This window comes from Burkholderia sp. BCC1996 (genome assembly GCF_905339955.1).
Classification (GTDB): Bacteria; Pseudomonadota; Gammaproteobacteria; order Burkholderiales; family Burkholderiaceae; genus Burkholderia.
In genome coordinates this window covers 399112-491986 of sequence record NZ_CAJPHM010000001.1, presented here as the reverse complement: position 1 = coordinate 491986, position 92875 = coordinate 399112, and the positions used below count along the sequence as shown (strand labels likewise).

Sequence of the window (92875 nt, the reverse complement as noted above, 5' to 3'; positions counted from 1 at the left end):
CTGGTGTGGGAGCAAAGTTGTAATGTCCGCTTCTAGCCAAGTTCAAATGTCCGCTTTTCGACCCATCGTAAGCTGATCGGCCGCTGGGAATCCAGCGCCGGAGGCTTTGATGGCTGGAACAGAACGGATCACGATGACGATGCGCGAGTTGGACCGATTCAAGGTCATCCAGGAGGTGGCGGACGGCAAGCTGAAGTCATGGCGTGCGACCGAACGGCTGGGCCTGACGACGCGGCAGATTCGGCGGCTGGTCGCCCGGCTGCGTGAGCACGGCCCGGCGGGCCTGCCTGGGCACCGGCATTCATTCCAACGCCAGGAAGCCATTTCGCACGTCGACGACGGGCACCGGTCGATAGCAACCTCACTGCAGCCCGCCTCACCTCGATCAAATCGCCACTTCCGGCGGTGCCTGACGAAACAGCCGCGTAATCCAGCACAGATATCCCAGCCCGAGCACGAACCACGCGATGCCGAGGACCAGTGCCGCCTTCTCGAGACTCACGAGCAGCCAGATATCGGACACCGCGCCGATCACCGGGAACACGAGCCCGCCGAACACCCCGATCCGGCGCTCGCCGTGATTACCCGACAGATACAGGCGAATCACGCAGAGATTGACGGCCGTAAAGGCAAGGAACGCGCCGAAGTTGATGAACGACGTCGACGTGGCGACGTCCAGCTTCAGCGCGATCAGGCCGACCACGCCCGCCAGCGCGATGTTGATCGCCGGTGTCTTGAAACGCGGGTGAATGAATCCGAAGACGCGTTTCGGCAGGATTTCGTCGCGCCCCATCGCATAGAGCAGCCGGCCGACGCTCGCTTGCGCGGAAATCCCCGACGCGAATTGAGCGAGGATCAGACCCGCGAGGAATACGGTGACGAACACATCGCCGCCGATCATCTTCGCGACCTCGAACGCGGCTGAATCCGTGTCCTTGAATTCGACGCCCGGGTGCGCGAGCTGCATCGTGTACGCTGCGATCACGAAGATTGCCCCACCGATCAGCGCAATCAGCAAGATCGCACGCGGCATGTTCTTTTTCGGCTCGATCGTTTCCTCGGTCAGCGTCGACACCGCGTCGAAGCCGAGGTACGAATACGCAGCGATCGCGGCACCCGCCATCGTCGCGCCGAACGGCACGTGCGGCTTGAAGAACGGCTCCGCCATCGCGATGCCGCCCGGCCCGGCCGCGGCCGACGCATAGTGCCAGCACAGCGCCACGAACATCACGACGATCGCGAGCTGCACGATCATCAGCACGATATTGAAGCGCGCAGCCAGTTCGATGCCGACGATGTTCAGGCCGCTCGTCAACACGATGAACGCGACGATCCAGATCCAGGTCGGCACATGTGGAAACGCGGCGTTCAGATATGCAGCGCCGATCAACCAGATCACCATCGGCAGGAAGAAATAGTCGAGCAGCGTCGCCCAGCCGATCATGAAGCCCAGGTGCGGGTTGAACGTCTTGCGCGTGTACGTATAAGCCGAACCTGCAGTCGGATAGAGCCGCGCGAGCTTGCCGTAGCTGAGCGCGGTGAACGCGATGGCAATCAGCGCAAGCAGATAGGCGAGCGCGGCCGTATCGTCGCTGGCCTTGGCGAGCACGCCGTAGGTACCGTAGACGATCAGCGGCGCCATATAGGCGAGGCCGAACAGCAGCACGGACGGCAGGCCGAGCGTGCGCTTCAGGCTCGGCGATTCATGGGATGACGACGCTTGCATGTTATCTCCTGGACCTTCGGGGCCGATGCGAATGCCTGTGTGCCTTCGGCCGACATTTCGATTGAACGGGCACGCCCGGGCGACGCATGACGCCCGCGCGATGCCGTGAATGGACTGCGAAACCGGATTATTCGCCGCGCTGACAACGCGCTTCGATCATGAACGCGCGATGTCCGTCCGACTGTTCGAGCGGCGCGAGATCAAGCGCCACGCGCGTGTCGTGCAGGTAGCTGTAGTGTTCGCGGCTCGCTTCGAGACGCGTGAGATCGAGGTTCGCCCGCACGACCGCCTCGTCCCTGCCCAGTTCGATCGCGGTCTCGCCGAACGGATCGACGAGCGCGGAAAGGCCCGCGAACGTCAGATTGTCGTCGCCGGCCCCGCAGCGGTTCACCATCACCGCGAACATCTGGTTTTCCATCGCGCGTGCCGCGATCGCGCGGCGATGCACCGGGCCGAACGGGTCCATGTTGCCGTTCGTGACGATCAGCAGATCGGCATCGAGCGCGCCGACGGCTCGCGCCGTTTCGGGAAATTCGATGTCGTAGCAGATCAGCAGGCCGACCGTCAGGCCGTTCCAGATGCACGTCGCGAAGCGGTCACCCGGCGTGAAGACACCGACATCCGATGCCCACAGATGCGTCTTGCGATAGCGCAGCACGATGTCGCCCTGCTCGTCGACAAGTACCGTGGTGTTGTAAAACCGGTTGCCGTCGCGCTCGGCGAGGCCCACGGCGACAGCGATGCCCTTTTGTCGTGCCGCGTCGCGTACCGCGGATAATCCGGGGCCATCGAGCGTCTGTGCGACTTCGGCGACATTGTCCCGGGTCGGAAAGCCCGACAACGTCGTCTCGGGGAACACGATCAGTTTCGTGCCGCCTGCCACGTCGACGCGCCCGATCGTGTCGATCACCTTGCGCGTGTTGTGCGCGACGTCGCCGTCGATCAGCGAGAGTTGCGCGAGTTCTACCTGCATGAAACCGTCTCCTTCCAATAGCCTTTCATCGGCGCGTCGTCTGCCCTGCCCTTCTGATACGACGCGCGGTCGAGCGAAACAGGCCGTGTTACCCCTGCCTGTCGAAGTGAGGCCGATTATCGGGTTATTATTTTTGACCTGAAATTCCCCGCCAGGGTTACCCTCACCGGAGCACACGATGGACTTCGAATGGCGAGATCTCGCTTTTCATCGGGAGATTGGCTCGGCCATCGACGCCCTCGATGGCCCGCATTTCTGGGCACGCCTCACGCGTGTGCTCGAGCGGCATCTCGAGTTCGACAACTGGGTCGCGCTGCGTTTCGCGCGCGCCGCGCCGCCTCTCGTGCTTGCCGAGCAGGCGATGCCCGACGGCAAGATCGACCTGATGTTTCAGGACTATCTGGCCGCCCTCTATCAACTCGATCCGTTCTATCTCGCCGCGTTCGAAACGCAGGCGTCGGGCTTCTACACGCTCGCCGACGTCGCGCCGGACAATTTCCGGATGACCGAGTACTACCAGCGGTACTTCAAGAAAAACATCGTCGGCGACGAAGTGCATTTCAACGTCATGATCGATCGCGATCACACATTGGGCTTTTCGCTCGGCAAGACGAGCAAGTACGACGATCGCGAGATTGCGTTGCTCACGCTGTACACGCCCTGGGTCCTGTCGTTGATGCAGCAGCGCTTGCGCTTCGAGACGTTCGCGATCAAGGATGCGCCGCGCGTGACCGAAGGCGAAGCGCCCGACCCGCAGGCGCGCTTCGGGATGCTGACCGGAAAGAGCGGGCGCGGCGCGTTGACCACGCGCGAAATCGAAGTCGCGATGCTGTCATTGAGCGGATTTTCGTCACGCGCGATCGGGGAAAAGCTGTCGATTTCGTTCGAGACCGTACGTGCGCACAAGAAGCACATTTACGCGAAGCTGGGTGTCGGATCGCAATCCGAATTGTTCGCGATGTTCTACGATCGGGGCAGATCCGGCGAATCTGCGTGATTCGCGTCTCGGTGTCACGGCACGAATACCGGCAGGCGCGCTGCCGCTTCAGGTTTCGCCGGTGAGCATGGAATCACGTGCATCCAGATTGAGCCGGAGATTCGTGACGGACGCGAATTCCGGCTCCCGGGATAAGTGGCATTGCCTTGCGATGCGTTTTTGAACCGGGCAATCCTGTCACGACGCGGCGACGCTCGATCGACTACGCCGACGGTGTCTGCCGTCTTGAAACCGTTCGAATCCGCGCCTTGCCCCGTTGCTGCCGGTGCCATTACACCGCCCCATCCCCGGCTCCTTTATGCCGCCCATCGACACGCCGAGTCGGCAATGCGGCGAGCCCGCGCACCGCCGCCGCGCTCTCGGCGCCATCGTCGCTGCGGCCGGTGATCTCATCCAGCGCCCGGTTGTTGGTGTACGGCCCGAACACACCGATCGACACCATCACGATCAGCATGCTGCCGCCGATCAGCACGAACACTGCGGACACCCCGGCGCGCTCGAGCAGCAGCGCGACGATGAAGCTGCTCGCGATTCCGGTCAGGCGGCCGATCGAATGCACGAAGCCGAGCGCGCGCCCGCGGATCTCGGTCGGAAACACTTCCGACTGGTACGCGGTGCCGTTGCTCGCGAGCACCGTGTTGGACAGCGTGACGAGCAGGCCGAACGCGATCACGAACGGCGCCTGCGCCGACATCGCGAACGCGGTGCCGAACAGCGCGACGCCGAACGCCGACGCGACGATCAGCCACTTGCGCTCGACGCGGTCGGCGAGCACGCCGGCAACGAACGGCGACACCGGATACGCGAACGCGATCACAAACGCATACCAGAGGCTCTTCGTGACGCTCGCGCCCTGCGCGGCCAGCAGCGTCGGCAGCCACTGGCTGAAGCCGAAGAAGCCGATGCTCAGGAATGCGTTGAATACGATCAGCATCGCCGTGCGGCCACGATGCCGCGCATCCCACATCGACGGCGCGCGCCGCGCGGCCGGCGTTGCGACAGCCGGCATCCGGACCGCGGGCAGCGGCCGGCCGGATTCCCGCTCGACCGCCTGCTCGAGCCGCCGCAGCACGGCTTCGGCGTCGGCCTCGCGGCCGGTGCTGGCAAGCCAGCGCGGCGACTCCGGCAGCCGCGACTGCAGCCACCAGACGACGACCGCGCCGCTGCCGCCGAGCAGCACGACCCAGCGCCACCCGGACACCCCGAGCGGATCGCGCGGCACCCATAGCCACGACACCAGCGCGAGCACCGGCATCGCGAGATAGCCGATCGCGAAGCACAGCGCGAACGCACGCCCGCGCACTGCTTTCGGCACCAGCTCGGTCAGGAACGCGCCGATCGTGATCAGCTCCGCACCGATGCCGCAGCCCGCGACGAATCGGCACACGAGAATGCCGAGCGCATGCGTCTGCACGCACATCGCAAGGCTTGCCGCCGTGTAGAGCAGCAGCGCACCGGTGAACAGCGCGCGCCGTCCGATGCGGTCCGCGAGGCGCGACACGAACATCTCGCCGACAAACAGCCCGGCGAACGTCGCCGCACCGAGTGCGCCCTGGTCCGACATGCCAAGTACGCCGTGCGAGCCCGCGTGAAAGATGCCGTCGCGGATCAGCCCGGGCGGCAGGTAGGTCATCTGGAACAGGTCATAGATCTCGAAAAAACCGCCGACGCTCAGGAACATCACGAGCGTCCAGATGCTGGCCGTCGCGGGCAGGCGGTCGATGCGCGCGGCGATCGACGCCGCATGGGAATGGGACATGGCGATTCCTCGGTGATTCGCCCGCGCGGTCTGCGCGAAGCGGCGGACAGGGCGCCGGCGCGGGTGCGCGCGGCGCCGGCGTTCATACGGTGGCGACCGGATTGACCGGCGACCCGACGAGCCCGCGCAGGTGCAGCGGCGGCGCGGTCAGCAGGAAGCGGTTGCGCCGATGCGCGCGCAGCCAGTCGGCGAGCGGCGTCAGATGCCACAGCTCGCCGAGATGAATGCCGAGCTTGAACAGGCACAGCTCGTGCAGCGGCATCAGCGCGCCGGGCCGCTCGCGCGCCGACGCATGGCGCGGGCGCTCCTCGACCGCATGGTTGTCCGCCGCGAGCGCGGCAAGCCCCGATGCGTCGATCCAATCGAGCAGGCGCGGATCGTTGCCGTCGAGCACGCAGCACACGTCCGGCGCGGCGGGCTCGCCGAGCGCGTCGGCTTCGATCAGGCGATCGGCGAAGCCCGTATGCACGCATACGATGTCGCCGCGCTCGACGACCACATCGTCCGCGCGCAGTACCGACATCCATTCCGCGTAGCCGATCTTGCGCCGCTCGTCGCCGAAGTGGCGGCGCAGGTCGACCATCACGCCGCGCCCCTGCACGCCGGTTTGCGCCATCACCTCGATGCCGAGCGCGCGCGCACCGCCGCGCGGCGCCCCCGCTTCGGGCACCCGGATGTGCTCGTCCATCCGGTAGCCGTTGTAGAACACGCGGGCGCGCTCGCCGTTGCCCGCCGGATCGAACAGCGAGCCGACGTGCGACAGTGCATCCCACTGCGTCGAGAACTGCGAGTGCATGCAGAACGAATCGTCGCAAACCACATCGGTTGCGTTGGCAACCTGTTCGTCCGCCCGATAGCCGAAGTACGGCCTGTCGCCGAGCAGCGCCGGCATGATCGCCGGCGGCCGGCGCCGCGCGTTCAGCCCGCCGCCGCGCGGCACGTCGAGCGGCAGGCTCAGCGAGAACACGCGGCCTTCGCGCACCTCCGCGACGCCGCGCAGCACCGCGTCGGGCGTCAGCCAGTTCAAGCGCCCTTTCTGATCGTCAGGGCCGAAATCCCCCCAGTTCGAGCCGGGCGGCCGATGGGTCCAGCGTGGCTTCATGGTGTCTCCTCCATGCAATGTCCAGTGTGCGGCGGCCGTCGTTCGCGGCCGCCTCGCACGGCGCGCCTAGCGCGTGCGGATCACGCCCAGCCCGGCGAGCCGCTCGTATTCGCGTTCGCCGAGCAGCGGCAGCAGGATCTCGCGATTGTTCTCGCCGAGCGCGGGCGCAGGCCGGCGGAACGCGCCGGGCGTGGCCGACAGGCGCGGCGTGATGTTGTGCATCGGCAGGCTGCCGACGTCGTCGTCCGGCAGCTCGACGAGCGCCTCGCGCTCTATTACGTAGTGATCCTGAACGATCTGCGCGATGTCCTGGATCGGCCCGACCGTCACGCCTGCTTCCTCGAAGAACGCGAGATTGGCGTCGAGATCGCGCACGGCGATGAATTCGCCGACGATCGCATCGAGCGCCTCCGCGTGCTGCACGCGCTGCACGTTGGTCGCGTAGCGCGGATCGTCGATCAGGTCCGCTCGGCCGATCGCGCGGAACAGCCGCTCGGCCATCGCCTGCGTCGAGCTCGACAGGCACAGCCACTTGCCGTCGCGCGTGCGATACGCGTTGCGCGGCGCGGTGTTCGACGAGCGGCTGCCGGTGCGCGCCTTGATCTCGCCGGTCATCACGTAGTTCGCTGCAGCCGGCCCGAGGATCGACAGCAGCGGCTCGAACAGCGACACGTCGATCACCTGCCCCGCCGCGCCGTGCGCGTCACGCGCATGCAGCGCGACCAGCACGGCGATCGCGCCGGACAGCCCGGCCGTCATGTCGCCGAGGAACATCGGCGGCAACACCGGCTCGCGATCGGCGAAGCCGTTGATCGCCGCGAACCCCGCATACCCTTCCGCGAGCGTGCCGAAGCCCGGCTTGTGGCGGTACGGCCCTGTCTGCCCCCAGCCGGAGATCCGCGCGATCACCAGCTCGGGACGGATCGCGAGCAGGTCGTCCGGGCCGAGCCCCATCTTTTCGGCGACGCCGGGCTTGAAGCTCTCGACGAACACGTCCGCGTCGCGCACCAGCCGGCGGACGATGTCGATCCCCTCGGGCGCGCGCAGGTCGACGCACACGCTGCGCTTGTTGCGTCCGTACACCTTCCAGTTCGTGCTGATCCCGCCCGCGCCGACCGCGCGCAGCGTATCGCCGCGCTCGCTCTCGACCTTGACGACATCCGCCCCGAAATCGGCGAGCTGCACGCTCAGCATGTTGCCCGCCATCAGGCGCGACAGATCGACGACGCGCACGCCCGCGAGCGGCCCCCGCGCGCCGGCGTCGAACGGTTTCGGATGGATCGGGCCGGTGGACGCGCGACGGCGCGCGCCGGCCGCGTGAGCGGCCTGCGGGTCGGGAACGAACATGCTTGTCTCCTAGTTGGTGGGTGTGTCGTTCGATGCGGACTTCGAAGTGCGCGCGCTGGCGCTACTCGAGCAGCTCGCCGAGTTGGTCGGCCGCGCGAAACGCCGCGCCCGCGGCGGGCAGATCGCCGCCCAGCGCACGCGTCAGCTCGGCGGCGGCTGCCTGCACGCGCGGCAGGTAGTCGGCCAGCACCTTCTTGTTGAAGCGATAGCGCGGCACGCCGAGCGAGATCGCGCCGCTCAGCACGCGTCCGACGCCGAACGCCGGGCACGCGATCGCCGCGCTTTCCGGGTCGCGCTCGGCAATCGACACCGCGTAGCCCTGCTCGGCCGTCTTCTCGTAGTCGCCGCCGCGCGTGCCGCTGAACGCGAGCAGCACGCGCCCGGCCGCGCCGACGTCGAGCGGAAAGCGGTCGCCTTCGCGCAGGTGCGTGCGCACCGAGCGCTGCGCCTGGATGCGGAACAGGCACACGCGCTGATCCCCTTCGCGCACGTAGAACGCGGCCGTCTCGCCGGTTTCCGCCGACAGCGTCGACAGGATCGGCATCACGTACTCGCGCAGCTGAAACGACTCGCGATACATCATCCCGAGCTGGAACACGGCGGGCCCCAGCACGTAGCGCCCATCCGGCAGGCGCTTGATGAAGCGGAACTGCTCGAGCGACTCGAACATCCGCAACAGCGTGCTCATGTTGAGCCCCGTTTCCTCGCTGACCTGCGCGAGCATCAGCCCGCCGGGCGCGTTGCCGAACGCCAGCAGCGCGGTCAGCGCGCGGTTGACCGCGGCCACGCCGCCCTCTGCGGGATTGCTTGTCTCCATCTTGCTCATGTCCACCTCGTGCGATGCCGGCAGAGTCGTACCGCGGCGCGGCTGCCGGCATCTAAAAATGAAAGTTGCTTTCATTATACGCAGATCATCGACGACAGCAACATGAATCAACACAGATTCACTAGCTCGTCATTTCTGAAAATCCCCTTTAAAACTAGGCGTTAACGATAATCTTGACGAATGCCATCATCTGCCTCAAAAATGAAAGTGACTTTCATTTTTATGGATCATCGATGGAATTCTCGTCTCAACCGGTCTGGCGCTCGCTGCTGTACGTCCCCGCCCACGTCCCCCGTTTCGTCGCTTCGGCCGCCGCGAGCGACGCCGATGCCCTGATCCTCGATCTCGAGGACAGCGTCCCGCCAGCATGCAAGGAGACCGCTCGCGACGGGCTGGCCGATGCCGTGCCGGCGCTGCGCGCGCCGGGCCGCGACGTGCTGGTGCGCGCCAACGGCCCGCTCGACCTGCTGGTGCCCGACGTGCGCGCGGCCGTCCGGGCCGGCGTGGACGGCGTCGTGCTGCCGAAGGTGCGCGGCGGCTCGCACGTCGAGGCGATCGACGAACTGCTGGCCGCGCTCGAAGAGGAAAGCGGCGCGCCGCCGGGCCGCACGCGGATCGTCGCGATCGTCGAAACGCCGCGCGCGTTCCAGGCGATGGACCGGATCGCGCAGGCGTCGCCGCGCGTCGTCGCGATGATGCTGGGCGGCGGCGACTTCGCGCTGAACTGCGAAAGCGCCGCGAGCGCCGACGTGCTGCGCGTGCCGAAGCAACTGCTGATCATCGCCGCGCGCGCCGCCGGCGTCCTGCCGCTCGGCCTCATCGGCGGCCTCGACGAGCTGCGCGATCTCGACGCGTTCGAGCGCATCGCGCGCGCGTCCGCGGAGCTCGGCTATGCGGGCGCGACCTGCATCCATCCGCTGCAGGTCGGCGCGCTCAACCGCGCGTTCAGGCCCGACGAAGACGCGGTGCGCGACGCGAACGCAGTGCTGGCCGCCTACGACGACGCGCGCGCGAACGGGCGCGGCGCGCTGCGCGTCGACGGCAGGATGGTCGACGCGCCTGGCGTCGCCCGCGCGAAGCGCGTGCTCGCGCGTCACGCGGCCGTGCAGGCGCGTGCCGACGGCGCACCCCGGTGATGCACGCGCCGTCCTGCATCGCCGTGCTTCACCCCGGCACATGCGCATGTCGCGCGTGCGTCCCGCCGCGACGCAGCCGGTTCGCCGCCCTGCCCGGATAGCGCCGCCCGCAGCAGCACCGCGCTGCTCGACCAGCGCGGCGCCGCAATCAAACAAACAACAAACCCTCGAAGGAGACAAGCCATGGGCAAGCGAATGTCCGCATTGTGCGGACTGGGCCTCGTATCGGCCGGCGCCTGCGCGCAAAGCACGATCACGCTGTACGGCGTGGCCGACATCTATACGGAATTCCTCACCCACCAGGCCGCGCCCGGCGACAAGTCGTCGGCATCGCTCGTGCGGATGGCGTCGGGCGGCAAGAGCGGCTCGCGCTGGGGCCTGAAGGGCGTCGAGGATCTCGGCGGCGGCTGGCAGGCCGCATTCCGGCTCGAAAGCGGCATCAACCTGAACAACGGTACCGGCACCGGCGCGGGCGGCTTCGACCGCTCCGCGTGGATCGGGCTGCAGCACGAGCGCTGGGGCACGCTGCGGCTCGGCCACCAGTATTCGACGCTGTTCGACGTCATGGAGCGCTATTCGCCGACGGGCGCGTACTCGACGCTGTACGAGCCGGCCGGCGCGATCGTCGGCGTCAACTTCCGCGAGAACAACGTCGCCAAGTACCTGGCGAAGCTCGGCTCGCTGACGCTCGAAACGCACTATTCGTTCGGCGGCACGCCCGGCGCGTTCCAGTCGAATGCCGCTTACGGCGCCGGCTTCGACTATGCCGGCGCCGCATTCTCGTTCGCCGCCGCATTCGACAACGTCAACACGCCGCAGCCTGGCGGCTTCGCGCATTTCCGCCGCTACGCCGCCGCCGCGATCGTGTCCGTCGACCGCGCGCAGCTGCTGGCCGGCGTCACGCACGGACAGAGCGGCGTCGCCACGCGGTCGGTCGTGACGAACTACACGTTCTGGTGGGCCGGCGTGCGCTACATGATCACCCCTTACCTGCAGGCGCTCGGCGCGTTCTATTACGAGGACATCCGTGCGCAGAATCCGCCGGACGCGCAGGCGAGCGCGCCGCACCCGGCCAACCCGCAGCAGGTCACGCTGCAGCTGAACTACTTGCTGTCGAAATCCGTCACGCTGTACCTCGCGGCCGGCTACGCGCGCCGCGCCGCGCTCGATTTCGACAACTACAACTACAACTTCCTCCACTACACGCTGGCCGCCGACCGCGCCGGCAGCGCGGGCGTGGCGCTCGGCCTGCGCAAGCTGTTCTGAGCCCGCCTCTCGCGCCCTTTCAGGAACCTTCGGAGTCTTCAAACCATGAACCGCCGCCACTTCCTTTCCACGCTGACCGGCGCCGCGCTCGCGCTACCACTTGGCCGTGCCCGCGCCGGCTCGCTGCCGACGGCCGCCGGCCGCCCCGATCTCGCGCAACAGCTCGCCGACTACGCGGCCGGCCTGCAGTATCGCGACCTCGACGCCGCGACGATCGAGACGATCAAGGCGCATCTGATCGACGCGCTCGGCTGCGCGATCGCCGCGCACGACGAACGCCCGGTGCAGATCGCGCGCGACGCGGCGCTCGCGTCGCCGGGCGGCGTGTCGACGATCGTCGGCACGAACCGACGCACGAGCCCCGATCTCGCCGCGTTCGCGACCGGCACCGCGCTGCGCTACTACGATTTCAACGACGCGTACGCCGGCAAGGAAACCGGCCATCCGAGCGACAACATGTCCGCGTGCCTCGCCGTCGCCGAAGCGCAGCATGCGAGCGGCCGCGACCTGATCCTGTCGATCGCGATCGCGTACGAGATCGCGTGCCGGCTGATGGATGCCGCCGCGATCAGCCCGCGCGGCTGGGACCACACGTGCTACAGCCTGCCCGCCGTCGCGCTCGCCGCCGGCAAGCTGATGCGCATGCCCGCGCCGCAACTGGTGCAGGCGGTCAACCTGTCGATCAACAGCCATCTCGCGCTGAACCAGACGCGCGTCCAGCAGCTGTCGAACTGGAAGGCGCTCGCCGATGCGGACGCGGCGCGCAACGCGGTGTTCTCGACGCAGCTCGCGCGCGCCGGGCTGACCGGCCCCGCGCCGATCTTCGAAGGCATGGCCGGGTTCTTTCCGCAGGTGTCCGGGCCGTTCGCCGTCGACACGCGCGAATTCGGCGGGCGCGACGGCGCGTTCCGGATCGGCAAGTGCTTCGTGAAGTTCTATCCCGCGCAAGGACTCACCCAAACCGCGATTCCGGCCGCGCTCGACGTCGCCGCGCAGGTCGGCGACCTGCGCCGCATCCGACGCATCGAGATCCACACCACCGCGGTCGGCTACGTGACGGCCGGCCGCGACCGCGAAAAATGGGCGCCGTCGACCCACGAAACCGCCGATCACAGCCTGCCGTATATCGTCGCGCGCGCGATGCTCGACGGCGACATCACGACCGAGAGCTACCGGCACGACGCGCTGCACGATCCGGCGCTGCGCGCGCTGATCGAGCGGGTCACGGTGCAGGAGGACCCGGCGCTGACCGCCCGCTATCCGGCGCAGGCGCCGAACCGGGTGATGGCCGTGTGCGAAGACGGCACGACCTGCGCGAAGCAGGTGGACGAGCTGCCCGGCTCGCCGACGCGGCCGATGCGGCGCGACGACTACGAGGCAAAGTTTACGAAGAACTGCCGGCGGCACTGGAGGCCGATGCAGATCCGCGCGGCGCTCGATTACCTGTGGCGGCTCGACGAGCAGCCCGACGTCGCGACGCTGCCGCCGCTGCTCGTCGTAGGCTGAGCCGCGTGCCCCGCCCAGGCCTCCGTCGCGACGCCATGCCGCTCGAGCGCTTCCGCGACCTCGACGACGCGACCGCGCAGCCACGCGTGCGCGTCCTGCTGAGCCTTTACCTGCAGCAGACGCGCGGCGCGCGCGCGCTGCGTGCCGGCTTCGAGCTGTTTCCGCTGAGATGGAAGCCGACGGAAACCTTCGAGACGGGCATCCTGAAGACACTCGGCCGGTACCTGTAGACGTTCGGACAGCATTCGGCATCGGCATCGGCCGCGGGCAGGGTCAGGCGCGGCCGCGCGGCGACGTCGCGTGCCGGCGTCGCCGGCAATGCAGAAACTTAATACGGATTCCGATCGACCCATCAAGGCAACGACAAACCATCAATTGCTATTGTCGTTCGCTTCGAAATGTAGCTGCGATCGAGCTCCCCGACCGAGCGGCAACCGATGAGGGCGAGCGTCCGGTCTGTTTCCCGTTTGATCATCTCGATGACGTCGCTCACGCCGATTTCCCCTCTGGCTGCCAACCCGTATAACGTGGCGCGCCCGAGCATCACGGCATGTGCCCCCAAGGCGATCGCCTTGACGACGTCAGCTCCTGTCCGTATGCCACTGTCGAGAATGACAGTCGTTCCCGAGGTGCGCTCGACAATATCCGGCAGCACATCGGCTGTCGCGGGCAGGTCGGCGAGCTGCCGGCCGCCGTGGTTCGAAACGATCACGCCGTCCGCGCCGAGCTCGACGCACCGCGCGGCATCGTCGGCCGTCACGATGCCCTTGACAAGGAGTTTGCCAGGCCATTCGTCCCGTAAACGGCGCAGGTCGTCCCAACTGAAGCTCGCATCCATCTGTCTGCGAAGAATCGCTGCCTGGGAGGCCGTGTCCGATGCATCGTCCGTAGCGAAATTTTTCAACTCCGGCATGCCGTGCATCAGATAGGACCAAAGCCAACGCGGGTGCGACAGTCCATCGACGGCCGCGCGCGCACTTGCCTTGAACGGCATGGCAAAGCCGTTGCGAAGATCGCGTTGGCGAAAACCGTTGACCGCCACATCGGTGGTGAGGATCAAGGTCGAATAGCGAGCCGCACGGGCACGATTGACCAGGCTCTTTGCGAGGTTGCGATGAACCACATACAGTTGAAACCACAGTTCTCCGTCGGATCCTTTTGCCACCTCTTCGATGGACATGTTGGAAGCCGTCGATAGCGCGAAGGGAATACCGGCCTTGGCCGCCGCACGCGCAAGTGCGAGGTCGCCCTTGGGCCAGAATGCGCTATTCAGGCCCGTGGGTGCGATCACCAGCGGTGATGGAATCCGCTGGCCTAAAAGTTCCACCGACTGCTCTCGTATGCTGACATCCGACAGCCGGCGCGGCAACAACTGCAATTTATCGAACGCCGAACGGTTGTGCCTCAGTCCCGATTCATCGTCCGCCGCGCCTTCCAGATAGTCGAACACCATTCGTGGCAGCCGCCGTCTGGCTTCGTCACGATAGTCGCTGACGGAGAAAATGCCGGGAAATCCTGTGGTCATGATTGACGTACTGACAGAGTAGATCGTGATGCGAAGAACACGAGGCGCGCTGGAGTCCGGATTCGCGCGCCTCTGTCAAGCTGGAGCCTGAGGTCAGGCGCGATTGACGGGCGGCACATGACGACGCACGATCATCAGGCAGATAAAGACCATCGACATCGCCCCACCAAGCATGCCCAGGTACGCGGACGCTCCCCCCTGCGTGATCACGAATGCCCCGGCGAACGCGCTGAGAATCGCTCCGAGCCGCCCGAATGCAAGCGCGGATGCGGTCCCGGTCGCGCGTATCTCGGTCGGGTAGACGTAGGCGCAAAGGGCATACATCGTCGACTGAACTGCGTTCACGAAGAGGCCGTGCAAACCAATTCCGAACACAAGCAACGTCGTGTGGGCAGAGACGTCGATACCGCGCAGGAAAAGCGCGCTCGCGGATGCCATCAGGCAGCACACGAGCAAAGGCCAGCGTGACCCGAACCGGCCGATTGCCACTGCGCAGCCCAGGGCGCCGATGACGCCACCCAGGTTGTAGGCGGTCAGGCCCGAACCTGCCACCGAAGGGCTGAGCCCCTCGCCTGCAAGCATCGTCGGCAGCCAGCTGAATGCGCTGTAGACCGCGATCAGGTTCATGAAGAAAGCGATCCAGATTGCAATCGTGTCACGGCCTTGATCGTCCGCGAACAGAGCACGAAAGCCCGGACGCTGTACCGCTTTCTGTTCCTTCTGATCGGCGAACACGGCGTCCGGCTGAATCGAGCGGGACATGCGGGTCAGCAGGTGACGCAGTTCGTTCCAGCGTTCGTCATGGCGGACAAGATAACGGGGCGATTCCGGCATGGCGAGATACAGCAGGAACGCCAGTGCCACGGGAAGCGTGCCGCCGATGAGAAAGAGCCCACGCCAGCCATAGTGAGGAAGCACGACGCTCGCGAACAGTCCCGCAAGCATGCCCCCCAGCGGTACGCACACGATGGTTGCGGTGACTGCGAGCGTCCGCCGGCGAGCCGGCGTAAATTCCGCCGTCATGGTCGTCGCGCTTGGCAGCGCACCACCGATACCCAGTCCCGCGAAGAAGCGCAGGATTGCAATGGTCATGACGTCCGGCGATAGCGCGATCGAACTCGTCGCCAGGCCAAATACCAGCACGCTTCCAATAATGGCCCAGCGCCGACCGAACCTGTCCGCGAAAAGGCCGGCGAACGCGCTACCAATACCCATGCCTACGAGGCCGGCAGCAACGGCGGGCGCAAATGCGTTGCGCGTAATGCCCCATTCCTTGATCAAGCTGGGAATGGCGAACCCGATGAGTTGCCCATCGAAGCCATCCATCACGATCGCGAACGCGGCGAGAAAGACGACCATTCGCTGAAACGCCGAGAACGGTCCGTCATCAAGGGTGCGGCCTATGTCGACGATCGGCAGACCGGGATTACGATCGTTCATTTCGCCCCCCAGACCAGAGCAGTGAAGCCTGAATCGCAGGCCTGGGTAATCCGTTCTCCGACGTGATGGCCCGACTCGAACCGGGTGCGATCGAGCGACCACTCCAAATTGACAATAGGCATTGCAGTCTCCTTAAGCCGATCGCTCGTTGTTCCACGAGCGAAGGCTACTCACCGGTACAGGGTTGTTGTTTTGTTCGCGCCCACGATCCAGCGGCCCGTCTCGTCCGTCGCGAACAAGACGCGCCCCGACCGTGGCAACCATCAGAACGGATAGTGACGAGGCGTCGTTTGCACGGTGATCCAGCGCAAATCGGTAAATTCCGCGATTCCCGCCTTGCCGCCGAAGTGCCCGAAACCACTGGACTTCATCCCGCCAAACGGCATTTGCGCCTCGTCGTGAACCGTCGGCCCATTGACGTGGCAAAGCCCGGACTCGATACGCTTCGCTACCGTCAACGCACGCGCGACGTCACGGCTGAAGACTGCCGCCGACAGACCATATTCGTTGTCGTTCGCGCATGCGATGGCCGCTTCGTCTCCCTCGACGCGGACGATCGCCTTGACCGGCCCGAACGACTCCTCCCGGTAGATATGCATGTCGGCCGTGACGTGATCGAGCAGCGTGGCCGGCATGAGCGTGGTCTCGGATTTTCCTCCGCAGACCAACGTCGCACCTTTCGCCAGCGCGTCGTCGATCAGGTCGTTGCACTTCCTCACGGTCGCCATGTCTACAACGGAGCCGAGTACGGCCGGGCCCTTTCTCGGATCGCCAAGCGGCAGGCTCTTCGCCTTTTCGGCCAGGCGCGCGACGAATTCGTCGGCGATGTTCGCGTCGACGACGATGCGTTCGGTGGACATGCAGATCTGACCGGAATTTGCGAACGCCCCGAATGCCGCGCCTTGAACCGCAGCGTCGATATCGGCGTCGTGAAGAACAAGAAACGGAGCCTTTCCGCCGAGCTCAAGTACCGAGGGCTTCAGATACTTCGCGCACTGGGTGGCGATGATGCGGCCGACGCGGGTCGAGCCCGTGAAGTTCACCCGCCTGACCGCGGGCTCGGCAATGAGCGCTTCGACAATGGCGCCGGCATTCGCCGGCGCATTCGTGACGAAGTTCACGACGCCGCGCGGCAGCCCGGCGTCCTGCAACGCCTCGATGATGAGGCCGTGGGTCGCGGGGCAAATTTCCGAACCCTTGAGCACGACGGTATTGCCGCAAGCCAGCGGCAGCGCGATGGCACGCACGCCGAGGATGACGGGCGCGTTCCACGGTGCGATCCCGAGCACGACGCCGGCGGCCTGCCGAACCCCGAGCGCGAGATTGCCAGGCACGTCCGACGGAATCACTTCGCCCGAAATCTGCGTGGTCATCGCAGCAGCTTCGCGCAACCCGTCGGCCGCGAGCTTGACGTTGAAATCGGCCCACAGGCGGGACGCGCCCGTTTCGGTTGCCATTGCCAGCGCGAAAGCGTCGCGCTTTTCTTCGAGCGCATCTGCGGCTCGATTCAGCAATGCGCGTCGCTCGCCGGGCCCCATCGCCGACCAAGCGGGAAAAGCGGCGGCCGCAGCGTGCACTGCGGCCTGTGCATCGGCGACGGTCGCGGCGGGTGCGGTCGATGCAACCGTGCCATCGAGCGGATTACGGCGCTCGAATGTCGCCCCATCGCGCGCCATCGTGCGCTCGCCGTTGATCAACATCGATACCTGATTCATTGCCGTCTCCTGGAATATGTTTGAAAAGCCAGCCTGTCGAACCACCGACTCGCGGTCAGGCCACGACAATTTCTACAAGGCGCGTTTTGCCCGAAGACAAAGCGTCTTCCAGCGCGGACTTCAGCGACGGCGCGTCGCTCACTCGCACCCCTTCGCAACCCATGCTGTTGGCCAGAGAAACGAAATCCAGCCCCGCGAGGTCGGTGCCCTGTACCGGATCCGACGCGGAGAAGCCAAAGACGGGCGCAAATTCCTGCAAGGCGGCGTAGCGGGCGTTATTCAGGATGACAAAGGTGATCGGGAGATCGAGTTGGACCGCGCTATAGATCGCTTGGGGCGAATACATCGTCGAGCCGTCACCGATGAGGCCGATCACGCGGCTGCCGGGTTTGCCCAACGCCACGCCCACCGCGGCGGGCATGCCGTAGCCCAGACCGCCGCTTGCCATCGTGTAAAACGTCTGACTGCGCGTGAACGGCAGATAACGCTGCATGACGGGCCGCGAACTTGGCGCCTCCTCGACCACGATATCCGCTGCGTCGCGCACCTCGGAGAGCGTCTGCAACGCATACGCGACCGACATGACCGCCGTGGGCTCGGCTCGCTCGACGACCTCGCGAGGCGCCGGCAACGGCCGGCCGCGCGGCGCCGGACGGGCGAGCAGGTCCGCCAGCCCCAGGCGAACGTTCGCCACCACCGACGTGCCGACCGGGGTCCACGCCGCGGTAGCCGGATCGTCGATCAATTGGTACAACGCCGCGCCATCAGGCACATGCGGCCCACTGCCTTCGACGTGATACGCAAAAGCCGGCGCCCCGACGACGAAGATCAGGTCATGCCCATCCAGAATCCGAACGATTTTTTCGCGCATCGCCGGAAGGAATCCGGCGAAAAGTCGGTGATCTTCAGGGAAGCTGCAGCGTGACGACATCGGCGCGACATAAACCCGCGCGTTGTGGCGCTCGGCGAGCTGGATGGCCTCGCTCCAGGCGTCGGCACGATCGAGTTCCGCGCCGACGACGAAGGCCGGCCGTTTGCAGTTGTCCAGCGCGTCACCGATCTCCGCGATCGATGCCGGATCGGGGCGGAACCGGGTGCTGACCCGTGTCGCCTCGACGAAGTCGGCCGGCTGATCCCAGTCGTCGACCGGAATGGAAACGAACACCGGGCCACGCGGCTCCTGCATCGCCACGTGATAAGCACGGGCGAGCGCAAGCGGAACATCCGCGGCACGAGCCGGTTCGATGCTCCACTTCACATAAGGCCGCGGCAACTCGGTTGCTTGCGATGCCGACAGAAACGGATCGAACGGCAGAATTGAACGGGCCTGCTGGCCGGCAGTAATGATCAGCGGCGTCCGGTTCCTGAAAGCCGTGAATATGTTGCCCATCGCGTTGCCGACACCGGCCGCCGAATGCAGATTGACCAGAGCGGCATTGCCGGTCGCCTGGGCATATCCATCCGCCATACCGACGACGACCGCTTCCTGCAATCCCAGCACGTACCGGAAGTCCTCCGGGAAGTCTCGGAACATGGGCAGCTCGGTCGAGCCGGGATTGGCAAACACCGACGTCATTCCGAGGCGCCGCATCAAGTCCACGACGGCATCGCGAACGGTCGGCTGCCCACTTGTGTTTCGTTGCATCTCGAGTCCTCTGCGGTTCGCCACTCAGGCTGGCGGTGATTGGATGAGCCGCAGTATGGGATTCGATGCATTGTTTGAAAATTGCCAAAATTGCTCAAAGTCATTACGTTCAGGCATGGGTCCATCAGGCTGCCGGATGCGTCCATTCCGCCCGGAAGCCTTGCGGGTCAAGGCCGTACGCCGTCATCGCCGGCTCTGCGGCAGCCGCGGTGAGCGGCCATGGCAATCCCGTTCAGGGAAGACACCTAGTACCGGACAACTCGGGATCTTGTTCGATTCCTTTAGCCCCTTTCAACCGCCGAGCGGCCGTCGCGGCTGAAACAAGCGGCAGCATGACGCTGATCGACTCGGCCATGACAACTGCGCCGGCGCACGCTCGCGTGTCCCGCGCCGGCTTCACCCGGGCGGGCCGCCTACGCGTCGGTCCAGGCGCCGGTGCCCTGCCGATACTGGATCACGCCACTGTTGAACCGCACCTGCAGGTTGCCGGTGCTCGTCGCCCGTGGCGCGAATCCGGATCACGTCGATGCGCTCGGCCGCACCGCACTGCAGAACGCCATCCTGCAAGGCAACGACGCCGCGGTTGCGGCGCTCGAAAAGGTGGGCGCGACGCCGAATGCCGATGTGACGTTGCGAGCGAGGCCGTGACCGCTCGAGCTTGCCCTCGAGGTTGACTGCCTGTCGATCGTCATGCGGCACAAGGTCACGAAGGCACGCGCTCCCAGCCTCGACACCGGCGTCGGCTTGCCGGCACGTAGGCATGCCGCCGATCGTCGCGCCTCGCGCCCTTCCCGCCGGCCCTCACACGCGCTGGCACAGCCATCCAGAAGCCGCCATCGTCTCGACATTGCTCACGTTCGTCATGCTGATTTCGAACAGATCGCGGCCAGGCATCACCGGTATCTGCACCGTCATCCCGCAGCGGTCGTCGGCCAGCGGCTTCAACAACTGGTAGTTGAAGTGGGCGCCGCCGCTGGTGCTGTAGGCGAACAGGACATAGCCCGGCAACGCGTCGAGGCTGCCGAGCGACACCCGCAGCTTGCCGCCCGAGAACACCGACTGCGCCGATTCGTTGATCACGTTCCACGACGTGTTCACACGTGCCTGCCAGGCGGCGTCGAGCCGCGGCAGCACCGGCAGTTGCTGCGCATACGGCGTGACGCGGAACACATAGCCCGAGCCGTCGACGACACGCTTGGTCAGATACCGGTTGCTCACCGCGTTGCCCGCGTCGTCCGTGCCGGGCAGGATATCGAACCGGTACGACACGGTATCGCCGTCGCTCCACCACCAGCCGTCGCTGCGATACACGTACGGCGCGCTGCTCGGGCCGGCGTCCATCCACGCCGTGCCGTTCCATTGCGTCAACGCCAGGCTGCCGTCCGCGTTCACGGCGACCTGCATCGGCGCCGATTCGTTGCCGTAGACGCCGCCGACCGCGGAAACGTCCGGCGACGCAGCCGCCGGCGGTGCAGCGACATTCACCTTCGCGGGGGCCCCGGCGATGCTGCCGTCTTCCTGCAACGCCTGCAGCAGGATCGCGGGCGCGATGCCGGCCGCGTCATAGCCGGTGCTGCCGGTGATCATCAGCGCCATTTGCGCAGCCGGCAGCACGTAGAAATGGCTTGAAAAGAACTGCGTGCCGCCGCTCTTGTACGCGCCGGCGGCGCCGGCCGCGCGCAGGACCGGATCGTCGACGTCGTCCCAGCCGAGACCATAGGCATACGAGTAACCGAGCCGGGTCGACTTGATCTGCCACCGGTCGGTCTGGTCCGTCAGCATGTCGGCGATTCCGGCCGCCGACGCGATGCGCCGCCCCTGGAACACGCCGTTGCCGATGAACAGTTGCGCGAGGTTCATCATGTCGAGCGGCGTCGTCGACAGGCCGCCGGTGGCGTACGGATTCGCGAATTCCTGCCCGTACTGGATGCCGTTCGCGTACGCCAGCGCGAACTGGCCGCTCGTCGGCACGCTGGTCAGGAAGCCGGAATTCGTCATGTTCAGCGGCGCGAGAATGTCGCGCTGAACGAAATCGGCGAAGCTCAGCCCGGTGACTGCCGCGACCACCAGCTCGAAGATCGTGAAACCGTCGTTGCAGTACACCGCGAACTGGCCCGGCGGATGATTCAGGTGTTCGTTGGCGAGCACCTTTTGCGCGGTCGCCGCATAGCCGGGAATCGGCGCATACGAGAACATGTCGTCGACGTTCTGGCCGGGCAGCCCGGACGAATGCGACAGCAGATGACGCGACGTGATCTGCGCATACTGCGGCGACAGCATGGTGAACGACGGCACGTACCGGACGATCGGCGCGTCGAGGTCGATCAGCCCGCGATCCTGCAGGATCACGCCAGCCAGCGCCGCGATCACTTTGGATACCGAACCGATGTTGTAGCGCGTCGTCGGCGTGGCGGCGACCGCCGGGTTGATCGACGCATTCCCAAACGCCTGCGCCCACACGACCTGATTGCCCTTGAGCAACGCGACCGAGATGCCCGCGAGGTTCCGCGGATGGGCATCGAGCGCGGCCTGGATCGTTTGCCGCCCCGCCGCGATGGTCGCGTCGTAGGTCGACCGCTGAATCGTGTCCGCGCCGCCGCAACCGGGCAGCATCGCGGACAACACCCCCGCGCCCGCGTATTCGAGGAATTGCCGGCGGCCGGCGCTGGATGGCGCCGCATCGTGGCGCCGGTCGTGTGGATCGCGTGTGTGAGCCATATCGCCTTCTCAGGAAACCTGCTGTGCGGCACGCCGCGCATCGCGCGTCGTCAGGGAACTGCCGTCGGGACTCCAGCCGGGCGGCCGGATCAGATACTGGATCGCGGTGTGGAGGCTGTCCGCCTTCGCGAGGTCGTGCGCGATATTGCGCCACTCGTAGAACGCGATCCTGAACGGATTGTCGGTGCCGATGCTCGACGTCAGCCCGTAGTGCGGCGTGAATCGCTCGGGCGTGTACGAGCGGAACAGCCGATCCCAGATCATCGTGGTGCCGGCATAGTTGGTATCGAGATAGTCGAAATCGCTGCCGTGATGGACGCGATGCTGCGACGGCGTGTTCAGCAGCGCCTCGAACCAGCGCGGCATCTTGCCGATCGCTTCGGTGTGGATCCAGAACTGGTAGATCAGGCTCACCGACTGCATGAACAGGATCATCTTCGGATGGAACCCGACCCACGGCATCCACGCCCAGAACAGGAACGATCCGGTGATCGTGCCCGTCCACGTCTGGCGCAGCGATACCGACAGGTTGTATTGTTCCGACGAATGGTGGACCGAATGCGACGCCCAGAACCAGCGCACCTCGTGACTCAGGCGGTGGAACCAGTAGTAGCTGAAATCGTCGGCGAAAAAGCACAGCACCCACGCCCACCAGACGTTCGTCGGGATCGTGAAGAGCCGGTGCGCGTACACCCAGCTCAGTGCCGCCAGCACCAGCCCGCCGGTCAGCACGCTGGCGACGAATGCGCCGGCCGCGAGCACGAGGTTCGCCAGCGTGTCGCGGGTCCGGTACAGCGACCGGCCGAGCACCGCCGCGAGTCCGATTTCCACGGCGATCAGCACCGCGAAGGCCGGGAACGCGGCCACCATGATATTGGGCAGATTGTCCATCACCGTTGCGCTCCAGGCAGGCGGGCGGCGAGGCCGCGCCATGGCCGTTCAAGGATTCGACCGCGAGAGGCCGGTCGGCTCGTGCGCAAGGCGAGCGCGATTCAGGGTGCAGGCACGGCACCCTGTCGCGATGCTTTCAGAAAGGACGACGCCTGGAACAGGATCGGCCGCACTGCAACCGATCCTGTTCCGCGGCATCAGGCCGTGCCGGCGCCGCGCCGATTCGATCGGACGTGCGGCCCGAACCGTGGGTTGGTCTCCCCGGCTGTCCTGCCTTCTTCGCTACCCCGCGCGACTGTTTTTTACGATTGCCAGCAGGTGCGAAGGTACTGCACCCGTTTCGTTTGGGAAATACCGCAGATGCAGTAGTGCCGTCGCCGCTGCACCGGCCGCGCCGGCTGCCGTCGCGAACGCGTCGCATTCGCGTGCGGGTGCCGAGCGGGCGCGGTGCGATGACATCGCGGCGCCGTCACGCCGACGCGTCGATCAAGGTCTGCATTTCCTGCGGGTCGAGCGGCTTGTGCATCACGCTGAAGCCGCTCGACGAAGCGGCATGGATGCCCTCGGGCGACGTATCGCCGGTAATGATGATGGCCGGAATCTCGCGTTCGATGACGCGGAACACCCGGTGGACGACGTCGGCGCCGGTCACGTGCCCCGCCAGCCTGAAGTCCGTCACGATCATGTCCAGTTCGGCGCGCCGCGGCACGGCAAGCTCGATCGCACGCTCCAGCGATGGCGCGGCGATCACGGTATGCCCCCAGGTCTGAAGCAGCGTCTGCATGCCGGCCAGCACGTCGCGATCGTCGTCGACGACGAGGATGGTCTTGCGCGCCTGCCTGCGCCCGGGGTCCGCACGCTCGCCCGGCGGGTGCGCGCCGGTGGCGCGCGACGGAGCATGGTCGGCCATGGCCAGCCGCACCGAGAACAGCGAGCCGCGGCCCGCGGTCGAACGCACCTGCACGCTCGCATTGATCAGCGCCGCCGTGCGCTGCACGATGGCGAGCCCGAGGCCCAGCCCCTGCTCGCGGTCCCGCGCCGCGTTGCCGATCTGGTAGAACTCCCGAAAGATATGCGGCAGTTGATCGCCCGCGATGCCGATGCCGGTATCGAAGACCTGGATCTCGACGTCGGTGCCGCGACGCCGGCAGGCCAGCAGGATGCCGCCGCGCTGCGTATAGCGCACGGCATTCGACAGCAGGTTCGACAGGATCGTGTGCAGCAGCACCGCATCGGTTTCCAGCCAGATCGCGGTCGGCCGGATCCTGAGCGTCACCCCCTTGGCCAGCGCGGCCTGACGAAACTGGCTGTCCAGCGCGTCGAGCGCCTGCTGCAGCGCGAAGCGGCGCGGCTCGACATCGATCACGCCCGCGTCGAGCCGGGAAATGTCCAGCAACACGTTCAGCAATTGCGACATGCCTTTCAACGCGGTGCGGAGCCGTTCGGCGATGTCGTCGAGAGCGGTTCCGTCGACGCTCGGCGCGCGCGCCATCGCCCGCAGCGTCGCGATGTAGAGGCCGAGCGCATGCGTCGGCTGACGCAGGTCATGGCTGGCGGCGGCCAGGAATTGCGATTTGCTTCGATTGGCGAGTTCGGCCCGCTCCTTCTCCTGCGTCAGTTGCCGGATCAGGTCGACGTTCTCGAAGCGCAGCGACACGGCATCGCGCACGGTACGCTGCAGCGTCCGGCTGAAGGCGAGATTGACCGCGAGCAGGAACAGCGACAGGAAGCCCAGCACCGAAAACAGCGCGCTGCCGTACGCGAACGAGCGGATCGCGAACGGCAGCACCGTCGGCAACGCATAAGCCACGTAGGTCGGCCACCACGACGAGAGCGACGCCACCGAGCCGCCGGTCATGCCGGCCAGCACGATGCAGATCAGCGCGGTCACGATCGTGTTGTCCGGCGAAAAGAACAGCACGCCCATGGCGCCCCACAGGCAGCCGGACACGCCCGCGAACACCATGTATTTCCGCGCGCGGCGCGTGGCCGTCCCGGCAGGATGTTCGCCCGCGCGGCGATCCCGCCAGACCATGACGGTACGGATCGCGGTCAGCACGCAGATCGCCGCGGCCCACGCGAGCAGCGCATGCCGCGACACCTCGTGCCACAACAGAAAGGTAGTCAGGCTGACGACGGCGATGTTGCCGAACAGGATCGGCGGAGACTGTCGGTACAGCGTATTGACCAGTTCCAGCTGCACGTCGGCACGGTATTCTTGCGCTATCCTGTTTGCCATTTCAAAATCGCGTAGCGGGTCCGGCGTTGAACGGGGCGGGCGTCGATCTCGCCCGCCGCGTGACACGTCGCAACGGGGTTGCATCGTATTGTCGCAAAGGAACGAGCTTCCGGGTGCCCCGGGGGAAGGCGAAAGAAAAATGAAAAAAATCGTGCTTGCCGAAGATCACGCCATCATTCGCGACGGGCTGAAGTTGCTGCTGAAGACGCGAGCGAACTGGACCGTCGTGGGGGAGACCGGCGACGGCCGGATGGTCGGTCGGCTGGTGTGCGATACGCAGGCCGATTTGCTGCTGCTCGATCTCGATCTACCCGGCTTCCCCGGCATCGAACTGGCGAAGCAAGTCAAGGCACAATCGCCGCAGACCAGGATCCTGGTCGTCACGGGCAATCAGAACCCGGCCACGGTCCGGGCGGCCGTGGCGATCGGCGTCGACGGCTACATGCTCAAGCACGAAGACGGCGACGAGCTGCTGCGTGCCGTCGCGCTGGTGCTGTCGGGCATCCGCTACATCAGCGACTCGCTCGCCCATGTCCTCGAGCACACCGGCGCCGCGGCCGTGCCGCCGGTGACGGCCCGGGAGCAGGAAATCCTCGTGCTGATCGCCAACGGGCACTCGAGCAAGGACATCGCCATCAGGCTGAATCTCAGCGTGCTCACGGTACGCAAGCATCGACAGAACCTGATGTCGAAACTGGCGCTGCACAACGTCGCCGAAGTGATCGCGTATGCGCTGCGCGACGGCCTGACCGTACTGCCGCGGTCCGACGATGTCGGCGCGGAGGCAATGCTGCGCTGACGCGCGGGCCGGCGACGACGACGCATGCATGCGCGTCGTGGCGCGCCCGCCCGTCGCTCGTCGTCACGCGCGACGCGTCGCTTGCATCCGCCCCGCACACGTTCCGCGCGCCGCCCTCGTCACCCGACCACGACCAGCTGCCCCGGATCGATCTCGCCCGGCTTGCTCGCCAGGTTCGGGTTCAGTTGCAGGATCTCGTTGAGCGCGACATTGATCCGCTGACCGTCCGACATCCGCTGCTGCTGGTCGGCTGGCACGTGTGCCGCGGCAAGCAACGATCCTTCGTGACTTTGCGCGATCGTCCACAACGAATCGCCGGCCGCCACGGTCACCGTCAGCGGTGTGGGCGCGGGGCTCGGTGACCCCGTCGAAGGCTGCGCCGGTTGCGATGGCGTACCCGACGGCTGCGCGCTCGCCGTCGCCGATGCCGACGGCGTTGCCGATGCATTCGGCTGCACCGGTGCGCTCGTCGTGCCGGGCGACGGCGCAAACGACGCGCCCGGCGTCGGCGCCCCGGCACTCGAACCCGACGGTTTCGGCGACGAACCCGGCGTCTTGTTCTGATCGTCCGACGCGGTTGCCGACGTGTACAGGCTGATCCCCTGCATGATCCCGAAGATCGCCACGGGCGCCAGCGCGATGCCGGTCGGCAAGCGCTCCATCCACGGCGTCGCGTTCGGGAAATGCGCATGCAGCCGCCCGGCGCCGAGCAGCGCGCCGGACATCGCGGTCAGCGTGCCGGTCACCGGATCCACGGTCAGCGCGGTATGCACGCCGGTTGCGATGCCGACCGCCGAGGTCAGGTAGTCGCCGGTCGCGCTCGCGATCCGCGCCAGTTGGCTGCGGTTCTCGGCATTCACGCCCCGCAGGCTGCCCTTGTAAACGATGCCGGTATAGACGGCGCTGAACGCGCCGCCGATCGCCTGTCCGCCGGCCAGCAGGTCGCCGTGCGTGATCGCCCTGAACGCATTCATCGTGATCGAGCCGCCGTAGCCGCCGAGCGCCAGCACGCGGCCGACGCGGCCGACCGAATGGCGCGGGCTGCCGTGATGCAGCAGCTTCAGCGACGTCCCGCCGACCACGCCCTGCATCTGCGCGAGCATGTCGGCGGCGATCGCCTTCGTGTGCGCGACGGTATCGTCGAACGACAGCATCCCGTCGTCGTTCAGCGCGCGCAGCTGGGCGGCCATCGCCTTGCCTTCGTGCGCGATCTGCTCCAGCTGCGCGCCGCGCGCGTCCACGTCGAAGCCGTTCGCCTTCAGTTGTGCCTGCAGCCCGCGCACGAGCCGGTCGACGACGCGATCGAACACGCGCGGATCGCCGTTCTTCAGGCTGGCGACCGCGCCGTGATGCAGCGCCTGGAACACGCGCCCGACCCGCAGGCCCGCATACAGCGAGTTCGTCGCGGTGCGCACCGACTCCCGGCCGACCGCGACGAGCACGCCCGCGCCGGCACCGCCGGTCACGGTGGCCGCCGCGATGTCGCCGGCGATCCGCCTGGACGACGGCGGCGGCGTGTTCTCGCCGATCGGTTCGTCGTGCACCCGCAGCGCATGCAGTTCCGCCTGCGCGCGCTTCGCGTCGGGAATGTCGACCTTCGCGAGCTGCGCCGCTTCCCGGCGGCTCGTGCCGATCGGCTTGGTGCCGTCGTTGATCAGCGCCGGATCGTGCACGACCGCGCGCCAGTGGTCGAGCGGGTCGGCGGCGGCCGGCCGCTTGCCGGTGGTCACGCGGTCGGGCACGCCGGCGCCGTAGTCGGCCAGCCAGCGTCCGCCGAACCTGCGTGCGCCCTCGTCCGTCCCGGTGCGCGGCGGGTTGCCGTCGGCGTCCCACAGCGGCATCGCATGCTCGATCGTCGCCTTGCGCGCCTGGTTCAGCCAGACGGTCGTGTTGCCTTCGTAGAGCTTCTGGCGCAGCGCGGCGATGTCCGCGGGCGTCATGCCGTCCGCGGCGCCGAGCCGCTCGACTTCCGCGAACAGCAGCTGATGCTGGTTCGCCAGCGTCTGCTGGTCGACCCGCTCGAACACGCGCGTGAGCGCATCGGCGCCATGCAGGCGGTCGATGATCTCGGGCCGGTTGCGGTTCTCCACGATCAGCTTCGCGAGCGCGCCGGTGAGATCCTGGTTGCCGATGAAGTCCGCGCCGTGGGTGCCGTACGACAGCCCCATGTGCACCCATTCGAGCCCCTTGCGCTCGAGCACCGCGCGCAGCAGCTTCTCGTGTCCGCCGCCCGGCACCGATTCCGGCACCGCGTCCCAGCCGTGGAACGTGACCATCACGTTCGGCGCCTTCGTGTCGGGATGCGCGTTCGACCAGCGTTCGAGGGCGGTCATCACACGCACGTAATCGTGATACGTGTCGTTGGTGCCCGACTGGAACCGGTAGTCGGCGCCGGACACGAGCGCGCGCGACGGCGCCGTCTCGAGCCGGATCGCAAAACCGGTGCGCGCGGCCTCGTCGAGCCAGCGATGCAGATGCGCGAGATCGTCGAGCGCGAGCGCCTTCCCGTCGGAGCCCGGCGCCGGATGGATCATCCCGTTCTCGCCGTCGAACACGGCGTGCTTCTGGTCGCCGAGCGCGCGCACCGCGCGCAGGAAATCCGGATCGTGCGCCTTGCCGAGCACCGCCGCGAGCGAATGCGGATCGATCACGAGCGTGACGACCGGCATCACGCCGCCATACCGCTCGACCAGCGCGCCCATCAACGCCGGATCGTCGCTCAGCGAGAACGAGCGCGCCATCGGCACCATGCGATCCTGCAACGCTTCGCTCGAGCGCGTGAAGATCTGCCGGATCCGCTTGTCGGCGACGGTCGCCGCGCCCAGGTTGCGCGTCCGCGCGCGCAGCTTGCCCGGCACCGGCAGGAACCGCGATGCGGACGTCGACACGTCGCGCGCGACGTACAGCTTGTTGAGCAGCGTGCGCCACATGCCGACGTCGACCATCACGGCCTGCGGCTCGCCCTTCAGCACGAGGTTCACGTCGCCGGGCCGCTGCGCCTGCTTGTTGTATGCCTCGATCTGCTGGTGCGTCGCGAAATACTGCTCGGGCTTCGCCGCGCCGTGGCGCAGGCTGAACTCGACGGAGGTCGCCGACGACAGCCCCGGCTGGTACGGCTCGATCGACAGCGGCTCGGGCGCGGTGCCCTTGCTCCCCAGGCGCCGCAAGTCCGCGAGCACCTCGTTGTAGCCGTGCCGCGTGCGGGCCGCGAGCGCGCGGAACGGCGCCGAGTGCAGGCCGCGCGCTTCCGCCGCCTTCCATTGATCGTGCAGCGCCTTCGCGCGCGCCTCGAGCGCGGCGACGCGCGTCGGCCGCGCGCTGTTCAGGAAATCGCGCGGCGACAGTTGCGTGAGCAGGAAATGCACGTCCGTGCCGAAGCGATCGTTGCCGATCGGCATGGCGTCGAGCGGCACGCCCGGATGGTTCTTGTTGTTGACCTGCGGGATCTTGTCGAACCAGCGCATCTCGCCATCGCGCTCGGCGATCACGCCGAGTGGATCGCCGAGCGCCTCGGCCACCGCGCCGTCCGTCCTGAACACGTAGATCACATGGCGGCCGCCGTCCAGCGCGCCGTTGCGGATCGCGGTCAGCAGGTGCGACACGCTGTTGCCGCTGAAGTCGACCGCGTTGAGCGCGGACTGGTCCGACGGCAACAGATGCGGATCGACCGGCGCCAGCGGCGCGGCGTTCGCGTCGTCGCCCTGCTCCGCGCGCGATAGCGGCCGGCGCACCGGCACGATCGACTGGAACAGGTCGCCGGCCGAGCGGATCGGTTTCTTCTCGACGGCCGGGGCCGCCTTCGCAGGCCGGAACCCGCCGATGCGGTCGACGGTGGCCGGCGCCACGTCGCTGACGACGAAGCGGATCCCGCGGCGCGGCGACCGGCCGACCGGAATGCCGCCGCGGCGGCGGCGCCGGAACACCGTGCGCAGATCCTGCTCGGGAATCTCCGTATCGCCGACCGACGCCTTTTCGAAATATTTCCACTCGTGATTCGTGTTGCGTTCCGCATGGCCGAGCACCTTGCCCGTCTCGTCGTCGACCACGTGAATCCAGCGCTGCGCGCCGGAAACCGCACGCACGGCCTGGCGCGGCCGCTTGAAGACCGGCGCATCCTGCAGCTTCGACACGTCGCCCGCGAGCGTCGTCTCGATCGCATGGCCCGACGCCGTCACGTCCCACGACGTCTTGCCGTCCGGCGTCTCGATCTTCGACGGGCCGCCGAACGCCACCAGTTCGTCGTGCGCGACCGGCGACACATGGAAGTCGAACTTGCCGCGTGCGCGTCGGCCGCCGCTGTTGGCATTTTCCAGCGCCTTGGTGAGCGCGGGCGGCACGCGCTTGCCGTTCAGCATCCGCACCGGGCCGAGCGCGCCGTTCGCGTCGGTCTCGAGCACCGCGACGAAGGCCGGCGGCGTATAGGCCGCGGCGCCGTCGGGCGGCGTGTGATGCGCGGTGACCAGCACATGCGCGTTGGGGCCGAGCTGCCGGGCGAGTCCGTCCAGCGTGGGCGCATGCCGGCCGTCGACACGCTTGAGCGTGCGGCGGCCGAGGGTGTCGAGCCAGTCGGCCGCGCGCGCCTGATTTGCCGCCTCGACCGCTGCGGCCCCCTGCGGCGCGGCCGGGGCGGCTGAATGACCGGAAACGGTGGCCGGCGTCGCCGCGGCGGACGGGTTGTTGCTTGCCGGGTCGCCGGCCGGGCTCGCCAGACGGCCGGCCGGCCCCGCGTGGCCGAACCTCGGCCAGGTCGGGTTGCCGTCGACCGCGCCGAGCGCGCGCGTTCCGCCGGCATGCACGGCCGCATAGCCTTCCGGCAAGCCGGAACGATCGACGCCGACGAGCCGGTACGACACGTCGCCCGTCGCCGCATCGCGGGTGCGCACGACGTACATGTCGACGCCGGCCGGCTTGAACAGCGAGCCGCCGTCGGGCGTGGTGATGCGCAGCGCACTCGCCGGATCGTGGCCGAGCGCCGACAGCAGCACGACGTCGGCCGGTGCGGCGGCCTCGACCGCGGCCAGATGCGCGGTGGCGCTGGCCGCGACGCGTTCCGCCGGCGTCAGGTCGCCCTGCGCGAACGCGGTGTCGTCCGGCAGCGCATCGGCCGGCACGTACGCGTGATTGCGCGGCCCGGCTTGCGCCGCATCGAGCGCCTGCCCGAGATCGTCGTGCGCGACCGTCGTCACGCCGTCCGGCAACGCGCGCCGCGTTTCGGCGGCCGTGCGGCCCGTCGCGTGCGCTGCCGACGCCGCGGCGTCCGGCACCGTGCCGCTGAACCGGAACCAGCCCGCCTCGGGATCGAGCGCGCCGAAATCGGTGCCGCTGCCGAGCACGATGCTGCCGTCGCCCGTCACGAATTCGACGCGCAGGTTCGTCAGGCCAGCCGCGTCGAACGCCTGCATCACGTCGTCGATCACACGGGTCGGCTCGGGGCCGTCGAGGAAATAGCTCGGCCAGTGCTGGCTCACGGTGCCGCCGGCCTGCGTCACGCGCGCGGCATCGCCGATCACGCCCGGCCGGTCGGCCAGCGCGCTGCGGAACGGATGGTCGAGCGTGACCGATTCGAACGTGCCGTCCGGAATCGGCGTGAAGTCGTAGCCGGGATCGGCGAACGTCGGATCGGGCACGCGCGGCACCGTCGGACGCGCCGGCCGCTCGGCCCGTGGCGGCGGCGCCGTATGCGCGGCGCTCGGTGCCGGCTCCGCGTCCGGTCCGGCGGGCAGTGCCGGGCGGCCCGCCCGCGCGGGGTCGCCGACGAAGCGCTGCATCGGCAGGCGGTCGCTGTCGACCTCGCCGGTCCGGCGCGTCACGCGCACGGTGGCCGAGCCGTCCGGCTTGACGAGCAGGATGTCCTGCGGCGCCCAGACCGACGTCGGCCGCCCGGTGAGTTCGGACAGCCGCTGCGCGAGCGCGGCCGCGAACGTCCCGCTCGCGGCCCGCACCTGGCCCGGCGCGACGCGCAACGGATCGTGCTTGTCCGACCCGCCGAAACAGGAATACAGCGTCACGTCCTGCCCCGCCTCGAGCTGCGGCGCGACACGCTCGGTCACCTCGTCCGGCGTCACCGGCCGGCCTTCCGGGCCGAGCATCGCATCGGCCGACATGCCGTGTCCGAACACGACGTGATGGCCCGGCGGCGACATCAGCCCGCGCGCGCCGACCGGATGCAGCGGGTCGCCGGCCGGCATCAGAAGCGTGTCGGCCGGACGCAGGAATTCGGGGTGCTGCGTCGCGTCGACGCCGGTCACGTCGTCGAAGCCCGGTTGCAGTACCGACTCGCCGCGAATCGTCGTCGTCATCACGCCGTCGTTGGCGATCGTGCGGTCCGTATAGACGCGGCTGTTGTTCCGGTACGTCTTCTGCGGAATCCCCGACAGGCCGTCGTCGGCGTCGGCCTCGGCGGCCTGCTCGGTGCGCGCGGCCCACTCGTCCGCCGTGAAGATCTGTCCCGGCGCCACGTCGACGACCGGAACCGGCTCGTCGACGGGCGGCTCGCCCGCGTCCGGCTCCGGCGCGAGACGCGGATGCGCGCGGGGCTGCGGCTGGGCCGGCCCATGTGCCGTCGCGCCCGGCCGCGCGGCATCGCCCGGCGTGCCGGTGTTGCCGCGCCGCCCGCTGTCGGCGTCCGGATCGATCTGCGCGTCGATCGGGCGCACCGGTTCGACCGGCGCGCCGTCGTACCCGTGCGCCACCGCGCCTTGCACGGGTTCGCCGCGCCGGGCGAACACCAGCGGCGGTTCGTTCGCGTCGGGCGCCTCCGGGATATGCAGGTAGAGCCGCGTCGACACATCCGGATCGTGTGCCGGCACGACGATGTCGTCGCTGTTCGGGTGCAGTTCCAGCGCGCCGGTGCCGCGTATCGAATTGGACGCGATCGACGCGATCACGGGCACCTGAAGTTCATACGCGAGCTCCTGCGCGAACGGGTAGCCGCCGGAGCCGAGATAGCAGCCGGTCAGCAGCACGCCGTTGCCTTCCGCGTAGGCCGGATCCTCGAGCAGGCTGCGCGCGAATTCCCTGGGCGACATCGTGTTGCCGTCTTTCGTGATGGCGATCGCGCTGTCCCAGCTCACGTCGCGCGGCTTCGTGCCATGCGATTCGGCGATGTCGAAGCCCGACACCTTCAGGAACTGCCGCGCGGTCGCGTGGCCCAGCAGGTTCACGACATTCGAGCCCGGCACCGGCCGCAATTCCAGCGGATTGACGCGAACCGGCTGCGCGCGGCCCGGCGAGAACTTGCCGTTCACGTCGGGTTCGATCTGGAAGCGCGCGAGCCGGCGGCCCGGATCGGGGATCGCGCGCCGCCAGCCGGCCGCGTCGTCGTCGCCGAGCCGGCCGAACACCGGCGCCTGGATCAGGTCCGCGAATTCCTGCAGCAATTCGGGATCGGCGCCGCTGTGCGGCCCCTCCAGCGCGATCGGCGTGCCCGGCGTATAGCCCTTCCACGCCAGTTCCTCCAGCGCGTGGGTCATCTCGAGCGCGCTCGCCGGGCGGCGGCTGCGCGGATTGATGACCGCGCCGCCGCGATTCGTCAGCACGCGCCAGACGTAGACGCCGAGCGGCACGCGCGCGTCGCCCGACGCGCCGCTGCCGCCCCAGCGATTCGACACCGGGCGCGGCGCCACGGTGCTCCAGTCGACCGCGTGCGCGCCCTGGTCGATGACCGCCAGCGCCGGCGAGAAGCGGTAGGTGCGCGGCGCATGCTGCACCGAATGGTCCGGCTTCCCCGCGAGACTGGGGGCGCCGGGCTCCACCACGATGCCGGTCGTATAGCCGGAGTCCGGGCTGCCGTCGCTGCGATAGCGCGGCGAACGCCACGCGACGAAGCCGCTTGCGCCGTACACGTCCACCCCCAGCACGTTCGCGAGCAGTTGCGCGAGCGGGCTCACCCGCGTACCCGCGCCGCATGCATAGAGGATCACCGGCGATTTGCCGTCCCAGCCGCTCTGGCGCACCAGCTCGGCCAGGTCTTCCGCGCTCATCGGCTTGCCGGTCGCGCTCGCGAACGCATCGGACCACGCATGCGCGTACACCGCGAAGTAGCCGGGCGGCACCGGCATCAATGGCCGCTCGCCCGCCGGCAGCCGGTTCTCGGGCTGGTCCGGATGGTTCGAATAGATCGCGAGGTCGGCTTCGCGGCGCGGATACGCGCCCCATTGCGTTTCGTCCATGCCGGGCGGCGCGTTGATCACGTCGACACGCCGGCCGTCCTCGCTGCGGATCAACGGCTTGGCGGGATCGAACCCGCGCGGGTACATCACGCGCAGCGTGCGATCGTACGCGTCGTTCATCGACAGCATCAGCGCGTCGCCCGCGTCGTTGAGCCCGACCCGGGCGACCACCGCTTCGGGCGGCACCGTACCGTCCGCGGCGAGCGCACCGTGGTCGACCAGCGCGACCTGGTAGCGGCCCGCCGCCACGCCGCCGCGGGCGACCATCATCGCGTCGTGGAACGACGCGTAACGCGTGACGCCGATCGTGCCGTCCTCGCTGGAGGCGGCGGCCGCGAGCTTCACCGGATCGTCTCCGGCCGCCGCGCGCCGCGCGTCCGCGTTCGCCGCCCGGATGTCGTCCGTCAGGTTGCCGCGTTCGGTCGAGGGGAGCCCGTCTTCGTCCGGCTTGCGCACGTTCCCTTCGCCGTCCTCCAGCGCGTACACGTAGTATTCGACGTCCTCGAGGCGGTTGCCGCTGTCGAGAATCGACCCGACCACGCCGGCCAGCGCGTCCGGATCGGCCGCCACATGCGCGGGAATGGGCCACGACGCGGGGCGTCCCGCCGTGGCCGGCGTGCCGGCCCCGGCCGGCGTCGCATCATCGCCCGCGATCGCGGCGGCAACGGCCGGCGTCGCTTCGCCGTCGATCCCTTCGGCATCGGGCGCGAGCCGCAGCAGGATCGCGTCGCCGTCGTCCGGCGTGCCCTGCGTGCGGCGCGCGCGCAGCCACGCGGTGAAGCGCGACCGCAGCCCGCCTTCCGCCGGCGACACCGGCTCGCCGTCGCCGGCGGGCTCGCCGAAGCTGGCCGCCTGTTCCTCGGCGTGCTGCCACGGGTTGCTGATCTCGCCAACCGCGAGGCGCTGGTTCGCCAGCCCGTTGGCGAACATCGCGTTCGCCACGTCGATCGCGATCGGCCGCTGCGTCGCCGGCGGGGCCGGCGTCTTCGTGATCGCCCGAATCGGCCGTTCCATCAGCGTATGCGAGCCGAGGCCCATCTGCGCGACGCCGATCCCGAGGTTCAGCAACTGCTGTGCGCGATCGGAGTCGGACATCGCGTCCCAGTTCTTCACGAGCGACACGCCCTGGTCGACCATCTGATAGCCGCCGATCGCGCCGCCCGTGACGTTGAGCACGCCGGCCGTGCGGCCCGTCGTCTGCGCGACCGACTGGAACGCATCGGCTTCCTGCGCGAAACGGCCGAGACCGGCCACGTCGGCCGTCACGCCCTCGCCGCGCGATGCCAGCGTGACCATGTCCGAGACCTGGCCCGTCGTGCGCAGCAGCGACGACGCCTCCGCGAGCGACTTCGCCGCGACGCCGAGCCCGCCGCCCGCGATGCCCGCGCCGCTGCCGATCAGGCTGATCCAGTCGCCGCGCGCCTGCGCATTGCCGAAGCCGATCGACTGCCCGTGCTCGCTCAGATTGTTCAGGTCGCCGATCGCGGCCGGCACGCCGACCGCCATCCCGGCGCCGACCGCGGTCCACGCGGCGCCGAGCATCAGGCCGCCGACCGGCGCACCGATGCCGCTCGCGACCAGCACGACACCGCCGGCCGCGGCGAGAATACCCGTGCCGATCTCGAGATAGTGTTCGACGTGCTGGTACCACTCCGTCTTGTGTGCGTCGATCGATTCGTATTGCGCGTAACCGCCGGACGCCGCGCCGTTCGTCAGGCTCTTCGGCACGTACAGCTTGCCGTCGTCCGACAGCGCGTTGTTGTGCTGGTAGTCGTCGACGGTGTCGTACTTCCAGCCGCGATCGTCGATCAGCTTGTACTGGTCCGGGTGGTTCGCGACCTGCACCTTGAACAATGCGCTCGGCGCGGTACCGGTCCCCTTCGACACGTAGTAGATCGGCACCAGCGACACGACCGCGTGGTCGCCGCCGACCTTGCGGATCTGGTCGACGACGGTCTGGATCATCTGCGTCGCCGCCGAATTCCTCGCGTACAGCGACCGACTGTTGACCGCCACACCGTTCTGCAACTGCCCGTTGCCGACGATCAGCTGCTCGAGCATCGCCATCGACGGCACGTCGTTGCGGTCGGTCGGCATCGCGGCCGGGTCGTCCGGCTGGATTCCGAGCCCCGCGCCGACGAAGTTCGTCATCTGGTCGGAGCCGGTGGTGAACGTGTAGGACTTGTCGTCGAAGTTCTTCTGGAAGTCGTCGAAATACGCGTTCAGCTGCTTGTCCGGATCGGCCTGGAACAGCTTGTAGCTGGCGTTGGCGGCGTCCTTGTTCTGCTTGTTCTGCGCACTCTTGGTGCCCTGGTCGTAACGCAGCTGGAAGTCGTTCGCGAAGCCCGCCTGGAACCGGCCGTCGTTCTGCATCTTCGACAGCAGCGCCTTCGACAGCGCCGGATCGACACCCGACGACAGCGCCTCGCGCACCGTGTCGAAACCGTAGCCGGTGTTGCTGCCGCGCAGCGTGTAGATCAGCGTCTTCGCGTTGCCCTTGTCGTCAAGCAGCCAGTTCGCGACGTCGTCCTCGCGCCGCACGGGCACGCCGCTCGCGGTCGGTTGCTGGTCCGCCAGCCCGACCGCCTTGCTGAGCCCCTTGTAGAACTCGGTGCCTTGCCCGTACGGCTGCGGCGTGCCCGTGTTCGTCTGCATCCACTTGTTGCCGAAATCGTGCTCGACGGTATCGAGCACGACGCCCGCGAACTCGGGCGGCGCATTGTTCAGGATGTCCTGCATCCACTTGCCGGCCTTGTCGGCGTTCATCGTGTCGTCGTAACGCGCACGCATGCTCGCCTGATCCGTTGCATCCGCATCGGGTTTCTGCATCAGCGGATCGATCTGCGAATGGATGAACTTCGCGTCGAAATGCGGCTGGCCGGCCTGGGTCCACAGCGTCTGGCGCTCGTCGAGCGAGAACGACGCGTCCATGTTGGTCTTCAGCACCTGGAGCGCCGCGCCGGGATTGCTGCCCGGGCCCTGCATCAACTGAGCGACCTGCTGCTTCGTGTACTGCAGCCGCACCTCGGGCGCCGCCGCAAGCAGCGTCTGGATCTTCTGGTAACCGGGATTGTTCTTGTCCGCCTGCGCCTGCGCCATCGCGTACGCGAACACGCCGCCCGCCTGGTCGATCTTCGCGTTCAGCGCCTTCGCGTCCGCGTCGCTCTTGCCGTCGGTGCTCACCGGAACGCCTGTCAGCTTGACGAACGCTTCCGCGAGCGGATTCTGCTGCGCGAGCGCCTTCTCCTGCGGCGACAGCTTCGGATCGTTCGGATCGACGGTCACACCGGTGTCCTGCAACAGCGCGAACGTGACCGGATCGGATTGCGCGAGTTGCTTCATCTGCGGCGACAGCGACGGATCGTCGGGATTGATCGTCGCGATCGTGCGCTTGAGCTGGCTTTCCTCGCCCAGCGCGTCGACGAGGCCGGTGTACCACATGCCGTCGTGATTCTGCTTCACCGACGCGACGACCTGCTTCTGCTCGTCGGCCGTCACGTAGGTCAGTGCGGTGTCATCGCCGCCCGTCACGACCTTGTCGTACTGGCTCTGCGCCTGTGCCAGCGCCTGCGTGACGTCGGCCTCGTCGGCACGGCGCAATCCGCCCGGCTCCTTCTGCCACGCCGCGTAGTCGGCCTTCGCGTCGTTCAGGCGCAGCGTCGCGGCCGACGTGCTGTACTCGTGGCGCAACGCGGTGGTGAGGGCCGTGTACGCGTTGTTGGCATTCGTGTCGGCCGTGCCGGCCGCCTGGCGAAGTTGCACGCCGGTGTCGGGATCGGCGCGCCGGATTCCGCCCGGCAGCGCGTCGTACTGCTTCACGTCGGCGTTCGCGGCCTGGTCCTTCTGCATCGCCAGCGCGAACTGGAACGCCTTCACGTTGGTCGCCCGCTCGGGCGCCGATTCGGCCGACACCGCCTTTTGCGCATCGTCGAGCACCGAGCCGAGCACCGGATCGTTCGGCGTCGCATTGCGCAGATCCGAGGCCACGCCCGCGATCGCCTTGTTCGTGTCGCCGCCGCCGTCGGCCGCGACGCGCATCTGGTTCTCGACGGCCGCCTGCACCGAGCCCCATGCCGCTTCGGCCTTCTTCACCTGATTGTCGAGATCGGCCTGCGACGCGCCCTGGTCGTGCAGGCGCTTGAGCGTCGCCATTTCGGCCTGCGCGAGCTGCAGCAGGCGCTGCGTCTCGGCCTGCGCGGCCGCGAGGGCCTGCTGTTCCGGCGTCTGCGCCGGCGGGGTGCTGCCGGCCCCGTTCTTCGGTGCCGGATCGTCGTCATCCTGCGGCTGCGGCACGTTCACCGGTCCGCCCCCGCCCACAGCCATCAACACCATGTCCGTTCTCCCGCGGCATGCGTGACGTGCCGGCACAGCGGCAGGCGGGCCACGCGCAATGGTCCATTGTGCCGAACGGGCGCGCGTGAAAAAGCCGCGCATTACGTAGTCGTCGGGCCGGTTGCGGCAGCGCGGGAAGACCCGCGCTACGAACGCAATCAACCTGATGCCGCCATTCGGTCGTTGCCGCTTCGGGCGGAAAATTTTGCTGGCTGCCGCGCATCGGGTCAGAAATACACGATGCCGCCGACCGGCGACACACGACCTTTCGCGACGCGTCACCACCCCGCCGCGCTCCGCCGCCTGCTCCCGACCGCGCCGACGCTCACGCTGAACCGCCCCGGCGCTGCCGAATCGTTCCGCACGCGAGACGGCCGTATTTCGCGCAGATTCGACCGACCCCCCCGCGTCGAAACGCCGCGATTCCACGCGATCCCGCAGAGGACCTTTCCTGTGCAGCGCCTTAATCGCCGGTCGCACGTTCTCCAATAATGCCCACTCGATCCGTCGGCCCGCGCGCCGATACGACCCACCGGCGATCGGGCCGGAGACCAACGAAAAAAGTCATATGCATTCCTATAAAACAACCAAGCCCGCCGGCGCGCGCGTCGCCGTGCCGCTTGCCGCCCGCCGCGGCCGTCGTACCGGTGCGCTCCCGCTGAGCGTGATTGCCGCCTGTGCGGCCGGCTTCCTGATTCCCTGCGTCGCGCGAGCGCAGAGCAGCGTGACGCTGTACGGCCTGATCGATACGTCGATCACCTATGCGACCAACCAGCGTACGCAAGGCGCCGGTTCGCCGGGCAGCGGCAGCGTCGCAATGACGAGCGGCGCGTTGAACGCATCGCGCTGGGGGTTGCGCGGCCGCGAGGATCTCGGCGGCGGGACGGCAGCGGTCTTCACGCTCGAGAACGGCTTCTCGGGCACGACCGGCAAGCTGTCGCAGAAAGGCGTCGACCTGTTCGGCCGTCAGGCGTGGCTCGGCCTGAGCTCGCGGACGGCCGGCACGCTCACGTTCGGCCGCCAGTACGACCTGATCCTCGATTTCGTGACGCCGCTCGGCGCGTCGGGCCCCGGCTGGGGCGGCAACCTCGCGGTGCATCCGTACGACAACGACGACTCGAACCGCAACCTGCGCATCAACCATGCGGTGAAGTACACGAGCCCGACGTATCGCGGGCTGACGCTCGGCGCGATGTTCGGATTCTCGAACACGGCCGGCGCGTTCTCGAACAACGCCGTGTGGAGCGCGGGGCTCGGGTATGCGAACGGGCCGCTGAAGCTCGGCGCCGGTTACCTGAAGATCAGCCGCGACCGCAACGCGCCGAATCCGGACGGCGCACTGAGCACGCTCGACGGCTCGGCGACGATCACGGGCGGCAACCAGCAGATCTGGGCCCTGGCCGGCCGTTATGCGTTCGGCCCGCATTCGGTCGGCGCCGCATGGTCGCACTCGGCCACCGACGGCGTGAGCGGCGTGCTCCAGGGCAGCGGCATCACCCCGCTGAAGGGTGAATCGCTCGTGTTCGACAACTTCACGGTCGACGGCCGCTACTTCGTCACGCCGGCGTTCAGCATGGCCGCTGCGTACACGTACACGATGGGGCGTTTCGACACGCGCACGGGCCAGACGCGCCCGAAATGGAACCAGGTGGTCACGCAGGCGGACTACGCGTTCTCGAAACGTACGGACGCGTATCTCGAAGCCGTCTATCAAAGCGTAAGCGGCGGCAACGGCAACCCCGCGTTCAACGCGACCGTCTGGACCATGACGCCGTCGGCCAACAGCAACCAGGTCGTGGTCGCGCTCGGGCTGCGGCACAAGTTCTGAGTGCGCCGGCGACGCGCGATACGCCCGCACCGGAAGGTGCGGGTCGCGGATATCACCTGAAAGCAGTCATCCACCTTCCCCGGCTACACAACGACGATCCAATAAGGGAAGCCGCGGGAAATCAATACGGCGCTCCGGGCACATGGATCGATTTGCTGAGCGTGTGATCGATAGCGAGGGCTTCCCAACGACCAGCCTACCCGTCATGCCCGATCACCACCTTACCGAGATGCGTCTGGCTCTGCAGATAGCGATATGCGTCGGGCGCGCGCCCGAACGGAAAGCGCTCACCGATGATCGGGCGAAGGCCATGCTGCTCGATGGCTCGGTTCATCGCTTCGAAATTTGTCCGGCTGCCCGCGTGTACCGAGACGACGGTCAGATCACGCACGAACATCGTGTAGAACAATTCGGATACGGTACCGGCCTCCTCGCCTTGGGCAAGCAATCCCATCAACACCAGCCTTCCCCCGATGCGCGCAGCCGCACACGAATCGGCGAGCGTTCCTCCACCGCCACTGTCGACCACGACGTCGGCGCCGCGACCGTCCGTCAGTCGCAGGACCTCGTCCGCCCAATCGGGGCATGCCTTGTAGTTGACGATCTCGTCCGCACCCAATGCGCTCAGCCGCTCGCCTTTTTCAGCACTTGACGTGGTCATGATGACTCGGGCGCCGACGCGCTTGGCGAACTGCAACGCGAACACCGCAACGCCGCCGCTTCCCTGCAGCACCACTGTGTCTCCTACCGTCACCCGTCCCTTGCCGACGATAGCCATCCATGCCGTCACACCGGCGGTTGGAAGCGTCGCGCCTTCCTCATAGGACAGATGCGACGGCAGGCGTACCAGGCCTTGCTCGTCCAGGACGACAAATTCAGCAAGCATCCCGTCGATGCCGCTGCCGAGGTCCGTCTGCGCGCCTTCGTGCCGGTAATCACCGTCGATCCAGTCCTGACGGAAGATCGCGGCAACGCGCTCGCCGACACGCACACGCGTCACGTTCTCCCCGACCTCGACGACCTCGCCGGCGCCATCCGACAACGGCACTCTCCCCGGCGGCAGATCTGCGCCGACCGGAATGCCGCGCATGACCAGAAGGTCGCGATAGTTCAACGCATTGGCGCGCACTCGAACCAGAACCTGGTTGACTCCTGGCCTGGGTCGATCATGCTGTCGTATCCGGATGCCGTCGATCGTGCCGTAGTGCTCGATGTGGTACGCACGCGCTACCTGACTCATGCTCATACCTCGATGAAGAGACTGCGGAACCCATGCATGCCGGCAAGCAGGCCACGTACGGCTCGGGTTTTGTCCACCTTGTAGTCGGGGGCGTGGCTCAGCAGCCATTCGAGCATCATTCGGCTTTCCAGCCGAGCCGCGTGCATGCCAAGACATACGTGGATGCCTGATCCAAACGCAACCTGCGGTATGAAAGCGCGTTCGACGTCGAATTCATCCGGGCGTTCGAAAGTACGGTCGTCGCGATTCGCGGCCTGATAAAGGAACATCACCGCCTGACCAGGCTGAATCGTGTGGCCATGCCACGTCACGGCATTCACCGCCCGGCGTCCAAGCATTGGAGCGGGCGCATCGAAGCGCATGGCTTCCTCCACCGCTTTCCCACACAGTGCGCGATTGCTCGCGACCTTGGCGCGCTGCTCGGGAAACTCGGCCAGCCAGTACAACAGACTGCCGAAATGCTTGGGAAACGTCTCCATCCCGCCGATGAAAAGCGGCAGCGCGTTTTGCGCGATCGTCAGGTCATCCAGGCGGTGCCCGTCGATGTCTGCCAGAAGCAGCATCCCGATCACGTTGTCGGGCGACGGACCTTGCTTGCGGTGACGGTCCACCAGTCGCAGAAAGTAGTCGATCAACTGGCCTCCGGCGGCGTCGGCGCTGGTCGCCGATGCATCCGAAGTACCCTGCGGTGGAATGTCGTGGAAGAACGGCTCGAACACCTCGACCCACTTCACCAGCATCGGTCCGTCCTCGAGCGGAATGCCGGTCAGGTGCGCCGCGACGTCCGTCGCGACCGGTAACGCAAATGCCTTGACCGCATCGAATTCCCGTTGGCTCAGCAGCGGTGCGCCGTATTTCTCGATGCGCTCGGCGACGAATGCCGGCAGCCGCGCCTGTACCTCGGTCGGACGGAAGGCGGAGGCAACCGCTTTACGAAAGCCGGTATGCTCGGGCGGGTCCATCGACATGAACGTACTGCTGTCCGGGATCAGGCGCTTCTGCAGCAGATTGCCCGTGGCAATGCCGGCCGTCGCCGTGTAGTTCTCCCGATCGAGCGAGGCTTTCTGAATATCGTCGAAGCGCGACAGCACCCACGCGTCGTACTTTTCCATGTAATAGGCGGGAGCCTCATCGCGCAATTGGCGATACGCGTCCCAAGGATTTTTCATCAGTTCCCGGTCGTAGGGGTCGTAGTACACCATGTCAGTCTCCTCACGAGGATCAGGGGCGTCGATGGCGATATCGGCACCGAGCCTGGTCGAGATATGAGGTGCCATTTAATGACAGTGCGAACCACCAACCAAGGCTGGAAACAGGCAATCCACCGGACAAAAACGATCAATGCTTGACGCGTGTGCCAGGCCAGCACAAGCTCGATGTGCTGTTCAGACATGAGGCCATCATGCACAAGCGCGAATTCTCGAACACGATTCCGATCGGTTATGCCCAGCCCTTGCTCAATGAGCTCAGGAAAATGGGCGGCGACGTGCTGCCCGAACTGTGGCGAAGCGCTGGAATCAATACGCCACTGGACGCCGTGCTGAAAGGCGTGGTGGCCGCATTGCCGACACCGGAGTTTTCGCGGCTGTATCGACATGGCATCGGCACGCTGGAAACATGGTGCTGCGAGCGCGACGGGCATCGGCCGCTCGGCATCCTCGCGGTCAACATGCTGTGCTACTGCGTGATTCACTGCTCGACTTTAGGGAAGGCCGTAGAACGAGCGGCGCGATTCAACGAAGCCATGGAGGAACGCGGCGGCCGGCTGGCGACGGTCGAGTATGGTGCGACCGCGCAGTTCACGATGGAAACCCGGCGTGGCAGCCGGGACCATGCCGCGCTACTGGTCGATCTTACCGGCCTCTATTTCTACCATCAGCTGTTTTCCTGGCTGATCGGCCGCCCGCTGAATCTGAAGGAAGTGGCGCTCGCGTATCCGCCACCGGATCCGTTGCATCAACTGATCGACGTGTTCGGCGCGCCACTGCGCTTCGATCAACCGGTCAACTCGTTCAGCTTCCCTGCTCGTCTGCTGAACCATAAGGTGGTCCGTTCGTATTCCGAGCTGGAAGCCATCATCGACTACTTTCCATTCGATTTCGGTCTGGCAGCGATTCCCGAATTCAAATTATCGGATCAGGTGCGCCTGCTGTTACTCGACGCGCTGCAGCACCGAGGGGACGCACCCAGCTGCGAAACCGTGGCTCAGCTGTTCCACATGAGCACGGCGACACTGCGTCGGCGCCTGCGAGCCGAACACTGCTCGTACGGAGACTTGCGCGCGCTCTGTCAGCTTGAGGCCGCGCAGCATCTGCTCACGTCCACCGATATGCACCTGGCCGACATTGCAGCGCGGATCGGGATGAGCAGTGACCGGGCGTTCCGACGTGCATTCCGGGACTGGATGGGCATTGCGCCATCGGAATATCGGCTGGGCGCCAGCAAGTCCTGAGCGCGCCGGCGACGCGCGACACGCCCGCACCGGAAAGGCGCATCACGCATGCGCGGCGCATGCTGCGCGCGTTCGCGCAAGCAAGAATGCGTCCCGCGTCGTTTCCGCGCGAAAAAGACGAAGAAACTGGTCACGCTGTGACATTTTTCCTAATCTTGTTGCAGCGGCGCCGTGCGTCGGCGTCCTTTCATCTGGCACGTCGCCGGCTTACGAAAGCGCATCGCGCGCGGAAACCGGCGCTTTCGTGCCGTCTCGCCGCATGCGTGATGCGGCAGATCGCCCGCACCACGCTTTCCATGCAGTCAACCGCAGGAGACGCACGATGAGCAAAACGAACCGATTTGCGGTCATGGCGGCGTTCGCGCTGCTGGCGGGTTGCCACCACGCGGCGAAAACGCCCGAGAATGCCGAGATGGCGCCGGCGCCATCGAGCGAAGCGGTCGCGACGGTGGCGGCCGACGATCTGAACAATCCGAACAGCCCGCTCGCGAAGCGCAGCGTCTACTTCGATTTCGACCAGTACTCCGTGAAGCCGGAATACCAGACGCTGCTGCAGGCGCACGCCGACTACCTGCGCAGCCATCCGTCGCGCCGCGTGCTGATCCAGGGCAACACCGACGAACGCGGGACGTCCGAATACAACCTCGCGCTCGGCCAACGCCGGTCGCAAGCCGTGATGAGCGCGCTCGAAACGCTGGGCGTGCAGGCCACGCAGCTCGAAGCGGTCAGCCTCGGCAAGGAAAAGCCGGTCGCGCTCGGCCACGACGAAGATTCGTGGGCGCAGAACCGCCGCGCCGATCTCGTCTATCGTTGACCGGATGCCGCCGCGACGGCGACATTCCGGCCCCCCGTCCCCCGTTACCTGTCATGCGGCGAATCGCCGGGGCGCCCCGGCTGCGTGCTCGTGTGAGCGCGTGCGCCGCTACGCGAGCACGGCGCCGCCCGACGCGCGTGCGCCCCGCGCGCCGATTCGTGTCGCTATATGCCGCGACGCGCCGATACCCAAAAAACATGGAATAAACCGCCTGACGGAGACGTTTCGTCATCGCGCGGTCGCCGGTTCACGCGAACCGCCCTGCCGCGCGGCCTGCGCGGTCCAAGGAGAGTGAAATGAAATCGGCAAGATTGGCCGCGGCGCTCGTCGCGGCGCTGATGCTGGTGCTGTCGGCGGGATGTACGTCGTCGGGCGGCGGGATGTCGCAAGGATCCGGCATGAGCCGCTACGGCGGCGCGGGCGGCAACGGAGGGGGTAGTGGTGGCGGAGGAGGCGGCGGCGGCTACTGAAACACCGCCTCCCGGAATCGGGCGAGGCATCGCGCGGGAACACGGCCGGGAACCGGCTGCGTTGCGCGCGACGCCCCGCCCTGCCGCTCGACGGCTCAACGCATGGCCTTCACGTCGGCCGGCGTGACGCTCGCGGGCTGTCCGCCCCACGTCGCACGCAGGTAGTTCGCGAGCTGCGCGAGTTCGTCGTCGCTCAGCGTGTGCGCGAAACCCGGCATCGGCTGCAGGTTTTCGTAGCCGGCAAACTTCTGTTCGTCGACGCCGTCGAGCATCGCGACCAGCAGGTTGCGCGCGTCGCCCTGACGCAGCGTCGAATTGCCGTTCATCGGCACCGCCACGTGCGGCTTGCCTTCGCCGTTGAAGCCGTGGCAGCCCGCGCACACCGCGAGATACACCGAGCGGCCGGCCGCGAGCTGCGCGGCGTCGGCCGACACCGGCTTCACCGGCTGCGGTGCCGGCGGCGTATCGCCGAGCAGGTACACGGACAGCGCGCGCAGGTCGTCCTTCGCCAGGTACTGCGTGCTCAGGTGCACGACCGGATACATTTCGCCGAACGCCGAGCCTTGCGGCGCGATGCCGACGCCGAAGAACGTCTGCAGGTCGGTGCCCGTCCAGCCGCGCGCGGCGAGGCCGGCCGGCGTGATGTCCGGTGCGGCCACGCGGCCGAGCGCCGCGCCCGCGAATGGCTTCGCGCCGTCGAGCTGGCCCGTGAACGCACGCGGCGTGTGGCATTCCGCACAGTGACCGAGCGCGCCTGCCAGGTAGCGGCCGCGCTGCCAGTCGGCGGACTGGCCGCGCGACGCGTCGGGCAGGCTGTCCTGCAGGAACACCATGTCCCAGAACACCATGCCGAAGCGCAGGTTGTACGGGAACTTGAGTGCGTGCGCGCGGTTTTCCTGCGCGACCGGCTTCACCGTCTTCAGGTACGCGTACATCGCGTCGCTATCGGCGCGCGTGAGCTGCCGGTACGACGTGTACGGCATCGACGGATACAGCCGCTTGGCCGGAGCCTTGCCGTCGTGCAGCGCGGCGTAGAAGTCGTCCGCGCTCCAGCTGCCGATCCCGTGATCCTTGTCGGGCGTGATGTTCGAGCCGTAGAACGTGCCGAACGGCGATTCGAGCGGCGCGCCGCCGGCGAACGGCGCGCCGTCCTTCGCGGTGTGGCACGCCGCGCAGTCGGCGGCCTTGACGAGATAGCGGCCGCGCGCGACCGGGTCGGCACCGGGCGCGCCGGAAGCCGCGTTCGAGACCGGCGCGTCGTGGCCGCCGCAGGCGGCGAGCAGCAGCGCGCAGGCGGCCGCGAGCGCGGGCAGGCCCGCGGCCCGCGCGGCACGATGGGCGAATGTGCGTTTCATGCGGCGTCCTTCACGAGTCCCGGCGTCGTCAGGATCACGTCCTTCACGGCCTGGTAGTAGCGGACGTAACCCGTGCAGCGGCAGAGGTGTGCGTTCAGCGCGTCGGTGATCGCGCGCTCGACGTCGGCCTTCGCGACCGGCTCGCGCGCCAGCCGCTCGATCAGCACCGTCGCCGCGTTGACGAAACCCGGCGTGCAGTAGCCGCACTGGAAGCTGAAGTGCTCGAGGAACTTCTGCTGGATCGGCGACAGTTCCACCACTTCGCCGGCTTCGTTGCGCTTCGCGTGGCCTTCGATCGTGCGGATCGAACGGCCGTGGAAGAAGTGCGCGCCGGTGATGCAGGTGCGCATTTCCTCGCTGGTGCCGTCCGGCTTGTCGACGATCACGACGCATGCGTGGCAGATGCCCTGCCCGCAGCCGAGCCGCGAACCGGTGAGGCCCGCGTACTCGTGCAGGAACTCGATCATCATCAGCCCCTCGGGCACCTGCATAGGGCCGACGGACTTGCCGTTGATCTTCAATGACAGCGGCTTCTGCTGAAAGCGCACGAGCGGACGCTCGACGGCGGCCGAAGCTGTGGCGGATGCGGCGGGCATGGTGGCGGATGCGGATGCCGGCGCGGCCGAAGCCGCGTTCGGCGCGGACGCGGCGGTCGCGGCCGCGCTGGCGGTCGCGGCCGACGCGGCGGTTTGGGCGGTCGTCATGCGAGCACCTCCTGAATCTTTTGCGGGGTCACCGGCAAGTCGGTGAAACGATGGCCGATCGCGTGCGCGATGCCGTTCACGATCGCGCCGACGACGGGAATCATCACCACTTCGGCGACGCCCTTCGGCGGATCGGTCTCGGACAGCGGCGGCAGGATGTCGCCCGTCTGCGACCACACGGCGACGTCGCTCGCGCGCGGCAGCTGATAGCGGTTGAAGTTCCACGTGCCGTTGCCCGGGCCGTCTTCGTAGAGCGGCAGGTACTCGTGCAGCGCATGGCCGATGCCCATCGCGAGGCCGCCCTGCAGCTGGCCCGACACGAGCTGCGGCGAGATCTGGTTGCCGCACTCCATGATCGAGTGATGCGTGAGCAGCTCGACCTTGCCGGTCGCTTCGTGCACGGCCAGCTCGACGAGCGTGCCGACCGCCGTGTAGTACGTGACGGCCGCGTTGTCGCGGCTCGTCGGCGGGATGAACACGCGCTTGCGGTCCAGCACGCGATAGCCGTTCGCGGTCGGCGCCAGCGTGCCGCGCAGCGCGGTCGCGCCGGCCGGCGCGACGGTGCCTGGCAGCGGGCCGTCGGCGCCCGTCTTCGGCGCGCCGACACGCAGCGACAGCCCGTCGATCGGCAGACGCTCGACTGCGCCGCCCACGTCGAACTCGGCGTCGGTCCATTGCCAGCGGTTGAACACGTGCACGACGGCGCCGGTCGGCAGGCCGAGCGCATGCGCCTGCTTCGCGAGCTGCTCGAACGTCAGCGGCTCGAGGCCGTCGGCGCTCAGCTTGCCGTCGACCCAGCGCGCGTCCTCGATGCGGATCGTGTACGGCGCGGCCTGGCCGCCGCCGAGGCCGCGCGTCCAGATCGACATCGCGGCCGGCCACAGCCCGTAGCGGAACACCGCGCGCGCGGCTTCGCGCGTGCTGTGCGTGAAGTAGTACGCGGAGTTGGTCGCGCTCGACGGCGACGCATAGCCCGGCGACCAGCGCGGATTCGCGCTCAGGCGATCCTGGTCGGCCTGCGACATCAGGTACGGATCGCCGCTCGTCTCGACCGGCAGGTCGGGCCATTCGGTCACCGCGACGCGCACCTCGGTTGCCGGGCGGCCGAGCCACTTCGCGACCGCGACGGCCTGCGACGTCGACATCCCGGTGCCGATCTCGGCCGCCGTGTGTTGCAGCGACACCTTGCCGTTCTCGTCGAATTCGACCTTCGCGAACGATGCCTCGGCGCCCGTGCCGAAGTCCTTCTGCACGCACGCGAAGCCGACACCGTAGCGCTTGCCCGGGTTCGCGGCCTCGAATTCGGCCTTGCGCGCCGCGCGACGCGTCCACAGCGGATGCTGCCTCGCGCGTTCCAGCACTTCGTCGACGCGCAGCGCGCCGGCGGGAATCGCGCCCTGGGTGTTCTTCATCCCCGAACGCAGCGCGTTGCGCAGGCGGAACTCGATCGGATCGAGGTTCAGTTGCGCGGCGATCTCGTCGACGGCCATCTCGGTCGCGGCCATGCTCTGCAGCGTGCCGTAGCCGCGGGCGGAGCCGGCATCGATCGCGCGCGACGCGATCGCGACCGCCGCGAGGTCGCTCTTCGGGAAGTAGTAGATCGATTGCGCGGCCGTCGCGCCGACCATCGCCACCGACGGCGAGAAATTCGAGCGCCCGCCGCCGTTCGCCTCGAAGTCGCCCTTGAACGATTGCAGCAGGCCCGTGTTGCGGTCGACCGCGATCCGGTAATGCATCCTGAACGCGTGACGCTTCAGCGACGTCTGGAACTGCTCGTAGCGGTCGTTCGCGAACCGCACGGGGCGGCCGTCCGCGTACAGCGCGCAGACGAGCCCGTAGAACGGCACGTTGAAGTGATCCTTCGAACCGTAGCCGACCGTGTAGCACGGATGCACGAACAGCTTCTTCACCGGGAAGCGGCATTTCGCGACCATCGCGGCCGCGTTTTCCGACACTTCGAGCGGCGACTGGGTCGGCACGACGAGGTGCAGCGACTGCGTCGCGGCGTCGTACCAGCAGTTCGCGTTGTCGGGTTCGAGCGCGGCGGTGTCGACCGACTGCGTGTTGTACTCGCGGTCGAACACGAGCCAGTCGGCCGACGGACGGTCGAGTTCCGCGGCGATCCGGCCGGCGAGAAACATCCCCTGCTCGTCGAGCTTGCCGTGCTCCTTGCCGTCCGGCCAGACCGGCAGGTGCTTGCGCATCATGCTCGGAAAGATCGGCGCGTCCTTCAGGCTCGAATAGACATCGTCGTCGTAGGCCGTCTTGCCGCCCACCCGCACGTAGCGGAAGGTGCCCCACGGATCGCGCTCGAGCGGGCCCGTGACCGCGCCGTAGCGGATCACGTCGTCGCGGAACTTGAGCGCGTTCTTCGCGAAGCGGAAGCGCGCGAAGTCGTGGTAGATCAGGATCGCGACCGCATGGCCGAGATACGCGGGCGTCTTGCCGGCGGGCAACAGCATGTCGTCGCCGTAGAACGTCGGGAACGCGACGCCGTCGCGCGCGAGATCGTCGGCCGTGACCACGCGGTCCGGCTTCAGCTCGTCGCCGAGCAGCGACAGGTCGAAGCCCTCGTAAGTGCGGTCGGCCTGCGTGACGCGCAGGATCAGCGCGTGCGACTGCTGCTGCGGCCAGTGCGGCATGTCGGCCGCGCGCACGTCGCGGGCGAACACTTTCGAGCCCGTGACCTTCGCGATGCCGTCGATGCGGAATTGGGGGATGCCGGTGACGCTATCCCATTTGACGGGGGTGAGGAGTTTTTCTTCGAAGAGCGCCGCGAACGCGCGGCTGCCGATGGGCGCGACGTAGACCGCGACGCCCGCCAGCACGCTGGCTTTCAGAAAACCCCGCCGTGACAGGCCGTGGTTTTTCATTGGGGGGAACCTCCTGATGCGGCTCGGACGGCGATCGGGTGTCGCGGCGTTCGGAGCGGCGCGCATTCTGGCATTGTTTTTGATATATCGCCTATAGTATTTCTCGCATGAATTGCTTATTGGATTTCTTATAACGGGATTCGGACGAGCTGCGGCGCGCGGTCGCGGGCGGCACACGCGTGCGACTGCGCGGTGTCGCGCCGGCCGCATCGGTGGCTGCCGGCCGATCGTGCGCCATCGGCTGGCCCCCGTGCGGCGCGCGCCGAAACGGTCCGCGCGCGGCTGCCCGAGATCGTTCCGTCTGCAACGATCCTGCCTGCGCATCGGCGAATCCGCAAGATGCGCGCGGACGAGGTTGACGACGACGCGCCGACGTCCCCGCACGGCGCTCGCGGCCGATGTTTCATGTTAATGTCGTGCGCATCCGGTTCGCCGGCCATCCCGTGCCGGGCGGGGCGGCCGGCGGTGCACCGCATCGTGTCGAGGTCAAAATAGCCATGGCAGTCAAGGCACGCCTCCTGAACGCCCTTCTCGCCACGCCCCCCTGCGGCGATCACTACGTGACGGCCGCGCTGCGCCCGTCGATGCTCGTCACGCTGTTCGAGGACGTGCGTCCGATGGCGCTGTCCGGCCTCGCCAGCGCGTTCGTCGCGGCGATCGCGCTGATCCGGCTGCAACAACTCTGGTGTTTCGTGTGGCTCGTCGTCGACGTCGGCCTGCTCGCCGCGCGGCTCGCGATCGCACGTGCGTATGCGGTACGTCGTGCCGCCGGCGACGATCGCGCCGAATACTGGGCCCGGCGCTATGCGCCCGTGTCGCTCGCCGCGTGCTTCGTGCTCGGCCTCGGCGTGATGGGCTGCGTGGATGCACCCGACGTCGAGCTCGGCACGCTGGCCGTGATGGTCGCGGGCGGCGTGTTCGGCGGGATCGCGTCGCGCAATTCGGCGCTGCCGCGGCTCGCGATGACGCAGGTCACGCTCGGCGTCGTGCCGATCGGCGTCGGCGCGCTGCTGGTCCAGCGGCCCGGCGCATGGCTGCTGCTGCCGCCGCTCGTGATCTATCTCGCGGCCATGCGTACGGTCGTCGAACGCCATTACCGCGTGCTGGTCGCGCTGATCGCCGCACGCCAGCGCAACGCCGAACTCGTCGCGCGCTTCGACGCCGCCCTCACCTACATGCCGCACGGCCTGTGCATGATCGACGGCGAAAGCCGCGTGATCGTCGCGAACCGGCGCACCGCGCAACTGTTCGGCTCGCCGCGCGAGATCATGCTGGACACGCCGCTGCCCGACGTCGTCGCGGCGCTCGGCGCGAACGCGCTCACCGATCCCGACGGCGCCAGTCTCGCCGTGCAATGCGACCTCTGGCTGAACCACGACGAACCGGAGCCGCTCGACATCGCGCTCGCCGACGGCCGCCAGCTCGAACTCACGCGCCACCGCGTGCCGGACGGCAACGCGGTGATCATCGTCGAGGACGTCACCGCGCGCCGCCAGACCGAGCAGCATATCCGGCACCTCGCGCGGCACGACGCGCTGACGGGATTGCCGAACCGCCACGAGTTGCATGCGCAACTCAAACGGATGCTCGCGCACCGGCCGCACCCGCCGCACGTGCCGAGCCCCGCGCTCGCCGTCATGTATCTCGACCTCGACGGCTTCAAGGCGATCAACGACCGCTTCGGCCACCAGGCCGGTGACGAAGTGCTGATGCAGGTCGCCGAGCGGCTCGGCAAGACGCTGCCGCCCGGCGAACTGGCGGCGCGGGTCGGCGGCGACGAGTTCATCGTCGCACTCGACGCGACCACCATGCAGGCGTGCTCGGCCCTCGCCGCGCGGATCATCCGGCAGATCTCGGCGCCGTACACGCTGTCGATCGGCGAGACCGTCGTTTTCGGGATCAGCATCGGCATCGCGCTCGACGACGGGCACGGCTCGCCCGACGAACTGATCCGGCAGGCCGACAGCGCGCTGTACGACGCGAAGTCGGCCGGCAAGGGGATCTACCGCTTCTATTCGGCCGGAAGCAGCCGCGTGACGCCCGCGGCCGCGAGCTGAGCGCGCGCTCGTTTCCGCCGACGGCCGCCGCGCTGTCCGGCTTGCCCGTTCGCTTCCCGCGATTCATTCCGGAAACGCCTTGCATGGTTCGACGCGTGCGCGCAGATGTTCCGCCGCGGCCGCCCATGTCACGTGACGTGTTCCGTAACATCGGCGCGCGCCACGCGTAGCGTTCGCTGCAGAAGCCCGCACGATCGCGACGGCGCGCGGCATTTCGTGGTTGGCACTCTTATTGCTCCTTGACCGGGAAACAGGATGTCAGGGAGGCCACTCATGAATACCGTCGAAGTTCTCAGCCGTGCGGAAACGATCGATCAACTGGACGTGATCGACGGTGCCTCGCTGATCCGGCGGCTCGTTTCCGAGCGCCGCATGCCCGCGGCGCGTGAAGCCGCGTGCGTCGCCAATCCGCCGCTGACGCTGTACGGCGCGTTTCGCCAGGGCGTCACCGACCACGCGGCGCGGCGCGCGAATCCGTATCGCGCCGGCAGCCGTTTCTGGACGCTGTGGGAAGAAGGCCGTATCGAGGCTGAAACATCGGGCCGCTGACGCGCTCGCGCGCCGGCCCCGTCGCCGCAAGGGGCTGACGCAACACGCGGCTTGCGCAGGCGGCCGCCCCGCACGCCGGCATGCGTTTCAGCGCTGCAACATCGCGCGCGGCTGCTCCGGTTGCGCTTGCCGCGCGTTCGCGCACGGGCCGCCGGACGGCGCTCGACATCGGCCGCGCCACGCGCCGCGCGGCGGTCGTTTCCCGATAAGATGGCGGATTCCCGTTCTCCGAACGATGTCGCCATGACCGCCTCCTCCTCACACCGAAATCCCATCCACTGCGAAATCGATCTCGATGCGCAAGGCAAGCATGCGGGCTATCTGCGCCTGCCGCATTCCGTGCATCGCTCCGCGTACGGCTGGCTGCCGATCCCGATCGCGTCGATCCGCAACGGCGACGGCCCGGTCGCGCTCGTGATGGCCGGCAACCACGGTGACGAATACGAAGGCCAGATCATCGTGTCGCAGCTGATGCGCGAGATCGACCCGGAGAGCGTCACCGGGCAGCTGATCCTGCTGCCGATGGCCAATTTCCCCGCGGCCGACGCGGGCCTGCGCGTGTCGCCGCTCGACGAAGGCAACCTGAACCGCAGCTTTCCCGGCAACCCGACCGGCACGCCGACGCAGATGATCGCCCACTACATCGAGCATGCGCTGCTGTCGCGCGCGCAGTATCTGGTCGACCTGCATTCGGGCGGCAGCTCGCTGCTGTACCAGGGCGGCAACATGCTCGCGATCGACCCGCTCGACGACGACGAAGCGGCGAAGCTCAACGGGCTGCTCGTCGCGTTCGGCTTGCCGAACGCGCTGCTGCACGCGCCGAACCCGGTGCATTCGGCCTCGGCCGCGCGCCGGCAGGGCGCGATCTCGATCGTGACCGAACTCGGCGGTGCGGGGATGGCCGATCCGTCGCTGATCCGGCTCGGCCGCCACGGGCTGCTGCATTATCTCGGCTACATCGGCCTGCTGCACGGCGCACTCGTGCCCGATGCGCCGCCGACCGTCACGCGCTTCCTGCGCGTCGACGGCGATCGCCACTTCGTCTACGCGTACGAACGCGGGCTGTACGAACCGCTCGTCGAACTCGGCGACCACGTGAAGGCCGGCCAGCCGGCCGCGTGGGTGCACTTCCCCGATACGCCGCTGCGCGAACCGGTGTTGCACCGCTTCAAGGGCGACGGCGAAGTCGTGTGCAAGCGCGTGCCCGCGCAGGTGCAGCGCGGCGATTGCCTGTTTCAGCTTGCGGAGGCGTCGACGCCGCCGCGCGTTGGCCGATAGGCCAGTTACCAATCCGTCTCTTTTCCGTGCAGTCTGCCAAAGGTGGCGGACCGCACGCGTGCGCCATTAACCAACTTGACAAATTAACTCTTTTGGTTATGATCGCGGATGGAAAAGTACACGCCTCATTGCAAGCTGTCGCGGGTCAAGGCACTCGTCGGAACCGGCAACGTCCGGTTGACGACGAGTGCGGTGTTCGGGGCCCGCCGACTGGGTTTCACGGAAACGGAGGCGATCGGTGTCGTCATGTCGCTGGATACAGTCGATTTCTACAAGAGCATGACGACTTACGCCGACCACACGATCTGGCAGGACGTCTATCGGCGTTGCACCGTGAATGGCGACGTATATCTGAAACTGACCGTGATCGACGATGTGCTGATCGTGTCGTTCAAGGAGCGATGAAAATGAAGTGCCCTGCGTGCGGTGCCGCAAAACTGATCCGTGATACACGAGACATCCCTTACACGTACAAGGGTCGCTCGACCGTCGTTCGCGATATCACCGGCGACTTCTGTCCGGCCTGCGGCGAGTCGGTGCTGGATATCGACGAGGCCACCCGGCTCGGTGAAGCGATCAGCGAGTTCAACAAGCAAGTGAATTCGACCATCGTCGACCCGAGGTTCATTGCGAAGGTGCGCAAGAAGCTGATGCTGGATCAACGCGAAGCGGCCGAGATATTCGGTGGCGGCGTCAATGCGTTCTCCCGCTACGAAACCGGCAAGACGAACCCTCCACTTGCCCTTGTGAAGCTGCTCAGGATTCTGGATCGTCATCCGGATCTGCTCGCCGAAGTGCGAGCCGCATAGTCGAGCGTCATTCGGCATCGCGCATGCGTGAGCACGAGCTGCAACGCATGCGCTGCTCATCCCCCACCCCACTCCCCCTGCAAGCCTTCTGACGCCCCCCGCGAAATCCTTATCGAAATTGCTTCGTTCGCCTTTGCCGGCCGCGCCGCTAACGTGTTCGAAACGGCGGCGGCACGCCGGATGCAGCGCAGGAAGCACCGCGGCCGCCGTCATCACGACAACCGCGTCGCGATAACGGAACAGACCGGCCGGGCGATGTGCCCCGCCCCCGCCAGGAACGTCCGCATCGCGCGCCCTTCGCGATGCCCATGGCCACGAACGACCGCATCATCGACACGACGCCGCTCGACGTCCGCGCCCAGCCGTTGATCGACGCGCTGATCGACGAATACGCGACGCGCTACGACGCGTACCGCCCCGACAGCCGCGCGTCCGCACGCGACGAACTCGCGCGCTACCCGGCCGAGCTGTTCGCGCCGCCCGAAGGCGCGTTCGTGCTGCTGCTGCGCGACGGCGAGACGATCGGCGGCGGCGCATTCAAGCGCTACGACGCGCAGACCGCCGAACTCAAACGCATCTGGACCCGCGCGGACCTGCGCCGCCAGGGGCTCGCGCGCCTGATCGTCGACGCGCTCGAACTGCGCGCCGCGCAGCAGGGCTATCGGCGCGTGTACCTGACCACCGGTTTTCGCCAGCCCGAAGCGTGGGCGCTGTACGACCGCACCGGCTATACGCGGCTGTTCGACTCGTCGATCGACCCCGAAGCGTATTTCCACCTGCGCTTCGGCAAGGATCTCGCCGATCCGTCGCGCACGTCGACGCTCGCCGACCTGTGGGCGCCGCTGCCCGAAGCGGTGCTGCCGCGCTGAACGCGTCGCGTCATCCGATTCCGCTCCCTCGCTCCCGACGACAACACAACAAGGACGCATCCATGCAACGAGCCGTACCCTTCACGCCGCGTGCGCTCCGCACGCTGGCCGCCGCGCTGATCGGCGTGACCGCGATCGCCGCGGCCGCCGCGACCTTCGACCTGAGCCCCGAGCAGCGCGGCCGCCCGCGCGGCACGGCCGATGCGGCCGTCGAGCGCGCGGTGCCCGCGTCGTTCAAGTTCGCCGAAGCCGGCACGCTGACGATCGGCGTCGCGCCGAGCCTGCCGCCGATCAGCACGTATGCGACCGACGCGCGCACGGTGATCGGCTTCGACGCGGACGTCGGCCAGCTGGTGTCCGACAGCCTCGGCCGCAAGCTGAAGATCGTCCCGCTCGCATGGGCCGACTGGCCGCTCGCGCTCGAATCGGGGAAGGTCGACGCCGTGATCTCGAACGTCACCGTCACCGAGGAGCGCAAGCAGAAATTCGATTTCTCGACCTACCGCAAGGACCAGGTCGGCTTCTACGTGCGCAACGACAGCAAGATCCAGTCGATCCGCGAGCCGAAGGACGTCGCGGGGCTGCGCATCGTGACCGACGCCGGCACCAACCAGGAAAAGATCCTGCTCGCGTGGGACCGCGAGAACGTCGCGCACGGCCTGAAACCGGTGCAGGTGCAGTACTACGACGACCAGGCGATGCGGATCGTCGCCGTGCAGTCGGGCCGCGCCGATGCGGTGTTCAGCGTGAACTCGGTGCTCGCCTACCAGAGCGCGCAGCAGGGCAAGACACGGCTCGTCGGCGCGATCAGCGGCGGCTGGCCGCGCACGGCCGACATCGCGATCGCGACGCGCCGCGGCAGCGGGCTCGCCGATCCGCTGACGGTCGCGCTGAACGGGTTGATCAAGACCGGCCGCTATCAGCAGATCCTCGACCGCTGGAACCTCGCGTCCGAAGCGATCGACCAGTCGCGCACGAATCCGCCGGGTTTGCCGAAGAGCTGAGCGCCGCCCCTTCACGCCTTCGCAGGAACGCCGAACACCATGTCTTACTCGCTTTCATTGCTGGACAAGAGTCCGATCGCCGACGGCGCGACCGCCGCCGACGCGCTGCGCTTCACGACGACCCTTGCGCAGCGCGCCGAACAGCTCGGTTACGAGCGCTTCTGGGTCGCCGAGCATCACGGCGCGCCCGGCTTCGCCAGCTCCGCGCCGGAGATCGTCGTCGCGCACCTGCTCGCGCACACGTCGCGCATTCGCATCGGTTCGGGCGGCGTGATGCTGCAGCACTACAGCCCGTTCAAGGTCGCCGAAACCTTCAAGCTGCTCGCCGCGCTCGGGCCGGGCCGCGTCGATCTCGGCGTCGGCAAGGCGCCCGGCGGGCTGCCGCTGACCACGCGCGCGCTGCAGTGGTTTCACGACAAGGCGAAGAAGCCCGGCTTCGCGGGCCAGCTCGCCGAACTCGATGCGTTCCTGGGCTGGGGCGTCGCCGAAGATCATCCGCTCGCCGGCGCGGTCGCGATGCCGGTGCCGCCGCACGCGCCGGAGCGCATCCTGCTCGGCGGCTCGCCCGACAGCGGTGCGCTCGCCGCCCGCCACGGCTGGCGCTTCTGCTACGCGGGGCACTTCAACGGCGACGACGCGAACCTCGAACGCTCGCTGGCCGCCTACCGCGACGCAGGCGGCACGCGAGCGCTCGTCGCGCTGTACGCGGTCGCCGCACCGACCCGCGAGGAGGCCGAGCGACTGATCGGGCCGCTGAAGATCTTCAAGCTGCAGTTCGCCGGCGGCCAGAGCTTCAACCTGCCGAGCGCGCAGGCCGCGGCCGAATTCGCGCGGCAAAGCGGCGCGTCCGACTACCGGGTCGACGAGTTGCGCCCGACCGTGCTGGCCGATACGCCCGAGCGCATCCACCGCGCGCTCGACGCGCTGAGCCGGCGGCTCGACGTCGACGCGTTCGTGATCGACTCGCCGGTGACCGATTACGCGGCACGGCTCGCGTCGGCCGAATGGCTCGGCGGCGCGCAGTCGATCACCCCCGTGCAGGCGGCCCTCGCGGCCGACCGCTCCCTTAGCTCCCTTTCCCCCGACCAGAACGCGTGACGCGCCCATGACGACCCGACGATCGATTCCCTTCGGCCTGATGCTGCAAGGCGCAGGCAGCCACATGAACGCATGGCGGCACCCGAGCAACCCGCCGGACGCGAGCATCAACCTCGACTTCGCGATCGGCATCGCGCGCAAGGCGGAAGCCGCCGGCATCGCGTTCGCGTTCGTCGCGGACGGCCTCTACATCAACGAGAAGTCGATCCCGCACTTCCTGAACCGCTTCGAGCCGCTCACCGTGCTGTCGGCGCTCGCGGTCGCGACGAAGAAGATCGGCCTCGCGGGCACGATCTCGACGTCGTACAGCGAGCCGTTCACGGTCGCGCGCCAGCTCGCGTCGCTCGACACGATCAGCGGCGGGCGCGCGGGCTGGAACGTCGTGACGACGCCGCTCGAAGGCACCGCGAAGAATTTCGGCAAGGCGCATCCGGATCACGAGTTGCGCTACGAGATCGCCGACGAATACCTCGAGGTCGTGCAGGGGCTGTGGGATAGCTGGGACGACGACGCGTTCGTGCGCGATCGCGCGACCGGTCGCTTCTTCGATCGCGACAAGCTCCACACGCTCGATCACCACGGCCGCTTCTTCCAGGTCGCCGGCCCGCTGAACATCCAGCGCTCGCCGCAGGGGCAGCCGGTGATCTTCCAGGCCGGCTCGTCCGACACCGGCATCGGGCTCGCGGGCAAGTACGCGGACGCCGTGTTCACGCACTCGCCGTCGCTCGACGAAACGGCCGCGTTCACGCGGCGCGTGAAGCAAAGCGGGGTCGAGCACGGGCGGCAGCCCGGCGACGTGAAGATCTTCCCGGGCATCGGGCCGATCGTCGGCCGCACGGCCGCCGAGGCGGAAGACAAATACCAGGCGATCCGCGACCTGCTGACGATCGACGAAGCGCTCGCGTATCTCGGCCGCTATTTCGACCACCACGATTTCACGCAGTACGCGCTCGATGCGCCGTTCCCGGAACTCGGCGACATCGGCCGCAACAGCTTCCGCTCGACCACCGACCGGATCAAGGCCGACGCGAAGCGCAAGCACCTCACGCTGCGCGAGACTGCGCTCGCCGTCGCGACGCCGCGCCCGAACTTCATCGGCACGGCCGAGCACGTCGCCGACGAGCTGATCCGCTGGCACGACGCCGGTGCCGGCGACGGCTTCATCCTCGGCTTCCCGGTACAGGCGCAGGGCGTCGACGACTTCATCGACCTCGTGATTCCGGTACTCGAGGCGCGCGGCCGCTACAGCCGCGACCTGCCGGGCAGCACGCTGCGCGACCACCTCGGCCTGCCGCGCAAGGCGAGCCGCCATGCGGCGCCCGGCGCGGTGCAGCAACAGGACGACGCGGCCGAAGCGCACGCATGACGCCGACGCGCCGCCTCGCGCGGCGCTTCCGGCCAACTCGATCGAGGACCCTCACCGACATGAGCGACACGACCCATCTCGGCGGCGCAGTGCCGCCGCTCTCCCCCTCCCGCGCCCGCGACGCCGGCACGCACCTGCGGATCGTGCCGGCCCGGCACCGGTCGCGCACCGTCGGCACCGTGCTCGCGCTCGTGCTGATCGCACTCGTGCTGTATTCGATCCTCGGCAACCCGCAATGGGGCTGGCCGGTGTTCGCCGAGTGGTTCCTGTCGCCGCCGGTGCTGTCCGGGCTCGCGCGCACGCTGGTGCTGACGCTGCTCGGCGCGGTGTTCGGCTTCGCGCTCGGCGGGTTCGTCGCGCTGGCGCGGCTGTCGCGCTCGCGTCTGCTCGCGGCGAGCGCATGGACCTTCGTGTGGCTGTTCCGGTCGATTCCGCTGATCGTGCTGCTGCTGATCCTCAACAACCTCGGCTACCTGTACGAACACGTGCGGCTCGGCGTGCCGTTCACCGACATCGTGTGGTTCGACACGCCGACCACCGACCTGATCAGCCCGTTCCTCGCGGCCGTGCTCGGCCTCTCGCTGAACCACGCGGCGTTTTCCGCGGAAGTGATTCGCGGCGGCATTCTCGCGGTCGACCAGGGGCAGCTCGAAGCGGCCGCCGCGCTCGGCCTGCCGCGCGGCCGCCAGACCACGCGGATCGTGCTGCCGCAGGCGATGCGCGCGATCCTGCCGACCGCGTTCAACGACCTGATCTCGCTCGCGAAAGGCACGTCGATGGTCTACGTGCTCGCGATGCCCGAGCTGTTCTACACGGTGCAGGTGATCTATCGGCGCAATCTCGAAGTGATTCCGCTGCTGATGGTCGCGACCGTCTGGTACCTGATCATCCTGACCGTGCTGTCCGCGATCCAGGTACAGGTCGAGCGCCACTATGCGCGCGGCGCGCTGCGCAACCCGCCGCCGTCGGCGCTGACGTTCGTGCTGGCGCGCGTCAGTGCGCTGTGGCGGCATGCGGCGGCGCGCAACTCAACGGCAACCGGCGCGGCGGCCCACGATGACGCCGCGGCCGCGCCGGTGCCGCGCACCGGCGGCGAAGTCGCCGTGCACAACGTATCGAAGCAGTTCGGCATGCAGCGCGTGCTCGACAACGTGTCGTTCGTCGCACCGCGCGGCAGCGTGACGGTGATCGTCGGGCCGTCCGGTTCGGGCAAGTCGACGCTGCTGCGCACCATCAACCATCTCGAGCGTGTCGACGACGGCTTCATCGACATCGACGGCGAGCTGATCGGCTATCGGCGCGACGGCGACGTGCTGCACGAGCTGAAGGAGCGCGACGTGCTGAAGCGCCGCACGGCGGTCGGCATGGTGTTCCAGAACTTCAACCTGTTTCCGCACCTGACGGTGCTCGAGAACCTGATCGAGGCGCCGGTCGCCGTCGGCGGCGCCACGCGCGAGGCCGCCGAACGCACCGCGCGCACGCTGCTCGCGCGCGTCGGCCTCGCCGATAAAGCCGATGCGTACCCGCGCCAGCTGTCCGGCGGCCAGCAGCAGCGCGTCGCGATCGCGCGCGCGCTCGCGTTGCGCCCGAAGGTGCTGCTGTTCGACGAGCCGACGTCGGCGCTCGATCCCGAACTGGTCAACGAAGTGCTCGACGTGATCAAGGAGCTCGCACGCTCGGGCACCACGCTCGTGATCGTCACGCACGAGATCGGCTTCGCGCGCGAAGTCGCGGACAACGTGCTGTTCATGGAGCGCGGCCGCATCGTCGAGTCGGGGCCGCCCGCCGTCGTGCTCGACGCGCCGGCCCATCCGCGCACGCGCGCGTTCCTGTCACGGGTGCTCTGATGCACGCCGCTCACGACCTGCGAGGCAACCGACGATGATCGACCGACGCCAGTTCATCACCGCCACGCTGGCGGCCGCCGCCGGCCTCCGGTGGCACGCGGCCGAGGCCGCCGCCGCGACGGCGGACCTCGATCCGCGCCAGGCCGGCCGGATCCGCGCATCGCGCGACGATGCGGCGATTCGCGCGGCAAGCAACTACCGCTGGGTACGCGACGGGGCCTTCACGGTCGCGATCTCGCCGCACGCGCCACCGGTATCGACCTATGCGACCGACGCACGCACCGTGGTCGGTGCCGATCCCGACTATGCGCAGCTCGTCGCCGACGCGCTCGGCCGCACGCTGGTGCTGGTGCCGATCGCATGGGCCGACTGGCCGCTCGGGCTCACGTCGGGCAAGTACGACGCGGTGATCTCGAACGTCGGCGTGACCGAAAAACGCAAGGAGAAATACGACTTCACGACCTACCGGCTCGGGCTGCACGGCTTCTACGTGCGCACCGCGAGCCCGATCGCGAAGATCGCCGAACCGAAGGACGTCGCCGGCCTGCGCGTCATCACGGGCGCGGGGACGAGCCAGGAGCGCATCCTGCTCGAATGGAGCCGGCGCAACGTCGCGCAAGGGCTGAAGCCGACCGAACTGCTCTATTTCGACGACGATGCGGCAGCACGCGTCGCGCTGCTGTCGGGCCGCGCCGATGCCGAGCTGAATCCGAACGCGTCGCTCGCGTACGAAGCCGCGCGCGACGGCAAGATCCGGCGGGTCGGCGTCGTCAACGCGGGCTGGCCCGCGAACGCGGACGTCGCGATCGCGACGCGCCGCGGCAGCGGGCTCGCGCCGGCGCTGACGCTCGCGACGAACGCGCTGATCGACAACGGCCGCTACGGGCAGGCGCTGGCGCGCTGGGGGTTGCAGAGCGAGGCGGTCGCCCGCGCGGAGACGAATCCGCCGGGATTGCCGTCGTTTTGATTCGATGTGCCGATGTGCCGATGTGCCGATGTGCCGATGTGTCGACGTGCCGTTGCGTCGGCACAGCGAGCTGCGCATCGGTCGCGCAGCAAATGAAATCGCCCCGGCATCCCTTAAAGAAGATGCCGGGGCGAACCGACGTGGGCGGGCCGTCGTTTCCTACGCCGTCAGCGCCGCGCGATCGCGATGGTGGTCGAGTTCCGCGATGTGCGCGTGGATCGCAGGAATCAGCTTGCGTCCGTAATCCAGCGCATCGTCGAGCGGATCGAAACCGCGAATCAGGAACGTCGATACGCCGAGCTTGTAATACGCACCGAGCGCACGCGCGACCTGTTCCGGCGTGCCGACGAGCGCGGTCGAATTCCAGCGCGCGCCGGTCAGGTTCGCGACGCCCATCCACAACCGCTCGTCGAGCACGTCGCCCTGCGCGGCCGCGGCCATCAGGCGTTGCGAGCCTGCGTTCTGCGGCGCATGGCCGTCGATCGGCTGGCCGTTCGCGAGCCGCGCCGCGCGCACGCGCGCGCGGATCGCCTCGGCCTTCTCCCACGCGGCGGCTTCGGTGTCCGCGACGATCGGCCGGAACGACACGCTGATGCGCGGCGCGCGTCCGAACGGCACTGCCGCGGCCCGCACGCGTGCGATCTGCTCGCGCACGGCCGCGAGCGGCTCGCCCCACGTCATGTAGACATCCGCGTGCTGCCCGGCCACGGCCAGCGCGGCCGGCGACGAACCGCCGAAATAGATCGGCACGTGCGGCTGCTGCGCGCCTTTCACGACCGGCGACGCACCATGCAGCCGATAGAACTCGCCGTCGTGATCGACCGGCGTGTCGGCCAGCCAGATGCGTTTCAGCACGTCGAGATATTCGCCGGTGCGGCGGTAGCGCGCGTCGTGCGGCACGAAATCGCCGTCGCGCTGAAGATCGGCATCGTCGCCGCCGGACACGACGTTCAATGCGAGCCGGCCGCCGCTGAACACGTCGAGCGTCGCGATCTGCCGCGCGGCGGCCGATGGCACGATCACGCCCGGCCGGTGCGCGAGCAGGATGCGAATATGTTCGGTCGCGGCGGCCGCGAACGACGCGACGATGAAGCCGTCCGCCGCGTTGCTGAAATGACCGACCAGGATCTGGTCGAAGCCGGCGGCTTCGTGCGCCTGCGCGAAGCGCCGCACGTAGTCGGGCTGGACGGCGGCCCCGCCCGGTACGTCGACCTCCGCGCCGGGCGTCGCGGTGATCATGCCGATGATGTCGACGGGCATGTCGATGGTCCTTCTTGTCGTCGATCGGAAATGGCTGCGTGCTGCAGCACGCTCACTGCGCGGCGGCCGTCTTCTGCGCGGGCGCCGCGAACGCGCCCGCATACGAGCGGTCGAGCAGCTTCGCCGTGTCGTACGCGACCGGAATCACGCCGGCCTTGTGCAGGAAGTCGGCGGTGTTCTGCGCATCCTTCGCGGCCGTGTCGTCGACCGGGCCCACACGCTGGTGCGCGTTGTTGAGCCAGCGGTACGCGACGTCCGGCTCCAGCTTCGCGCGCTTCGCCCACAGGTCCGCGTACTCGCGCGGATGACTGTCGACCCACTGGCGCGCCGCCACCACGCGCTTCAGGAAATCGGTGATCTCCGCGCGCCTGGCGGTGGCCGCCTGCTCGTTCGCGGCGACGAAGCTGAGCGCGGGCATCAGGCCCTGCGCGGTCGTAACGGGACGGGCGCCCTGCCGCAGCGCGAGCGTGCTGACGAACGGCTCCCACAGCGACACGGCGTCGACCGAGCCGTTCGCGAGTGCGTTGGTCGCATCGATCGGCATCAGGTACGCGTACTTGACGGAATCCGCGCGCAGGCCATCGTGTTCGAGCGCGCGCAGCACGAGCTGCTGGCTCCACGCGCCGCGCCAGACCGCAATGGTCTTGCCCTGCAGGTCGGCGACGGTGCGCACCGGCGAGTTCTTCGGCACGAGGATCGCGACGCCATCGAGGCTCTGCCGCGACACCGCGACGACTTTCACCGGCGCGCCGCGCGCGGCCAGCGTGAGCAGCGCGGAATCGCCGAGGAAGCCAACGTCGATCGCATTGCCGTTCAGGCTTTCGGCGACGGGCGCGGCGGCCTGGAAGTGCTTCCACTCGATCGTGTAAGGCAGGTCCTTCAACACGCCGGACGCCTCCATCGATGCCTGGATGTTGAAGTAGTTCTGTTCACCGACGCGCAGCGTGACGGTGTCTTTCGCGATGCCCGGCTGCGCGGCGAGCGCGAGCAGCAGCGCCGTGACGATTCGGCTCAACAACGTGATCTCCCCGGAGGTTGGCGGGCGGCCGCGCGACGGCGTCGCCCCTGGGTCCGCCTGGCGCGACGGCTGGCGGACGGGATGGAACTGGTGAAGATACGGCGATCCGCTTCATGAGACAAACGCAATATTCTTCTATGCAAATATGCAAACGTTTTATGGAATGATCGCCGCGCAGCGACGCCGTCCACCGGGCTTCGTGGAACGCCGTTCGAATGATCCCTCGACAGATATTTCGCACGCGAAATACATGGCGAACTATATTTCGCATACGAAATACCCACCCGGAACGAGGACGGCCATGACGTCAGAACCCATCGAGTTTTCCGCCGCCGACGGCTACACGCTGCGCGGCACGCTGTGGTCGCCGGACGCGCCGCCGCGCGCGCTGGTGTTGATCCATCCGGCCACCGCCGTGCCGGAGCGGCTCTACGCGGGCTTCGCGCGCTTCCTGACCGAACGCGGCTTCGCGGCGCTCACCTACAACTATCGCGGCATCGGCGCGTCGCGGCCCGCGCGGCTGAGCGCGCTGCAGGCCCGCATGCGCGACTGGGTCGAGCTCGACGTCGGCGCCGCGATCGCGTGGGCGCGCGCTACGCACGACGGGCTGCCGCTGCTGGCGGTCGGGCATAGCGTCGGCGGCCATGCGATCGGGCTGTCGGCCGGCACCGCGCACCTGCGCGCGGCCGTGCTCGTCGCCGCGCACGCGGGCAGCACGCGGCTGATTGCCCGCGCGGCCGAGCGGCTGAAAGTGCGGCTGATCCTGCGCGTGCTCGGCCCGCTCGCGTCCGCGCTGCTCGGCTACGTGCCCGGCAAGCGGCTCGGCCTCGGCGAGGACCTCCCGGCCGGCGTGTTCCGCGAATGGAGCCGCTGGACCACGCTGCCGCGCTACTTCTTCGACGATCCGACGCTCGGCGCGGCCGAGCGCTTCTCGAAGCAGCAGCTGCCGATCCTTGTGCTCGGCTTCGACGACGATCCGTGGGCGAACCCGCCCGCGATCGACCTGCTGGTAAGCTACCTGACCCGGGCGGCCGTCGAACGCCGCCAGATCGATCCGCACGCCGCGGGCAGCGGGCCGGTCGGACACATGGGCTTCTTCCGCAGCCGGCCAGGCACGGTGCTGTGGCCCGCGGTCGCCGACTGGCTCGCGCAGGCGCTCGACGCGCCGCGCGATGCGGGTCGCCCGTCCCTTTCCATTGCAGCCGGGAACCGAGCTTGAGCGAAGACCGACGACTGTTTTTCCTGTTGACCATCGGCCAGCGGCGCGTGCAGCGCTGGGTCGACCGCAAGGCCGAGACCGATGCGCGCGCGAGCGCCGCGCAGGCCGGCGTGCTGTTCTGCCTCGCGAGGCAGGACGGCGCGCTGATCGGCGAAGTCGGTGCGGCGCTGCAACTGGCGCCGTCCGCGATGACGGGGCTCGCCGACCGGATGGCGAAGGCCGGCCTGCTTGCGCGTCACGCCGATTCGGACGACGGGCGCGCAACGCGACTGTTCCTGACCGACGAAGGACACGCGGCGCTCAAGCGCGCGCGCGTGGCGCTGCGCGAGCTGAACGGCAAGCTGTGCGACGGCTTTTCCGACGCCGAACTCGACGTCGTCGCGCGCTGGCTGCACGCATTGCAGGACCGCTTTCCGGCCGAGCGCTGAACCGTGCCGGCGGCGCGCCGCATCGGCACGAACCAGCGTAATCGATAGCGATTTCGATTCGTGCTTTCGATTCGCGCTTTCAATTCGGTTTCCGAACTTTCAGGCGGCAAATTTTGCATTCCGGCGGCATTGCTTCGGCAACGCTTTCCGGCTACGTACTGTTACAAAAAATTGCCTGCCGCGCCGCATATCGATCGCCTACATTGCAATCCACTTCGACGCATTCGTCGTCTGCACGGCCTGGCCTTCCCGTTGCGTCCGCAACCCTGGACGCACCCGACAAGCAATGAAAACGAAGAGGTGTCTTGACCGACGTGCTGGCGGCATCCAGCACACGCGGATTGCGATGACCGCGGCGGCTTCCTGAACGACACGATCCGACGCATGGCACGGCATTCATTGCCGCGCGTACCGGTGCGCGTCGTGCCGCCGTGCCGCGCCATCGCCGCCGCACGTCAACGAGGAGCAGTCCATGCGACGCACGATCGTGTCCCACTCGCTTGTCCCCAGCCTCACCCGCCTGTCCGCCGCGATGGCCGTGGCGATGGCCGCCGCCGCGGCCGCGCATGCCGATCCCGTGGTCGTGTCCGGCCCGAGCCCGTTCGCCGCCTGCACCATCGGCGGCCCCGGCACGAACTACGTGAACGCCGAGGTCGAACCGTGGCTGTCGGTCAACCCGGCGAACCCGACCAACATGATCGGCGTGTGGCAGCAGGACCGCTGGTCGAACGGCGGCGCCCACGGGCTCGTCGCGGGCTATACGTTCGACGGCGGCGCGACCTGGGCGCGCACGCCGCAGCCGTTCAGCGCCTGCGCGCCGGGCGGGCTCAAGTACGAGCGCGCGTCCGATCCGTGGGTGTCGTTCGGTCCGGACGGCACCGCGTATTCGGTATCGATCTCGTTCAACCAGTCGAACAACAGCAACGCGGTCGCGGCCTCGGTGTCGACCGACGGCGGACAGACATGGAGCAGCCCGGCCGTGCTGATCGCGAACGACGAACCGACGACGCAGTTCTTCAACGACAAGGAATCGGTGACGGCGAACCCGGTGAAGGCCGGCACGGCCTACGCGGTGTGGGACCGCCTCGAACTGCCGAACGGCAACCCGTACGCGAACCTGCACACGCAGGCATACCGCGGGCCGACGTTCTTTTCGAAGACGGTCGACGGCGGCAAGACGTGGAGCCGTGCGAAGGTGATCGTCAACGTGCCGTCGCGCCAGCAGACGATCGGCAACCAGATCGTCGTCGATCCGAAGACCGGCACGCTCTACGACTTCTTCGACCTGATCCAGCCGCCGTTCAACAAGGCGGCCGGCAAGGTCGCGTTCGTCAAGTCGACCGACGACGGCGCGACCTGGACGAAACCGCAGGTGATCGCGGGGCTGCAGACGGTCGGCGTGACCGATCCGAACACCGGCGAACCGGTACGCACCGGCGACATCATTCCGGAACCCGCGATCGATCCGGCGTCGGGGCAGCTCTACGTCGTGTGGCAGGACAGCCGCTTCAACGGCGGCAACTACGACGAGATCGCGCTGTCGACGTCGAAGGACGGCGGCGCGAGCTGGAGCGCGCCGCTGCAAGTGAACACGCCGACCGGGCGTCCCGCGTTCAATCCGTCGGTGCGCGTCGACAATGCCGGCGCGGCGATGGTCACCTACTACGACTTCCGCGACCTGCAGGCCGGCAACACGACGACGCTGCCGACCGGGTTCTGGCGCAAGATCTCGCATGACGGCGGCACCACGTTCGCGGACGAGCGGCGCGTCGGCGGCCCGTTCGACATGAAGCTCGCGCCGAATGCGGAAGGCTTCTTCATCGGCGATTACCAGGGGCTCGACGTGCTGCCGTCGTCGTCTTTCCATCCGTTCTTCGTCCAGACCAACGCAGGCAACCTGACGAACCGCACCGACGTGTTCTTCGCGCCGTGATGCGCGGGTGAGCGAGCGCTGCCGCGATGTCGACCGTCGCGGCAGCGTGCGGGCATCGACGCGCGCTCAGCCCCCCTGCACCGATTCCTGGAAGAACTGCCGGTACCAGTCGCGCAGCTGGAACAGCGGACCGTCGCCGTCGCACAACAGCGGCGCCGCGCGATAGATCTTCCTGCGCCACAACACGACATCCTGATCGAATGCGTCGTGAGCGAATCGCGCGTATTCCTGCGCGATCGCATCGGTGTCGGGTAGCGTCGGATCGCGCTGGATCTTGATGCCGTAGCAAACGTCCACATGCTCGGTATCGATGGGCGTGTGAATGTTCACCTGCTTGCTCGCGTACGTTCCCTCCATCGATACATGCATCACGGCCGGACCGTAATAGGTCGCCTCGGTCGTCAGTTGCTTGCCGAGCGTCGGATGCCCGCCGATCGTCGAGCGTTGCGACGCGATATGACCGTCGAAGTGCACCGAGATATCCTCGATCGGCGACCCGTGAACGTACGTGAAATGCGGCGCATCGACGAGGTTCTCGATGATTTCCTTGCCCTGCGTGCGCACCCGCCACCGCTTGAAGTACCAGCGCGTCCAGCCATCGGCACCGTTCATGGCAGGATCGACCGGCAGTTCCCAGCTCGGCGGCCCGCCGGCCGGATCGAACCACATGTGGACGATCTGGTTGATCTCGCGCACCGGGTGGGCGGCCAATGCGCCCTCCTTCGCCTTGATCGGAATGCGTTTCGCGTAAGGCACGTCGACGCAGGCGCCAGTCTGCGAGAAGCGCCATTCGTGGAACGGACAGACGATCGTATCGCCCTGGCAGCGACCGTCGCCCAGATGCGCGCCGAGGTGCGGACAGAATGCATCGAGGATCGATACCTGCCCGCTCTCGCCGCGAAACGCGATGTACTCCTGGGCGAAGTAGCTGAGCGATTTAATCTCGCCCGGCTTGATTTCATCAGAAAATAGGACTGCGAACCAGCCCTTCGGGTATTTGCCGGTGAAATAGTCCGATGTCATGCGTGTCTCCTGTCTATTTACTTGCCAACGATGGCAATTTCCCGCGCCTTCGCGGCGCCGCTCGACTCGTCGAACGAGCGTACGATCCGGACGGGATCCTGTTTGTCGAGATCGAAACCGTGTTCCTCCAGCACCCAAGTGTAGAGAACGCCCAACAACCAGAAAATGAGTTTATTTGCACCCCCACCATGCAAAAACACACACATACCGCGGTGAAATGGGATGACCTCCGGTATTTCCTCGCCGTCGCGAATTCGGGCTCGTATCTTGCCGCCGGCAAAGCACTGGGCGTCGACCGAACCACCGTCAGCCGGCGAGTGGACGTGCTGGAGAAATCGGTGGGATCACAACTCTTCGTGCTCGACGACGGCGGCTTCCAGTTGACAGCAGCCGGCCGCGCAGTCCTGTCGATCGCATCGCGCATGGAGGAGGAAGCGAGCCTGCTGGCCACGCTCCGCCAGCGGCCGCACGGCGGCGTCGAAGGCACGGTGCGGCTCGCCGTTTCCGCCTCGCTCGGCGATGCATTCATCGGCGACATCGTCGCGTTTCATCATCGCAATCCGTTCGTCAATCTCGACGTGAGCAACGTCGGCGATCCGCTTGCGGTCGTCGCGGAGCGCAGCGCCGATCTCGGCATCTGCGTATCGCACGAAGCCCCCGCAAGACTCGACAGCGTGGCACTCGGCGAAGTCGAGGTCGCGGTGTACGGGCCGGCGGACCGGCACGACGGCGAAATGACCGGCACCTGGATCGGCTGGGGCGGCGACATCCCGAAACCGTTCGCGGACTGGCTGCGCGAATACGCGCCGCACGACGCGCGCGTCAGCACCAAGGTCAATTCATGGGATGCATTGAAGCGTGCGGTCTTGTCCGGCGGCGGCGTCGCGCCGCTGTGGTGCATGCTCGCGGAGCGTGAACCGGGTCTCGCCCGCGTTTTTCCCGATGCGCAGAAGCATTACCTGACGCTCTGGCTCGTGTCGCACGAGAGTGCCAAGCGCAACGCAGCCCAGCAGGCGGTATGGCTCTTCCTGACCGAACAGCTTCGCCGGGCGTTGCGCGCCGACGATGAGCGCACGCAGCGCGAATGAAGGGGTGCACGCCGGCCGAATGCGGTCGTGCCTGAGGTCGACAAGATCGGATAGCCGCCGTCGCAAGCCGGCGCATACGCCCCGGCGCCCCGGTCATCCACGAACCGATCGCGCTGACCGACACTCACGTCCCCTCCCGCCACCCTTTCATCCCTCCGACAGACGCGGGTGAGCGTAGCGCTGCCGCGACGTCCATTGCGTCGCGGCAGCGCTCCCGAATGCACGTCAATGCATGTCGGTCAGCACGATGCGACCATCGACTTTCCCTTCGCGCAGCCGCGCGAATATGTCGTTGATGTTGCCGAGCCGGTCGCGATGGATATGCGCGCGCACCAGCCCGTCCGCCGCGAAATCGAGCGATTCCTGCAGGTCGCGCCGCGTGCCGACGATCGAGCCGCGCACCGTGATGCCGTTCAGCACCGTCGAGAAGATCGGCAGCGGGAAATCGCCGGGCGGCAAGCCGTTGAGCGCCACCGTGCCGCCGCGCCGCACCATCCCGAGCGCCTGCGCGAACGCGCTGCGCGACACGGCCGTCACCAGCACGCCATGCGCGCCGCCGATCTCCTTCTGGATCACCTTCGCCGGATCGTCGGCCGACGCATCGATCGTCAGCTCGGCGCCCAGTTCGCGCGCGAGTGCGAGTTTGGCGGGAGACACGTCGATCGCCGCGACGTGCAGGCCCATCGCGCGCGCGTACTGCACGGCCACGTGGCCGAGCCCGCCGATGCCCGAAATCGCGAGCCACTGGCCCGGGCGCGTGTCGGTGACGCGGATGCCCTTGTAGACGGTCACGCCCGCGCACAGGATCGGCGCGATCTCGTCGAACGCGACCTGCGCCGGCAGATGGCCGACGTAGTCGGGATCGGCCAGCACGTATTCCGCATAGCTGCCGTTGACCGAATAGCCGGTGTTCTGCTGCCCGTGGCAAAGGGTTTCCCAGCCGGTGTGGCAGTACTCGCAGTGACCGCATGCCGTGTAGAGCCAGGGCACGCCGACGCGGTCGCCCTCGCGCACGTGCGTGACGCCCGCCCCGACCGCCGCGACGACGCCCACGCCTTCGTGGCCGGGAATGAACGGCAGCGTCGGCTTCACGGGCCAGTCGCCGTCGGCTGCGTGCAGGTCGGTATGGCAGACGCCCGACGCCTTGATGTTGACGAGGATCTGGCCCGGGCCCGGCGTCGGGACCGGCACCTCCTCGATGCGCAACGGTTCGCCGAACGCGTGGACCACCGCCGCCTTCATGGTTTGAGTCATGCGTCGCTCCTGTCTGGTCGATGACCGGGCCAGTATCCGGGCTCGAAACCGGAACGACTTGATACGTATCAACGGAGCGGGAAACGCGCGCGACGGTGACGGATTCATCGCGAGACCTATTGCGTGGGCCACCGGTGCCGGAGGCGCGGGTTTGACGGCCGGACTCTGCTTTCGCCGCCGTTTCCGCAGCTTGTCGGAAACCCTGCGGCATGCCGCCGTTTCGCTTGGAATTCGAAATGATATAACATATCATTTCGCGATCTCGTCCACCTGAAGCTCGCTCATCCGGGTGGCCGGGCTACGCCGAGTCCAATCCAACCGGGTCACTGCGCGCCGCAAATGCAACAATATATCGTATCCAGCCTTGACCCGCATGGCTCGCTTTCCGCTCCGATACCAACCGATTCACCGACCATGCGCGACCTCCCTCGTCTACCGCTTCGCCCGCTCTCGCCCGTTTCGCTGATGCTGTTCGCCGCCGTCGCGCACGCGCAGGCCGAGACGCCCGCCCCGTCTTCGCCGCCACAGACCACACCGCTCGCGCCGATCTTCGTGACCGCGAACCCGCTCGGCGACACCGAGCTGATCGCGCCGACCGCGCAACTGTCCGGCGATGCGCTGACGCGCCGCCAGGCCGATTCGCTCGGCGAGACGCTCAACGGCCTGCCCGGCGTGTCGACCACCACCTACGGGCCGATGGTCGGCCGCCCGATCATTCGCGGGATGGACGGCGACCGGATCCGGCTGCTGCAGAACGGCGTCGCCGCCTACGACGCGTCGTCGCTGTCGTACGACCACGCGGTGCCGCAGGATCCGCTGTCGATCGAGCGCGTCGAGATCGTGCGCGGTCCGGCCGCGCTGCTGTACGGCGGCAACGCGGTCGGCGGCGTCGTCAACACGATCGACAACCGGATTCCGCGCGAAGCGATCGAAGGCGTGACGGGCGCGCTCGACGCGCGCTACGGCGGCGCGAACTCGGTGCGCGCGGGCGCGGCGCAGGTCGAAGGCGGCAACGGCCGCTTCGCGTTCCATGTCGACGCGTTCGACCGTGAAACGAGCAAGCTGCGGATTCCCGGCTACGCACGCAGCAGCCAGCAACGCGCGATCGACGATCCCGATACGCCGCAACCGTACGGCAACGTGCCGAACAGCGACGGCCGCGTGCATGGCGGCGCGCTCGGCGCGTCGTACACGTGGGCCGACGGTTTCGCGGGCCTGTCGTACAGCGGCTACGAGTCGAACTACGGCTCCGTCGCCGAGGACGACGTGCGCCTGCGGATGCGCCAGGAACGGCTCGCGTTCGCGTCCGAGATACGCAACCTGAGCGGCCCGTTCACGAAGCTGAAGTTCGACTTCGCGTACACCGACTATCGCCACAAGGAAGTCGACAACGGCGAAACCGCCACCACCTTCCGCAACCGCGGCTACGAAGCGCGCATCGAGACGCGGCATCGCAGGATCGGCCCGTTCGAAGGCGCGATCGGCGTGCAGTTCGGCCAGAACACGTTCTCGGCGCTCGGCGACGAAACGCTCGTGCCGTCGACGCGCACGAACAGCGTCGCGCTGTTCGGTCTCGAGGAATGGCGGGTCGTCCCGGCGCTGAAGCTGAGCGTCGGCGGGCGCTTCGAGCACGTGAAGGTCGATCCCGATCCGGCCGGCATCGAGAAGTTCGCAGGTGCGCAACCACGCGACTTCAATGCCGGCAGCGTCTCGGCCGGCGCGCTGTTCTCGCTGACGCCCGTGTGGTCGGTCGCGGCGAACGTCGCCTACACGGAGCGCGCGCCGACCTTCTACGAGCTGTACTCGAACGGCCCGCACGATGCGACCGGCCAGTTCCTGATCGGCAACCCGAACGCGTCGAAGGAAAAGGCCGTGTCGACCGACCTGTCGCTGCGCTACGCGAGCGGCCCGAACCGCGGCAGCGTCGGCGTGTTCTACAACCGATTCTCGAACTACCTGACCGAGTACAACACGGGCCGCGTCGTGAACGGCGACGGCGAGCCGGTCGCGCCCGGCGCCGGTGATACGCTCAACGAAGCAATCTATCGCGGCGTGCGCGCCGAGTTCTATGGCGTCGAACTCGACGGCAAATGGCGCGCGTTCGCGCAGCGCGGCCATACGGTCGACCTGGAACTGACCGCCGACTACACGCATGCGCGTAACGTCGACACCGGCCAGCCGCTGCCGCGCATCGCGCCACTGCGCGCGACGCTCGCGGCCGACTACGGCTACGGCCCGTTCGGCGCACGCGCGCAGGTCACGCACGCGTGGTCGCAGCATCGTGTGCCCGACAACGACTTTCCGACGGACGGCTACACGTCGCTCGGCGTGATGCTGACGTACAAGTTCCGTGTCGGCGCGACGCACTGGCTCGCGTACCTGCGCGGCGACAACCTGACGAACCAGGAGATCCGCTATGCGACCTCGGTCGTGCGCGGCTTCGCGCCGGAAGGCGGCCGCAGCGTGATGGCCGGCCTGCGCACGACGTTCTGATCGCGCGCCGGTGCGTTCGCGCCACGCGTCCCGCGCGTCGCCAACGCCCGCCATGATCGATCGGCGCAGCCAGCCTGCGTCGATCGAAACCGTCGCGAACGACCGCGCCGGCGTGACCGAACACGATCGAATCGGCCTCGCCTTCGCTCTCCCTTCTCCGGCCATCCACCTTCCGCTGCGCACACGGCCGCTGCGGGGCCGTGCAATTTCCGGTCCTGCCGGTCGAACGCGCGGAACGCCGCGCATCGCACTGCATCGCACCGACAGGCAGGATCATTGATCCCGGTCATGCACTTTTAAATCAGCCGAATGACGAGTATCCTAAAAAAAGCACTCCACGTTCGAACGGCGAATCGCGCGCCCTGATTCCCGTCCGTTCGTATCGCGGCCCCATCGCGCCACGCGTCGATGGCGGCGTCCGCCTCACGCCCTGGCCGCACGAACCTTCCCCAACCATTCGCAGGAGAGCTGGTGAGCCGACTCGTCGTCGTATCCAATCGTATTGCAGATCCCCGTAAAGCCGCGGCAGGCGGGCTTGCCGTGGCCGTGAAAGACAGCCTGCAGGAATCGGGCGGCGTCTGGTTCGGGTGGAGCGGCAGGCTGCGCGGCGACGGCGACCATCCCGCGCACGGCGAAGACGTGCAGATCCAGAACGTCGGCGGCATCCAGCTCGCGACGATCGATCTCGATCCGCAGGATTACGACGCGTACTACCTCGGCTACTCGAACAACGTGCTGTGGCCGGTGTTCCACTACCGCCTCGATCTCGCACAGTTCGACCGCCGCTTCGCGGACGGATACCGGCGCGTGAACCAGCTGTTCGCGCGCAAGCTGAGCACGCTGCTGCGCCCAGACGATATCGTCTGGGTCCACGACTATCAGCTGATTCCGCTCGCCGCCGAGCTGCGCGCGACGGGCTGCACGAACCCGATCGGTTTCTTCCTGCACATTCCGATGCCGCCGCCGCCGATCATGGCCGCGATCCCGGAGCACGAATGGCTGATGCGCTCGCTGTTCGCCTACGATCTCGTCGGCTTCCAGACCGAATCGGACCTGCTTCACTTCGAGCACTACGTCGAGGCGGAAGCCGGCGCCGCGCGGCTGCCGGACGGCCGCCTGCGCGCGTTCGGCCGCACGTTGTCGGCCGGTGCGTTCCCGATCGGCATCAACGTCGACGAGTTCACGGCGCTCGCGGAGAATCGCGACGGCATCGACATGTTCGAGCGAATGCGCGACGAGTATTCGCGCCGCCAGTTGCTCGTCGGCGTCGACCGGCTCGACTATACGAAGGGGCTGCCGCAGCGCGTGCACGCGTTCCGTCAGCTGCTCGAACAGTATCCGGAGAACCGCGACCGCGCGACGCTGATCCAGATCGCCGCGCCGAGCCGCGAGGATCTCGGCGCGTACGACGACCTGCGGCGCGAGATGGACAGCCTGTGCGGCGCGATCAACGGCGATTATGGCGAACTCGAGTGGATGCCGATGCGCTACATCCACCGCACGGTCGCGCGCAAGCGCTTGCCGGGCCTCTACCGCGCGAGCCGTGTCGCGCTCGTCACGCCGCTGCGCGACGGGATGAACCTGGTCGCGAAGGAGTTTCTCGCCGCGCAGGACGAGGCCGACCCGGGCGTGCTCGTGCTGTCGCGTTTCGCGGGCGCGGCCGAGCAGCTGAAGCCTGCGCTGCTCGTCAATCCGTACGACACGCAGGGCACCGCGCAGGCGATCCAGCGCGCGCTCACGATGCCGCTCGACGAACGCCGCCAGCGTCACGACGCGCTGATGGCGATCGTGCGCAAGACTGACGTGCACTGGTGGCGCACGCGCTTTCTCGAGGCGCTCGCCGAGGCCGCGGAAGTCGCCGCCGCGACCGTGTCCTGACGCGCCGGGTCCTGTCGCTCGCTTACACGCCGGTCGTCTCGCGGTCGAGCACCGCACCGTTCACGTCCTGCACCGCCACCGCGATCGGAATGCCTTCGCGCATGCTCTCGGTCACCACGCAATACGCATCGAACCGGTCGAGCATGCGCGTCGCCGCCGCGAGATCGGCCCATGCCTTGCCGACCGACAGCGTCACGGCCATCGCGCCGACGCGCACCCTGCCCGCATCGTTCTGCACCATGTCGACGTCGATATGCGCGGTGACGGGCTGCGGATCGACGCGCTGTTTCTCGAGCGCGAACAACAGGCTCGCCGCGAGGCAGCTCGCGACCGCCGCGGCCAGCAGCCGGACCGGGTTCGGGCCGCGGCCGGCACCGAGCGGCGGCGGCTCGTCGGTGAGCACCGGCGAAAGCTCGGTGCCGGCAAACGTGACTTCGAAACTGAAACGCGCATGCTGCGCGACATCCACCGATACGTGTGCCTCGCTCATGGCGACTCCGTGACTCGAAAAAGGGAAAGAGAACGCCGGCGCGACGCCGTGCCGGCAAGTGCGAATTGCAGCGAAGGCGCGGCGCGATCATGGCCGCCCGCCGTCTGCGTGAGCGGTCTGCGCTTCAGCGTTCGGGTTCGCGCGGCGGCCCGTATGCGACGAAATCGCGCTCGATCGCCGACGCTTGCTCCGGCGCGTTGGCGCTCGTGCATGGCCCGCGATCGGTCAGGGAAGATTCGGCGACCGGCGCCTCGCGCCCGTCGATCAGCGCCTGCAACGCGTCGCGTTCGAGCACCTCGCGCTCGAGCAGCCGTCGCGCGATCCGTTCGAGCGCATCGCGGCGTTCGCCGAGCGTTGCCGCGACGCGCGCATGCGCATCGGTCAACAGCGTATGCACCTCGTCGTCGATCATCCGTGCGGTGTGCTCGCTGCAGCGGCCCTCGCCCGCATGCCATGCGCCCGGGATGCCGGTGCGCGTTTCGCCGTCGTCGACGCTGACGAGCCCGATCTTCTCGCTCATCCCGTACTGCATGACCATGTGGCGCGCCATCGCGGTCGCGCGTTCGAGGTCGTTCTGCGCGCCCGTCGACACGTCGCCGAACACGAGTTCTTCCGCGACGCGCCCGCCGAGGAGCGCATCGATCCGATCGAGCAGCTCGCTGCGGCGCAGGACGTAGCGATCCTCCGTCGGCACCTGTTGCGTGTAGCCGAGCGCGGCCACGCCGCGCGGAATGATCGACACCTTCTTCACCGGATCGCAATGCGCGCGGCTTTCCGCGACGAGCGCATGGCCGGCCTCGTGATAGGCGATCGTCAGCTTCTCCTGCGCGTTCATCACACGGCTCTTGCGCTCGAGGCCCGTCAGCGCGCGGTCGATCGCCTCGTCGAAGTCGTCCATCCCGATCGCCGGCTTGCCGAGTTCCGCCGCATGCAGCGCGGCCTCGTTGACGACGTTCGCGAGATCGGCGCCGACGAAGCCCGGCGTGCGCGACGCGAGTTCGCCGAGATCGACCTCGGCCGCGAGCTTCACGCGCTTCACGTGCACGCCGAGAATCTGGCGGCGGCCGTTCACGTCGGGCCGATCGATCGCGATGTGACGGTCGAAGCGGCCCGGGCGCAGCAGCGCGGGATCGAGAATCTCCGGCCGGTTGGTCGCGGCCATGATGATCACGCCGGAGCCGGCCTGGAAGCCGTCCATCTCGACGAGCAGCTGGTTGAGCGTCTGCTCGCGCTCGTCGTTGCCCGACATCGGGCCGACGCCGCGCACCTTGCCGAGCGCGTCGAGCTCGTCGACGAACACGATGCACGGCGCCTTCTGCTGCGCCTGCTCGAACAGGTCGCGCACGCGCGCCGCGCCGACGCCGACGAACATCTCGACGAACGCCGAGCCGCTGATCGAGAAGAACGGCACGGCCGCCTCGCCGGCCACCGCGCGCGCGAGCAGCGTCTTGCCGGTGCCGGGCGCGCCGACGACGAGCACACCCTTCGGGATCTTGCCGCCGAGCCGCTGGTAGCGATCGGGGTTGCGCAGGAACGCGACGAGCTGCTGCAGCTCGGCCTTCGCCTCGTCGATGCCCGCGATGTCGTCGAACGTGATGCCGGTTTCCTGCTGCACGTACACGCGTGCGCGGCTCTTGCCCATCCCGGTGAAATCCTGCAGCCCGCCACGCTTGCGCAGCATCAGGTTCCAGATGAACACGAACGCGACGAGCGGCACCAGCCACGACGCGAGCGACGCGATCCAGCCGGTGTCGGACGCGCCGTGAAACCGGATGCCGGCGGCGGTCAGCGTGTCGATCAGCTGCGGGTCGGTCACGCGGTTGGTGCTGAAGCGCGGCGGCGTGCCGTCCGACTTCACGGCCGCGACTTCGGACGCCGGCAGCAGCGTGCCGGCCTGCGGCATCGTCAGCGTGCCCGTGATCGTCGCCGGTCCGATCTCGAGATCGTCGACGAGCCGCGCGGCGACGAGCCGGTGGAAGTCGCTGTACGCGATCATCGTCGACGCCGGACGCAGCATCAGCAACTGCGCGGCGAACAGCACGAAGAAGCCCGCCGCGATCAGCAATCCTGCGTAATCGAATTTCCTGTCCATGGCATCGGGCCGGCCGCGCGCGTCGACGCGCGCGCTTACGCGTGCACGCGCGCCCGGTCGGCGCGCGGCATCGCCGGCCACGCGCAAACGGAATGGATCCGCGCCATCGTCGCCTCGTTTCGTCGCATGAATGACACCGCGACGGCGCCGCCGGGCGCCGTTCGCGCGGGCAGCGCGCCGCAACGCGCCGCCCGTGATTCAAGTCTAGTTCGCGCGCGGACGTCGCGCATTGTCCGACAAACGCCTTTCATCGACGCCGGCGGCCGCGTTATAGTCGCGTTCGTGACATTTTAGTGACAGCCGGCGTCCCACCCAGGCGCGACGCCGGCCGTTGCGTCCCGCCGCGCGTCGCGGCAGGCTATGCGACGCTGCCGCGCATCGAACGACAACCGCCCATCCGAGGAGCACACGACGTGAACGACACCCCCGATCGCCCCGACGACCTTCCCGTCGATCCCGACCGCCGCCGCATGCTCGGCGGCCTCGCCGCGCTCGGCGCGGGCGTCGCGCTCGGCGGCTGCGAGACCACGCCGGGCAGCGCGCCGCGCTCGGCCGCCGACCTGCGGCTCGACGACGCGCTGCGCCGGCAGGTGCGCCACATCGTCGTGATCTATGCGGAGAACCGCAGCTTCGCGAACCTGTACGGCGATTTCCCGGGCGTGCAGTATCCGCTGAGCGAGGTGAAGCCCGAGCACGCGCGGCAGCTCGATCGCGACGGCAAGACGCCGCTGCCGGTGCTGCCGAAGATCTGGGGCGGGCTCGTGCCGCAGGCACAGGAAGTCGGCGGCCAGCGCTACGCGATCGCCGAGCGCGACATCGACAAGCTGCCGAACGCCCCGTTCCGGATCGCCGACGCACAGGGCAAGCCGCTGCCGAACGGCGTGATCACGCGCGACCTGTGGCACCGCTTCTACCAGAACCAGATGCAGATCGCCGCGGGCCGCAACGACCAGTTCGCCGCGTGGGCCGATTCCGGCGGCCTCGTGATGGGCCATTACCGCAATTCCGCCGACACGCTGCGGCTGTGGAACCTCGCACGGCAATACACGCTGTGCGACAACTTCTTCATGGCGGCCTTCGGCGGTTCGTGGCTGAACCACATGTTCCTGATTTCCGCGCAGCCGCCGATGTATCCGGATGCGCACAAGCATCCGCACGCGGCGAAGCTGCTGTCGAAGGTCGATGGCGACGATCCGGCCGGCACGCGGCTGACGCTCGCCGCCGATTCGCCCGCGTCCGCGCTCGACGGCCCGCCGAAATTCGCGGTCGACGGCCCGCTGACGCCCGATGGCTACGGTGTCAACACGATGGCGCCGCCTTACCAGCCGAGCTACGTGCCGCCGGCCGATCCGGGCAACGCCGCGTATGCGGATCCGGCCGACCGTCGCGTGATCCCGCCGCAAGGCCATGCGACGATCGGCGACCGACTGTCGGAGAAAAACGTCGACTGGGCGTGGTACAGCGGCGCGTGGCAGTACGCGCTCGAGCACCGCGACACCGGCACGGTGCCGGATTTCCAGTACCACCATCAGCCGTTCAACTACTTCGTGAACTACGCGCCGGGCAGCGACGCGCGCCGCAAGCACCTGCGCGATGCGGGCCTCGGCGACGAGCCGTCGACCAATCATTTCATCGCCGACATCGACGCGGGCCGCCTGCCGGCCGTCGCGTTCTACAAGCCGCAGGGCAACCTGAACATGCACGCGGGTTATGCGGACGTCGAATCCGGCGACCGCCACATTGCGCACGTGATCGAACGCATCCGGCGCGGCCCGCAGTGGGCGAACACGGTGATCGTGATGACGCACGACGAGAACGGCGGCTGGTGGGATCACGTCGCGCCGCCGGTCGGCGATCGCTGGGGCCCCGGCTCGCGGATTCCGGCGCTCGTGATCTCGCCGTTCGCGAAGAAGGGTTACGTCGACCACACGATGTACGACACGAACTCGATCCTGCGCTTCATCAGCCGCGTGCACGGACTCGCGCCGCTCGACGGCGTCGCCGCGCGCGACAAGGCGTTCGCGTCGCGCGGCGCGACGCCGCCGGGCGATCTGACGAACGCGCTCGATCTCGGCTGACGAACGACTGACGCCTCGCTGAAACGACGACGCCCCGGTGCAACGCGGTTGCCCGGGGCGTCGTGTTTTGCCGTGTGCGTTCTGCGTTCTGCGTTCTGCGTTCCGCGATCCGTGCTCCGCGCAGGCGACGCTACGCGACGCCGTGCAACGCGTCGCTCGCCGCACTTGCGGCATGACGACCTGCCTGCCGGCCGAAGAACGTCGCATCGGCCAGCGATAGCCCCGAGCTGTACCCGGCGCCCCAGCGCGGCAGCCCGCAGGTCGTGCGGCCGGCCGCATAGAGGCCCGCCACCGGCGTGCGCGCCGCGTCGAGCACCTGCCCGGTCGGCAGCGTATCGAGGCCGCCCAGCGTGAAATGCGGATAGAACGCGTAATCGATCCGGCAATCGAGCGCGACGAACGGCGGCTCGATCAGCGGCTTGAGCCACTTCTTCGCCTTGTGGAACAGCGGATCGACGCCTTCGGCCGCGTGACGGTTGTAGACGTCGACGGTCGCCGTCAGCGTGCCGGCCGGCATCTGCAGGTCGCGCTCGACTTCGTCCCATGTCTCGCCGGCCGCCGCGATGCCGATCCGCGCAATGTCCGGCGGCTCCTGGTAGGTCGCCTGGTCGACCAGCAGGTAGATCCGGTCGTCGGCCTGGTGGAACGCGTGGTGGCCCGTGCGGCCGTGATAGCCGTCCTCGTTGATGAAACGCTGCCCGCGCGCGTTCACGAAGATCCCGCGGATCAGCGATTCGGGCGCGTAGAACGGCAGGCTGACGAAACCCTGATCCATGTGGATCGCGGCGCCGCCGGCGCTCTGGCCGAGCAGGATGCCCGAGCCGTCGTCGCCGGGGCTGCCGATCGGTTCGGCCGAGCGCAGGAACTGCGGCGCATGCCGGCGCACCATGTCGCGGTTCATCGCGAAGCCGCCCGCGCACAGGATCACCGCGCGACGCGCCCGCATGAACGCCGTCTCGCCGTACGCGCGCAGCACGACGCCGCGCACCGCGCCGGCATCGTCGACGATCAGCGCCTGTGCGCGCGTGTCGTAGCGCGTCGACACGCCGAGCGCCTGGACGCGCTCGGCCAGCACGCGCATCAGCATCTGCCCGCCGCCCCAGCCCGGCCATTGCGGCGTGTGGCCGCGCGGACACGGCTTCGCGCTCTCGCTGAACGGCCAGGCCTCCTCGCTGCCCGACCAGATCAGGCAGTCGTCGGTTTCCGGCTCGACGATCCTCTCGGCAATGAACGTGTTCTTGTACGTGATGCCCTGCGCGACCAGCCAGTCGTGATGCGCGAGGCTCTCGTTCGCATAGAGGCGCACCTTCGCCTCGTCGGCGTCGCGGCCGCCCGCGAGCATCAGGTAGCGGTACAGGTCCTCGGTGTCGTCGCTGAAGCCGGCCTGCCGCTGCGCGGGCGTGCCGCCGCTGCCGCCGAGGTAGATTTCGCCGCCGGACAGCGCGCTCGTGCCGCCGTAGCTCGACGCGCGCTCGACGATCAGCGTGTCGGCGCCGGCGCTCGCGGCTTCGATCGCCGCGCACGCGCCGGCCGCGCCGAAGCCGACGATCACGACGTCGTGTTCGGCGTCCCAGCGATGGACGTCGCGGACGTTCAGGGGGCGAGTGAGGGAGTATTCGGATGACATGGAGGCAAGGGTCTGCGTGAAGGGATTCGGTGAAAGGCGGTGGTCCGGGCGCTGCGCGGCCGGCCCGGCAGGCCGGCGCGTCGTCGATGCGAGCGATCGCAGGCACGCGAACGCCGCGTCGTCGACGGGGAAATCGAGCGGCAGCGGCGAGCCAAGCCGGGGGCATGCACACGCCGGACGAACTGCCGCGAGCGCGCCGCGCCGCGACACTGCGCTGCGCGAACGCCGTCCACCCGGTCGCCGTCGCATCGTGACGGCGTCAACGTGACATCGAGTCGGCGCGGCGCGCGGCCGCGCCGTCGTCACATGCCGCGCAGTGCGGCGAAACCGAAGCGCGAAGGATCGATCGGCACGCAACCGGTCGGCAGGCCGTTCGCATCGAGCGAGCGGCATTGCAGGATGCCGGCCGCATACGGCGGCGCCGGGACCTGATCAGCGCCATATCGCGCGATCACCATCGCCGCGAACGCACCCATCGCCAATACGCACAGCTTGCGAGTCGTCAGTCTCATGATCGTGTCCCCTCCGGTTGGCCGCTATCGCGGTTCGTGTCCGGCGCACTGGCCTCAGGCAAACAGGCAACCGCACCGGATGACTGCACGGTAGCCAGCGCCGGCCCGCCGGCCATCGTCCATTTCGACTAGGGGCAAACGCGAAGCGGCGCTGACGCGACGTGCGGCGCCGCAGCATCGCCGAGCGGTGGCAGCGGCGCCACGATCGGAAAACCGCGTACCGCAGCCCGTCGTGACGGGGCGCGCGATCTTCGGGCACGCGCCGCGCGTTCGCCGCCGCATCGCACCATCGGACGATGCACGGCTGTCGCGCCGGTGTTTTCCCTGATCGTGCCCCTGCTCCGTATGGATGATGAGGATCGCGCGGCCGGATGCGAACCTGCGGGTCGACGTCGCAATGCCGTCGCGTCCGCGCTTGCGGCGCGGCCGAGTCTTTCCGTTCATTCACGGGAGTACCGCATGACCGATTCGAATCCCCGCCACGCGCTGTACGAACTCGCGTGCCGTTACGCGCAGGCCGTCGACCGGCGCGACTGGCCGCGCCTCGCCACCCTCTTCACCGCCGACGCCCAGCTCGACGGCCCCGGTTTCCGTTTCGACGACCGCGATGCGATCGTCGCCGGCATGCGCGTGATCGAGCGCTACGAAACCACCCAGCATCACGTGCACAACCAGCTCGCCACGCTCGACGGCGGTGAGGCCGACGTCGAGACCTACTGCCTCGCGTGCCACGTGTACGTGCGCGACGGCGTGAAGCGCAAGCTCGACTGGGGGCTGCGCTATCGCGACCGCTGCGTGTTCGACGGCGGCACGTGGCGCTTCGCCGCGCGCACGCTGCACGTCGACTGGTCGCAAGACTTGCCGCTGGAGGGCTGAACGATGCGCGCATCCCTTCCCCTCGCCGGCCGCACCGCGCTCGTCACGGGCGGCGCCGGCGGCATCGGCGCGGCCTGTGCGCACGCGCTTGCCGCCGATGGCGCGGCCGTCGTGCTGATGGGCCGCCGCCGCGATGCACTCGAACGCACGCAGCGGCACCTGACCGACACGCTGCCCGGCAGCCGCGTCGCGATCCATGCCGGCGACGCCTGCGACGACGGCGACCTGCAGGCGGCGCTGGATACCGCGTGGGCGCTCGACGACCGGCTCGACATCGTCGTGCCGACCGTCGGCGGCGCCGGGTTCCGGCCGCTGCTGATGCACGACGCCGACAGCTTCCGCGCGGAAATCGAGCTGAACCTGAACAGCGCGTTCGCCGCGATCCGCCACGCCGCGCCGCGGCTCGCCGACAGCGGCGGCGGCACGATCGTCTGCATCTCGTCGACGGCCGCGCAGATCAATTTCCGCTGGCTGACCGCGTACTGCACCGCGAAGGCCGCGCTCGAAGCGCTGGTGCGCGGGGCCGCCGAGGAACTGGCCGGCGCGAGGATCCGCGTGAACGCGGTGCGGCCGGGCCTCACGCGCTCGGAGGCCACCGCGCCGATGTTCGACAACCGGGCGCTCGTCGACAGCTTCCTCGACCAGATTCCGCTCGGCTCACTCGGCGAGCCGGAAGCGATCGCGCACGCGGTGCGCTATCTCGCCGGCCCCGAGTCGGGCTGGGTCACCGGCCAGAGCTTCGCGGTCGACGGCGGCCACGAGCTGCGCGCCAACCCTCGCGTCGACGCCACCATCGCGCAGATCTACGGCTCGGCCGCGCTCGACGCGGTCAAGGCCGGCCGTGCGCCGGGCGCCGCATGAGCGCCCGCCTTCTTTCAACGTCACAGGAAATCGACCGGACATGAATCGAGTCGCAAACAAGGTCGCGCTGATCACCGGCGCGGCGAGCGGCGTCGGCCGCGCGGATGCGCTGCTGCTCGCCGCCGAAGGCGCGCGCGTGGTGCTCACCGACATCGACGAGGATGCGGGCCGCGCACTCGCGCGCGAGATCGGCGACACCGCGCTGTTCGTCCATCAGGACATCGCCGATGAAGACGGCTGGCGGCACGCGATCGCGTCGACGCTCGAGCGCTTCGGCCGCCTCGACGTGCTCGTCAACAACGCGGCGATCTGCCCGGTCGGCTCGATCGAGGACACGAGCCTCGATACCTGGCGACGCGTGCTGCGTGTCAACGCGGACGGCTACTTTCTCGGCTGCAAGTACGCGATCGGCGCGATGAAGCACAACGACACGCCGGGCTCGATCGTGATGATGTCGTCGGTCGCCGCGCTCGGCGGCCTGCCGATGATGTGCGCGTACACCGGCTCGAAAGGCGCGGTGACGGCGCTCGCGCGCAGCGTCGCCGTCCACTGCAAGCGCAGCGGCTACCGGATCCGCTGCAACTCGATCCATCCGGACGGCATCTGGACGCCGATGACGCAGGCGCTGATGCCCGGCCTCGATCCGGCCGATCTCGGCATCGGCAACGATCCGATGGCACGCATGTGCGATCCGCAGGACGTCGCGAATCTCGTGCTGTTCCTCGCATCCGACGAATCGCGCTTCGTGAACGGCGCGGAGCTGCGGATCGACAACGCGCAACTGGTTGCGTCGCTGTGATGCGGCGCGTGGCTTTTCCGTTCGAAGGAGTAGCGTTCCGATGATTTCCTTTTCCGGCAAGACCGTGCTGGTCACCGGCGGCGGCGCGGGCATCGGCCGCGCGTGCGCGCAAGCGTTCGGCGCGGCGGGCGCGCGGGTCGTGGTGGCCGAGGTCGATCCCGCCCGCGCGCAGGACGTGCGTCAGGCACTCGAAGCCGCGGGCGTCGACGCGCTGGTCGGCACCGTGGACGTCACACGCCGCGACGAGGTCAACGCGTTCGCGCGGACGATCGACGCCCGCTACGGCGGGCTCGACGTGCTCGTCAACAACGTCGGCGATTTCCTGCAGATCGCGAAACCGTTCGACGACCATACCGACGACGACATCGCGCGGCTGTTCGACGTGAACCTGCGCCAGGTGTTCGTCGTCACGCGCGCGATGCTGCCGTTGCTGCGCAAGCGCGGCGCGGGCAGCAGCATCGTCGGCGTGTCGTCAATCGAGGGCTTTCGCGCGATTCCGAACTGCACCGTGTACGCGTCGTTCAAGGCCGCGCTGACCGGCTTCACGAAAAGCCTCGCGCTCGAACTCGGGCCGGCCGGCATCCGCGTGAACCAGATCGCGCCGGAGACCACCGAGACGCCGCAGGTGCCGGTCAGCGCGATGGTCGCGGCCGAACATCGCGAGCACATCCCGCGCTGGATTCCGCTCGGGCGCTTCGGTGTGGCCGGCGACATCGCGGGCGCCGCGCTGTTCCTCGCGAGCCCGCTCGCCGCATGGGTCACCGGCACGACGCTGCACGTCGACGGCGGCGCACTCGCGGCGGCCGGCTGGTATCGCGATCCGAACGGATTCTGGACCAACATGCCGGTCGTCACCGGCAACGGCTTCAATTTCTGAGCGACGTTCCGCACGGATTCGTCCGTTCAATCGTCGGTTCAATTCAAGCGGCGCAGCGGCGCCGCCACCGGAGACACCATGAAAATCCTGATCATCGGCGGTACCGGCCTCATCGGCGGCCACGCCGCATTGCATCTGCGCGCGCAAGGCAACGACGTGACGCTCGCCGCGCGCAAGCCGCCCGCGCCGGGCAGCGCGCTCGCGCAATTCGACGTGCTGCTGCGCGACTACGTCGCCGGCAACTTCACGCGCGACGATCTCGCGCCGTTCGACGCGGTCGTGTTCGCGGCCGGCAACGACATTCGCCACCTGCCGCCCGGCACCGACGAAGCCGCGCACTGGGAACGCGCGAACGTCGACGCGGTGCCGCGCTTCTTCGCGCTCGCGCGCGACGCGGGCGTGAAGCGCGCGGTGCTGGTCGGCAGCTTCTATCCGCAGGTCGCGCCGGCGCTCGTCGACACGGTGCCGTACGTGCGCTCGCGCCATCTCGCCGACGAACGCGTGCGCGCGCTCGCGTCGCCATCGTTCGCGGCGTGCAGCGTGAATGCGCCGTTCGTGGTCGGCTCGGTGCCGGGGCTGCGCAACGAGATGTTCGCCGCGTACACGGGCTACGCGCAGGGCAAACTCGCGGGGCTGCCGGTGTACGGGCCGGCCGGCGGCAGCAACTTCATCTCGACGCAATCGCTGTCGGAAGCGATCTGGGGCGTGCTGCAGCGCGGCGAATCCGGCAAGGCGTATCTCGTCGGCGACGAGAACCTGAGCTTCGCCGACTACTTCGCGGCGTTCTTTCGCGCGGCCGGCAATCCGCAGTCGGTGCCGTCGCTCGACCAGGAGCATCCGCTGCTGCCGGACATCGCGATCTATACGGGGCGCGGCAACGTCGTGGCGTACGAGCCGGACCCGGCCGATATCGCGCTGCTGCGCTACCGGCGCGGCGACGTGCAGCGCGCGGTGAACGAAGTGGTCGCGCAGTGCGGCGCGTAAGCGCACGGCCGGCGTTGCACGCGCAACGCTGAAACGAAGCAGAAACGAAAACGTCCCGCCACCGGCGATGCATGCCGGCGGCAGGACGTTCGTGCCACAACGTCGTTACGTCGTTACTGCGTGACTTCGACTCGCATCGTCAGCCGCCGATACGCTGTTCGATGTTCTTCATCGTCTCGGTCAACTCCGCCGGCAGACGCAGCTTCAGCGTGTCGAACAGCGCCGCATGCAGCTTCAGTTCCTCGCGCCATTCGGCTGCGTTCATCGACGTTACCGCCTCGAACTGCTCGCGCGTGAAGTCGAGCCCGTTCCAGTGCAGGTCGTCATACGCCGGCGACACGCCGAACGCATGTTCGCCGCCGCCGCCGTTGCCTTCGAGGCGATCGAGCATCCACTTCAGCACGCGCATGTTCTCGCCGAAGCCCGGCCACACGAACTTGCCGTTCGCGTCCTTGCGAAACCAGTTCACGCAGTAGATCTTCGGCAGTTTCGCGCCCGCGCCTTCGAGCTGCTTGCCGAGCTTCAGCCAGTGCGCGAAATAATCGCTCATGTTGTAGCCGCAGAACGGCAGCATCGCGAACGGGTCGCGGCGCACCACACCCTGCTGGCCGGCCGCGGCGGCGGTCGTCTCGGAGCCCATCGTCGCGGCCATGTACACGCCTTCGACCCAGTCGCGCGCCTCGGTCACGAGCGGCACGGTCGTCGAACGACGGCCGCCGAAGATGAACGCGTCGATCGGCACGCCGGCCGGGTTCTCCCAGTCCGCGTCGATCGACGGGCATTGCGACGCCGGCGCCGTGAAGCGCGAGTTCGGATGCGCGGCCTTGCGGCCCGTTTCCTTGCCGATCTCCGGCGTCCACGGGTTGCCTTGCCAGTCGGTCAGCTTCGCGGGCGGCGTGTCGGTCAGGCCTTCCCACCACACGTCGCCGTCTTCCGTCAGCGCGACGTTCGTGAAGATCACGTTCTCCTTCAGCGTCGAGATCGCATTCGGGTTGGTCTTCACGCCGGTGCCCGGCGCGACGCCGAAGAAGCCGGCTTCCGGGTTGATCGCATACAGGCGCCCGTCGCGGCCGGGCTTCAGCCACGCGATGTCGTCGCCGATCGTCGTGACCTTCCAGCCGTCGAAGCCCTGCGGCGGGATCAGCATCGCGAAGTTGGTCTTGCCGCACGCGGACGGGAACGCGGCCGCGACGTGATACTTCTTGCCGGCCGGCGACGTCACGCCGAGGATCAGCATGTGTTCGGCGAGCCAGCCCTGGTCGCGGCCCATCGTCGACGCGATGCGCAGCGCGAAGCACTTCTTGCCGAGCAGCGCGTTGCCGCCGTAGCCGGAGCCGAAGCTCCAGATTTCACGCGTGTCGGGGAAATGCACGATGTACTTGACCGGGTTGCACGGCCACGGCACGTCCTGCTGGCCCGCTTCGAGCGGATGGCCGACGCTGTGCACGCACGGCACGAATTCGCCGTCCTCGCCGAGCACGTCATACACCTCGCGGCCCATGCGCGTCATGATCCGCATGTTCACGGCCACGTACGGGCTGTCGGACAGCTCGACGCCGACGTGCGCGATCGGTGAACCGAGCGGGCCCATCGAGAACGGCACGACGTACAGCGTGCGGCCGCGCATCGAGCCGCGGAACAGGCCGTTCAGCGTCTCGCGCATTTCTTCCGGCGCGATCCAGTTGTTGGTCGGGCCGACGTCGTCAGGCGACTCAGTGCAGATGAAGGTGCGGTCCTCGACGCGCGCGACGTCGGACGGATCGGACTGCGCGAGATACGAGTTCGGGCGCTTCGCCGGGTTCAGGCGCGTGAGCGTGCCCTGGTCGACCATCGCCTGGCACAGCGCGTCGTTCTCTTCCTGCGAGCCGTCGCACCAGACGACACGCTCGGGCTCCGTCAGCGCCGCGATCCGCGATACCCAGTCGATCAGCTTGCGAGGTTTGACGTATGCCGGGGGAGCGATCAGCGGGCCGTGCGTCGCTTCGGCCAAAGAGTTTTGCGACATGGGAATGTCTCCAGATTATTGGGCGGGGATGGGGGATGCGGGGCGAGCCCGCGAGATGGGGAATGCGGTCGGAGCGCAGGTTGAAGCGACGCGCAAGGCGGGACGCGCGAGCGGAGCGCGTGTCGATGCCGCGATGCGGGCGAGAGAATGTGATGTCTCGTATGAGTGTGCGAACGCGAGTTTCGCCATGCAAGCAACCTGCCGTACAACTCCATATCGGCCAGCATACCATCGCCGTTATTGGGGTGGCGTTGCGTTGCAACAAGAAACAACTGTGTCGACGCGCCGGCACGCCGCTTGCGGGGAAGTCCTTTTTTCTGCGCCGCCTTGTGCGCTTTGGGGACGAAACGGCTGGAACGTCCGTCCGGCAAGGGTTTCGCAAAAGCGCAAAATCGGCGCGACGCGTTCGCATGCGATGCACCCGAACCGTCGCCGTCCGAATTCGCGTTTTCGCTACTCAGGCAAACCCTGAATTAGGTTGCGTACACAAACATCCGTCGCGCACGCGTTGTGTACGCTACCGCTCAAAACGGCGCGCCGGGCAATCCGGGGTAATACGCGCCCGCCGCCATCCCGCCGTCGACCGACAGTTCGGCGCCGTTGCAGTACGACGCTTCGTCGCTCGCGAGAAACAGCGTCGCGCGCGCGATTTCTTCAGGCAAACCGACGCGCTGCAGCGGCACGTGCGTGTAGTGCTTGTTGACTTCGTCGAGCGGCGCGCCGGTCGGATTCGACATCGCGGTGTTCACGCCGCCGGGATGGATCGAATTCACGCGCACGCCCTGGTGGCCGAGTTCGAGCGCCGCCACCTTCGTCAGCCCGCGCACGCCCCATTTGCTCGAGACGTAGGCGGCCAGCGCGTTCACTCCGCGCAGCCCGTCGACCGACGAAATATTGACGATCGACCCGCGCTTTTGCGCGGTCATGCGCGGCGCGATCGTATGGATGCCGACGAACGTGCCGACCAGATTGATCGACACCGCACGCTCGAAATCGCGCTTCGACAACTCGGTGATCGCGCCGAACATCAGCACCGCCGCGTTGTTGACGAGCACGTCGATACGGCCGAACTGCTCGACGGTCGCGTCGGCCACGCGTTGCCAGTTCGCTTCGTCGGCCACGTCGAGCCGCATGAAGCGCGCGGCGTCGCCGAGCTCGCGCGCGAGCGCCTCGCCTTCCGCGTCGAGCACGTCGGCGATCACGACGCGCGCGCCCTCTTCGACGAACAGCCTGCACGTCGCCGCGCCCATTCCGCGCGCGCCGCCCGTGACGATCGCTACCTTTCCTTCCAGTCGACTCATGTCGTTCTCTCTTCGATGCGTTTCGATTTCAGTTCCGGTTCCGGTTCCGTTTGCTGGCCGCCACGCCCGGCTGCGCGCCGGTGCGCGGCCGATCACGAGCTGACGACGACGCGGCGATGCCGCGCCAGCCGTCAGCCCCAGTACGCCTGCCCGCCGTCGAGCGGCAGCGTCGCGCCCGTCAGGTAGGCCGCATTGCGGCTCGCGAGAAACACGATCGCGCGCCCGATGTCCTGCTCGCAGTCGCCGACGCGGCCGAGCGGGATCGTGCGGAAGAACGCGGCGGCCTCGTCCGGGTTCGCGTCGACCCAGCCCTTCAGCCCCGGCGACAGCGCATGCGGCGCGACCGCATTCACGCGGATGCCGTCGGCGCCCCATTCACATGCCGCCGCACGCGTGAGCGCGCGAATCGCTTCCTTGGTTGCCGCATAGGCGCCGTAACCCGACGTGTCCCAGCGCACCGCGGCCGACGATGCGAAATTGACGATCACGCCATCGCCCTTCAGATGCGGATGACACGCGCGCATCATCCGCAGCGTGGCGATCGGCCCCGATTCGAGGCCCGCGAGAAAATCCGCGTCGGTCACGTCGAGCAGGCGGCCGAGCGGCACGACCTGCGCGTTGTTGATCAGGATCTGCACGCCGCGAAAACGCTCGACCACAGCATCGACGCACTGCGCGATCTGCGCGGCGTCCATCACGTCACACACGAACGGCTCCGCGACCCCGCCGCGTGCGCGAATCGCATCGCACGTCGCGACCAGCTTGTCGCGTGTGCGGCCGACCACGGCGACCTGTGCGCCTTCGGCCGCGAGCGCGTGCGCGACACCTTGCCCGACGCCCTGCCCCGCGCCCGTCACGAGCGCGACCTTGCCCTTGAGGATGCCCATGCGCGCTCCTTAAGCGACGATTGCCGGATGCGCCTGCACAGGGCCACCGAGCAGTTCGCGATACGACGGCGGCTGCTTGCCGTCGAGATCGGCAATGCCGTATTGCAGCGCGGCTTCCGCGCCGACCAGCACCTGCCCCGACAGCGCCATGCGCTGCGGATCGGCGTGGATCGCGTGAATCACGCGGCCGGTGAACTCCGGGCTTTCTGCGACGAGCGAGAATTCCTTGTAGAGGTCCGGATGCTCGTCCCACACGCGCGTCGTGCGCTCGGTGCGCAGCGGCCCCATCCAGATCGACACGGCCGCGACGTCGAACGGCTTCAGGTCGACCGCCATGTCCTTCGCGAACTTGTCGACACCGGATTTCTGCGCGCCGTACGCGGCGCCGTGCATGTAGCAGCTCGCGCCGAACGACGACGTGAACGCGATCAGCCCGCTGCGGCGCTTCGCCATCAGCGGCGCGGCATGCCAGCTCGCGACATAGGCCGAACGCAGCCCGACGTCGAGGATGTTCACGAGGTCGAGCGACTTCTCCCAGAACGGGCCCGGCAGGATCAGCTGGTCGTGCAGGTACGTCGCGTTGTTGACGAGGATGTCGAGCCGCCCGCTTTCCCGTTCGACACGCTCGAACAGCGCCTTCACCTGCGCGTCGTCCGCGTGGTCGCACGCGACCGCGATCCCGCGGCCGCCGAGCGCGTCGATCTCGCGCGCGGTCTCGTGGATCGTGCCGGGCAGCGGCGCATCGCCTTCGTTCTGCGAGCGGCCCGTCACGTAGACGGTCATGCCGGCCGCACCGAGCGCGCGCGCGATGCCCTTGCCCGCGCCGCGCGACGCGCCCGTCACGACCGCGACCGGCGTCTCGTGGTTCTGTGTCATGTTCGATGTCTCCTGGGGGAATGTTCTCGACCGGCGCGGGGAGCGCGCGTCGTTTCGTTATGCGGCAGGCGGCTGCGCGCCGGCGAACAGCACGCCCGGCGCATCGCCATCGTAGCGGGCCGACAGCGTCGACGTGACGACGCAGCGCGTGGCCGCGATCTTCCATTCGCCGTCGACCTTCCGGTATTCGTCGTCGTAGGTCGCGCCCAGCTGCGTGAGCGTGCGCGCATCGGTGTCGAGCATCTGGTAATGCAGCCCCCACGTGCCGCGCGCATGCGTGTCGTCGAACACGGTGATGTGCGGATTCACGCCGTGGTGCATCTCGACGATGTGCGGGTGGCAGCCGAGCCGCTCGAACACGTCGACGAGCGCGTCGCGATGCTCGAACGTGCCGATCCGGCCATAGTCGATGTGCACGGTGCCGGGCGCGAAGCAGTCGCGCATCCCTTGCGGATCCTTCCGGTCGCAGCACGTGAAATAGCGGGCCTTCAGCTGGCGGATAGCGTCGGCGTCCTCGAGCCTGCGCACGCGCACTTCCATTCGTTCGATCGGGGTCATGCCGTCTCCTTGGTCTCGTGTGCGCGGATCGAAGCCGCGTCGACGCCACGTTACAGCCGCACGAATGGCCGGCCATCACCTGTTTGGATGAAACCGAGGGTTCGTATCGACGGCGGTGAATGCGGCGGTCGCGGCCGTCGCGGCGTTCGTCCGAACAGACGATGTGACGCAGGCGGCTTCGTTCCTACCATCGGACGACACCACCACGGAGACACGGCGATGGACGAGACGACCCGCACGCTCTACGAGTACGAGCAGATCCGCCAGCTGAAGTACCGGTATTTCCGCGCGATCGACACGCACGACTGGGCGTTGCTAGAACAATGCGTGACCGAGGATTGCGAGGTGCGGCTGCAAGGCGGCCGCTATGCGTACGACGGCCGCGACGCGTTCGTGTCGAGCCTGCGCGCGCTGATCGGCAAGCCGACCTTCCTGACGATGCATCACGGCCATCACCCCGAGCTCACGCTGGTGTCCGCCGATCACGCGTGCGGCGTGTGGTTTCTCGAGGATCACGCGATCAATCTCGAGGAAAACTACCTGATGCACGGCGCCGCGTTCTACGACGACCAGTACGTGAAGCGCGACGGCGCGTGGCGCATTCACGCGACACGCCACGAGCGCCTGTTCGAAACCGTCACGTCGCCGATTCCGCCGTCGTTCACGCTGACCGCGAACCGCTTCGCGCCGCACGCGCACGACGCAACGCGCCCGGCCGATTCGGCCGTCAACGCTTCCTGAAACCCGGCGGCAGCGCCGCCGATC

Annotated in this window: 67 protein-coding genes and 1 pseudogene; 36 read left to right on the top strand and 32 right to left on the bottom strand. The window is 67.9% G+C overall.

The window, feature by feature from the left end:
* Window positions 1–109: 109 nt before the first annotated feature.
* Window positions 110–304, top strand: a pseudogene (locus U4Z64_RS02115) (helix-turn-helix domain-containing protein); the annotation flags it as partial.
* 81 nt (window positions 305–385) lie between these two features.
* Here the strand turns inward: U4Z64_RS02115 and U4Z64_RS02110 are convergent.
* Window positions 386–1726 carry an APC family permease gene (locus U4Z64_RS02110; protein ID WP_321819114.1) on the bottom strand — a complete coding sequence of 447 codons (1341 nt, stop codon included), beginning with the start codon at window positions 1724–1726 and terminating at the stop codon, window positions 386–388.
* A gap of 127 nt (window positions 1727–1853) precedes the next feature.
* Window positions 1854–2699, bottom strand: a complete 846-nt coding sequence (locus U4Z64_RS02105; RefSeq protein ID WP_321819113.1) for a carbon-nitrogen hydrolase family protein — start codon at window positions 2697–2699, stop codon at window positions 1854–1856.
* Between the two features lie 178 nt (window positions 2700–2877).
* On the opposite strand from U4Z64_RS02105, the gene U4Z64_RS02100 reads away from it, so the two are divergent.
* On the top strand, window positions 2878–3696 hold the full coding sequence (locus U4Z64_RS02100) for a helix-turn-helix transcriptional regulator (RefSeq protein WP_321809590.1): 819 nt from the start codon (window positions 2878–2880) through the stop codon (window positions 3694–3696).
* A 271-nt stretch (window positions 3697–3967) separates the two neighbouring features.
* Here U4Z64_RS02100 and U4Z64_RS02095 read toward each other — a convergent pair whose 3' ends face one another.
* From U4Z64_RS02095 to U4Z64_RS02080, 4 genes are all read right to left on the bottom strand, one after another.
* Window positions 3968–5455 (bottom strand): MFS transporter, encoded by a 1488-nt coding sequence (locus tag U4Z64_RS02095; protein WP_321819112.1) that lies wholly within the window; start codon window positions 5453–5455, stop codon window positions 3968–3970.
* An 82-nt stretch (window positions 5456–5537) separates the two neighbouring features.
* Window positions 5538–6557 carry a cyclase family protein gene (locus U4Z64_RS02090; RefSeq protein ID WP_321819111.1) on the bottom strand — a complete coding sequence of 340 codons (1020 nt, stop codon included), beginning with the start codon at window positions 6555–6557 and terminating at the stop codon, window positions 5538–5540.
* A gap of 66 nt (window positions 6558–6623) precedes the next feature.
* Window positions 6624–7904 carry a CaiB/BaiF CoA transferase family protein gene (locus U4Z64_RS02085; protein ID WP_044844554.1) on the bottom strand — a complete coding sequence of 427 codons (1281 nt, stop codon included), beginning with the start codon at window positions 7902–7904 and terminating at the stop codon, window positions 6624–6626.
* 61 nt (window positions 7905–7965) lie between these two features.
* Window positions 7966–8730, bottom strand: a complete 765-nt coding sequence (locus U4Z64_RS02080; RefSeq protein WP_044844555.1) for an IclR family transcriptional regulator — start codon at window positions 8728–8730, stop codon at window positions 7966–7968.
* A 233-nt stretch (window positions 8731–8963) separates the two neighbouring features.
* Between U4Z64_RS02080 and U4Z64_RS02075 the strand changes: the two genes are divergently transcribed.
* The 4 genes from U4Z64_RS02075 to U4Z64_RS02060 all read left to right on the top strand — a co-directional run bounded on the left by U4Z64_RS02075 (window position 8964) and on the right by U4Z64_RS02060 (window position 12868).
* Window positions 8964–9866: a CoA ester lyase gene (locus U4Z64_RS02075; protein ID WP_321819110.1), complete on the top strand. Its 903-nt coding sequence runs from the start codon at window positions 8964–8966 to the stop codon at window positions 9864–9866.
* A 183-nt stretch (window positions 9867–10049) separates the two neighbouring features.
* A complete protein-coding gene (locus U4Z64_RS02070; RefSeq protein ID WP_321819109.1) occupies window positions 10050–11132 on the top strand; it encodes a porin in 1083 nt (360 codons plus the stop codon).
* Between the two features lie 45 nt (window positions 11133–11177).
* On the top strand, window positions 11178–12638 hold the full coding sequence (locus U4Z64_RS02065; protein WP_321809584.1) for an MmgE/PrpD family protein: 1461 nt from the start codon (window positions 11178–11180) through the stop codon (window positions 12636–12638).
* 35 nt (window positions 12639–12673) lie between these two features.
* Window positions 12674–12868 carry a hypothetical protein gene (locus U4Z64_RS02060; RefSeq protein ID WP_321819108.1) on the top strand — a complete coding sequence of 65 codons (195 nt, stop codon included), beginning with the start codon at window positions 12674–12676 and terminating at the stop codon, window positions 12866–12868.
* Window positions 12869–12990: 122 nt separating this feature from the next.
* On the opposite strand, the gene U4Z64_RS02055 is transcribed toward U4Z64_RS02060, so the two are convergent.
* From U4Z64_RS02055 to mdlC, 4 genes are all read right to left on the bottom strand, one after another.
* Window positions 12991–14163: an alpha-hydroxy-acid oxidizing protein gene (locus U4Z64_RS02055; RefSeq protein ID WP_321819107.1), complete on the bottom strand. Its 1173-nt coding sequence runs from the start codon at window positions 14161–14163 to the stop codon at window positions 12991–12993.
* A gap of 93 nt (window positions 14164–14256) precedes the next feature.
* Window positions 14257–15603 (bottom strand): MFS transporter, encoded by a 1347-nt coding sequence (locus tag U4Z64_RS02050; protein WP_124569952.1) that lies wholly within the window; start codon window positions 15601–15603, stop codon window positions 14257–14259.
* 263 nt (window positions 15604–15866) lie between these two features.
* Window positions 15867–17318 (bottom strand): aldehyde dehydrogenase, encoded by a 1452-nt coding sequence (locus U4Z64_RS02045; protein ID WP_044844562.1) that lies wholly within the window; start codon window positions 17316–17318, stop codon window positions 15867–15869.
* A 55-nt stretch (window positions 17319–17373) separates the two neighbouring features.
* Window positions 17374–18963 (bottom strand): benzoylformate decarboxylase, encoded by a 1590-nt coding sequence (gene mdlC, locus U4Z64_RS02040; RefSeq protein WP_321819106.1) that lies wholly within the window; start codon window positions 18961–18963, stop codon window positions 17374–17376.
* A 465-nt stretch (window positions 18964–19428) separates the two neighbouring features.
* Here mdlC and U4Z64_RS02035 point away from each other — a divergent pair, with 465 nt between their 5' ends.
* Complete coding sequence (locus tag U4Z64_RS02035) at window positions 19429–19611, top strand: hypothetical protein (RefSeq protein ID WP_415750547.1); 183 nt, start codon at window positions 19429–19431, stop codon at window positions 19609–19611.
* A 153-nt stretch (window positions 19612–19764) separates the two neighbouring features.
* Here the strand turns inward: U4Z64_RS02035 and U4Z64_RS02030 are convergent, their stop codons facing one another.
* The 3 genes from U4Z64_RS02030 to U4Z64_RS02020 form a co-directional block, all read right to left on the bottom strand.
* Window positions 19765–21681: a serine hydrolase domain-containing protein gene (locus tag U4Z64_RS02030; protein WP_321819105.1), complete on the bottom strand. Its 1917-nt coding sequence runs from the start codon at window positions 21679–21681 to the stop codon at window positions 19765–19767.
* A 9-nt stretch (window positions 21682–21690) separates the two neighbouring features.
* On the bottom strand, window positions 21691–22572 hold the full coding sequence (locus U4Z64_RS02025) for a sterol desaturase family protein (protein ID WP_321819104.1): 882 nt from the start codon (window positions 22570–22572) through the stop codon (window positions 21691–21693).
* A gap of 469 nt (window positions 22573–23041) precedes the next feature.
* A complete protein-coding gene (locus tag U4Z64_RS02020; protein ID WP_321819103.1) occupies window positions 23042–24811 on the bottom strand; it encodes a hybrid sensor histidine kinase/response regulator in 1770 nt (589 codons plus the stop codon).
* 139 nt (window positions 24812–24950) lie between these two features.
* Here U4Z64_RS02020 and U4Z64_RS02015 point away from each other — a divergent pair, with 139 nt between their 5' ends.
* Complete coding sequence (locus tag U4Z64_RS02015; RefSeq protein WP_321819102.1) at window positions 24951–25610, top strand: response regulator transcription factor; 660 nt, start codon at window positions 24951–24953, stop codon at window positions 25608–25610.
* A gap of 119 nt (window positions 25611–25729) precedes the next feature.
* Here U4Z64_RS02015 and U4Z64_RS02010 read toward each other — a convergent pair whose 3' ends face one another.
* The gene (locus U4Z64_RS02010) at window positions 25730–38113 is read right to left on the bottom strand and encodes an LWXIA domain-containing protein (protein ID WP_321819101.1); all 12384 of its coding nucleotides are present in this window, start codon (window positions 38111–38113) and stop codon (window positions 25730–25732) included.
* Between the two features lie 568 nt (window positions 38114–38681).
* Here U4Z64_RS02010 and U4Z64_RS02005 point away from each other — a divergent pair.
* Complete coding sequence (locus U4Z64_RS02005) at window positions 38682–39941, top strand: porin (protein WP_321819100.1); 1260 nt, start codon at window positions 38682–38684, stop codon at window positions 39939–39941.
* Window positions 39942–40137: 196 nt separating this feature from the next.
* Here U4Z64_RS02005 and U4Z64_RS02000 read toward each other — a convergent pair whose 3' ends face one another.
* Both U4Z64_RS02000 and U4Z64_RS01995 read right to left on the bottom strand, forming a co-directional pair.
* Entirely contained in the window at window positions 40138–41181 is a 1044-nt protein-coding gene (locus U4Z64_RS02000) for an NAD(P)-dependent alcohol dehydrogenase (RefSeq protein WP_321819099.1), read from the bottom strand.
* 2 nt (window positions 41182–41183) lie between these two features.
* Window positions 41184–42383 carry a cytochrome P450 gene (locus U4Z64_RS01995; protein WP_321795634.1) on the bottom strand — a complete coding sequence of 400 codons (1200 nt, stop codon included), beginning with the start codon at window positions 42381–42383 and terminating at the stop codon, window positions 41184–41186.
* 200 nt (window positions 42384–42583) lie between these two features.
* Between U4Z64_RS01995 and U4Z64_RS01990 the strand changes: the two genes are divergently transcribed.
* From U4Z64_RS01990 to U4Z64_RS01980, 3 genes are all read left to right on the top strand, one after another.
* A complete protein-coding gene (locus U4Z64_RS01990; RefSeq protein WP_321795636.1) occupies window positions 42584–43633 on the top strand; it encodes an AraC family transcriptional regulator in 1050 nt (349 codons plus the stop codon).
* A 322-nt stretch (window positions 43634–43955) separates the two neighbouring features.
* Window positions 43956–44447 carry a peptidoglycan-associated lipoprotein Pal gene (gene pal / locus U4Z64_RS01985; protein ID WP_321819098.1) on the top strand — a complete coding sequence of 164 codons (492 nt, stop codon included), beginning with the start codon at window positions 43956–43958 and terminating at the stop codon, window positions 44445–44447.
* Between the two features lie 296 nt (window positions 44448–44743).
* Window positions 44744–44917 carry a hypothetical protein gene (locus U4Z64_RS01980; protein WP_185640807.1) on the top strand — a complete coding sequence of 58 codons (174 nt, stop codon included), beginning with the start codon at window positions 44744–44746 and terminating at the stop codon, window positions 44915–44917.
* A 95-nt stretch (window positions 44918–45012) separates the two neighbouring features.
* Here U4Z64_RS01980 and U4Z64_RS01975 read toward each other — a convergent pair whose 3' ends face one another.
* From U4Z64_RS01975 to U4Z64_RS01965, 3 genes are read right to left on the bottom strand one after another with little or no spacing between them, the layout of a single operon-like run.
* Entirely contained in the window at window positions 45013–46272 is a 1260-nt protein-coding gene (locus tag U4Z64_RS01975; RefSeq protein WP_321819097.1) for a cytochrome c, read from the bottom strand.
* Window positions 46269–46976, bottom strand: a complete 708-nt coding sequence (locus U4Z64_RS01970; protein ID WP_321819096.1) for a (2Fe-2S)-binding protein — start codon at window positions 46974–46976, stop codon at window positions 46269–46271. Before U4Z64_RS01970 ends, U4Z64_RS01975 begins: the two co-directional genes overlap by 4 nt.
* Window positions 46973–49849, bottom strand: coding sequence for a xanthine dehydrogenase family protein molybdopterin-binding subunit (locus tag U4Z64_RS01965; RefSeq protein ID WP_321819095.1), 2877 nt, complete (start codon window positions 49847–49849; stop codon window positions 46973–46975). Before U4Z64_RS01965 ends, U4Z64_RS01970 begins: the two co-directional genes overlap by 4 nt.
* 497 nt (window positions 49850–50346) lie before the next feature.
* Between U4Z64_RS01965 and U4Z64_RS01960 the strand changes: the two genes are divergently transcribed.
* The 11 genes from U4Z64_RS01960 (at window position 50347) to U4Z64_RS01910 (ending at window position 61693) form a co-directional block, all read left to right on the top strand.
* The gene (locus U4Z64_RS01960) at window positions 50347–51906 is read left to right on the top strand and encodes a diguanylate cyclase domain-containing protein (RefSeq protein WP_321819094.1); all 1560 of its coding nucleotides are present in this window, start codon (window positions 50347–50349) and stop codon (window positions 51904–51906) included.
* A gap of 273 nt (window positions 51907–52179) precedes the next feature.
* Entirely contained in the window at window positions 52180–52455 is a 276-nt protein-coding gene (locus U4Z64_RS01955) for a hypothetical protein (protein WP_044844576.1), read from the top strand.
* Between the two features lie 243 nt (window positions 52456–52698).
* Complete coding sequence (locus tag U4Z64_RS01950; RefSeq protein WP_321795651.1) at window positions 52699–53733, top strand: succinylglutamate desuccinylase/aspartoacylase domain-containing protein; 1035 nt, start codon at window positions 52699–52701, stop codon at window positions 53731–53733.
* A gap of 108 nt (window positions 53734–53841) precedes the next feature.
* The gene (locus tag U4Z64_RS01945; protein ID WP_044844578.1) at window positions 53842–54138 is read left to right on the top strand and encodes a type II toxin-antitoxin system MqsR family toxin; all 297 of its coding nucleotides are present in this window, start codon (window positions 53842–53844) and stop codon (window positions 54136–54138) included.
* A 2-nt stretch (window positions 54139–54140) separates the two neighbouring features.
* Window positions 54141–54542, top strand: coding sequence for a type II toxin-antitoxin system MqsA family antitoxin (locus U4Z64_RS01940; RefSeq protein ID WP_044844637.1), 402 nt, complete (start codon window positions 54141–54143; stop codon window positions 54540–54542).
* A 308-nt stretch (window positions 54543–54850) separates the two neighbouring features.
* A complete protein-coding gene (locus U4Z64_RS01935; protein WP_124484744.1) occupies window positions 54851–55411 on the top strand; it encodes a GNAT family N-acetyltransferase in 561 nt (186 codons plus the stop codon).
* A 62-nt stretch (window positions 55412–55473) separates the two neighbouring features.
* Window positions 55474–56415: an ABC transporter substrate-binding protein gene (locus U4Z64_RS01930; RefSeq protein ID WP_044844580.1), complete on the top strand. Its 942-nt coding sequence runs from the start codon at window positions 55474–55476 to the stop codon at window positions 56413–56415.
* A gap of 39 nt (window positions 56416–56454) precedes the next feature.
* The gene (locus U4Z64_RS01925; protein ID WP_321819093.1) at window positions 56455–57513 is read left to right on the top strand and encodes an LLM class flavin-dependent oxidoreductase; all 1059 of its coding nucleotides are present in this window, start codon (window positions 56455–56457) and stop codon (window positions 57511–57513) included.
* A gap of 7 nt (window positions 57514–57520) precedes the next feature.
* Window positions 57521–58879 (top strand): LLM class flavin-dependent oxidoreductase, encoded by a 1359-nt coding sequence (locus U4Z64_RS01920; RefSeq protein ID WP_321819092.1) that lies wholly within the window; start codon window positions 57521–57523, stop codon window positions 58877–58879.
* 59 nt (window positions 58880–58938) lie between these two features.
* The gene (locus tag U4Z64_RS01915; protein WP_321819091.1) at window positions 58939–60726 is read left to right on the top strand and encodes an amino acid ABC transporter permease/ATP-binding protein; all 1788 of its coding nucleotides are present in this window, start codon (window positions 58939–58941) and stop codon (window positions 60724–60726) included.
* Window positions 60727–60760: 34 nt separating this feature from the next.
* Window positions 60761–61693: an ABC transporter substrate-binding protein gene (locus U4Z64_RS01910; RefSeq protein ID WP_321795664.1), complete on the top strand. Its 933-nt coding sequence runs from the start codon at window positions 60761–60763 to the stop codon at window positions 61691–61693.
* A 159-nt stretch (window positions 61694–61852) separates the two neighbouring features.
* Here U4Z64_RS01910 and U4Z64_RS01905 read toward each other — a convergent pair whose 3' ends face one another.
* Window positions 61853–62953: an LLM class flavin-dependent oxidoreductase gene (locus U4Z64_RS01905; RefSeq protein ID WP_321795666.1), complete on the bottom strand. Its 1101-nt coding sequence runs from the start codon at window positions 62951–62953 to the stop codon at window positions 61853–61855.
* Window positions 62954–63005: 52 nt separating this feature from the next.
* The gene (locus tag U4Z64_RS01900) at window positions 63006–63971 is read right to left on the bottom strand and encodes an ABC transporter substrate-binding protein (RefSeq protein ID WP_044844585.1); all 966 of its coding nucleotides are present in this window, start codon (window positions 63969–63971) and stop codon (window positions 63006–63008) included.
* A gap of 301 nt (window positions 63972–64272) precedes the next feature.
* On the opposite strand from U4Z64_RS01900, the gene U4Z64_RS01895 reads away from it, so the two are divergent.
* From U4Z64_RS01895 to U4Z64_RS01885, 3 genes are all read left to right on the top strand, one after another.
* Window positions 64273–65190 carry a serine aminopeptidase domain-containing protein gene (locus U4Z64_RS01895; RefSeq protein ID WP_044844586.1) on the top strand — a complete coding sequence of 306 codons (918 nt, stop codon included), beginning with the start codon at window positions 64273–64275 and terminating at the stop codon, window positions 65188–65190.
* Window positions 65187–65618 (top strand): MarR family winged helix-turn-helix transcriptional regulator, encoded by a 432-nt coding sequence (locus U4Z64_RS01890; protein ID WP_124484736.1) that lies wholly within the window; start codon window positions 65187–65189, stop codon window positions 65616–65618. Before U4Z64_RS01895 ends, U4Z64_RS01890 begins: the two co-directional genes overlap by 4 nt.
* Before the next feature lie 472 nt (window positions 65619–66090).
* Entirely contained in the window at window positions 66091–67551 is a 1461-nt protein-coding gene (locus tag U4Z64_RS01885) for a sialidase family protein (RefSeq protein ID WP_321819090.1), read from the top strand.
* Between the two features lie 66 nt (window positions 67552–67617).
* Here the strand turns inward: U4Z64_RS01885 and U4Z64_RS01880 are convergent, their stop codons facing one another.
* Window positions 67618–68574, bottom strand: a complete 957-nt coding sequence (locus U4Z64_RS01880; RefSeq protein WP_321819089.1) for a Rieske 2Fe-2S domain-containing protein — start codon at window positions 68572–68574, stop codon at window positions 67618–67620.
* Window positions 68575–68576: 2 nt separating this feature from the next.
* Between U4Z64_RS01880 and U4Z64_RS01875 the strand changes: the two genes are divergently transcribed.
* On the top strand, window positions 68577–69662 hold the full coding sequence (locus U4Z64_RS01875; RefSeq protein WP_321819088.1) for a LysR family transcriptional regulator: 1086 nt from the start codon (window positions 68577–68579) through the stop codon (window positions 69660–69662).
* Window positions 69663–69887: 225 nt separating this feature from the next.
* Here U4Z64_RS01875 and adhP read toward each other — a convergent pair whose 3' ends face one another.
* Window positions 69888–70916, bottom strand: a complete 1029-nt coding sequence (adhP, locus tag U4Z64_RS01870) for an alcohol dehydrogenase AdhP (protein WP_124484734.1) — start codon at window positions 70914–70916, stop codon at window positions 69888–69890.
* Between the two features lie 414 nt (window positions 70917–71330).
* Between adhP and U4Z64_RS01865 the strand changes: the two genes are divergently transcribed.
* A complete protein-coding gene (locus tag U4Z64_RS01865) occupies window positions 71331–73409 on the top strand; it encodes a TonB-dependent receptor (protein WP_321819087.1) in 2079 nt (692 codons plus the stop codon).
* A 471-nt stretch (window positions 73410–73880) separates the two neighbouring features.
* Entirely contained in the window at window positions 73881–75287 is a 1407-nt protein-coding gene (gene otsA / locus U4Z64_RS01860) for an alpha,alpha-trehalose-phosphate synthase (UDP-forming) (protein WP_044844592.1), read from the top strand.
* Window positions 75288–75309: 22 nt separating this feature from the next.
* Here otsA and U4Z64_RS01855 read toward each other — a convergent pair whose 3' ends face one another.
* Window positions 75310–75777 carry an OsmC family protein gene (locus tag U4Z64_RS01855; protein WP_044844593.1) on the bottom strand — a complete coding sequence of 156 codons (468 nt, stop codon included), beginning with the start codon at window positions 75775–75777 and terminating at the stop codon, window positions 75310–75312.
* Window positions 75778–75901: 124 nt separating this feature from the next.
* On the bottom strand, window positions 75902–77869 hold the full coding sequence (gene ftsH, locus U4Z64_RS01850) for an ATP-dependent zinc metalloprotease FtsH (RefSeq protein ID WP_124484733.1): 1968 nt from the start codon (window positions 77867–77869) through the stop codon (window positions 75902–75904).
* A 413-nt stretch (window positions 77870–78282) separates the two neighbouring features.
* Here ftsH and U4Z64_RS01845 point away from each other — a divergent pair, with 413 nt between their 5' ends.
* Window positions 78283–79947 (top strand): acid phosphatase, encoded by a 1665-nt coding sequence (locus U4Z64_RS01845; RefSeq protein ID WP_321819086.1) that lies wholly within the window; start codon window positions 78283–78285, stop codon window positions 79945–79947.
* A gap of 130 nt (window positions 79948–80077) precedes the next feature.
* On the opposite strand, the gene U4Z64_RS01840 is transcribed toward U4Z64_RS01845, so the two are convergent.
* A complete protein-coding gene (locus U4Z64_RS01840; RefSeq protein ID WP_321819085.1) occupies window positions 80078–81574 on the bottom strand; it encodes an FAD-dependent oxidoreductase in 1497 nt (498 codons plus the stop codon).
* Between the two features lie 302 nt (window positions 81575–81876).
* Complete coding sequence (locus U4Z64_RS01835; protein ID WP_044844596.1) at window positions 81877–82086, bottom strand: hypothetical protein; 210 nt, start codon at window positions 82084–82086, stop codon at window positions 81877–81879.
* A 459-nt stretch (window positions 82087–82545) separates the two neighbouring features.
* On the opposite strand from U4Z64_RS01835, the gene U4Z64_RS01830 reads away from it, so the two are divergent.
* The 5 genes from U4Z64_RS01830 to U4Z64_RS01810 all read left to right on the top strand — a co-directional run bounded on the left by U4Z64_RS01830 (window position 82546) and on the right by U4Z64_RS01810 (window position 86483).
* Window positions 82546–82962: a nuclear transport factor 2 family protein gene (locus U4Z64_RS01830; protein WP_124570846.1), complete on the top strand. Its 417-nt coding sequence runs from the start codon at window positions 82546–82548 to the stop codon at window positions 82960–82962.
* A gap of 3 nt (window positions 82963–82965) precedes the next feature.
* Entirely contained in the window at window positions 82966–83823 is an 858-nt protein-coding gene (locus U4Z64_RS01825) for an SDR family NAD(P)-dependent oxidoreductase (RefSeq protein ID WP_321819084.1), read from the top strand.
* 40 nt (window positions 83824–83863) lie between these two features.
* Window positions 83864–84622, top strand: a complete 759-nt coding sequence (locus tag U4Z64_RS01820; protein ID WP_321819083.1) for an SDR family oxidoreductase — start codon at window positions 83864–83866, stop codon at window positions 84620–84622.
* 40 nt (window positions 84623–84662) lie between these two features.
* Window positions 84663–85499, top strand: coding sequence for an SDR family NAD(P)-dependent oxidoreductase (locus U4Z64_RS01815; protein WP_415750546.1), 837 nt, complete (start codon window positions 84663–84665; stop codon window positions 85497–85499).
* Between the two features lie 78 nt (window positions 85500–85577).
* Complete coding sequence (locus U4Z64_RS01810) at window positions 85578–86483, top strand: NAD-dependent epimerase/dehydratase family protein (protein ID WP_321819082.1); 906 nt, start codon at window positions 85578–85580, stop codon at window positions 86481–86483.
* 139 nt (window positions 86484–86622) lie between these two features.
* Here the strand turns inward: U4Z64_RS01810 and U4Z64_RS01805 are convergent, their stop codons facing one another.
* The 5 genes from U4Z64_RS01805 to U4Z64_RS01785 all read right to left on the bottom strand — a co-directional run bounded on the left by U4Z64_RS01805 (window position 86623) and on the right by U4Z64_RS01785 (window position 92110).
* Window positions 86623–88488, bottom strand: coding sequence for a phosphoenolpyruvate carboxykinase (GTP) (locus U4Z64_RS01805; protein ID WP_321819081.1), 1866 nt, complete (start codon window positions 88486–88488; stop codon window positions 86623–86625).
* Between the two features lie 524 nt (window positions 88489–89012).
* Window positions 89013–89789, bottom strand: coding sequence for a glucose 1-dehydrogenase (locus tag U4Z64_RS01800; RefSeq protein ID WP_321819080.1), 777 nt, complete (start codon window positions 89787–89789; stop codon window positions 89013–89015).
* Window positions 89790–89920: 131 nt separating this feature from the next.
* On the bottom strand, window positions 89921–90676 hold the full coding sequence (locus tag U4Z64_RS01795; RefSeq protein ID WP_321819079.1) for an SDR family NAD(P)-dependent oxidoreductase: 756 nt from the start codon (window positions 90674–90676) through the stop codon (window positions 89921–89923).
* A gap of 9 nt (window positions 90677–90685) precedes the next feature.
* On the bottom strand, window positions 90686–91552 hold the full coding sequence (locus U4Z64_RS01790; RefSeq protein WP_321819078.1) for an SDR family NAD(P)-dependent oxidoreductase: 867 nt from the start codon (window positions 91550–91552) through the stop codon (window positions 90686–90688).
* Window positions 91553–91609: 57 nt separating this feature from the next.
* On the bottom strand, window positions 91610–92110 hold the full coding sequence (locus tag U4Z64_RS01785) for a nuclear transport factor 2 family protein (RefSeq protein WP_321819077.1): 501 nt from the start codon (window positions 92108–92110) through the stop codon (window positions 91610–91612).
* 219 nt (window positions 92111–92329) lie between these two features.
* On the opposite strand from U4Z64_RS01785, the gene U4Z64_RS01780 reads away from it, so the two are divergent.
* Window positions 92330–92851: a nuclear transport factor 2 family protein gene (locus U4Z64_RS01780; protein WP_321819076.1), complete on the top strand. Its 522-nt coding sequence runs from the start codon at window positions 92330–92332 to the stop codon at window positions 92849–92851.
* The last annotated feature ends 24 nt before the right edge of the window (window positions 92852–92875 follow it).

Coding starts and splice junctions, on each gene's coding strand:
- U4Z64_RS02110 (WP_321819114.1), bottom strand. CDS start 1,726: ATGCAAGCGTCGTCATCCCATGAATCGCCGAGCCTGAAGCGCACGCTC.
- U4Z64_RS02105 (WP_321819113.1), bottom strand. CDS start 2,699: ATGCAGGTAGAACTCGCGCAACTCTCGCTGATCGACGGCGACGTCGCG.
- U4Z64_RS02100 (WP_321809590.1), top strand. CDS start 2,878: ATGGACTTCGAATGGCGAGATCTCGCTTTTCATCGGGAGATTGGCTCG.
- U4Z64_RS02095 (WP_321819112.1), bottom strand. CDS start 5,455: ATGTCCCATTCCCATGCGGCGTCGATCGCCGCGCGCATCGACCGCCTG.
- U4Z64_RS02090 (WP_321819111.1), bottom strand. CDS start 6,557: ATGAAGCCACGCTGGACCCATCGGCCGCCCGGCTCGAACTGGGGGGAT.
- U4Z64_RS02085 (WP_044844554.1), bottom strand. CDS start 7,904: ATGTTCGTTCCCGACCCGCAGGCCGCTCACGCGGCCGGCGCGCGCCGT.
- U4Z64_RS02080 (WP_044844555.1), bottom strand. CDS start 8,730: ATGAGCAAGATGGAGACAAGCAATCCCGCAGAGGGCGGCGTGGCCGCG.
- U4Z64_RS02075 (WP_321819110.1), top strand. CDS start 8,964: ATGGAATTCTCGTCTCAACCGGTCTGGCGCTCGCTGCTGTACGTCCCC.
- U4Z64_RS02070 (WP_321819109.1), top strand. CDS start 10,050: ATGGGCAAGCGAATGTCCGCATTGTGCGGACTGGGCCTCGTATCGGCC.
- U4Z64_RS02065 (WP_321809584.1), top strand. CDS start 11,178: ATGAACCGCCGCCACTTCCTTTCCACGCTGACCGGCGCCGCGCTCGCG.
- U4Z64_RS02060 (WP_321819108.1), top strand. CDS start 12,674: ATGCCGCTCGAGCGCTTCCGCGACCTCGACGACGCGACCGCGCAGCCA.
- U4Z64_RS02055 (WP_321819107.1), bottom strand. CDS start 14,163: ATGACCACAGGATTTCCCGGCATTTTCTCCGTCAGCGACTATCGTGAC.
- U4Z64_RS02050 (WP_124569952.1), bottom strand. CDS start 15,603: ATGAACGATCGTAATCCCGGTCTGCCGATCGTCGACATAGGCCGCACC.
- U4Z64_RS02045 (WP_044844562.1), bottom strand. CDS start 17,318: ATGAATCAGGTATCGATGTTGATCAACGGCGAGCGCACGATGGCGCGC.
- mdlC (WP_321819106.1), bottom strand. CDS start 18,963: ATGCAACGAAACACAAGTGGGCAGCCGACCGTTCGCGATGCCGTCGTG.
- U4Z64_RS02030 (WP_321819105.1), bottom strand. CDS start 21,681: ATGGCTCACACACGCGATCCACACGACCGGCGCCACGATGCGGCGCCA.
- U4Z64_RS02025 (WP_321819104.1), bottom strand. CDS start 22,572: ATGGACAATCTGCCCAATATCATGGTGGCCGCGTTCCCGGCCTTCGCG.
- U4Z64_RS02020 (WP_321819103.1), bottom strand. CDS start 24,811: ATGGCAAACAGGATAGCGCAAGAATACCGTGCCGACGTGCAGCTGGAA.
- U4Z64_RS02015 (WP_321819102.1), top strand. CDS start 24,951: ATGAAAAAAATCGTGCTTGCCGAAGATCACGCCATCATTCGCGACGGG.
- U4Z64_RS02010 (WP_321819101.1), bottom strand. CDS start 38,113: ATGGTGTTGATGGCTGTGGGCGGGGGCGGACCGGTGAACGTGCCGCAG.
- U4Z64_RS02005 (WP_321819100.1), top strand. CDS start 38,682: ATGCATTCCTATAAAACAACCAAGCCCGCCGGCGCGCGCGTCGCCGTG.
- U4Z64_RS02000 (WP_321819099.1), bottom strand. CDS start 41,181: ATGAGTCAGGTAGCGCGTGCGTACCACATCGAGCACTACGGCACGATC.
- U4Z64_RS01995 (WP_321795634.1), bottom strand. CDS start 42,383: ATGGTGTACTACGACCCCTACGACCGGGAACTGATGAAAAATCCTTGG.
- U4Z64_RS01990 (WP_321795636.1), top strand. CDS start 42,584: ATGCACAAGCGCGAATTCTCGAACACGATTCCGATCGGTTATGCCCAG.
- pal (WP_321819098.1), top strand. CDS start 43,956: ATGAGCAAAACGAACCGATTTGCGGTCATGGCGGCGTTCGCGCTGCTG.
- U4Z64_RS01980 (WP_185640807.1), top strand. CDS start 44,744: ATGAAATCGGCAAGATTGGCCGCGGCGCTCGTCGCGGCGCTGATGCTG.
- U4Z64_RS01975 (WP_321819097.1), bottom strand. CDS start 46,272: ATGAAACGCACATTCGCCCATCGTGCCGCGCGGGCCGCGGGCCTGCCC.
- U4Z64_RS01970 (WP_321819096.1), bottom strand. CDS start 46,976: ATGACGACCGCCCAAACCGCCGCGTCGGCCGCGACCGCCAGCGCGGCC.
- U4Z64_RS01965 (WP_321819095.1), bottom strand. CDS start 49,849: ATGAAAAACCACGGCCTGTCACGGCGGGGTTTTCTGAAAGCCAGCGTG.
- U4Z64_RS01960 (WP_321819094.1), top strand. CDS start 50,347: ATGGCAGTCAAGGCACGCCTCCTGAACGCCCTTCTCGCCACGCCCCCC.
- U4Z64_RS01955 (WP_044844576.1), top strand. CDS start 52,180: ATGAATACCGTCGAAGTTCTCAGCCGTGCGGAAACGATCGATCAACTG.
- U4Z64_RS01950 (WP_321795651.1), top strand. CDS start 52,699: ATGACCGCCTCCTCCTCACACCGAAATCCCATCCACTGCGAAATCGAT.
- U4Z64_RS01945 (WP_044844578.1), top strand. CDS start 53,842: ATGGAAAAGTACACGCCTCATTGCAAGCTGTCGCGGGTCAAGGCACTC.
- U4Z64_RS01940 (WP_044844637.1), top strand. CDS start 54,141: ATGAAGTGCCCTGCGTGCGGTGCCGCAAAACTGATCCGTGATACACGA.
- U4Z64_RS01935 (WP_124484744.1), top strand. CDS start 54,851: ATGGCCACGAACGACCGCATCATCGACACGACGCCGCTCGACGTCCGC.
- U4Z64_RS01930 (WP_044844580.1), top strand. CDS start 55,474: ATGCAACGAGCCGTACCCTTCACGCCGCGTGCGCTCCGCACGCTGGCC.
- U4Z64_RS01925 (WP_321819093.1), top strand. CDS start 56,455: ATGTCTTACTCGCTTTCATTGCTGGACAAGAGTCCGATCGCCGACGGC.
- U4Z64_RS01920 (WP_321819092.1), top strand. CDS start 57,521: ATGACGACCCGACGATCGATTCCCTTCGGCCTGATGCTGCAAGGCGCA.
- U4Z64_RS01915 (WP_321819091.1), top strand. CDS start 58,939: ATGAGCGACACGACCCATCTCGGCGGCGCAGTGCCGCCGCTCTCCCCC.
- U4Z64_RS01910 (WP_321795664.1), top strand. CDS start 60,761: ATGATCGACCGACGCCAGTTCATCACCGCCACGCTGGCGGCCGCCGCC.
- U4Z64_RS01905 (WP_321795666.1), bottom strand. CDS start 62,953: ATGCCCGTCGACATCATCGGCATGATCACCGCGACGCCCGGCGCGGAG.
- U4Z64_RS01895 (WP_044844586.1), top strand. CDS start 64,273: ATGACGTCAGAACCCATCGAGTTTTCCGCCGCCGACGGCTACACGCTG.
- U4Z64_RS01885 (WP_321819090.1), top strand. CDS start 66,091: ATGCGACGCACGATCGTGTCCCACTCGCTTGTCCCCAGCCTCACCCGC.
- U4Z64_RS01880 (WP_321819089.1), bottom strand. CDS start 68,574: ATGACATCGGACTATTTCACCGGCAAATACCCGAAGGGCTGGTTCGCA.
- adhP (WP_124484734.1), bottom strand. CDS start 70,916: ATGACTCAAACCATGAAGGCGGCGGTGGTCCACGCGTTCGGCGAACCG.
- U4Z64_RS01865 (WP_321819087.1), top strand. CDS start 71,331: ATGCGCGACCTCCCTCGTCTACCGCTTCGCCCGCTCTCGCCCGTTTCG.
- U4Z64_RS01855 (WP_044844593.1), bottom strand. CDS start 75,777: ATGAGCGAGGCACACGTATCGGTGGATGTCGCGCAGCATGCGCGTTTC.
- ftsH (WP_124484733.1), bottom strand. CDS start 77,869: ATGGACAGGAAATTCGATTACGCAGGATTGCTGATCGCGGCGGGCTTC.
- U4Z64_RS01840 (WP_321819085.1), bottom strand. CDS start 81,574: ATGTCATCCGAATACTCCCTCACTCGCCCCCTGAACGTCCGCGACGTC.
- U4Z64_RS01835 (WP_044844596.1), bottom strand. CDS start 82,086: ATGAGACTGACGACTCGCAAGCTGTGCGTATTGGCGATGGGTGCGTTC.
- U4Z64_RS01830 (WP_124570846.1), top strand. CDS start 82,546: ATGACCGATTCGAATCCCCGCCACGCGCTGTACGAACTCGCGTGCCGT.
- U4Z64_RS01825 (WP_321819084.1), top strand. CDS start 82,966: ATGCGCGCATCCCTTCCCCTCGCCGGCCGCACCGCGCTCGTCACGGGC.
- U4Z64_RS01820 (WP_321819083.1), top strand. CDS start 83,864: ATGAATCGAGTCGCAAACAAGGTCGCGCTGATCACCGGCGCGGCGAGC.
- U4Z64_RS01815 (WP_415750546.1), top strand. CDS start 84,663: ATGATTTCCTTTTCCGGCAAGACCGTGCTGGTCACCGGCGGCGGCGCG.
- U4Z64_RS01810 (WP_321819082.1), top strand. CDS start 85,578: ATGAAAATCCTGATCATCGGCGGTACCGGCCTCATCGGCGGCCACGCC.
- U4Z64_RS01805 (WP_321819081.1), bottom strand. CDS start 88,488: ATGTCGCAAAACTCTTTGGCCGAAGCGACGCACGGCCCGCTGATCGCT.
- U4Z64_RS01800 (WP_321819080.1), bottom strand. CDS start 89,789: ATGAGTCGACTGGAAGGAAAGGTAGCGATCGTCACGGGCGGCGCGCGC.
- U4Z64_RS01795 (WP_321819079.1), bottom strand. CDS start 90,676: ATGGGCATCCTCAAGGGCAAGGTCGCGCTCGTGACGGGCGCGGGGCAG.
- U4Z64_RS01790 (WP_321819078.1), bottom strand. CDS start 91,552: ATGACACAGAACCACGAGACGCCGGTCGCGGTCGTGACGGGCGCGTCG.
- U4Z64_RS01785 (WP_321819077.1), bottom strand. CDS start 92,110: ATGACCCCGATCGAACGAATGGAAGTGCGCGTGCGCAGGCTCGAGGAC.
- U4Z64_RS01780 (WP_321819076.1), top strand. CDS start 92,330: ATGGACGAGACGACCCGCACGCTCTACGAGTACGAGCAGATCCGCCAG.